Here is a 115,343-nt window from a genome sequence, read left to right as displayed (position 1 = left end):
GGTAGTTATCTATCTGGCCCAGTTTATAATCCCCAACTTGCTCAGCGTAAGTCTGATCGGGGCATTAATATCTGCTTTTGTGGTCGGGCTGATTGATGCAATCGTGCCCACAGTGCTGCGATAAAGATTAAAATGTAAGGTTTGGGTAATAATCTCCCTTTTCCGGGCATATGATAGAACACTTCCCGGTTAAAGGGGGATTTTTTATGCAACCCTCTTATTATTATTCTTATAAGCGGTACAGGCTTCATAAATCGGTCAGGCCCTGGCTGGTTCTGATTGTTTTATTTATTTTTCTAATGATGTTAGTCAGTATGATGGATAATTTCTCTCCCGGACTATTGTCAGTTGAGCAGTGGTGCTTAAATCAATTGATAAACTGGAGTGATCGCGACCCGCGCAGTATTATGCGGGTGGCAGTGCCGGTTATGGCCTGGACGGGGAATGGTGAGGACATTCCCCAGGTGGTATCCCCGGGCTCCCTTGTCGCGCCCCTGGTTAAAACCTTCACCATTGACAGGCACAGTCCCCGGAGTATGCTGGAACTGCAGGTGCCCTTATTGGCCGCGGTAAATATGCAGCAGGAAGAGGCTGTTCCGGTTATTGCACCTGAAGTGGCTGCGGAGCAGGATAATGAACTGGTAAAACCCGTAACCCCGGTTTCCGGGCAAAGTCTGGTGGCGATATACAATACTCATACCGGTGAAACATACGCTCTGACGGACGGGACCGAACGGTTTAATGGGAAAAGGGGCGGTGTGGTTAAAGTAGCCGCAACCCTGGGCAGGGAGCTGGAAGAAAAGTATGGTATCAAAGCTGCAGTGTCAGATACGATCAACGACGCCAATTATAATACCTCTTATGACCGTTCGCAGGAGACGCTGCGCAAATTATTAGAAGAAAACCCGTCGGTTCAGGTGGTTTTAGACATCCATCGGGATGCAGGAAAACCAAGAGAAAACAGTGTGGTAACCGTGGATGGCAGAACTGTTGCACCGATTCTGATTATTGTCGGCTCCGATGCCAGAGCTCCATTTCCAACCTGGCGACAGAATTATGATTTTGCCAGGGAACTGGCGGATGAGATTAACAAGCAACACCCCGGACTATGTTTAGACGTGCGCATTAAGGAAGGTCGCTACAACCAATTCTTGCACCCCCGGGCAATATTGCTGGAAATCGGAAGTGTCAGCAATTCAACCGAAGAGGCGGTGCAAACCGTTAAGCTCCTGGCCGGTCCGCTGGCGGAATTGGTGAAACGCTGTCTTGATAGAGACTGAGTATACGATAAATTTTATCTGGCAAAAATAGAGAAAAAGATGAGTGGTGATTATGCATACCCCCGGAAAAACAATGCTGGCGAGCCTGGGTATTTTTATAGGAATAATTATTTTCGGTGCCCATGTTATTGTGGAAAATTATAACCAGACTGTGGCTCCGGATAAACCACTGGTTTTGATGGACCTGCGGCTTGAACAAGATAATTTGCAGGTTACCCTGCTGGGTGATACACTGGAATTGCCTTTTAAGAGTATCCGGGTCAGGGAAATCTGGCCAACAACCCGGGTTGAAATCGAGCATCTGGTTGATATAATTGAACAAAGATTAAAAATGATGCAGCAGTTGGTTTATGAGATTAAAGGCTGGCCGTAGTATGTTTTGTTTGTACTAATCAGAATCTTTACTGATGGGGCTAAGGGATAAAAAACGCGCGCACAAAAGATTTGTACGCGCGTTTTTATTATCCGCAGCGCTGCATTGTTAATTGTCAATGGTAATTTAGTGTGAAAAAACTTAAGCCCTTACCACCTGGAAGGCGCAAGGGCTTAAATAAAGCTTTACTTTTTTGCAGAATTTATGTATAATGAACTTTATGCTATAGGGGTTAATTTAAATTAAATTACAGTAACAGTATATCACATATTCAATAAAGTGTCAAGGAATCTGGGAGAATTAATTCTCCCCTTAAATTAATGGAACGGGGAATCAGTATGTGTGCTGTCAGATCTCATCTACCTTTTGCATATCAAAGTAAACATGATTTTCCGGTAAAGCTCACCGAATGGATCGGGCAGGTGTTTTATGATGTCCTGCCCGAGCATGGCTATGAAATTCGCGAAGAGCAAATTTACACAGCGTTTAAGCTTGCCGATGCCGCATGCCGGGGAAAAGTGCATTTCGCCGAGGCTGGATTGGGTATTGGTAAAACTTTTGCTTATTTGCTTACCGCGGTTGCTTATGCCCGGCTTAAGGGTAAACCTGTCGTGATTGCCTGCGCCTCCACAGCGCTCCAGGAGCAGTTGGCCGGACCCCGGGGAGACATAGAAAAACTTTCGCGCCTGCTGGATCTGGATATTGATGTCCGCATGGCCAAGGATCCACATCAGTACATTTGCGATATCAAAGTTAACCGGTTTCACAACCTGCTGTTTGAACAGCCAGGCAAGGCGGTTACAAATGTGTTGCACTGGGCGGGAAAGACTGAACGGGGAGAACGCTCTGAGATGCCCGGTGTACCGGACCGGGTTTGGACACAGGTAGCCTGGGATGAAACAATGCCCTGCGAAACTTGCCCGGACCGGGGATTCTGTAAGCTGGTTAAGGCGAGGGAGCATTACCGGTCGGCTCTGGACCTGGTTGTGTGCGACCACGGCACCTTTTTTGATGACCTTTGGACACGGGATGAGCGGGTCGCTGAAGGTAAACTGCCTCTTTTGCCCGATTACTCAGCGGTAATCTTTGACGAAGGCCATAAAATACTGCTTCCGGCGGCACTCAGGGCGGGACGGCAGGTGGTTAAAGAGGATATTGATGATATGCTTACCTCCATTGAACAAATTCAGGGAGCCAGAACGTCTTTAATTTCCATTGCCTTTGCCATGGATAAGGCCACCGCGCGCTTTTTCAAAATCCTTTACCAGGCGGCTGCCGGTGATGAGCAAACGGACCGGCTGACCATACGGATAAATGATGAGCTGCTTGGGGCAGCGGATACCTTACGGCGCGCACTTGGAACATTGCATTTTGAACTGCAAAACGAACAAGATCTGCACCTCCAAACCCTCTCTCATACGCGATTGCAAGCATATGAGGCGGGGGTGGAACGGGCGGCGTTGGCTCTGGACCGGTTTTGCCGGAATAGGGGTAAAGATGTCATTTTCTGGGCCGACCGGCTGGACCAGAGTTTTTGGGTGGTGCCCCGGGACCTCAGCGGTATGTTAAATAAGCATCTATTTGCCAGGAGACTTCCCGTAGTGTTTTCCTCAGCAACCATGAGCACTGGAGGAGATTTTAGTTACTTTGCGCGTGCTTTAGGTTTAAAGGAATTTTCAAGCTCATCTGTGGGCAGTTCCTTTGAGTTTGATAAACAGGTTTTAGTTTATCTGCCTCAACGATTACCCGCCGTTGATCAACAAAGCTGGTTCCCCAGGGCTTTAAGGCGGTTGGTTTCTTTATTGCGGGTTTCCAAAGGGCGGGCACTGGTGCTTACCAATAGGCCGTCCGATGTGCGTAAAATCCGAAAGGGGCTGAAAGAATTCCGGCTGCCCTTTGAATTTCTTTGGGAAGATAGTGCGGAAAGGGGTTATCTGGTCCGAAAATTCCGTGAAGAAATATCGTCGGTGCTCGTTGGTTCCGGGTTTTGGGAGGGAATTGACGTACCAGGTGAAGCATTATCCCTGCTGGTGATCTGGCAGTTGCCCTTTCCGCCTCAGGATCCGCTGATCGAGGCGCGCAGGCGCGAGATGAAGGAACAGGGATTGGATCCGGTTAGCACGGTGGACTATCCTGAAATGGGCTTGAGATTAAAACAAGGATGCGGCAGGCTGATCCGGTCACGGGATGACCGGGGCGCCATCGTCATTTTGGAACCAGTTCCGGGTAGGCCGTGGGAGCAGCATGTGTTGGGGGCTTTCCCGGCAGGTGCAAAAGTTGTCCAAAATTTGAGCGCTCTTTCCACTTTATGGCCCGGTTCTGCGACTGAACCAAAACATCATGCGCGGGCAGCGGCCAATGTATCTACCCGGCTGTAATAAGTACAAGTGCAGGTTGTCCTTTTCAGCCTGACCTGATGGATGCTATAATATACTGATATGAATTGACCTAATTTTTAAGGGAGAGGAACTGGCAGTGCAAAGAAGACAGGAACGAATTAGAAACTTTTGCATCATCGCCCACATAGACCATGGCAAGTCCACTCTTGCCGACAGATTGCTGGAATACACCGGCGCCCTGACCCAGCGGGAGATGTCTGAACAGGTGCTGGACCAGATGGATCTGGAAAGGGAAAGAGGCATAACCATAAAACTGCAGGCCGTCCGCCTTAATTACCGGGCCCGTGACGGGCAGGAATACGTTTTAAACCTGATCGATACTCCGGGGCATGTGGACTTTACTTATGAAGTTTCGCGCAGCCTTGCCTCCTGCGAAGGCGCATTGCTGGTGGTTGACTCGGCGCAGGGTATCGAAGCCCAAACACTGGCCAACGTTTACCTGGCTATAGATCATGACCTGGAAATTATACCGGTAATTAATAAAATTGACCTGCCTGCCGCCGACCCTGAGCGGGTTAGAAGCGAGATTGAAGATGTTATCGGTTTGGACGCCTCCGACGCTATTCCTGCTTCAGCCAAAAACGGCACAGGGGTAGAGGAGATATTGGAAAGAATAGTTACCCGGATACCACCGCCGCAGGGGGATGAGGATGCGCCATTGCAGGCGCTGATTTTTGATTCGCATTACGACTCTTACCGGGGCGTGGTAGCTTATATCCGGGTTGTTCAAGGCCGGATCAGTAAGGGCATGCAGATTAAAATGATGGCTACAGACAAAGAATTTGAAGTTAACGAACTTGGTGTTTTTAAGCCTGCGCCTGTATCAGTCGATGAATTAAGCGCCGGTGAGGTTGGTTACTTTGCCGCCAGTATGAAAAATGTAAAGGATACCAGGGTGGGCGATACTGTTACTGATGCCCGGCGTCCCGCGGCTGAACCACTGCCAGGTTACCGCCAGGTTAAGCCGATGGTTTATTGCGGCCTTTATCCGGTGGAATCCGCCGAGTACGAAGACTTGCGCGATGCCCTGGATAAGCTTAAACTTAATGATGCCTCTCTGGTTTACGAGCCGGAAACATCCGATGCCCTGGGCTTTGGCTATCGCTGTGGCTTTTTGGGTTTGCTGCACATGGAAATTATTCAGGAAAGATTAGAACGGGAATATGGAATTAATTTAATAACTACGGCGCCCAGTGTTGTTTACCGGATAACGACAACTGCCGGCGAGGTGATTGAAATTGATAACCCCAGCAAAATGCCTGATGCCGGTAAAATAACCATGATGGAGGAGCCTTTCGTTTCCGGCACGGTGATGGTGCCCCAGGAATACGTGGGTGCGGTGATGGATCTGTGCCAGGACCGCCGCGGGGTCTATGTTGATATGGTTTATATGAGCCAGAGCAGGGTTATGCTGAAATATGACTTGCCGCTCAGTGAGATTATTTTTGACTTTTTTGATCAATTAAAATCACGTACCAGGGGTTATGCCTCCCTGGATTACGAAGTGGCGGGATACCGGGAATCGAATCTGGTTAAAATGGACATTTTAGTCAATGGGGAACCGCTGGATGCTTTGAGTACAATTGCCCATAAAGATAAAGCTTACGGCCGGGGCAGGGCGCTGGTTGAAAAACTCCGCAGCTTGATCCCCAGGCAGATGTTTGAAATCCCCCTGCAGGCGGCCATTGGAAATAAGATTATAGCCAGGGAAACGATCCGGGCCATGCGCAAAGATGTTTTGGCCAAATGCTACGGCGGGGATATTACGCGTAAGCGTAAACTGTTGGAAAAACAAAAGGAAGGCAAGCGGAGGATGAAACAAGTGGGAAATGTGGAGATTCCCCAGGAAGCTTTTATGGCGGTGCTTAACGTAAAGGATGAATAATTGACATAGGAGTCGGAAGCCAGGAGTCAGGAGTCAGAATAATAGAACCGGGTCAAGGCATTCTGACTTCTGAATACTGAATAGTAACGAATAATTAAAGATCAGGTGATGATTATGAGCTGTTATTTGCGGCACTGTGGAAAAATTATGGAAAAGGCCGGGGTAACCCCGTCAAGTAAAGAAGAACGGCGCAAAGTGGATATGGCCATGCGGGAGATTGTGGGGCTGGCGGAAACCAAGTGCCCGGAAGTTTGGAAAGAAATTAAAAAGGTTTTACAGGAGCCGGACGGTGAGGAACGGCTGGTAACCGGCCTGCGTCATAAACTGCTTGGAAGCTGAACATGGTGAATAATATTAATTACGCTTCAAACTATTGCTTTATAGGTGATAATCCACCCGCGTCATTATATGTGCACGTGCCTTTTTGCGTTCGCAAGTGCGATTACTGCGATTTTATATCTTTTTCCTATAACTCCGGGGACGCCGAAAGGTACGCAGCCGGTCTGAAGCGGGAAATAGAATTAATTGAAATAGAATTAATTAACGTTGGTTATGAAAAAAATTTATCCATGTCGACTGTTTTTATAGGTGGGGGCACCCCCACCTGTTTATCTTTAGAGCTAATATTGGAAATAATAAAGTTAATTAAAAGTAGCTTCTCTTTATCAGATAATACCGAATTCACAGTTGAGGCCAACCCCGGGACAATTGACCGGCAGAAGCTGCAGTCACTGTACCGGGCCGGTGTCAACAGACTTAGTATCGGGGCCCAGGCGTTTGACACTAAGACTCTGAATATTTTGGGACGGATCCATACCGTTGAGCAGACGGTTGATGCGGTTCGGGCAGCCAGGGCGGCAGGTTTCGATAATATAAACCTTGATTTGATTTTTGGGGCTCCGGGGCAGAGTCCCGCTGACTGGCGTCACTGTTTGGAGCAGGCAATTGAATTACAGCCTGAACACATTGCGGCTTATGGCCTGCAAATTGAGGAGGGAACCAGGCTAAAGCGCCGGCTGGAGCGGGGGGAACTGTCGCTTTGCGCGGAGGATGATCAAATACAAATGTATGAGGATACCGCTGCTTTGCTGGAGCAGGCCGGTCTAAAGAAATATGAAATATCCAATTATGCCCGGCCGGGCAGGGAATGCCGGCATAATCTCGTATACTGGCACAACGGGGAGTATATCGGGTTGGGCCCGGCAGCCCATTCCAGGATAAAAAATAAACGTTATGCAAATACCGAACAATTAAACCTGTATCTGTCCCGGCTGGCAGAAGGACTACCGCCGGCAGCCTGGGAGGAGACTGTTACGCCCGAAAATGATGCCTTTGAAACAATTTTCCTTGGCTTGCGGCTTAGCGCCGGCCTTAACCTGGCTTGGTTTAAAGCCAGATTCGGATACTCATTGGATGACCGCTATCCCGGTGTTGCCCGACGGCTGATAGAACAGGGTTTTCTTGAAGAAGCGGAAGGCAGCCTGCGTTTAACCAGCCGGGGGGTAAATGTATCAAATATGGTCATGAGTGAGTTTGTGCCTCCTATAACTTGTCTTCGCACAGCCTGTAAGACCCCGCCCTCTTAGGGTCGGGGATTAACAGGCTGTAAGCTCGAAATAAGTGCGACTAAGGTTCAGATGGGGTCAAAAACCCCACCTGAACCAAGTCTTCTTTATTGACAAAAGAAAATATTGGTGCTATGTTTTTATTAGATGTTAGCACTCAATGCGGGAGAGTGCTAACAAGGAGGTGGTAGGATTGACTCTTGACGCCAGAAAACAAAATGTTTTATTGGCAATCATCCAGGATTATATTGCTACCGCTGAACCCGTGGGTTCCAGGACCATTGCCAGAAAGTACAAGCTGGGAGTCAGTCCGGCTACGATTAGGAATGAAATGGCTGATCTTGAAGAGTTGGGTTACATAGAACAGCCCCATACTTCAGCCGGGCGGATACCTTCCGGCATGGGTTACAGATATTATGTTGACCGCTTGATGAAACGCGGGGAATTAAGCGGCGAAGAGGAAAAACTGGTGCTGAACAGCTACCTGACCAAGGTTCAGGATATTGGTCAGGTTCTCCGCCGGACCGGGCAGTTATTGTCTCAAATCACCAATTATACGGCTGTAGTTTTAACCAATCATTACGGTAAGGGCAAATTCAGGCATATTCAGCTGGTTCATTTAAACCCGACCCAGGCGATGATGATAGTGGTAACCGATGCAGGGGCGGTACATCACCAAATTATTGAAATACCGGAAAGTATCAGGCCTGCTGATTTGGAGACTATCTCATCCGTGCTGAATCAGAAAATGCAAGGTATGTCCCTGGAAAATATACGCCTGACACTGGTAAAAGAAATTTATTTTGAACTGGCTAAACAAAAGCATATTTTAAACATGGCCATGGATTTAATTCAAGAGAGCTTGGCCACCGACGGAGGGGAAAAAATTTACCTGGGTGGCGTATTTAATATCCTTGACCAGCCGGAATTTCACAGTATTGAAAAGGTTAAAACCCTGCTCAGCCTGTTGGAGCAAGAGGCCAAACTGGCTGAAATCATGGTTGGCGTAATTGATACCGGCGGTGTGACGGCAAAAATAGGTGATGAAATAGAAAACGATCAAATGAAGGGCTGCAGTATGGTTATGGCCGGCTATTCCGCCGGAGGGAAAGCGCTGGGCGGTATTGGTTTAATCGGGCCAACCAGGATGGATTACGCTAAAGCTTTTACCGTGGTCGAATACATGACCAGAAATCTTTCCCTGGTTATGGAAAGGTTGCTGCGCGGCCGCGGTAGTTAATTAATAGCAATCATGTTTGAATAAGCTGCCGCCTAATTTCAGGCCGGCAACTGCGGAGGTGAATTTATTTTGCCAAATAGTGAAAAAGATATTATTAATCAGGAAGTGCAAGAAGATTCCTGCCAGGACCAAAATGCTGGTGCTGCTATGGAACAGCAGGAGGAAAATTTATCGGCTGAGGCCGCTGAAGAGCAGCTGGATGTGCAGCAGCTGCGCAGCGAGTTGGCGGAACAAAAAGCAAAAGCTGAGGACTATTTTAACCGACTTGTGCGACTTCAGGCCGATTTTGAGAATTATCGAAAACGCACTCAAAGGGAGAAGGAAGAGTATTTCAAGTATGCCTCGGCTTCGCTATGTGAACAGCTGTTGCCGGTAATTGATAACTTTCATCTGGCATTGGCTGCCAGGGATGAGGACCCATCCAACGTGGTTAAGGGGGTTGAGATGATTTATCGCCAGCTGGAAGAAATACTTCAAAGGGAAGGACTGACCCCCATTGAAACGGTGGGACAGGAATTTGATCCGGCCAAGCACGAGGCGGTAATGCAGGAAGAAACTCAGGAACACCCTGAAAATATGGTAATAGCTGAACTGCGTCGGGGATATTATTTAAAGGACAGACTGCTCCGGCCGGCAATGGTTAAGGTGGCTAAGTCGTGCTGATAACCTTTAGCGTATAAACTGATATTTTATCTGATTTACCATTTGAGGAGGAGAGATACATGGCAAAAGTTCTGGGAATTGACTTGGGAACCACAAACTCTTGTGTGGCTGTAATAGAAGGTGGCGAGGCTGCTGTTATACCTAACGCGGAAGGCGGCCGGACTACCCCGTCAGTTGTCGGTTTTTCCAAAACAGGGGAAAGGCTGGTCGGCCAGGTGGCCAAAAACCAGTTTATCAGCAATCCCGACCGCACTATCGCATCCATTAAAAGACATATGGGTACTGATTTTAAGGTAAATATAGACGGCAAAAACTATTCCCCGCAGGAAATCTCGGCTATGATTTTACAGAAATTAAAGACCGATGCCGAAGCATACCTGGGTGAAAAAATTACTCAGGCTGTGATAACGGTACCGGCTTATTTTACGGATGCCCAGCGGCAGGCAACAAAGGATGCGGGAAAAATTGCCGGGCTCGAGGTGCTGCGGATAATCAACGAGCCGACAGCCGCAGCCCTTGCTTACGGTTTGGATAAAGAAGAAGACCAAACCATCTTGGTATTTGACCTGGGCGGCGGCACCTTTGACGTTTCCATTCTTGACCTGGGAGAAGGCGTGTTTGAGGTTAAAGCCACCAGCGGTAATAACCGCCTGGGTGGAGACGACTTTGACCAAAGGGTTGTTGATTACCTTGCCAGTGAATTTAAAAAGGATTCCGGCATCGACCTCAAGGGTGACCGCATGGCGATGCAGCGTTTGAGAGATGCTGCTGAAAAAGCCAAGGTTGAGCTTAGCGGTGTTATGACCACCAATATCAATCTGCCTTTTATCACAGCTGATGCCAGCGGGCCCAAACACCTGGATATTACGTTAAGCAGGGCCAAGTTTAATGAGCTTACCGCCGACCTGGTGGAAAAAACCATGGGGCCGACCAGGCAGGCCATGGCTGATTCCGGACTGGAGCCCAAGGATATTAACAAAGTGCTGCTGGTGGGCGGGTCAACTCGTATTCCCGCAGTGCAGGAGGCAATTAAGAAGTATCTGCAAAAAGAACCTCATAAAGGAATTAACCCTGATGAATGCGTGGCCATTGGCGCTGCCATTCAGGCAGGCGTTCTGGCAGGCGAAGTAAAGGATGTACTGCTGCTGGACGTTACCCCGCTCTCACTGGGCATTGAAACCCTGGGCGGCGTTTTTACCAAGCTGATTGAGCGGAATACGACTATTCCCACCTCAAAAAGCCAGGTATTTTCTACTGCTGCCGACGGCCAGACCACGGTTGAAATTCATGTGCTGCAGGGTGAGCGCTCCATGGCGTCGGGAAATAAGACTTTGGGCCGGTTCCAGCTGTCAGACATTCCTCCCGCGCCGCGGGGAGTGCCTCAAATTGAGGTTAAATTTGATATCGACCAGAACGGTATTGTTAATGTGTCGGCTAAGGACATGGGTACGGGCAAGAGTCAAAGTATCACCATTACCGGCGGGACAGGGCTCAGTGATGATGATATTGATAAAATGGTCAAGGATGCCGAGCGTAACGCGGAAGAAGATAAACAGCGCAAAGAAAGCGTGGAATTGCGCAACCAGGCGGACAGCATGATCTACCAGGCTGAAAAGACGATTAAGGATTTGGGCGACAAGGCTGATCAGGCCAAGGTTGATGAGGTAAACAAGGCTGCTGAGGAATTGAAGGAAGCATTAAAGGGTGAAGATAACGAGAGAATTAAGAATGCCATGGAAGCACTGACCAAGCCGCTTTACGAACTGTCTGCGGCGCTCTACCAGCAGCAGGCCGAGGCCGATAAGGCGCAAGGTCAGGGTGAAGGTGGCGCTTCAGCGGAGCAGGGTAAGGATGATGTGGTGGATGCTGAGTACGAGGTTGACGAAGATAAGAAAAAATAAAGGATAATGCACCTTTGGGTAGAATATTCGTAGAATATATAGTGTGATTATTTCTTGACCTTGCATCGGGAGGGCAGATTTTTCCATGCCCTCCCGGCGGCTTTAAACATAAAGGTGGTGAGTTCCGTGGCGAAGCGGGATTATTATGAGGTGCTTGGAGTTTCCCGTCAAGCGTCTCAGGAAGAAATTAAAAAAGCTTATCGAAAACTTGCCCGCCAATATCACCCTGATGTTAATAAAGATGATCAAAATGCTGCGGAAAAGTTTAAGGAAGCTTCCGAAGCCTATGACGTTTTAAGCAATGCTGAAAAGCGTGAGAGTTACGATCGCTTCGGTCACGCGGCTACCGATGGTCAGTTTAACGGGTTTGGCGGATTCGGCGGCGCTGATTTTGGCGGCGGCCTGGGAGATATTTTTGACATGTTCTTCGGAGGTTCCGGCCGGGCCAGGCGCGGGCCTGAGCGGGGTGCCGACCTGAGGGCTGATGTTGAGGTTTCTTTTGAAGAAGCTGCATTTGGCCTGGAAAAGGACGTTAAAATTCCCCGGACTGAAGAATGCAGCACCTGCGGCGGCAGCGGAGCTGCGCCCGGAACCTCAAAAAATACCTGCGGTGCCTGTAATGGAACGGGGCAAATCCAATTTGCCCAGAGCACCCCTTTTGGCAGAATTGTACAATCGCGTACTTGTGACCGCTGCAGAGGTACCGGGGTGATTATAGAAAAACCTTGCCCCACCTGCCGGGGGGCCGGGCAAGTCCGCCGCACCAGGACCATTAAGGTTAAAATCCCTCCCGGGGTTGATCACGGTACCAGATTGCGCCTTTCAGGCGAAGGCGAGTCCGGTTTGCGGGGCGGTCCCAGGGGTGACCTGTTTGTATTTATCCATGTCCGGCCGCATGAAATTTTTAGCCGTCAGGGCAACAATGTTATTCTTGAAATGCCGGTTTCCTTCGTTCAGGCTTCCCTGGGCGATGAGGTTTTTGTCCCCACGCTGGATGGCAAAGCCAAGCTCAAAATTCCCGAAGGGACACAATCAGGCACGGTACTGCGGATGAAGGGCAAAGGTATTCCCGATGTGCGCGGCTATGGGCGGGGTGATCAGCACGTCCATATTAATGTAGTTACACCCACCAGGTTAACCGACAGGCAACAAGAATTATTAAAGGAATTTGCCAAGATTGAGGGCCAGAAACCTCGCAGCAATGAAAAGGGATTTTTTGAAAAAGTCCGGGATGCTTTTATGGGGTAACTTAGTGAGGAGTCAGAAGACAGGAGTCAGTAGTCAGGAGCTAGAGAAAGTTTTAATCCGTAATATTTTAGAATTCTGACTCCTGACTCCTGGAAGTACGGAGGGCTGTTAATTGGGTAAATGGTTGGAGGTTGCCGTTGCCTGCACCCGGGAAAATGTGGAGGCAGCGGCAAACGTGATGAACGAAATGGGTTCGGGCGGGGTTGTTATTGACGACCCCGCCTTAATTGTAAACTGCATCAACCAGGGCAGCATTGAAACAGTTGCACCGTCTTTTGGTCAGACGGCCGGGAGCGGGGTTGTGGTAAAGGGTTATTACCCGGCCTGGCCAGGGACGAATAGTCGTTTAGAGCAATTGCTGGCGCGACTTGGTCAGCTTGGAGTAACCTGGAGCACCCGGGAAGTTCATGAAGAAGATTGGGCCACCGCCTGGCGGGAATACTACAAGCCCATTAAAGTAGGCAAGCGTTTTGTAATCAAACCATCCTGGGAGGAATACAACCCCGGTGGGGATGAAATAATAATTGAGCTTGATCCCGGCATGGCTTTCGGTTGTGGTACCCACGAAACAACCTCAATGTGTCTGGCCTTGCTTGAGGATGAGCTGCACGGCGGCGAGCTTGTTTATGACGTCGGCACCGGTTCGGGCATTTTATCCGTGGCGGCGGCGCTGCTGGGTGCAGAAAAGGTCGTGGCTGTTGATATTGACGAAGTAGCTGTTCGCACGGCGGCTGAGAATATCCAGCTTAATAATGTGGTGGATATCGTAACTGTCAGGCAAGGAAACTTGCTTGAAGGGTCGGTGAAGGTCCGGGCAGACATAATTGTAGCCAATATTATTGCCGATGTGATTAAAGCACTCGCTCCCGATGCCTCGGCAGCGCTTAAAACCGGAGGTAACCTGATTGCTTCAGGAATAATCCGTGACCGAGCCGATGAAGTTGCGCTGGCCCTGGAGAATGCTGGTTTGACCTGCGAGCGAAGAATGGAAAAGGGAGAATGGGTGGCGCTGGTTTGCAGAAAGGTGTAAATAAATGCCGAGGTTTTTTATAAAGCCGGAACAAATTCAAAACGATACTATTGTAATAACCGGAACTGAAGCACACCATATAATCAAGGTTCTGCGTCTGGGACCCGGCGCAAAAGTAACATTACTGGATGGCTGCGGCAATCTTTATATCAGCCAAATTGATAAAACAGAAAAAGGCAGTGTCCACTGCCGAGTATTGCAGCGGGAACCGGCCGGGGGAGAGCCACCGGTTCGGGTGGTGCTGGTGCAAGGGATTGCCAAGGGTGAGCGGATGGACTACGTTATTCAAAAAGGCACTGAACTGGGAGCTTCAGAATATATCCCCGTTTATTGCCGCCGCAGCGTGGTGCGCCTGGACGCCAAAAAAGAGGCGGCCCGCAGGGAGCGATGGCAGCGTATCGCCCTGGAGGCTTCAAAGCAATGCGGCCGGGGTATAGTGCCTTCGGTGCACGAGCCGGTGGACTGGCTTGCGGCATTAAACCTTATTCCGTCCGGCGCGCTGGTACTGGTGCCCTGGGAGGAAGAGACGGCCTGTACGTTAAAAGAGGAACTTGAAGCCCGGCCCAGGCCCGGGGAAGTTTATATCTTAATCGGTCCCGAGGGTGGGCTGGAAGAGCGGGAAGTTGATCAAGCGCGTGAGCGCGGCGCCATTCCCGTTACCCTGGGACCGCGCATTCTGCGTACCGAAACCGCCGGCCCGGCAGTTATAACCATGGTTTTATACCAATGGGGCGATCTGGGAGGAGAATAGTAATGACTCAAAAAAAGGTGGCTGTAACTACTTTGGGCTGCAAAGTAAACCAGTATGAATCGGCCGCCCTGGAGGAGCTGTTCAGGAGACGCGGTTATCAAATAGTTGAGTTTGAGCAAATTGCCGATGTTTACGTGATTAATACCTGCACTGTAACCCATCTGGGGGACCGCAAGTCCAGACAGATGATCCGGCGGGCCAACAAAACAAATCCTGATGCCGTGGTGGTAGCCACGGGCTGTTACGCGCAAACGGCGCCGGATGAGGTTCTGGAGGTTGAGGGGGTCGACCTGGTGCTGGGGGCCGGCAACCGGGCCGCAATAGTGGACCTGGTGGAAAGTGCGGTCAAGGGTAACAAGGTAAAAGCCGTCGGCGATATTTTAAAATGCCGTGAGTTTGAGGACTTGCCGGGTGAGGATTGCCAGGGCAGGGTGCGGGCCTACTTGAAAATTCAAGAGGGTTGTGAAAATTTTTGCTCCTATTGCATTGTGCCTTACGCGCGCGGCCCGCTGCGCAGCAGAAAGCCGGAAAGTGTTTTGGCTGCGGCCAACAACCTGGTGCGGCGAGGGTTTCGGGAAATAGTTCTGACAGGAATTCATACCGGAGCTTATGGCCGGGACAAACAGGATAAACACGGCCTGGTGCGATTACTGGAAAAGCTGGCGTCGGTCCCGGGTATCGCCAGGATCAGGCTGAGTTCAATTGAGCCCAACGATATAACCCCGGAGTTGATAGAGCTTGTAGCTGCGGGAACACCTTTTTGCCGGCATTTACATATTCCTTTGCAAAGCGGGGACGATACTGTTCTGGCAAAAATGAGAAGACGCTATAACACTGCTTTTTATAGAAATCTGGTTGAGGAAGCCAGGAACAAGGTTGCCGGGCTTGGTGTTACCACGGACGTCATGGTTGGCTTTCCGGGAGAAACTGAGGAAAATTTCGACAACACGTATTCTTTTATTAAGGAAATGAATTTTTCCGGGCTGCATGTATTTAAATATTCTCCCCGCCGGGGTACGCCTGCAGCGGATTTTCCCGCTCAAGTCAATCCTGCGGACAAAGAAAAGCGCAGCCGGGCCTTGATTACATTGGGTGAGAATCTGGCATGTTCTTTTGCAGCCGGGCACCTGGGTCAAACAGTTGAGGTTTTAGTTGAACAAGCGCTGCCGGAGGAAAGGGAAAACCTGTGGGAAGGGCATACCGACAATTATATTCGCGTGGTTTTCCCGGGTGCAAGGAAGCTCCAGGGGACAATTATCAATGTAAATGCTGAAAAATTAAGTGGCACAAGCATAATGGGCAGAATAATTTTAAAGTAATGCAGGAAATAACAAAAATTTGTTGAAACAATCTATTAGGCCTGCAGGTGCCGTTATTTTTATTTCCGTGGGAGGAGGTGGAAAAGGTGCAGGATTGTATTTTCTGTAAAATAATCAATAAGGAGATACCGGCTGAGATTGTTTATGAGGACGATAATGTGTTGGCCTTTAAAGACATTCAACCGGCGGCTCCCGTCCACCTTCTTTTTATTCCTAAAAAGCACATACCCACGTTCTTTGACCTTGAACCTGAGGACAGCAAGGTTATGGGAGAACTGCAAAGGGCTGCGGCCACAGTGGCGCGGGATATGGGACTATCGGAAAAAGGATTCAGATTTGTCTCAAACTGCATGGAAGATGCCGGCCAGTTAGTGTTCCACATACATTATCATTTTTTGGCCGGAAGGCAGCTGCAATGGCCACCCGGGTAATTGACTACCCGAAGGGGTTATTGTATAATAGCCAAGTATGGTAATTTGCATTGGGGGTTGTTTTTAAGCTTGATTTATCGCAAGGTTTTGCGGTTCAGCGGAGGGGAGGGAAAAATCGGTGGCAGAAGTTAGAGTAGGCAAAAATGAAACTCTGGACAGTGCCCTCCGGCGTTTTAAGCGCACCTGCCAAAAGGCGGGGGTTCTCGCTGAAGCCAGAAAGCACGAACACTATGAAAAGCCCAGCGTAAAAAGGAAAAAGAAATCCGAAGCCGCCCGGAAACGTAAGTCCAGGTTTTCTAGGTCGTTCAATTAATTCAATATCCAAATGCTAACATAAGCAATTTATGCCCGGTATTTATAAGTGCCGGGCATTAAAATTATTGATAGGGGTGGTTGCTTTGTCGCCCGAACTCGTTCCTTGGTTGGCCGCAATGGCGTTTTTGTTGGGATTCCTGGCCCTGGTACTTGAAATATTCATTATACCCGGCTTTGGTGTTGCCGGTGTTATAGGAATTATTTTTCTGGGTTGGGGCATATTGCTATTAAGCGTTGACGTAACTGATACTTTAAAGGCAGTGGTTATTGCCCTGGTGTCAAGTATCATCCTGCTTGCGGCCGGTATTAAATTAATGGCTAAAATTAATGTTTGGCGCCGCCTGACCCTGGGAGACCGGCAGGTTAAAACTTCGGGCTACCAGGCGCCTATGGCCGATCTGCAAGACTATGTCGGCAAGAAAGGATTAGCAATTACCCCGCTGCGCCCGTCCGGTGCTGTTGAAATAGGCGGCAGCCGGGTAGATGTTGTCAGCGAGGGAGGTTACATAGCGGCAGGGGTTAGGGTCCAGGTAATTAAAGTAGAGGATGTTCGCATTATAGTGCGAGCGATAAAAGAATAAAAGGAGGTTATAAAAATAATGGATGCCGGAGCAATTTCAGTTTTAGTTTTATCGGTGCTGATAATTTTGGCAGTAGTTGTTATTTTTAGTTTTATCCCCGTAGGGCTGTGGATTTCAGCTTTGGCCGCGGGAGTACGGGTCGGGATTGTTACGCTAATTGGCATGCGCTTGCGCCGGGTTACGCCTTCGCGCATTGTTAATCCGCTGATTAAAGCTGATAAGGCCGGACTTGATATTTCGGTGAACCAGCTTGAAGCTCATTACCTGGCCGGGGGCAATGTAGACCGGGTGGTTGATGCGCTGATCGCCTCTGAAAGAGCCAACATTAACCTGGCCTTCGAACGGGCTGCGGCCATTGACCTGGCCGGCAGGGATGTGCTGGAAGCCGTACAAATGAGCGTTAACCCCAAGGTTATCCAGACACCATTGGTTTCCGCGGTGGCCAAAGACGGCATTGAGGTGAAAGTTGTGGCCCGGGTAACAGTGCGGGCTAATATTGACAGGCTGGTTGGCGGTGCCGGAGAGGAAACCGTTTTAGCCAGGGTGGGTGAGGGTGTTGTTTCCACAGTGGGTTCAATGGATAATCACAAGGAAGTATTGGAAAACCCAGACTCCATATCCAGGACCGTCCTTGACAAAGGGCTTGACGCGGGAACCGCTTTTGAGATTCTTTCCATTGACATAGCTGATGTTGACATTGGACGTAACATTGGGGCTACGCTGCAGACCGATCAGGCCGAGGCTGATAAAAAGATAGCCCAGGCCAAAGCCGAGGAGCGCAGGGCGATGGCCGTTGCCCGGGAACAAGAAATGAAGGCGGCAGTACAGGAGATGCATGCCAAAGTGGTCGAATCTGAGGCTCAGGTGCCGCTGGCGCTGGCCGAAGCATTTCGCCGGGGTCACCTGGGCGTTATGGATTACTATAATATGCAAAATATAATGGCTGACACCGGTATGCGGCAAAATTTATCCAAAATGGGGTCGGATGAAGAAGCAGACAACCACAAGGGCCCCAAGTGAACTCGTTTAGCTAAAGCTGAACACCGGGACTGAAGTGCAAGAGTAACCCCCACTAATAGAAATGGGGGCCTAAGAGATTAGATAAAAGCCTGGGGGAAATTCTATGAACACATTAATTATTTTGCTCATAATTTTTTATCTGGTTTTTTCTAGATTAGCAAGGACGGCCAATCGTACGCCAATACCCCCCAGACCAAAGGAAACCGATTTCCCGCTTCCTGCTGATACACCGAATTATAGTGAGGAGGACGATGCTCCACTTTCCGGTCCCTGGAACAGAAATGGCGGCGCGGTATCCGGGAGGCGGCAAGAGGAAACCCCGGCAGATGATCCGGTGTTAATGGAGCCTGAACCCCAAAGGACCGGTGATATACGGCACCTGCCGGAGCCGGCGACCCGCAGGCAGCCGGTTGAACAACCGGTGCCGTTAGAGGTTGTTCGACGGCAGCCGGAACCGGGTGAATCGGTTTGCCCGCAGGGTAAATCTTCACCAGGCCAGGGGCAGGAGCACCGCAAAAGAAGGCGTGGAAAAAACCCGCTGGCGGCTGCCCTTAATGGCAAATCCGAACTTGCAGGCAGTATCTTGGTGGGAGAAATAATCGGGACACGTGGCGGTTACAGGGGGAGACGAAAATGAAATTTGCTTACTTTGATTGTTTTTCCGGTATTAGCGGGGATATGATTCTGGGAGCCTTTGTTGATCTGGGCGTTGAATTGGAGCAATTACAGCGTGGTTTGGAACAATTAAGCTTACCCGGATTCCGGCTCGAGGCGGCGGCAGTTAAAAGGTCGGGTTTATCGGGAACCAAGGTGGATGTTATAGTTGACGATGTACCACAGCCCCATAGAAATCTGGTGGATATTGCCGACATCATTGGCCGCAGTGACTTAAAGCAAAGTGTCAAAGATTTAAGTTTAAAAATATTTAATCGTCTGGCTGAGGCGGAAGCTAAAATTCACGGGACGGGTATTAATAATATCCATTTTCATGAAGTCGGGGGTCTCGATTCTATTGCTGACATCGTAGGCGCGTCAATTTGCTTGGATCTTTTAGGCATTGAAGAGGTACATTGTTCTAATTTAAATGTCGGGCAGGGGTTCGTTAAATGCCAGCACGGCCTCTTACCCGTTCCTGCTCCGGCAACCCTTGAGTTATTGCGAGGCGTGCCAATTTATGCCTACGGTCCCGGCAAAGAGCTGCTGACTCCTACGGGTGCCGCTATAATTACCACCATTAGTGGTGGGTTTGGCCCGTTACCGGAGATGATGGTCGAAAAAGTTGGATACGGGGCCGGGTATCACGAATTAGAACTGCCAAACATGCTAAGAATCTTGTTGGGAACTTGTTTGCCTTCAAACGAGGGGGGAAAAATTAAACAGCATGAACATGCAGCACATTGTTGCACTGCTTGAACAATATAAGGCAGGGCAGGCGGGACTGGACGATGTTTTAAAAGAGTTAAAAAAACTGCCTTATGAGGACCTTGACTTTGCTAAAGTTGACCATCACAGAGCACTGCGCAACGGTTTCCCCGAAGTGATTTTTTGTCAGGGGAAAACTGTGGAGCAGGTGGTTAAAATATTTCACAGTCTGGCTGAAAAGAACCGTAACATTTTGGCTACCAGAGCCGGACAGGAGATTTTTGAAGCTGTTCAGGCCCAATATCCGGAAGCAAAATATAATGTACCCGGCCGGGTGGTGAGCCTGACCAGGGAACATTGTAAAAACTCCTCCCGCAGGGTTCTTGTTTTAACTGCCGGAACCGCCGATATTCCCGTGGCGGAAGAGGCTGCGGTATGCTCTGAGGTTATGGGGCACGAGGTGGCGCGAATTTATGATGTGGGTGTGGCAGGGATTCACCGGCTTTTTGCCTACTACGACAAATTTGAAACCGCCGCGGTGCTAATTGTGGTTGCCGGTATGGAAGGCGCGCTGGCCAGCGTGGTGGGCGGCCTGGTGGATGTGCCGGTGGTGGCTGTGCCCACCAGTGTCGGATACGGAGCCAACTTTAACGGGTTATCGGCGCTGCTGAGCATGCTCAACAGTTGCGCCAAGGGAGTCGGTGTCGTTAATATAGACAACGGCTTCGGAGCGGCGGCCCTGGCCGATGTCATCATCCGCAGCGGATTAAAGCATGTATAATGATTGGTTAATGAATAATTAGTAAAGAAAGCCGGTACCCGTTGGTTATGGGAACCGGCTTTCTTTAGCCTATGGCAATAACTTTGCCCGGTCCTATGAGCTGATTGTTGATGTCAAACATATTGGAAATGTTACCTATGGACAACTTATCCTTAAGTTTGTAATAATCCAGGCATGTACCGCAGGATAATACCGCAGTGCCTTCGCCTCGCATCTTTTCAATCTGTTCAAGCACCGGCGACCCTTCGCAGGTTAGGAATACCCCGGTGTTTAAAAACAATAGTGCTGAGGGCAGCGGCTTGGTAGCTACAAGGGTGGTGAACAGACTTTTAATCAAAACCTGGCCCAGGTCCGGCGAGCCCTGCCCCAATGAGTTGGTTGTGATGAAATAAACTGGGCCCACACCAGTGTCGTTTTCGCTTTTTGGTCCAATAATGGTTCCCGGTTCAGAGGAAGGCTTGTCCGATTTGCTGACGGTTAGATGATAAAAACCGTCTTTTTTTTCATTACTTATTACAGTATACCCGGAGTTCTTGGCAAACAGGGTAATATTCTGGCGGGCAACATCATTATCAACGATAGTAGTAACTGAGTTAATGTCTGTTTCTTCCAATGCGTTTTTAGTGTTAATCACCGGTTGAGGGCACGCCAGCCCCCGACAATCCACAATTTTATGCTGCATATTTTTGCTCCCTTCAAATGTTTAAACCACGGTTATCAGCGTACCGGTATAAGGCTGCACTTGGCCGATCACCGCGCAGTCAACGCCTTTTCCCTTCAGTTCATCAACCAGGGCAGCGGCTTTGGCTTCAGGCACAGAAATAAGCAATCCTCCCGAGGTCTGCGGGTCATAAAGCGCCAGCTGCTCTTCAGGTTTCAGATCACCGTCAAATAGTATTTTCCCCTCTAAATACTGTCGGTTATCATAGGCACCGGCAGGAATTAACCCCATGCGCGCCATTTCCATTGCTTCCGGCAACAACGGTACTGATTTACATTTTATGTGTAAACTAACTTCACTTGCTTCAGCCATTTCCGCCGCATGCCCCAAAAGCCCAAACCCTGTAATGTCGGTACAGGCACTGGCACCGTGTTTGAGCATAGCCTCCGAAGCGGCCTTATTCAGTGTAGACATGGCAAGAACCGCTATTTGCATTGCTTCGGGCGAAACCAGACCTGCCTTGATACCGGTGTTGATGATTCCGGTACCCAAGGGCTTTGTTAGCAGCAACAGGTCACCCGCCTGCGCGCCGGCATTGGATATAATTTCGTCGGGGTGAGCCATGCCCGTAACAGCCAGACCGTATTTGGGCTCATCGTCGCGTACCGTATGTCCTCCCGCAATGATACAACCGGCTTCAATTGCTTTGTCAGCGCCGCCCCGCAGCATTTCCTCCAATACGGAAGTAGGTAGGCAATCGGGGAAACAAACTATGTTTAAGGCTAAAAGCGGCTTACCTCCCATGGCGTATACATCACTAAGAGAGTTTGCCGCAGCAATTTGCCCGTAAACGTACGGATCGTCCACCATCGGGGTAAAAAAATCAAGCGTGGAAATCAAGGCCTGATTTTCGTTAATTTTATAAACTGCGGCGTCATCGGAGGTGCCCGGTCCGACCATTAAATTTGGGTTTGGGGTGGTGGTTGGTAAATGTCGCAGCACCTGCGACAGGGTCTGGGGACCCACTTTAGCCGCTCACCCGGAGGTTTTGGCCAGACTTGTCAGCTTAATCTGTTGGTTGAGCATGTAGATTAACCTCCTCTTATTAGCTTCTCACGAATATTCTTTTTTTAGTTAAAGCAATCCTTTATTAATTGAATAAAAAAATTTTATACATATGACATATTGTAAAAGTTTTTCTTATGATATACTGTAATTATTCAGCATCTGCAGCTACTTAGTAGTCAGAATGAGAGAACCGGCCCGGAACAACTGACGGATTCTGACTACTGACTACTGAATTCTGATTGCTTAAATAGTAATGGTATACTTTTTACTAATGGTTATAATAAATAAATACAATATGCACCAGCAATCATAATATGTTAAAATCTGAAAAGGTAAAATTGCTTATATTAATTAAGGGGGGACATTATGCAGCAGTATGAAGTTATTGTTTTTGGCTTAAATGCCCCGGCCCCGAGTTTTGGCTGAGGACCGAAACCCTCCGCAGGTTGCGGGCCGCAAAAGACAATGAAAGATGAAGCCGAAGATTTAAGCACGGCTTTAAAACAAAATTTTGGTAAAGAAGTCAGCGTAAAGTTTGTTGATGTAACTTCGGAAGAGATAAAGGACTATCCCAAGATTGCTTCTATTCTTCCCAGGGTACGTTTACCGTTAACCGTTATTAATGATGAGCCTCGTTTTCACGGGGGGCTTTCAGCAGAAGTCATTACTGACGCGATGCTGGAAATGAAAAAAGCTGAGCAAAGTTAATTTTATTGGTACAATTAACCAACGTTTCCGTTATTTTTCCCCTTCCTGCCGCATAGATTTATAGTGGCAAGGAGGGGATTTTTTATGGCATGGAAGGATATTAAAAACAGGGTTAAAAGGCAATTATCCGATTATCTTGATCTGCCGGGCGATATTGTTTTGGACTTGCCTAAAATTGTTCTTGTGGGCAATCTTCAGGTTTTTATAGAAAATCACCGTGGTATCCAGGAGTACAATCCCCGGTTGGTGCGGGTTGTTGTAAATGATACGGTTATTGAGGTTACCGGTGAGAATCTTTCCCTGCGCAATATTCTGCCTGACGAAATATGTGTTGAGGGCCAAATATCAGCGGTGTCGTTTTTAAGCTAGGGGGTGGCGGAAAATGTTATTGTTTAAAATTTTATCTTATTTAGCCGGTTATGTAACAATAGCTTTGCCGGAAGATTGTCTGGAAAAATTTATTAATATGGCCACCTCCAGAGGAATTTTTTTGTGGGGGATCTCCGGGGTGGGAGCAGACAGAGTAACGTTAAAAGTTCGTTTAAGTGGTGTACAACCCTTGCGTCATGTAGCCAGGATGACCCGGTGCAGGTTCACAATTGTTGAAAAAGCCGGTCTCCCTTTTGCTATTGTAAAATTGCGCAGGCGCAAAACCATGCTTTTGGGCGCTTTGTTTTTTGTTATGGCGTTATATCTGTCTTCATCATTTGTTTGGTTTATTAACGTATCCGGTAATAAAAGCATCAGTGAACAGGAGATTAAAGAAGTTGCCCGCCAGTCCGGTTTATACCCCGGAGCTTTTAAACCCGCAATTGATGGTGAAAAACTTGAAAAAATTATTATTAACAGACTCCCGAATCTTTCCTGGGTTGGTGTTTATTTTGATGGGACAAGGGTTGAGGTTAAAGTTGTGGAAAAAGTGCTGCCTCCCCATAATAACCTGAATGCAAAAATTGATATTGTGGCGGCTAAAGATGGCCTGATTAAACAGATACTGGTTCTGCAGGGGCAGCCGCTGGTTCAGGAGGGCGATACCGTTAAGACAGGGCAGGTACTGATATCTGCTGCTATTCCGCCGCCGCAAGAAGAGGATGAACTGGATAATCCGGAAGAAAGCGACCGGGAACCGCAGGAGGAAGAGCAGACGGTAAAATATGTTCAGGCCAAAGGCATTGTCAAGGCCAGCGTTTGGTACGAAGGTTATACGGAAGTTCCTCTGGTGGAAAAGGGTGAAAACTATACGGGACATGAGATTACCAAACTTTGCATTAAAATCGGAGCAAAGGAAATAATTCTAATGGGACCCAGGGATGTTCCTTATGCTAAATATGACACCCGGGCAGATGGCAAAAAGATCACTGGCTGGAGGAATATTAATATTCCCGTCGAATTTATAAAGGTTAAGTACCTGGAAAAAGTTGATTATACAAAGACTTACAGCAAGGCGGAAGCGTTTCGTATGGCCGGTCAAAGTGCGATTGCTGAAATCGAAAAAGACATCCCGTCCGGGGCTCGGATAACGAACAAGCACTATGAAGAAGTGAAAATTGCGGAAAATGAAAATATGGTAAGAGTAAAGGCGTTAGTAGAAACAATAGAGGAAATAGGAACGGAGAAACCCCACCCGTTGAGCTAAAGGAGGCTAAGCATAATTGGCGGAAAACATAGAAGCACGGGTGCTAATTGATGATGTCGGCATTGCCGCGGAAATTTTCGGCAAACACGATGAAAATTTATTGTTACTGGAAAATTCACTTGGGGTAAAAATGGTTGCGCGCGGCGAGGAATTGCTTATTATCGGGCAGCGTGTCCAGGTGGAAAAGGCAAAAGAGATTGTTGACCAGCTGCAGGAGTACTGCAGGGTAGGCAACCGGTTGACTGCGCACGAGATAAATTATACCATTAAGGCCATTAAAGCCGGTAATTCCGGTGCCCTTGCGGGGCTTGCCAAAGATGTCTTTCTGGTAACCCCCAGAGGCAAAAAAATCAAGCCCAAAACTACGGGGCAGCAGAGATATATTGATGCCCTGCAGAAACATGATATCGTTTTTGCTGTTGGTCCCGCAGGTACGGGAAAAACTTATCTGGCCGTGGTTATGGCTATCAGGTCTTTGCGCAACCGCAGTGTAAACAGGATTGTACTGACCAGGCCGGCTGTGGAGGCCGGGGAAAAGTTGGGTTTTTTGCCTGGTGATTTACAGGAAAAAGTCGACCCTTACTTGCGCCCTCTCTATGACAGCCTGTATGATGTGCTGGGTTTTGAAAGTACGCAGAAATATATTGAGCGCAACGTCATTGAAATTGCCCCTCTCGCTTATATGCGGGGAAGGACGTTGGATGATTCCTTTGTTATTCTTGATGAAGCTCAGAATACTACACCGGAGCAGATGAAAATGTTTCTTACCCGCCTTGGTTTTGGTTCGAGGGCGGTAATTACCGGAGATGTAACCCAGGTTGACCTGCCTCGGGGGCAGCAATCAGGTCTTGTTCATGCGCTGCAGGTGTTGTATGATGTAGAAGGTTTGTCTTTTCATCATTTTTCCGGGGAAGATATTGTCAGACACCCGTTGGTACAGAGGATTGTCAAGGCATATGAGGAAAGAAGCACGACGTCTGGGGATATAGAGGAGTGATTAAATGCTTCCTCTGGCAAAGGTTCGGGCGAAGATAGCGCAAGTATTCTTCAATTTGGCCGGAAGAAGAAAAGTTCGGCGCGGCTTGGCCGCTTTCGTTTTTTTTGTTGCACTGACATTATTAATTTCGGTTGAATTTATGCCCCAAAGAATTAACCTTATGGTTGGCCAGGTTTCACCAACAAATGTATTTGCGCCGCGCAGTGTTACGTATGAGGATAAAAACAAAACCACGGAAGCAAGAAATATTGCCGCGGCTCAGGTTGAAAAACAGTATATTATTGACCCGCAGGTCAGTATTGATGTGCAAAAAAATATTTCCAATCTAATTGCGGACATAGATAAAATACAAACAGACGAAAGCCTGGATGAAGATCAAAAAATCAGTAAATTAAAGGAAACCATACCGTTTAGTATATCAAACAGCACATTAAAAATACTGGCCCGTCCCAACTCTGATATTTTAAGAAAGCTGGAGACCGGTATAACCGGGCTTGTTTCACAAGCTATGGATGAGGGCGTTACCCAGGAGAACACGACAGAAGTTGAGGACAAGCTGGTTGGTCAAATACCCAATTTGCAGCTGGAAACTCCATATAACTCTGTTGGTTCCGATATGATCAAAAACTACCTGCGCCCCAATAAATTTGACGATCCTGATGAGACCAGACGCTTGCAGCAGGCTGCCAGGGAAGCCGTTCCCCCGGTAATGGTTTCCATTAAAGAAGGGGAAAAGATCATCGGGGAAGGTGAAATTGTAACCGAGGAACATATTACCAAACTTGAGGCGTTAGGCCTTTCCCGCCCGGTTCTTCCTGTCTCGTCAATATTGGGTTCGGCCTTGCTGGTGGCGCTTTTAATGGTGGTGGTGCTTTTTTATCTGTACCAACAAAACCGGGAAATATATAAGAGCGCCGGTCATCTCTATCTTTTGGGGTTAATTGTTTTTATCACCCTGGGGGTATCTAAAGCTATAATAGCCATAAATTTAAGCCAGTGGCCCGGTTTTGCCGCCTTATTCGGCTACCTGGCGCCTATTGCCGCCGCGGGAATGCTAATCGCTATTTTGCTTGATTCCCGGTTAGCGGTGCTCGTTGTGGCGGTAATTAGTTTTCTGCTGGCTTTAATGACCGGGGGGCAAATCAGATTTGCTGTAGTAGCCTTGATTGGCGGTATCACCGGTGTGTATGGTGTGAGCAAGCTGAGCCAGCGCAGCGATATGGCCAGAGCGGGTTTTTACACCGGCGCGGCGAATATTTTGGCAATTTTCTCCATGGGGCTGATCAGCGGGACCCCATTGGGATTAACCATATCTTCCAGTTTGATTCTGGGCTCTTTAAACGGTATTCTCTCATCAGTTTTAACCAATGGCGCAGTGCCTTACTTGGAAAGCTCTTTTGGTATAACGTCATCGGTCCGCCTTTTAGAGCTGTCCAATCCTGGGAATCCGCTGCTGCGGCGCCTGCAGATTGAAGCTCCGGGAACCTACCACCACAGTCTCCTGGTGGGTAATCTGGCGGAATCCGCAGCGGATGCCGTGGGAGGGGATTCGCTGCTGGTCAGAGTGGCGGCATATTATCACGATATTGGTAAAATGAAAAGACCTTACTTTTTTATAGAGAATCAAATGGGTGACAACCCGCATGATAAGATAGCACCAACATTAAGTACCCTGATTCTTACATCCCATGTTAAAGACGGCGTGGAACTGGCCCGGGAAAACAAGCTGCCCCAGGGGATAACTGATGTCATCGAGCAGCACCATGGAAATAGTTTATGCAGCTTTTTTTACCACAAGGCTGTGGAGAATAATAAAAATGAAAGTGTTACCGAAGATGAATTCCGGTATGAAGGGCCCAAGCCCCAAACCAAGGAAGCAGCTATTGTAATGTTGGCCGATGCGGTGGAAGCCGCGGTCAGGTCGTTGCAAAACGGAACGCCCGAGCGTATTGAAGGGGTAGTGCGCAAAATTATCAAGGACAAGCTAATGGATGGCCAGCTGGATGAAAGCGACCTGACCCTCAAGGACCTGGACGCAATCGCTGCGACTTTTATTAGAATGCTTTCAGGCATATTCCATAACAGGATAGAATATCCTGATATGACCAAGGAAATGGAAAGGAGAAAGAAAAAGCGTGCCACTGGTCGTTAGTAATTTACAGGAAAAGCTTCCGGTTAATGAGGAGCTGATTGGCTTGCTTACCCGGGTGGTGGAGACAGCTCTGGCTGACCATGTAAAGTATCAGGCTGCTGAGGTTGGCCTTGTTTTTACCGATAACGAATATATAGCAGACCTGAATAAACAATACCGCAATATAGACGGACCAACAGACGTGCTCAGCTTTTCCATGCTGGAGGGTGAGCCGCTGCAGGACGGCAGCGATTCAATTATGCTGGGGGATATTGTGATCTCATTGGAAAGGGCACTCCAGCAGGCTGAAGAATACGGTCACGGGCTAACCAGGGAAATTGCTTATCTTACCGTGCATGGTGTATTGCATCTGCTGGGCTACGACCATGGGACCGATACTGAAAAAAAAGTAATGCGGGAAAAGGAGGAGCAGATACTGAACCGGGTGCTTTTGCTGGAAGGGTGATGTGGCTTGTTGAAATTTGCGCGGGCTGTCGGCTGGGCAGTAGCAGGCGTACGATATGCCGTAAAAACCCAGCGCAATATGAAAATTCACCTTGTGGTGGCGGTATTGGTTGTAGTTATCTGCTTATTTCTTGGCATGCCGCCGGCGGAACTGGCAATAATGTCTTTGACCATTTTCTTGGTTTTAACTGCTGAAATGTTTAATACCGCCATTGAGGCGGTAGTTGACCTTTTTACGTTAAACCGCCATCCCCTGGCCCGCGCGGCCAAGGATGTAGGCGCGGGCGCGGTTTTATTAACGGCCATAAATGCGCTGGTGGTGGCCTACCTGCTAATATGGCCGCGTCTGGCCGGCCTTTTCAGATAATTATCGGGGTGATTTAGTGAATCCGGAAGAGTTGATTAATAAAGCGTTGGAAGCTCGGAAATATGCGTACACACCATATTCACACTTTGCAGTGGGCGCGGCCCTGCTGACCACGGAAGGCGATGTTTACACCGGATGCAACATTGAAAATGCATCCTACGGGCTTACAGTTTGCGCTGAGCGGGTAGCTTTGTTTAAAGCTGTTTCCTGCGGGCAGCGTTCATTTAAAGCGCTGGCTGTAGTTGCCGGCACGGAAGAATACTGCAGTCCGTGTGGCGCCTGCCGCCAGGTGTTGTCCGAATTCGGCGGCGACATGAGGGTTTACCTGGCTAACCGCCGGGGCGAATATCGCGAAATGACCGTAAATGAACTTTTGCCGGGAGCTTTTTCTCTCGTCAAAAGCCAAAATCAGGGGGATACATTGTGAACAAAGTTGGGTTTAAATCTGGTTTTGTTACGATAACCGGCCGTACCAATGTTGGTAAATCCACTTTGCTAAATAGGATGGTAGGCCAAAAAGTGGTTATCATGTCCGATAAGCCGCAAACCACCAGGCATAAAATTCAGTCGGTATTAACCGGTGAGGATTATCAGGTGGTTTTTATTGACACGCCTGGTATTCACAAACCCAAGCATAAGCTGGGGGAACGAATGGTTGAAACCGCATTAAAGACACTGCGGGAAGTTGACATAATCATGCTGCTGGTTGAAGCGGTTATGCCGGGGGCCGGCGATAACTATATCATTACACAGGTGAAACAGGTTGCTCAACCTGTTATTTTGGTGATAAATAAAATTGATCTGGTAAAGCCGGCGGAACTGGCTCCGATTATTGCAGCGTTTAGCAAATTACATGATTTTGCCGAAATAATCCCTGTTTCAGCTTTGACAGGAGAAAACGTCGAAAGGCTGCACCAGGCAATTGTGGACAGACTGCCGGAAGGTCCTCAATACTACCCCGATGATGTGGTGGTCGACAGACCCGAAAGATTTATTATGGCCGAGTTGATCAGGGAAAAGGTGCTGCATTTAACCAGCCAGGAGGTTCCTCACTCTGTTGCCGTAGTAATAGAGGAGGTGGAGCAAAGATCCGAAAATCTTGTGGCGGTCAGTGCTATCATCTATACCGAGCGGGAAAGCCAAAAGGGTATATTAATCGGCAAGGGCGGCAGAATGCTGAAGGAAGTGGGCAAGCTGGCCAGAGAGGAAATAGAAGCGTTGCTGGGCTCAAAAATATTTCTCGAGCTCTGGGTTAAAGTTAAAAAGGATTGGCGCAACCATGATATCCAAATGAAGAACTTCGGTTTTGTTGAAGATTAAAGCAAACATTGATTTGACTTTAAAAAATGCAAGTAATATTATTGTATTTAAGACAACTAAATCTTCGTTAGGTGAGGCTACTGTACAGACACAGGCCGCTGCCCGGAAATGTCGAGAGACAGTAACGGGTTAACAGGTATTGCCGAATTAAGGTTTTACTTAACGTGGCTGAGAAATAATTTCTCTAGCTGTACAGAGCCAAAGCTTGCACGACTGAAGACGTAATAAATTTATGGTCTTCATTTTACATGCAATTGAAGGCCTTTTATATTGTCGGCGAAAGGGGTGACTTACATGGAAGAAATACCAAATCGACGATGCCGGAACATTAACTTAAATTATTTGTTACAAAACTTTCATGGAGGTGACCCGGTTGATCAAAACATATTTTTACAGTGCCACCCAGAGAAAATTATTGCATGATGTGGATTTGTCCCTTAATTTGATTCAACACGAAGATGACTTACTCTGGGTGGATTTATACGACTTTAAGGACGAAAAAGAATTAAGTCACCTGGCCAAGGTATTTGATTTTCATTATCTTGCTGTTGAGGACTGCCTGCAGCACAGCCCGAGGGCCAAAATAGACACCTATGATAAATATTATTTTTTTATGCTGCACGCGCTGCGCTATAAGGAAGACAGCGACGAAGAAATTACGCCTGAGCAGCTCAACGTTTTTCTGAGCTCTAATTATGTGGTCACCGTTCATCGCAGGAACCTGCCCATACTGGGCCGGTTGGCCAGGGAATGCCTGACCAATATCACCAAACACATGGAAAATGGATCAGATATGTTTTTATACCACATATTTGATGGAATTACTGACGAGTATTTTCCAATTCTTGACCGCATCGACCAGCGGGTTGATGAACTGGAAGATCAGCTTTACGAGCAACCCAGTAAAGAAATTACAGAGGAATTCCTGGCGTTGAAAAGAACGCTGCTATCCATGCGGCGGGCCATTCACCCTTTAAAGCGAATGTTCACCAGCATGAACGGGCAATTTATGTTCCAGGTTTCCAAAGAAAGTGAACCGTATTTCCTGGACCTGATAGACCATATTGAACGAATCATCGACACCATTGAAAGCCTCCGGGATTTGCTGGATGGCGCACTGGAAACGTATTATTCAATTATCAGTGCCAGAACCAACGAAACAATTAGGATCCTTACCCTCATATCAACTGTTTTTATGCCGCTGACCTTTATTACCGGCTTCTTTGGTATGAACGTGCCTTTACCGGAGCAGGAGACGGTTTGGGCAACGGTGGCTATTACCGCCGGTTTGCTCGTGATTACCGTATGGATGTTTTTAATCTTTAAAATGAAAAAGTGGATTTAATCCAGTCCCTTCCAACGGGGAGTCAGGTTATGATCTATTCCCAGCAGATCCATCACCCTGCCTACTGTTTGGAGCACCAGATCCGTAATAGTGGAAGGACGATTGTAAAAAGCCGGTACAGGAGGCATGATAACTGCTCCGGCCCGGGCCAGCCTGAGCATGTTGGCCAGGTGGATTTCATGCAGGGGTGTTTCTCTGGGCAGCAGGACTAACCTGCGTTTTTCCTTTAAAGTAACGTCGGCTGCTCTGCTGATCAGATTATCCGTGTAGCCATTGGCTACGGCGGAAAGTGTTTTCATGCTGCAGGGGGCAATAACCATACCCTGGTGTTTAAAGGAACCGCTGGAGATTGCCGCTGCAAGATCATCAATTTGATAAACTGCGGCGGCCAGGGCATTGATATCTTTTAATTTATAGCCTGTTTCAATTTCTATTGTTCGCCGGCCCCAGTTGCTATACACTAAATGGGTTTCCACTCCTGCCCGGGCCAGTTCCCGAACCAGGGTAATACCGTAAACAGCGCCGGTGGCGCCTGTGATTGCTGTAACAATACGCATTGCTTTCCTCCTGTGGGTTTGATAATAAACTGTTTCAACACAGATAAAATAATTCCCCCCCTGTCGGGGATCTTTTTGTTCGGATAACTTTTGGTGCGGGATTACCGCCGGTCTGCCTGGAAAAAAATGCTGGCGCCGCGTTTAGCGGCATGGGTGTCTGTCCGCCGGGAGGAGTATTTATGCAACTGTACAGGGTACAGGCTATTGTTTTAAACTCATACGAAATGCGCGATGCACACCGTGTCCTGACCCTTTATACCCGGGAAAAGGGAAAAGTGAGGGCTGTTGCCCATGGTGTTGCCAAACCCACCAGTAAAAAAAGGGGTGCTGTGCAGCCTTTTTGTCATACTGATTTTTTGCTGCGCCGGGGCAGGGAGCTTGACAGCGTTAGCCAATGTGAGGGGCGCGAAATTTTCCCCGCTCTATGGGCCGACCTGGACCTAATGAGCTATGCCGGGCACGCAACCGGACTGGTTGACCGGCTGACTGCGGACGGTGAGCCCGATCAGCATATATTCAGTTTGCTGCTCGGCATTCTAAGAGTACTTGAAAAGACGAAAAAACCTGAATTGGCGATCAGAAGCTTTGAATTACGGCTGGTTTCATTGCTTGGCTATTTACCCCACCTGGATAGTTGCACGAATTGCGGTGAAACTAATTTAAGCCCGAACAGCTACTTTAGTCCCGGGGCAGGCGGCCTTGTCTGCCGGAATTGCAGGACACCCGGCACAGCGGACTGTTTCTGCGGCGGGGAAGCGGTTTCGGTGCTAAAAGCGCTGCTGAACTGGGAACTGGTTACGGTTGAAAGAATACGTATTACCCGGCAAGCAGGAGCTCAAATTAAACTAATTATGACTGAATATTTAAAATGGCTTACGGAAAGACGTTCCGGCCCATTGGAATTCATGGAAAAAGTCCGGGATTACAAGCCCTGATAAATGTATAAAACAAGTGCAGATAAGGTTAAATTATCTGTAGCTATTCAGTTTAAAGCCGTAGGGTTGGACGGCTCTGTCCGCCCGCCGGACTAAAGGGGGTAATTTCGTGAGCAATGAATTGGAGAACATTGATCTGATAAGGGCTAGAATAGGCGTAACCTACAGAGAGGCCAAAAAGGCGCTGGATGAAGCAGGAGGAGATGTCGTTCAGGCGTTAATGAACCTGGAAGAAAAAGATCAGCAGTTTACCGAAAGAATACAATGCCGTGGACAGGATCTTTTGGAGAATTTGAAGTCCATTCTGCATCGTGGTCAGGAGACCAGAATAAAAGTCAAACAGGGAGACAGGACAGTTTTTGAAGTGCCCGCTTCAGTAGGCGCGGTGGGATTACTGGCTGCTCTGGCTAGCAGTGAATTGGCGGTACTTGGCGCCTTGGGAACTGTTACGGCCATGGCCAAAAAATATACACTTGAGTTTGAGCGTAAAGATAAAGACCCTGAAGTTAAAGTTGATAAAAACGAATCAGGCGCAGAAACTTTTCAATTTGACAAAGACAGCTTGCAATAAGCTTTTTATTTGACTTTACAGATTAAATTTGATAAATTTGTTTTGTCATCTAAATATTTTTAGGCGATGAGGGAAAGAGTACCCGGGAAGAATTTCTGTCAGAGAGCCGGCGGTTGGTGTGAGCCGGTGGATTGCCCCGGTGAAAGGGGTTCCCGAGCTGCAGGAGGAAAACCGTCATATATGCGGTCAGTAAAACCTGCAAAAAAGAGTGGGCTGCCGGACTGGGCAGCCAAACAGGGTGGAACCGCGGGAATATGCCTCCCGTCCCTGGCTGTTGCCGGGGCGGGAGGTTTTGTGTTTTTTTATTATTTTTTAAGGGAGGTTGGTAAATCATGAACTTCCAGGAGCTGATATTAACTCTTAATACCTTCTGGGCCAAACAGAATTGCATCATTCAGCAGCCTTACGATGTTGAAAAAGGCGCCGGGACAATGAATCCAGCCACTTTTTTGCGAGCTTTAGGGCCCGAACCCTGGCGGGTGGCATACGTTGAACCATCGCGCCGGCCCACCGACGGCAGGTACGGAGAAAACCCCAACCGGCTGCAGCATTACTATCAGTTTCAAGTTATTTTAAAGCCATCACCGGATGATGTGCTGGAGGTATATCTGCAAAGTCTGAAAGCCATCGGTATTGACCCGGATAAACATGATATCCGGTTTGTGGAAGATAACTGGGAATCACCAACCCTTGGGGCCTGGGGCCTGGGGTGGGAGGTTTGGCTGGATGGCATGGAAATTACCCAGTTCACTTATTTTCAACAGTGCGGCGGCATTGACTGCCGGCCGGTAAGCGCGGAAATTACCTACGGGCTTGAGCGGCTGGCCATGTACATTCAGGAGAAAGACAGTGTATTTGACATAGAATGGGTTGATGGTGTTACATATGGTGCAGTCCACCATCGCGGGGAAGTTGAATATTCCCATTATAACTTTGAAGCAGCAGATACGGATATGTTATTTCAATTGTTTGATATGTATGAACGGGAAGCTGTCGGAATAGCAGAAAAGGGCCTGGTACTGCCGGCTTATGATTATGTTTTAAAATGCTCCCATGCATTTAATCTTCTGGATGCCCGGGGGGCTATCAGCGTAACTGAACGGACAGGGTTTATCCATCGGGTGCGCAATCTGGCCCGGGCTTGTGCTGTTAAATACGTTGAACAAAGGGAGAATATGGGTTTTCCCCTGCTGAAAAAGGAGGGTGCCTGATATGGCCAGGGATTTTATATTGGAAATTGGCATGGAAGAGCTGCCGGCACGTTTCATTGCCCCGTCTGTGGAGCAAATGCGGCAACTGGCGGGGAAAGCTTTGCGCGACAGCAGAATTGCCTATAAGGAAATAAAAACTTATGGAACACCCAGGAGAATAGCAATATTAATTAGTGACCTCGCAGAGGATCAGGAAGCACTTATCCAGGAAGCCAAAGGGCCGGCGGTAAAGGTGGCTTTTAATGCCGCCGGGGAGCCGACCCGGGCGGCCCAGGGCTTTGCCAAAAGCCAGGGCGTGCAGGTGGAAGACCTGGTGCGCAAGTCGGTAGGTCCGGTAGAATATGTTTTTGCCCTTAAAAAGGAAGAAGGCGGGAAAACTTTTGCCGTTTTGCCGGCCATTGCTCTGGCCCTAATTGAGGGGCTGCATTTTCCCAAGCCCATGCGCTGGGGCGATCTGGAGGTTAGGTTTGCCCGGCCCATACGCTGGCTGCTTTGTCTTTATGGAAAAGATGTGGTCAAATTTGAGTTTGCGGGTTTGCGGTCGGACCGCTACACCATGGGCCACCGCTTTTTAAGTTACGGAAAGGTGGAAATCACTGATGCAGGTTCCTATTGCCGGGTGCTCGAAGAAGCTTTTGTTATGGCTGACATCGACCAACGGAAAAGTAAAATTCGCAGTCAGATTGAGCAAGCTGCGGTCGAAAAGGGCGGCAGACCGGAAACGAACGAGGAACTGCTGGATGAGGTCACCAACCTGGTTGAATATCCTACCGCTCTATGCGGCAGCTTTGACGGGCGTTATCTGGAAATGCCCGAGGAAGTTTTAATTACACCTATGCGGGAGCACCAGCGCTATTTTCCCGTCCGTGGTTCGGATGACCGGCTGCTGCCGCTGTTTGTGGCTGTAAGCAACGGTGGTGCCGGAAATGTAGATATTGTCCGGGCGGGAAATGAAAAAGTGTTAAGGGCGCGGCTGTCGGATGCCGCATTTTTCTGGCAGGAGGATCTCAAAGCACCGCTGGAGGATAAGGTAGACAGATTGAAAAAAGTCATTTTCCAGGAAAGCCTGGGCACAATATATGAAAAGGTGCAGCGCATAACCAACCTGGCGGATTATATTGGAGGCCGGCTTGGAGCGCCTCCTGAAGAACGGTCCAACTTGCTCAGGGCCGCCCGCCTGGCCAAGGCGGATTTGCTGACCAATATGGTTTATGAATTTCCTGAACTGCAGGGAATCATGGGCAGAGAGTATGCGCGTCGCTTCAACGAACCGGAAGGGGTTGCGCTGGCAATCTATGAGCATTATCTGCCCAGATTTGCCGGAGATGACCTGCCTGATACGCTGCCGGGCAAAATTTTAAGTATTGCTGATAAGCTGGATACACTGGTGGGTTGTTTCGGTGTCGGCATTCAGCCTACCGGCTCACAAGACCCGTATGCATTAAGACGACAGGCCTTGGGAATATGTCATATCATTCTTGACGCCGGCCTGACGCTGTCATTAGCTGAGATGATCGAACAGGCTTATAATAACTATGCGGACCGGGTGAAAATGAAACTTGGCGTGGATCAGGTTATCTCAGAACTTGGTGAATTTTTCAAACAGCGGTTGCGGGTTTTGTTCATTGAGCGCGGGCTTTCCTATGATACGGTTGATGCTGTTCTTGCCCCCGGTTACGATGCAGCTTACGATACCTGGCTGCGGGGAAAGGCTTTGGAGCAGTTCCGGTCCGAACCGGCTTTCGAGGCGCTGTTAACTGCTTTTACCCGGGCCTATAATTTAAGCAAAAAGACCGAGAGCGATCAGGTGGCCCCGGCGTTGTTTGAGACAGAAGTTGAAAGAGAGCTTTATGCCGCTTTTCATCAAGTATCAAAAGCAGCCGGAGATAGCTGCCAAGCGCGGGAGTATAACACGGCCTTTTCATTGATTGCGGAACTGCAAAAACCGGTTGATCGATTCTTTGAGGATGTTATGGTAATGGTTGAAGATCCGCGGATCAGGGATAACAGGTTGGCGCTGTTAAAAAATATAGCTGATTTCATTGGTAGGGTAGCAGATTTAAGTAAATTGGTTGTACAAAATAAGTAAAAATAAAGGAGCCAGGAGTCAGAATTCAGGAGTCAGAATGATAAAATCACTTTTTATCGTATAGTAGCATTCTGAATTCTGACTCCTGAATTCTAATTTATTAATTGTGAGTACATAAATAGTAAAAAAATATTTTTCAAGCTTAGAGGAAAATCAATAGTGCGCATATAATATATATTATTTATGGAGGCAAGGTATATTAGTATAGCATATTTGCTCTCCAAGGGGCGATGATATGCAGCTTACAGACAGACAACAAATTATATTAGACATAGTTAAAAGAGAAGGTCCTATTACCGGCGAACAAATTGCAGACCGGCTAAATCTCACCAGGGCAACATTGCGCCCTGATATGGCTATCTTGACCATGTCGGGCATGCTGGAAGCGCGTCCCAGGGTTGGTTATTTTCACAGCGGCAAGAAGCCTGGCCGGGTGCTGGCGGAAAAACTGCACCAGGTTAAAGTTGGTGAAGTCAAATCAGTCCCCGTTGTGGTGCCCGAAAAGTGCACCGTCTATGACGCTGTGGTGACCATGTTTATCGAGGACGTTGGCACACTGTTTGTGGTTCGCGAGGGTGGTTTTTTAGAGGGTATTGTATCACGCAAAGACCTTTTAAAAACAACTTTGGGCGGGCAGGATATTCATAAACTGCCCCTGGGGGTAATAATGACCAGAATGCCCAATATAATCTACGCGGAACCTGACGAATCGGTATGGGAAGCGGCAAGGAAATTAATTAACCACGAAGTAGATGCTCTGCCGGTAGTTAAAGCTAATGCCCAGGAAGATGGCGCAATGGTATTTGAAGTAATTGGAAGGTTTAGTAAAACAAATATAACCCGGCTTTTTGTCGAGCTCGGTGAAGGAGATTATTAAGGAGGGCGGTATCCATTTCCATGGAAACAAGTGATTCCAGGCAATTTATATTTATAATTTCTGATTCCATCGGTGAAACGGCGGAATTGGTGGCCCGGGCCGCGGCCAGCCAATTTAACGGCGAAGAAGTGGAGATCCGCCGGGTTCCTTACGTCAATGATGCATCTGAGATATATGAGATTATTGAGGAGGTAAGACAGCACAACAGCTTAATTGCCTATACCCTGGTTTCGCCTGAACTTAGGGAGGTTATTAATAAAGAGGCGCAAAAATATAACATATTGACGGTTGACATCATGACCCCAATGCTTGACGCCCTTACTACTTTTAAAGGGAAACCACCCAAGCTTGAGCCGGGGTTGGTGCGGAAAATGGACCAGGAGTATTTTCGCAAAGTTGAGGCTATAGAATTCGCTGTTAAATATGACGACGGGAAGGACCCCAGGGGCATTAACCGGGCTGATCTCGTGGTGGTGGGGGTCAGCCGGACATCTAAAACTCCTTTGTGTATGTATCTGGCGCACAAGCGGATCAAAGCAGCCAACGTACCTTTGGTGCCGGAGGTTTCCCCACCTGAGGAAATATTTAACCTGCCCTCGCACAAGTTGATTGGTTTAACCATACGGCCCAGTTTATTAAATGAAATCAGGCGTGAAAGGCTAAAGTCGCTGGGCCTTACATCAAATGCGGATTATGCAAGTATGGAACGTATTTTGCGAGAAATAGAATATGCCGAGGGCATTATGAAAAAGGCGGGTTGCTCCGTTATTGATGTTTCTAATAAGGCAGTCGAAGAGACTGCCAGCAGGGTACTCGAAATATATTACAGGGGTGAGAGATATGGCAGGTAAAAAATGGGTTTATGCATTTGAAGAAGGCCGGGCGGATATGAAGAATCTTCTTGGCGGCAAGGGTGCGAACCTGGCGGAAATGACCTACATAGGTTTACCCGTTCCTCCGGGAGTAATTATCACCACCGAGGCCTGCAACCAGTTTTACCTAGAAAACAGACAGTTTCCACCGGGTATGGAGGAGCAAGTCAGAGAAAAAATAAAAGTGCTTGAAACTAAAACCGGCAAGGCGTTAGGTAATGCGGAGAACCCGCTATTGGTCAGCGTCCGTTCCGGAGCGCCCATATCCATGCCGGGTATGATGGATACTGTTTTAAACCTGGGACTAAATGACCAAACGGTGGAAGGTTTGGCGGCAGCTTCCGGTGACAGAAGATTCGCTTTGGATTGTTACCGGCGTTTTTTAAATATGTTTGGAGATGTAGTGCTTGGTATTGAACATGCAAAGTTCGAAAGGGCGCTGGAAGCCCAGAAAAACTATGCCAATGTTAAGTTTGACAGTCAATTAACTGCTGAAGATTGGCAGGCAGTTGTTGAAGAATATAAAAAAATAATTAACCGTGAAACTGGGAGCCCGTTTACCCAGGATCCCATGGAACAGCTTTTTAAGGCGATTTATGCAGTATTTAATTCCTGGAATACTGACCGGGCCATTGTTTACCGCAAAGTTAACAAAATTCCCGAAGACCTGGGAACAGCAGTAAATATCCAGGCTATGGCTTTTGGCAACCTTGGCAATGACTGCGGCACCGGAGTGGCTTTTACCCGCAACCCCTCCACGGGTGTTAACGAACTGTACGGCGAATACCTGATCAATGCTCAGGGTGAGGATGTAGTGGCCGGGATCAGGACCCCCCAGCCTATTGCCACCCTCAAAGATGAGATGCCGGAGGTTTACAAACAGTTTGTGGAAACCTGCAATCTGCTGGAAAAACATTATCGCAACATGCAGGATATTGAGTTTACCATTGAGCGCGGCAAACTGTTCATTTTACAGACCCGTAACGGGAAACGTACCGCCCAGGCGGCTATTAAAGTTGCTGTCGATATGGTTAACGAAGGACTGATCACCAAAGAAGAGGCTATAACCAGGGTGGAACCGGCTCACCTGGACCACTTGCTGCACAGGCGCATCGACCCCAATGCTGAGCTGAAGATAATTGCCAAGGGACTTCCCGCTTCACCTGGCGCCGCCGGGGGTAAAGTTGTATTTGAAGCGGACGAAGCTGAAAAAATGGGTCAGGAAGGTCAGAAGGTTGTTCTTGTCCGCACGGAAACCACACCCGATGATATTCACGGTATTGTCCAGGCCCAGGGTATTCTTACCTCCAGGGGCGGTATGACCAGTCACGCGGCGGTAGTGGCCCGTGGTATGGGTAAACCTTGTGTTTGCGGCTGCGAGGCAATTCGCATTGATTATGAAAAAGAAGAATTTACCGTTAATAATTTAACTATTAAAAAAGGCGATATTATTTCCATAGACGGTGCCACAGGACAGGTAATTCTTGGTGATGTGCCTATGATCGACCCTGAACTTAGCTCCGAGTTCCAGCATCTTTTGGAGTGGGCTGACGGAATTCGCAAGTTAGGCGTCAGGGCCAACGCAGACAATCCGGTAGACGCGGCCATCGCCAGGGAGTTCGGCGCTGAAGGAATTGGCTTAACCCGTACTGAGCATATGTTTATGGCTCAGGATCGCCTGCCGATAGTTCAGGATATGATTCTTGCCTCCTCGGATGCCGAGCGGGACCAAGCTTTGGCCAAGCTGTTGCCCATGCAGGAAGAGGATTTTTACGGTATCTTAAAAGCAATGGAAAGTTTACCCGTAACCATCAGACTGCTGGATCCGCCGCTGCATGAGTTTCTGCCCAATGCTGAGGAACTGGTGGTTGAGATTACCAGGCTGCGTCTGACCGGCGGTGACAGCAAGGAATTGACTGAGAAAGAGGATTTGCTCAGGAAAGTCAGGGCTTTGTCCGAATTTAACCCCATGCTGGGACACCGGGGCTGCCGTCTTGGTATAACATTCCCCTCGGTATACGCCATGCAGGCCAGGGCCATTTTCCAGGCGGTGGTTCGTCTCATTAAGGAAGGTTACAAGGTAATACCCGAAGTGGAGATTCCACTGGTGATAGATGTTAATGAACTTTCTTTCCTGCGCCGCATGGTTGATCAGGTGGCCGAAGCAGTTATGCAGGAAACCGGAACACAATTTGAATATACCGTGGGGACCATGATTGAAGTGCCAAGGGCTGCGCTTTTGGCGGATGAAATTGCCGGTGTCGCCGACTTCTTTTCTTTCGGCACCAATGACCTGACCCAGACTACCCTGGGCTTTAGCCGGGACGATGCCGAAGGCAAATTCCTCCAGGAATATGTGGGGAAAAAATTGCTGGCGGAAAACCCGTTTGTCGTTTTGGACCGCAAAGGTGTAGGGAAGTTGATGGAAATGACCGTCAAGCTGGGTCGCAGCGTCAAGCCGGAACTGTTAATCGGGATCTGCGGGGAACACGGTGGAGAACCTTCATCGATAGAGTTTTGCCACCTAACCGCTTTAAACTACGTTAGCTGCTCACCGTTCAGAGTCCCTATCGCCCGGTTGGCAGCAGCCCAGGCCAAAGTGAACAACTGATCGCCAGAAACAAGTAACGTGAAAAAATGTTGGATAGTAGAATAAAGAGAGGGTTCGCCCTCTCTTAAATATTTATTAATCTTTATTAAATATTTGTTAAATAAAAGGGAATTGGGAAAAAAATATAGAAATAAAAGAAACCTGCAAAGAGTAAGTATAAGTATCAAACTTATTAAAGAACTACTTGTTAAAGAACTGACAGGCTGGTGGACGGGTGGATCAAAAAAGGCTTTTTTGGGCAATTACTCTGCCTGATAACATCAAAAGAAAAATTTTCGGCCTGCAATCCCGTCTTCGGGAGATTCCTTCAGACGTAAAGTGGGTGGAGCAGCAGAACTTTCATCTTACCCTGAAGTTTCTCGGGGATATACCGGCCGGCCAAACCGGCAGAATCATTCAGGCTGTGGAACGCGAAATTGTTGGAACGGGTGTCTTTTCACTTGAGCTTGCGGGTATGGGATTTTTCCCCGGACCCAGCAGACCAAAGGTCATCTGGATCGGGATCAGGGGTGAGTTGGTTAAGTTCAGACACCTTCACGAAAAGGTGGAGGAAGCTATGGCTGTGCTGGGGTACACAGATCACAACAATCGCTTTTCACCTCACCTTACTCTGGGAAGGTTCAGGTCAGCCGGGGGAAGCATTGAACTGGTAAAACGGGCCAATGCGCTTGCCGGGGAAATTGAAAATATTAATAAGATTACTGTTGATTCGGTAAATCTCATTGAAAGCCACCTTACCCGCAAAGGGCCAATATACACGACGCTGGTGACTCTGCGTTTGTAGCAATTAATAGCGCGTTGGCAGGAAGGAGTATCTTTATGTTTATTGTCGCTATCAACGGCAGTCCTAATCCCACCGGTAATACTGCTTACTTATTGAGAACTGCACTTGACGAAGTTTCCAAAGGTGGCGGCGAGGGGTATTTTCTGCAAGTATCAGACGTAATGTCAAAATTGAAGATACCTTATTGTCTTGCCTGTACTAACCCATGCGAAGGCAAATGCTACCGGGGAACGGAGCTCGAGGAATCTTATAATTTGTTGCGCCGGTGTGATGGATTAATTATAGGAAGCCCGGTATATTTTTGCACTGTTTCAGCGCAGCTTAAATCATTTTGGGATAAATCCAGAGTTTTGCGCAAAGAAAAAGCTCTTATAAATGTAGTCGGAGGTGCCCTTGCCGTGGGTGCGGCCCGCTTTGGCGGCCAGGAGACCACCATTCGGGCCATGCAGGATATAATGTTGTGTCAGGGTATGACTGTAATTGGTGACGGGTATGTTGAAGATGATGCAGGGCACCAGGGTGCCTGCGCGCAACGTCAGGCCAGTGATGACCAGAATGGGATAACGCGGTCGCGGATACTGGCGCGAAGGGTAATGGAAGTGGCTAGGGCCACAATGGAACTTCGTGCTCACCGGACGCAAGGCAAATAAGCATTTGCCTCACACCCCCGCTGGTTCTTAAACTGTCGGGGGTATATTTTTTAAAGGAGTCAGAATTCAGAATTCAGGAGTCAGGAGCAGACGCCCATGCCGCTGACGCGGCGCCATCAGTAAAATGTAAAAAGGCTGGATTTAGGTAGGGGCGGACGACTCTGTCCGCCCGCTATTGGGTCAGATATATCATGTACCTTGATTCCACAAAAGTTTTTTCAGGGCAGGATGATCGAACGGTTATTGTCTATAATTATTCTGACTCCTGACTCCTGACTCCTGAATACTGAATACTTGAAGTGAGGTGCGGCCGGTTGAATATTCGCCAGCACAGTGAAGAAATGGAAGATAAACTGCTTTCCCATCTTGCCGCCCGCAGCAGCTGCACGGCAGGGCGCCGATATCCCGAGGAGCCCTGCAGCGTACGAACTGCTTATCAAAGGGATAGGGACAGAATTATTCATTCCAAGGCGTTTCGCCGGCTAAAACATAAAACCCAGGTGTTTATTATCCCTGAGGGAGATCATTACCGCACCAGGCTTACCCATACTCTGGAAGTATCTCAAATTGCCAGAACTGTTGCCCGGGCGCTGCGATTGAATGAGGATCTTACTGAAGCCATAGCGCTGGGCCATGACCTGGGTCATACCCCATTTGGTCATGCCGGGGAAAGTGCCTTAAATGAGATAATGACAGGCGGCTTCAGGCATAACCGGCAAAGCCTGCGGGTGGTAGAGGAATTGGAAGGAGGCAGGGGGCTGAACTTAACCGGAGAAGTATGCGACGGTATATTAAATCACACGGGCAAGGTCATTCCTTCCACCCTGGAAGGACAAATAGTAAAAATAGCCGATCGCGTTGCCTACATTAATCACGATATAGATGACGCCGTTAGGGGAGGGATTTTAAAGACCAGTGATTTGCCGCAATTTTGCCTTGATGTATTGGGCACTGAACACCGAACCAGAATCAACAATATGGTGGTGGATTTGATTAATAGCAGTTGGGGCAAACCGCAAATTACCATGAGCAGCCAGGTGCAGGAGGCCACTGATAAACTACGGGAATTCCTTTTTGATCATGTTTATGTAGACTCTGAGGCTAAAAGTGAGGAGAGCAAGGCCCGGCATGTGGTCCAGTTTCTATTTGATTATTGGAACAAACACCCTGAAAAGCTTCCCGCCGAATACCATATTAGAGGAGAAACAGTTGGCGTTGAAAGGGCTGTTTGCGATTATATTGCAGGTATGACGGATCGCTATGCCATAGCCCAGTTTAAAGCTCTGTTTATTCCCCGGTCATTTGCCATCCCCGGGGACAGCGGGTGACAAAAAAATGTCGAACACGGAAGGATAATTTATAGTGACAGCGAATAAATGTTAAACGACTGGTATATTTTTTTGAAAAGAAACCAGTTGCTATATATTTTTAGCGGAAGGTGGTATGGTGGGAGGGTATATTCCCGGGGAAATACTGGATAATATTCGGAACCGGGCCGATATCGTAAGAATTATTTCGTCATACGTTACCTTACAAAAAAAAGGTAAGAATTACGTTGCGCCATGCCCATTCCACCATGAAACCGAACCTTCGTTTACGGTTACTCCCGAAAAACAGATTTTCTATTGTTTTGGCTGTAATCTTGGAGGCAATGTTTTTAAGTTTTTAATGCTTCAGCATAACGTTTCTTTTCCCGAAGCGGCCAAAATGCTCGGAGAAATGGTGGGAGTGCCTGTTCCGGAAGGCTTTAGCCCCCAAACCCGGGAACGTCTGCGCCAGGAAGAAAAGGCCTGGAAAATTAATTCTCTGGCCAGCGAATTTTTCCAAAATGTTTTATTGCGGAACCCGGGGGCGGAAGCCGCCAGAGGCTATTTAATAAGCAGAGGCGTTACCATTGACACAATAAAAGATTTTAACCTGGGCTATGCCCTGCCGGAATGGGATGCTTTGATCCGGTTCATGCGAGACAAGGGAATCGGAATCCGTAGCCTGATTGATGTGGGATTGGCGGTAAGTAATAATAATAACAAAACCTATGATCGCTTTAGAGCGCGGCTGATGTTTCCCATTAATGACAGCCGTGGCAGGGTAACCGGATTCGGGGGCAGGGTTTTAGATAAAAGTAATCCCAAGTATTTAAATACTCCGGAAACGGAATATTTTAACAAAAGTAAAATCTTGTACGGGCTGGATAAAGCCAGGCAGCATATTCGCGAAGCGGGTTACGTTATTATAACCGAAGGTTACATGGATGCTATTACCGCGCATCAGTATGGTATTAAAAATGCCGTGGCTTCACTGGGCACCAGTCTCACCAGGGATCACGGCAAGCTGCTGGCCAGCCAGACCAGGGAAGTTATTATCGCCTACGATGCCGATGCAGCAGGGATAGCGGCAGCTGTAAGGGGCCTTGATATATTGCAGGAAGCCGGCTGCAGGGTAAGGGTACTGCACCTTTCGGAGGGCAAGGACCCCGATGAATTTTTACGAGCCAGAGGCTATGAAGAATGGCAGCGCCAGGTGGAAAGGGCAGTTCCGCTGGTAGAATTTAAACTTCAAATGGCACTGGAAAAATATAAGAACGTTTCTTCAAGTAAAGATGCTATCTTAGAAGAGGTTTTGCCCAGTATTGCCGCTATAAGCGCTGAGTTGGAAAAGACAGAAGCAATTCAAATGGTGGCATCAAGATTATACACAAGTTTTCATGCCGTGGCTGAAGAATTGCATAGATTTTACAAAAATAATCCAAAAAAAGGGACAAACCCGGATAAAATTGCTAAAAATAAGCATAATATTATTAGAAAAAATAGGATTAACTTTGGGGACAAGGCAGAATATGAACTTCTTAGAATAATGCTGGAGGATGCCGAAACTATAACAGAGGTTGCCAGTGAACTGAAAGGTAATTTTTTCAAAGATCCGTTTTGTTCTTGTGTTTATGACCAATTGTTGGAGATTTATTTGAGTTCTTCTTATAATCCTTCTGCTTTGTTTGATCGCTTGGAGGAAGAACACCAGCAAAAATTGGGTATGCTGTTAATGGAGCCTATTCCAGGTGAAGATATAAAAGCTTTACTGCCGGGATATATTGCCGCCATCAAAAGAAAACGGTTGCTGCAATACAGGAACGAATTAGTAATGGCGCTGGCCAACGCTGAAAAATCAGGCAATAGTGCAGAAATGGACCGAATCCTGCATGAAATCAGTATAGCCGACAAGCCCTGAAAGGAGGGGAATGCGCAATGAGGGAGGACCCGAGCAAAACAGAGCAGCTTAAAGATGTCAAGGAACTGATCGAAAAGGGCAAAAAGAGGGGAGTCCTGACCTACCACGAGGTAATGGATAGCCTTCAGGGCATAGAACTTACCCCCGAGCAAATGGACGACATATACGAAAAGTTGGCCGCTATGGGCATTGAAGTTGTCCCGGAAACACAGGATATCGAGAACATCAATGATGCATCAATGGAAGAAGACGCCGAAGAAGATGTTGAAGTAGATTTGACTGTCCCCGAGGGCGTTGGCATAGATGACCCGGTCCGCATGTATTTAAAGGAAATCGGTCGTGTGCCCTTGCTTACTCCCGAAGAAGAAGTAAACCTGGCCAAACGTATGGAGCAGGGAGATGAGGAGGCCAAACGCCGCCTGGCCGAAGCCAACTTACGCCTGGTGGTGAGCATCGCCAAACGCTACGTTGGAAGAGGCATGCTTTTTCTTGACTTGATCCAGGAAGGCAATCTTGGCCTGATTAAGGCCGTGGAAAAGTTTGATTACCGTAAAGGCTATAAGTTTAGCACCTATGCAACCTGGTGGATTCGCCAGGCCATTACCAGGGCCATCGCGGACCAGGCCAGGACCATTCGCATACCGGTGCACATGGTGGAAACCATCAATAAACTAATCAGGGTAAGCAGACAGCTGCTGCAGGAACTGGGGAGGGACCCCGCTCCGGAGGAAATTGCCAAGGAAATGGGTATCTCTGAAGACAAAGTCCGGGAAATAATGAAAATAGCCCAGGAACCTGTGTCATTGGAAACACCTATTGGTGAAGAGGAAGATTCACACCTGGGTGATTTTATTGAAGACCATGATGCCAGGGCACCGGCGGAAGAAGCTTCCTTTACCCTGCTCCGCGAGCAGTTGGATGAAGTGCTGGAAACGCTTACAGACAGGGAGCAAAAAGTCCTGCGGTTGCGCTTCGGTCTGGATGACGGCAGGGCGAGAACCCTTGAAGAAGTCGGTCAGAAATTCGGGGTAACCCGGGAGCGAATCCGGCAAATTGAGGCGAAAACATTAAGAAAGCTGCGTCATCCCAGCCGCAGCAAAAAACTCAAGGACTACCTGGACTAGCAAATTTTGATTTCAAATAATCTATTGACCGTGGGGTAGCTTTGTTGTATAATAACTACTGCAGCGTTCCTCGATAGCTCAACGGTAGAGCATCCGGCTGTTAACCGGAGGGTTGCTGGTTCGAATCCAGCTCGGGGAGCCAAATCCCCCGGGCCCATAGCTCAACGGTAGAGCATCCGGCTCATAACCGGCTGGTTCTAGGTTCGAATCCTAGTGGGCCCACCAAAATGCAGTAGTTGATATAAACGGCCCCATGGTCAAGAGGCCTAAGACACCGCCCTTTCACGGCGGTAACCCGGGTTCGAATCCCGGTGGGGTCACCACAAGGGCGATTAGCTCAGCTGGGAGAGCGCCTGCCTTACAAGCAGGATGTCGGCGGTTCGAGCCCGTCATCGCCCACCATGAAGTTAAAGAAGGTCTGGCGAACAGGCCTTCTTATTTCCCCAAAAAAAGTAATCCCGTTAGTTTGCCCGTTGGTATAGCATTTTAAGGGCGATTAGCTCAGCTGGGAGAGCGCCTGCCTTACAAGCAGGATGTCGGCGGTTCAAGCCCGTCATCGCCCACCACCATATGTTAGTAAAGTTAAGCGCCGGAGACAACCTCCGGCGCTATTGCTTTTTTATACCCGTTTAAACTCGCTCTGTGGTAAAATTTATTAAAAATTATGTTTAATAAACTTTTAATTTCCCGGGTTTAGGAAGCGAGGACATATGATTAATATTCCCAACTATCGTATCGTGGAGCAACTTTATAGTAAAAGATCTGTTGTTTGCCGCGCGGTTTCCGATATTGATAACCGGCCGGTTATGCTTAAGCTTTTAAACACCAAACATGCCGCACCTGATGAAATAATGCATTTCAAACAGGAGTATGCAATTATTTATCACCTGCGGTCGAAAGATGTTGTAATAGGGTACGGGTTGGAAGAATATCAAAATTACCTGTTTATGGTCTTGGAAGATACCGGCGGTACATCCTTGGATAAAATTTTGCCTTACGAGATAATTGATTGGCCTGCTTTTATCACCCTCGCTGTTAAAACTACCGGTTTACTTGGTGATATTCACCGGTGCGGTATCGTGCACAAGGATATCAATCCATGCAATATCACATGGAACCGGAAAAACGGCCAGGTTCAAATTATTGATTTTGGCCTTTCCACAATATTAACCCCGGAAAACTCTGTCATAGTCAACCCCCAAAACCCCGAGGGAACGCTGGCCTATATAGCTCCGGAACAGACAGGCAGAATGAACCGGCCTGTGGATTTCAGGGCCGATCTGTATTCGCTGGGCGTAACTTTTTATGAAATGTTAACGGGCAGGCTGCCTTTTGTTACCGGTGATGTGCTGGAACTGGTGCATTCCCATCTGGCCAAAACACCCCTGCCACCACATATGGTAAGTTCCAATATACCTGAAGCAATTTCAAATATAATAATGAAACTATTGGCCAAGAATGTGGAAGATCGATACCAAAGCGCCGTTGGTGTAAAAGAAGATTTTCAAAGGTGTTTCGACCAGCTTCAAACATGCGGCAGAATTGAAGTTTTTGAATTAGGCAGCCAGGATATTTCCAGTAAATTTCAAATTCCATCAAAAATTTACGGTCGTGCCAAAGAAATAAAGACTATCCTGGATGGCTTTGAGCGAGTGGGCCTGGGTGCTGTGGAATTGATCCTGGTCGCCGGGTATACGGGGATAGGCAAGACTTCATTAATAAATGAAATAGTTGAACCGGTACAAAAGCATGGTTTTTTTGTTTCAGGTAAGTTTGATCAATATCAACGCAACATTCCTTACGCTTCTTTAATTCAAGCCATGCAAAAGCTTGTTCGGCAAATCCTGGGTGAAAACGAAGAACAAATTGCCTTATGGAAAGATAAAATTTTACATGCTCTGGGTCCCAACGGGCAGATCATTATCGATTTAATTCCAGAAGTAGAATTGATTACAGGCCGGCAGCCTCTCGTCCCCAAATTACCCCCCCATGAATCGCAAAACCGTTTCCAGCTTGTGTTAAAAGAGTTTTTACAAGTGTTTGCCACAGAGGCTCACCCCCTGGTCATCTTTATTGACGATTTGCAATGGTCCGATACCGCGTCAATGCAGCAAATTAATTACATAATTAATAATAATGAAATAAATTATCTGCTATTAATTATCGCCTACCGGGATAACGAGCTGGCAGATACCCACCCGTTGCTGCCATTGGTCAGAGAAATCAAAAATTCCAGGGTACCTGTTCATGAAATCAGGCTGGAACCGTTAAATCAGAGTTGCATCAGGCAGTTGCTGGGTGAAACCCTTAATTGTACGGAGCAAGCTGCTTACCCCCTGGCAGAGGCATTGTTTCAGAAATCAGCCGGCAACCCCTTTTACGCCAAACAATTGTTGCAAGATATGTTTGAAGATGGCTCTCTGTATTTTAACTGGCAGGAGCGTAGCTGGAAATGGGATATTAGCAGCCTGCAACAGCTCATGGCCCGGGATAACGTAATCGAACTGGTTATAAACAGAATACAAAAACTCCCTGAAAGAACCAGGGAGGTATTAATGTTTGCCGCCTGTGTCGGAAGAGTTTTTGAATTAAAGATTTTATCTATGATTATGAGGCAATCAATTGAGCAATTAACCGGCGATATTTGGCCGGCCGTACACATGGGAGTTATACAACCCGTTGCTGCTGTCCCGAAACACAGTAATACCGGTGGTAAGGAAATGGAGTCTTTTGTCTATACTCCGAAATCCTGTGAATTTTTGCATGACCGTGTGCACCAGGCAGTAAGTTCTCTTTTGCCAGGCCAAAAGAGAAACCGGATCCAGCATAAGATAGGAAGAATAATGCTGCAAGAAACGAAACAGGTTTTACTGGAAAAGAACATTTTCAAAATTGTTGATTACCTTAATGTTGGGCCGGAATTGATTACTGAACAGAAAGAGAGGGTTAAACTCGCTGAATATAATTTAATGGCGGCCAGAAAAGCCAAAATCTCAACCGCATTTGAAGCGGCTCTGCACTATTTGGAGGCGGGTGAAAAATTTTTACCGTCAAACGCCTGGAACGAACAGTACCATCTGACCTTTGAGCTGCACCTGGAACTCTACCAGTGTCTTTACCTGTGCGGAAAAGCGGCTGAGGGGGACCGTTTGTTTGAAACGTTACTGGCCAGGGCCAAATCCAAGACGGACAGGTCCGATGTCATGGCCATGAAAGCGCTAATTTCCGCTAATGCTTTAAAATACGCGGATATATTTAAATTTGGGCTCATGGGTCTGAAGGAACTGGGATTTAAATTACCCCAACACCCCGGCAAATATAGTATTTTAAAAGAAATTCTGTGGCTTAAACTGCGTCTGCCGGTTAAAAAGATTAAAAACTTGCCTGAATTACCCGAAATGAATGAAATTCGTGTCAAAAAAATAATGGATCAGCTAAATAACCTGGTTCCGGCCGCCAGTTTGAGCAACCCCGGATTATTTATACTCATGCTAATGAAAATGGCCGACCTTTCCCTTAAATATGGCAATACTCACCATTCCGCCCTGGCCTACGCCGGGTACGGTATCATTGCCGGCGGGATATTGCAGGACTTTAAGGCTGCGCGGGAACTGCAGCGGGTGTCACTGGAGCTGGCTGACAGGGACAACAATTACCCGGTTAAATGCAGGGTTTATTATACTGTTGCCGCATACCTCAGCCATTGGGGAGAACATTTGCAAAAAAGCCTTGATTACTCCGCCAGGGCCAAGCAATATGCCTTGGATTCCGGTGAATTTTACATGGCCGCAGGTACAATGGGACGAATGGTGCAAAATAAAATTATATTGGGAGAGCAGCTGGCAGGGATTTATAAGGAAAGCGCTTCTTATCTGAAATTTACCGACAGGTTCAAGCTTGAAAATTCGTCAAGGTTTTTTCTCCTGGTGCAAAGGTTTGTAAAGTATCTCAGGGGTGAATCTGCCCAACCTTTTTTTTCTGCTGAGAAAGATGCTTTGATACAAGAAATAATCGAGCAGCGAAATGGTATGGCTATTATGGCTTATTATATCTTTAAAATGCAATCATACTATTTTGAAGGAAAGTATATTAAAGCTTTAGAGGTGCTGCAAGAGATAGATTTAGACATCATCAATTCAATTCGGGGTATGCCCCTGGCCACAGAGTATGTATTTTGGCAGTCACTGATCATAACTGCCTCCTACGGGCAATTAAATAAGCAGCAAAAAAAGCACTATTTAAAAATAGTCAAAAAAAACCGGCGGCAGTTGAAAAAATGGGCCGGTGCCTGCCCGCAGAATTATCTGCACAAATATTACCTGGTGGCGGCTGAAACGGCGCGTATAGGCGGTGAAGAAACTACTGCCCCCATGGAACTCTACGAGCAGTCCATTGCGTCCGCAAGAGAAAACGAATATATACAAAACGAAGCCCTGGGCAATGAACTGGCGGCCAGGTTCTGGCTGGCGGCAGGCAAAGATCACATTGCCGGGCTGTATATGCACAAGGCATGTGCGGGATACCGTGCCTGGGGTGCTAAACGGATAGCGGACAAACTGGAGCAAATGTTCCCTCAATTGTTCTCAGCAACCGCTGGACTAAGCGGAGCAGGGGCAAGTCAACTGGACCTGGCTTCAATAGTAAAGGTATCACAGGTGCTTTCCGGGGAAATTGTTCTGGACCGTCTGCTGCAAAAAATGATGGAAATAATCATGGAAAACGCCGGCGCGCAAAAAGGTTATTTTATCATGGAGAGTGAAGATGGGCTCAGCATAGAAGTATCGGTCTCCGCAAACGGGGAAGACATGACCCGGGACCCGTCTTCAGGCGACGGAGGTATGGGCAAAGGGCCGCCGGTTATCCGCGCCTCCGTTCCTCTCAGGCAATGCGGGTATCTTTCCGAGGCCATCGTATATTACGTGTTCCGGACCAGGGAATTTGTAGTGCTCCATGATGCTGCCCGGGAAGGAATATTCACCCAGGATGAATATATCTGTAAATACTGTCCCAAGTCGGTAATTTGCCTGCCTGTTATTGGCAAGGGAAAGACGTCCGGCATTCTTTACCTGGAAAACAACCTGTCTACGGGCGCATTTACCCCGGACCGTGTGGAAGTGTTGAGGCTGCTGTCTTCCCAGATAGCCATTTCCATTGAAAACGCCCGGTTATACGCCAACCTGGAAAAATCCAGGGATCAGATATCCAGATGGGGTCAGACACTGGAACAAACGGTCACTGAAAGAACAAGCCAGTTGCAGCAGGCGAATCAACAACTAAAACAGGCCAAAGACGAGGCGGATGCGGCAAACCGCGCTAAAAGCGATTTCCTGGCAGTGATGAGCCATGAGATCCGCACCCCCCTGCACGGCGTTATCGGTATGACCGAACTTATGCTGCAAACGCCGCTCAATAAAGAACAGCGGGAATACATAGCTATTGTTAAAGAATCATCCGATTTGCTGATGACGATAATTGATGACATTCTTGACTTTAGAAAGATCGAAGAGGGCAAATTAAAACTGGAAGTGACTGATTTTGATCTTTCAGCCCTTGAAAAAACCATTATTGCTTCTTTAATTCCCAAAGCAAACAGCAAGGGTATTGCCCTCAAATCCCATTTCGCCCCGGAGATCCCCGCATGGTTGCGGGGCGACCCGGGGCGCCTGAGCCAGGTGCTATTAAATTTAGTGGGCAATGCCATTAAATTTACCGATCAAGGAGAAGTGACGCTTCATGCTTTTCTGGAAAAGGAGGAACCGGAGCAGGTAATGCTTCGTTATGAAGTTAGGGATACCGGTATAGGAATACCTGCCGAGGCTAAAAAATACTTGTTCCAGCCTTTTTATCAGGTTGGTCTGACGTTCACCAGAAAACTCGGAGGTACCGGTCTTGGCCTGGCCATCTGCAAGCGATTGGTGGAACTGATGCACGGCAGAATTGGTTTTGAAAGCCTGGAAGGCCGGGGCTCAACCTTTTGGTTTTCAGTTCCCTTGCAACTGGGCCATGCCGCTGTTAAACCGGCTGAAAACAATGCTCCGGTTGGATTGACTGGGGAGCTGATGAAAGGGAAAAATAAATCGGGGACTATTCTGGTGGTGGAGGACAACGCCATCAACCAGAAGTTAATTGTTTCCCAATTAAAAAAGCTTGGTCTAGTTGCTGAAATCGTTAATAACGGCAGGGAGGCGGTGCAAGCTGTTTCCTCCGCTGAATACACCCTGGTATTGATGGATTGCCAGATGCCTGTTATGGACGGCTACGAGACGGCGGGAGCTATCCGACAGCTTGAGGCTGCCGGAGGAAGACGGCGAACTCCCATTATTGCAACGACAGCGGGCGTCATGACGGGAGAGAGGGAAAAATGTTTGAGCGCCGGGATGGATGATTATTTAAGCAAACCGGTCCGGTTGGCGGATTTACAAAAAGTTCTGGCCCGCTGGCTGCCTGATTATGATATCACCCTGGCGCAAGATGAGCCGGTTCCGGATAGGACGGTAAGCAGGGTTGTGGATTCCTACCTGGCAGCGTTTGTTGCCCCGGGCAGGCACCGGGAATTTCTGGATATTATCGGCGGGGATGAGGATTTTCTCGTGGAATTAGTTGAAACATTCTTGCAGGACATGCCTGACAAACTATCCGCGCTCCGGGATGCTTTCCAACATCGGGATGCGGCGACTCTGTGCCTGCAGGCCCACGGCATGAAATCCAGCGGTTACTTGCTGGGCGCCGCCGGATTTGCGGAACTGTGCAAAAAGCTGGAAAGTCTGGCTGCAGCCGGTGAATTAGAGGCAGTAACAGAGCTGATACCAACAGTTGAAGAGGAATATCAACGGCTGGAGAAAGGTCTCAAGGCTTTTCTAGCAAACAATTAAAGTATTTTAACTGGTTGACAAAGGTGCTTTGCGGTTATTCGTAAAGCACCTTTTATGTTACCGGGAAAAATTTAGTTAAGTTTATAAAATGTTAAGTTAAGTTTATTTTCAGTTTAGATGGAGTTTAACAGGTAAATGTATAATTATTTCATTAATCATCTATGATCCTTGAGCAATTGGATAAGGAGACTGCAAACCGGGATGTTTAAGCTTGATATTATATTGATTATTAAGATTTTAATTCCGGGTGACTTTAAAAATAAGGAGGGTGCCATGGAAAACAAAAAGAAATTTATTCTGGTAGGTAATAAGAAGTGGATTTTACCCCTTTTCCTTTTCTTGATAGTTCAAGCCGCCGTTTTCTTCCACCTTTTTGAGCGATCTGAAATGGCCGTCTATGATACCTGGTTTCGTCTCAATGGCGTGCACAACCCCGGGGAAAAGGTAGTAGTGGTAGGCATAGATGAGACCTCTATCAATCGGATTGGGCCCCTTGCCTGGCCTAGGTCGGTGCATGCGAGATTACTGGAAAAACTTAGTGAAGCAAAAGTGATAGGATTTGATATGACTTTTGCCCAACCCAGTGATCCCCAGGAGGATGCCGCTTTTGCAGAGGCGATAACAAAGCATGGTGGAGTTGTGCTGGCCAATGCTTTTAACTTTGAACAGGATCCTAATGGAGAAGTGATTCAGATATGTCAGATGCCCCTGGAGCTTTTGGGGGAGGGTGTAGCGGGCATAGGATTTGTTAACACCCCTACCGACCCGGATCATGTGGTTCGGCGTATATCCATGGTGGATGTGAATACCTTTGATATGCCGATTCCCTGCCTAAGCCTGGCCATGGCTATGGTTGCTGAGGGCGTAAGCTATATGGATATCAAACTAACACCCGGTTTATTAAATGTAGGTGAAAGGAAAATCCCCGTAGATAATCTTAACCGGGCAATGCCCAAGTTTTGGGGGCCACGGGAGACCTTTAAAACAATCAGCTATGCAGATATTCTTGAAGACAAAATTTCCCCCGCCTTCTTTAAGGACAAAATTGTGCTGATCGGGGATACAACTGCCCAGGGCAAGGATGTCTACCCCACACCCTTTACCACAACCAATATGGTTAAGAGTGGTAATCCTCCCACTGCGGGAGTTGAAATTCATGCTGCCGCCATACAGAGTTTTTATGATCAAAGCTGGTATGAGCAAGTTCACCCCTTATTAAATGCTTTTTTCTTATTATTAGCAGGTTTGGTTACTTCCCTGGCCGTAACCGGCAAAGGTCCCTGGCGTGGTTTGTTAAGTACCCTTATCTTAATCATTGTTTTTGTTGGCATAGCCTTTGCCCTTTGGCATTATCGCCAATGGATTGATATTGCAGCACCGGTAACACTAATCTTTCTAACTTATGGAGCCATGACAGCCACTGATTTTGTTCAAGCGGAAATTGGACGACGGCGAACCAGAGCTATGTTTAGCCGCTATGTTTCCCCGGACGTGGTGGATGAGCTAATGCGCGAACCCGGAAGCATCACCCTGGGTGGCCGGAGGCAGGAACTAACCGTAATGTTTTGTGATATCCGTGGTTTTACAGCCTATAGTGAGAATAAAGCACCCGAAGATGTTGTTAACAGGCTAAATGATTATCTTACCGCTGTAACTCATGCCATCTTCAAGTATGGTGGTACCCTGGACAAATATATGGGTGACGGTATAATGGCGATTTTCGGTGCACCGGTATTTTATCCGGACCACATTGAAAGAGCCATTAAGGCAGCGGTAGAAATACAAGTGGTAATTGAGGGTATCAATCAGAAGTGGTCTCAAGAAAACGCGCCTCCTTTGCAAGTGGGGGTAGGTATTAACTCCGGCAGTGTGCTGGTTGGGAATGTGGGAAGCCCGGAAAGAATGGATTACACCGTAATTGGTGAAGATGTAAACTTGGCTTCAAGGGTTGAGGGGCTCACTAAACACTTTGGTACATTAGTCGTTATTAGCGAGCGTTCGGTACAGAAGCTTTCGGCTAGCAGTGAAATTAAAGCATCCTTAGCCTTTTTAGGTCAGGCGGAGGTTAAAGGTTTTAGCGAGGCAGTGGGGTGTTATACGGTAAATTATTAGGAATTTTTATTTTCAAAATGGAAAAGGATGATTTCCAATGAATTTATTTGAATGGTTGCTAATTGGTCATTTAGTGGGGGACTATTTATTTCAAACCCGCTGGATGGCAGAGAATAAAAGTAGTAATTGGCTACCCCTACTGCTACATAGCATGGTTTATACCGGAGTTGTTTTTGTCTGCTCCCTGCCTGCCGGCGGCATAACTATAGTGGGTATTGCTGTCATATTTTTCTCTCACCTAATTTTGGATAAGCGCAACCTGGTTAAGTGGTGGACAACACACATAACGCGTTCCCCGGATGTTTTTTGGTTACAACTAATGGTTGATCAAGTTTTTCATGTGCTGGTGTTGGTACTGGTCCTGGCTATTTAGAATCGAAAGAGGATAATTATAAAAGGTGGGGTTGTTGTGTCTTGTTTTAATATTAATGTTTTTCATAGATATATAACGCCTTTGGTGATAACCATACTATTATTTTCCTTAATACCTGTGGCAATGGCTAAGTCCATAGACAATCAAGTCTTTTCCGATGTACCGGACACCAATGCTAACTCATTGTTTATTAATTACTTAGCCAACAGGGGAATGATTAATGGTTTTACAGACGGAACTTTCAAGCCCAGTTCCGGGCTAACCCGCGCAGAGGCGGTTGCACTGCTTGTCCGTGTTGCTGGGCTAAAACCACAATCTTCAGCAACTTCCTTTATAGATGTTCCCGCCGATCATTGGGCAGCAGGCAGTATCAAGACAGCAGTTTCGTCGGGTTTAGTGCGTGGGTATCCCGACGGGACTTTTCGTCCTAACGAAGTATTAAACAGGGCAGAGGGTATAGCACTGATCCTACGCGTTTCCAAACAGTCAGTTTCCGGCATTGGGCTTCCAGCACTGGAAGATTTAATGCCCGGCCACTGGGCTGCGCAATCGGTTGCCATTGGTCTGGCCTCTGAAATGATAGTCTTGTCTGGTGATAAAAAGCATTTCCTTCCCGATGCACCGTTAACACGTGGAGACATGTCAAGGGCGCTGGCAGTCCTGTTAACCAGGGATGAAATACTGTACAAAACGGAATTACCATGCACCTTAAATGTTACCGGTGGCGAGGTTAGCCTGATTAGAGCATTAAATAATAAACCGGAACAAGTAAAAGAAACGGCATCAATTAATTTTGAGGATAAAATAAACACATCCCAGGGTAGCTCTGCTGAACTTATTTTTCCTGACGGAACCGGCATTCTGATAAAGGAAAATACCGAACTGACCTTAAAGGATGCCAGAGGACGTTCTTATATAGCCGCTGGTGGCAAAGCCGGTACAGCAGTGGATTGGTTGGAAGTATACTTAAAGCAGGGACAAATATTCGGCGCTCTGGCAACACCACAGCAGGCAAGTGCCGGTGCTGATAAGAACAATAACGTTGGTGTAATAAAGCCAACCAGGGTTGCTTCGCTTAATAACAGTACAATATCAGGTTTATTTGCCAATACAAAGCCTGCCCAGGTTGGGCAAAATGCACAGTGGTGGCAAACGGCTCAGAATAAAAAAGTTAAGGTAAAGGTAGACATGCCCTGGGGTGTGGCATCCATCCGGGGAACCTTCTGGGAGAACAATGTGACCAGCAACGGTAGTTCCAGAACAAGCCTGCTAACCGGTGAAGCTGAAGTAACTTCCGGTGGTCGGACAGTTTCATTGTTACAGGGCCAGCAAACATCAACACAGTCATCCCAGGCCCCGCCTGCTCCTCCGACGCCTATGAATAACCAGGCTATGCGGGCATGGGGACAGGTATCAAACTGGGCACAGCAGAGGGCAAAAGATATCGAGTCTAAACAGGAACCGGCACTATCACCTTTGCAGCAACCAGCTAGTGGTCAAATAATGCAATCATTAATTAACCAGGCACTCGGCCAGGTGTCCCAGGGTATACCGCCGCTACCGAAGGAACTTCAAACGGGAACTTCTACTGGTGGCGGAGGTAGCGGAGGTGGTGGAGGCGGCGGTAATACGGGGTCAGTAGTTATAAGCCCTATTACTGATATTAGCCTGAGTGCCGGAGGCAGTCGGATTATCAGCGTAACAAGTACACCGTCTGGTACAACCAAGAGTGCAGCATCCAGCAATGAAAATGTGGCAACTGTAGCTGTAAGTGGGGATAGCTTAACCATTACCGGCCATGAACCTGGAACCACCACTATAACCGTAACCGCCAGCAAGGCTGGATACACTAGCGGCACAAGACAATTTACGGTGACAGTAATACCACTTAATGCTTCAATTGCACCGATATCAGCGAACTTTGACAAGAATGAAGCTTACCAGGCAGATTTAGTAGTAACCATGACCTTAAATGGCAATACTCTGTCTGCTATTAAAAATGGTGTAAACACTTTGGCAGCTGGCACCGACTACACAATAGCCGGGAATATAGTAACTATCAAGAAAGAGTGTTTGGCAGCTCAGAACGTGGGGAACTTAGAACTGACCTTTGACTTCAATGCCGGTGTGGATCCCACAATGACAGTGACTGTGGTTAATACTGCTCCGCAGGGCTTAATCACTTCCGCTAACCTATGGGAATTTAAAAACGATAACGGTGAAGGTGTACCTCTCACTCGCAATAGCACGGGAGGAATATTCGAACTGCATTTCACGTTAGGAACCGACCTCGTCGCCGACGGGGTAGACAGGAATATTACAGTTTCCTTCAGCCATCTGTCATTAGGTAGTTGGGATAACGATCTGTATAGATGGGATGGCAACCAATGTACTTCCATTGATGATGTAGGCTTTAGTAAAACACCCGGCACTGATGATGCAACGAAAGATGCTGTTCTTGTTGTAACCATACCGGCTGGAACTACCCTTATGGCCGGTGATTACGAGCTGGATGTTTCTTTAGATAAAACAGCGGATGTCACCCAGGGGGCCTTTGACATTCAAATTGACGGCGAACCGGCTATTGAGTACCCATTTTATCTGTCTTCTGTGTATTATGGCCGTGTATATACACCTGACGGTGTAGAATCAGCCTTAGCTGGAAATTGCAGCACTCCTCAGGACGGGATTGTCAGTTTCGGATTACTGAACAGTGTGACAGCCTCTGGAGCAGACAAGACAATTACAATTTCTATGTCCTATATTCAATTGGATCCTGATATAAACAAATGGACTTTTGCCGATTCGGATGGAAATATTCCGCAGGGATTAACCATTACCGATATACAAACAGGGGATACAGACGGAGATAGTAATGCTGTTATCACCCTTACTCTATTAGATGGCTATTCCCTGGATACGGGGGTAGAATACATGGTATTTGGGGATAACGTTATAGCAGCAACTGCCGACGTTGAGAGGGGCTCGGTATATGTTCAAGTTGAGGGCGAACCTCTGTATCCGGATAGATTCTTGCTGGAAAGCCGGACCCTACCGGGTAGCCTGACTATCTCACCGAATTCCGGAGCAGCAGGCTCAACAGCCACGATTACTGTAACCTACACTACCGGTGATGCCGTGGATTTCATCTATTTCGACAATCCTAATGAAATAAAGGCCGTCGGCAGTGACAAAATTAGTATAGCAGGGGGGCCTGAAAAGGAAATCCAGAATGAAGAAAGCCAGGCTACTGTAGACGAATACGGTACTGTTGAAATCGAACCAAGCACTCCACTGGGAACCAACGATACCATAGTTATCACTCTGTTGAACAAAACCCTGCCCTCTGTAGGTGATTACGATTTTAATATAGATGCGTACGCAGGTGAAAAAGCTAGTACTTGGGAATCAGTGACATTTTCAGTGTATGGCCCGCCTGAGCCGCCTGAAGAGTTCACCGTAGACCCGCCTACAACAACTGATAATTTTAAAGATGATGGAAAAAACAATGTAACCATTACCTGGACGGATTCAGCCACAAACACAGTGGACCACTATGAAATCGTGGCTAAGGAAGGCAGTGAACCGGCAGAAACAGATGTTGTACCAGGACAAAATAACATTGCGCCTGGAACACAAACAGCAACATTTGAGTGGGCGGCAGGAGCTAACCTATATGTCGCAGTGGTAGCAGTAGACCAAAACGGAATGAAAACATTGTGTAGAGCTTCTCCGTCAAATGTTGAAGTATTGCTTGAAATTGGTTAATTCCAGGTCAGACCGGAACAAAATTCCGGCTGGCCTTTTTATTATGCGATTTATTCGTGAAGTTCCTTATATATCCACAGCATTGGATTGTTTCTCCTCGGCCATAAAAAACCTCTTCTAAAAAAGGATAATAGACCAAATTCCAGTTTGTTCACTGATTATTTAATAAAAAAATTTAGTTTAAGTTTATTCAAATGTTAAGTTAAGTTTATTTTGGTTTATAAAGATTTTATCAAGTACAAGTACAATTATTACATCAATCTCTTATAGCCAAATGCTGGAATAAAGACCCTATTAAAATCAGTTTAAGGAGGAGAAGAATGATTTACCAAAAGAAAGGTCTTAGTATTCTATTGATGGCGTTTTGCATGGCACTTTTCATAGCGTTAATGCCTTTTACAGCCTATCCGGCAACACCCTCGGATACTGATACACATTGGGCTAAAAATGTTATTTCTAAATGGATTGATCAAGGTTTAGCCAGTGGCTATTCGGATGGTACATTCAAGCCGGATGAACCTGTCTCACGGGCGGAATTTATGGCCCTGGTAAACAATGCCTTTGGTTATCAGGCAAGCACAGCTATAAACTACATAGATGTACCCAAAGGCGCTTGGTATGAAGGGGTTGTGGCAAAAGCTAAAGCGGCGGGATACATTGCCGGCTATCCCGATGGAACCATCAAGCCTGATGCGCCTGTAACCCGCCAGGAAGCGGCAGCCATTATTGCTAGAATTAAGATATTAGAGAATAACCCGGCCGGTAGCTCTGTTTTTGCCGATGCAACCGATATCCCCGATTGGTGCAAAGGCTCCATTGGTGCAGTAGCCAAAGCGGCTTATATGAATGGTTATCCTGACGGTTTCTTTAAACCTCAAAATAGTGTAACTCGTGCAGAAGCTATAACAGCATTGGATAAGACTGCTTCAATTACTGATACCTCAGAAACAAAAGACAACCAGCTGATATTTGATAAAGCCGGCACTTATGGACCTGAAAAAACTATAGAAGATGTCAAAACAGATGTAATTATTAAAGCTGACGGGGTAACAGTACAGAACCAAAAAATCCACGGTGATTTAATAATCGCCGAAGAAGTTGGCCAGGGTACGGTTACCTTAAACAATGTAATTGTGGAAGGGAACACCTACGTAAGAGGCGGTGGCCCGGACAGCATTGTAATTAACGGGGGTCAGTACAAAAACATCATCATTCAAAATGTAGATGGAAAAGTACGCGTTGTGGCCAAAGGGGTTAAAGGCCGGGACGGAAAAGCCGTAGATATAGTTGTTGCAGAAGAAGCTGGAGGAAATGAAGTAATACTTAATGGTGAATTTAATAGCGTACTAGTTGAAGCAAACAATATGGTTGTCAGCACCCAGGGCGATACCAGCATTGCTACCTTGACAGTGGCTAAAAATGTTTCCGGCACCAAGTTGAATATAAACCAGGGTACTGACGTTAAAGATTTGATATTGCATTCAAAAGCAGAAGTAAAAGGCGCAGGTAACATCCAAAATAAAACAGAACCTCCCAGTACGCCTTCCGGTGGCGGGGGAGGCGGAGGTGGTTCTTCAAATAAGCCATCCAATAAGGACCCCAAGCAGCCCGAAACACCTGCACCGGCTAACGGAGCGGAAAAAGTAAAATTACTACCGTTCTTAAACTGGTCCTGCAGCGATCCGGACGGGGATGCATTAACCTATGATATTTATTTCGGAACCGACCAAACTCAGGTGGAAAACCTTAACCAGTCAGTTAAAAAGGAAACAGGACATTATAGCACCACCTACCTGCCCGGCCAGCTGGACAGTTTAACCACCTATTACTGGAGGATAGTAGCCAAGGATGAAAAGGGCGGTCAGGCAGTCGGGCCGTTATGGAGATTCACTACCAAGGAACCGGAAGTAATTACAGACTCCCAGGGATATTTTAAGATAGAGAATGAGGATAAGAGCAAATTAATTGAAGGTTATGTTACACATAATCGTGGAGGCGCGGGAATTTCCGGGGCCACTGTAACCTACCCGGCTGATATTTTCCAAACACCGGGTGATATCCTGGTTTCAATTAATGAATTAGCTGCGGCGAGAATTCAGGATGTATACTGGAAGAGCGTCTCAGGTTCCGTTTATGGGGAGGAAAGTGTTTCCAGCCAGGTATATGGCGGTGGCGGCAGCGTTATTGAGTATGTTTATGGATGGAATAACTTGGATTATATTTATGAAGTCCCGGTCAGAGATCTGTTCAACACCTCCTGGGGAGAGACACCTCCAGACATGCAACTGGAAGGAATCAGTCCCGGTGCTACACTCTCGGGAACTGTTGATTTTGATTTGTCCTTCCAATCTGAAACAGGGATCTATGTTTATTACGTCTATCTGGGCGGAGAACAGCGACACCCCAAGGAAGATTATGATTTAGGAGAGTGGGGTGAGAATTCAGTAAAAGTATCAATTGACACAACCACTTATCCAAACGGGCCAACATATTTAAAAATACTGGCCTACGATAACAATGAAAACTCGGTTCTATATGTTCTGCCGGTAACCGTACAAAATGAAGTTAACCCGGAGCAGCAAGGTCCCCCCGGCCAAATTAAGGAGTTAAATTTAACCTGCGAGACCTATGGTAAGAATTGGGGCTTGTATTCCATGCCGGTGGATCAGACTAAAACGATGGACAATGATAGCTGGAATGAGGACGATGTTACCATCATTAATGAATTAAGTTGGGATTCCGCAACGGGTGCTGACGGTTATAAGGTGTACCGTAGTTTTGACGGGGTGAAGTATAAACAAATTGGTACGGTAAAAACGGTAACAGATGATTGGGTTATGAATAAATATGTTGATACCAGTTACGAACTGGCCATCGGAAAGTTAACGTATTATAAAGTTGTGCCCTATAACAGTCGAGGGGATAACAGCGACGATGCCTTAATTCGTTGTGGTGCTCCTTTGCCAGGTTTTAACATAATACTTGACAGTCCCAGGAACGGGGAAACCGGTGTTGAGCTTTCACCAACTTTCTCATGGTATGTTCAAACAATAGGTGGCAGTTTTGAGGATTACCAGTCAAAATACAAGATTGAAGATTCAGATCAATGGTATGAATTTCAGCTATATGATGCAACAGATTACTTAAAATGGAAAGATAGTTTATTTGAAGAAGTATCTGAAGGTAAAAACAAATTGGAATACGAATTGCCATTTGACCTGTACCTGGAACCTGGCGGCATTTATTCGTGGGACATCATTAATGGCGAATATTATGTAGAACATGAAGATACCGATAACGGATATTCAGAATCAGTTTCTTATGCCGGAGATGGATTGACAGGTTCCATAAACGGGGAAAATATGTTTACCACAACCATTGATAATGAAGTAGGGGACAATATATCTCAAACTGATTTGCTGGACTTTGAAAACAGCCGGTTTGCTGACGGGCATATTCTGGTGAAAACCAATAATACGGCGGGCTTGGCAAAAACCCTTGAGCTTTTAGGCAGTGAGTGCCTAAAAGAGTGGGATGAAACCGGGTGGAGTATGGTAAAAGTACCTCGGGGTCAAGACGTTAAAAGCTTTATCCGCCAACTGCTTAAAGACCCGAATGTTGTTATTGCCCAGCCCGACTACCTGCTTGACAGGCCTGAGCCTGTTAAAGCAGATGACAGCCAAAAACTGTTGACCCAGGCTGTATCTGCCTCCGTCAATACTATTGTGGGACCGGAAGTGGCAATGGATAAGTTGTGGGGTTTGAAGAATATTTATGCAGAAGAAGCCTGGCAGAAAAACACCGGGTCGTCAGATGTAATTCTTGCCATTCTTGACACCGGTGTGCAAACAGACCATCCTGAATTTGCTGATAAGTCCTTTGTTAGCCCCTATGACGCCACAGGGGAAGGTACACCAAATATAGATCTCGGTGGCCATGGTACCCACGTGGCAGGTATTGCCGGAGATAACGGCAGGAGCGGGGAAATTGCCGGGGTGGCATGGGATTGTCCCATTATGCCGATAAGAGTACAGGATAGTTATGGAGTAATGTATACTTCTTATTGGATTGAAGCAGTTTCCTATGTAACTAAATATGTAGAAGAAAACCCTGACAAACGTGTGGTAATTAATATGAGTCTCGGTGGCAGAGGCTACGATTTTGCCTCTAAAGACGCCATTGATAAGGCTTTGGAAAAGGGAGTGGTGGTTGTAACTTCTACGGGTAACCACTCTAAGAGGGTGTCCGCTTATCCCGCAGCATATAACGGAGTTATTGCTGTGGCAGCCTCAACACCCAAGAATACGCGGACAGATTTCTCCACCACCGGACCCTGGATTTCTGTGGCGGCGCCGGGGATTAAGATTTACTCAACATACTATAATTACTTCTACGGCTCCGAATACGCTTATAAGTTCAGTGATGGCACTTCCATGGCCTCCCCCTATGTGGCAGGGGCGGCAGCATTGCTGTTATCGGAATACCCTGAACTGACCCCCGCTCAGGTGAAAAATCAGTTGGAAAAAACCGCTCAGGGCAACGGTTTCACAGAAGAACTGGGATATGGTGTCATTGATATGGAGGCTATGCTGAGAGAAATTCAGCCCGTTGATTACGGCTCTTTAAAAGTAACAACGAATATTAAGCAATCAGAGTCAGTTATTGGCGTTGGTTACGGGGTTCTCAGCTTATTAGACAGAGATGAGAATCTGGTGGGCTATGGCACCACAGGGGAAGACGGAGGCCATACCTTCCATTACCTTAAGCCGGGGGAATACAAAGTGGTGCTTTCCTACTATAATAAATATGAGGAAGAGTACCAACAAGAAGTAGTAGAAGATGTAACCATTCTATCCCGTCAGACGGCAGAACTTGAATTCAATTTGGAAGCGCCGTCCCGGATTGAGATGGAAGAAATGTATACAGAGGATATTGTATTAACACCGGATGAACAACCTTATCGTTATGACTTTACGGTAACAGAACAAGATGAAGGTTACTATGAATTTGAAACGTCTTTCTTTGCGGGAGATGAAGATGAGTATGTTGATACGGAACTATATTTGTGGGACGGAGATGGCAACTTAATAGAGTATAACGATAACTATAGCGACGAATATTCCTTTATCGGGACATATCTTTATGCAGGGGATTACACTGTTGAAATTAAAGAATACTTTGAAGACGACTTATACTGTACATTTGAAATTAGAAAGTTTAAAGCATTTTACGAAGATTGATCCGGCAGGAATAATAACTAATTCTGCTCCTCAAAATAACCTGCTGCTATAAAGGTAAATTTGGGGGCGTAAAGTACAAAAAGCAGGGGTTCCCCTGCTTTTTGTATTTAAAAATGAGAGCAAGTTTATCCGGCACACTCTTGAAGCACCCCGTTTAATAATCTAGTTGAATTTTATTCTTATCAAGCACTCTTATCAAGGATCAAAAGGATTCGAATTGCTTTAGCTATAGATAAAGCAAATGCCGCCGGCAACCATGTCCAACTCTTCATCGGTCATTTCTTCCTGTAAGACGGGAAGAACAAGATAGGCCACTCTGGCTGATTCTTCCATCACCTTAACTTCAACCTTTTTCGAGATATGGGCCCCGAACCGGGTAATTGCATTATGTGGATTGGTCAGAAGTTGATTTTTGAAAATTTCATCTTGCCGGGCTTTCTGAATAATTTTTTCTTTGAGGTCCCGCGGGATCGCCGTCATATCTTCCTGGATCACCTTGGCAAACCTCCTTTCAAGAAAATTTATTTATATAAATATTTTAGCAACGGTTTCTAAATTATTTATAAACGCAAAATAAACTTTTGTTAAATATTTAACCGGGCATATAACAATCTGAGTAAATAAGGCGTATACATGCAGGAAAAACGCCCTTTTAGCAGTATTATTAAAAAAAATGAGAAAGAAGGGAAGAATATGGCTGGAGAAAAAATTCTGGTGGTTGACGATGAAGCCGTAGTAAGAAAATTAGCCAGCCATCATTTGGTCAAAAACGGCTTTCAGGTAATCACGGCCGAGGATGGCTATAAGACTTTTGATTTGATCCGGACACATAGGCCCGACCTGATTATACTGGACATACTTATGCCCAACCTGGACGGGATTGAAGTGTGCCGTGAATTACGCAAGGATAGTGACGTTCCAATAATCTTTCTCACTTCAAAAAATGATTCGTCAGATATTGTGCTGGGTCTCGGGGTAGGTGGAGATGACTACATAATCAAACCATTCAACCCAAACGAAATGATTGCACGGGTAAAGGCGAACTTACGCCGCCATCTCATGCAAAACTCAAACTGCAAACTTTCTGAGAAAAGTCAAATGCTTCATTTTCCCGGACTGGATATAGACTTAAACAACCGAACAGTTAAAGTTGACGGCTCCCCGGTTACACTAACCAATAAAGAGTTTGAACTTCTCGTCCTGCTTGCTCAAAACCCCAACCGGATTTTTAAATATGACCATTTGCTGGAGTTGGTGTGGCAGTTTAATGATAATGCTGATAACAGAACGTTGATGGTTCATATTAACAGGCTGCGCAAAAAAATTGAGCAGCACCCCTCCCAACCCCGGTATATCATTACAGTGAGGGGAATAGGTTATAAGTTACATAACAGTAAAGAAAAGTAGAAACTCTTGCTTTTAGGGCTTCTCTACAAATATTAACATTACCATAGTTCACGCTTAAATTCAGTTGTTCAAAAAGCTTTCACCAATTAACGGTGAAGGCTTTTAATTTTAAGTCCATATTCATGGTGGTTGATGTAGATGTTTTTCCAACGTTTGATATTAAAGTTAAATAAAATTTATCAAAATTTAAGTTGCGTTTAGAACGCGTTTATCAAAACTTTATAAACAAATGCTAAAATTTTTTTGGATTGTCACGACGGTTAATAAGGTGATGGGGTTGTTGACAAAGCTTATACCGGCAATCCCATCCCCTGTACAACCAAAAGGAGGGTCTTAATGACGTACTGGTGCAAGTCCGACGGGGACGTGGCAACATGGGCTGCGGTTCTGGACCATCTGGCCCGGGAACTGCCCCGCCGGCACGTCAACTTTTATTTCCAGAGAAGCCGCGATGACATGGAGAAGGAGCTTCTGGAACTGCGCCGGGCCCTCCCAGGGATGCAAGAAAACGAGATCAAGGCGGCCATTGCCCGGTGGGTGGCCTCGGCGGGAGATGCCCACACCCAGTTATGGTGGCGGCCGGAAAAAGTATATCCCCTGACCCTGTACTCGTTTAAGGAAGGAATTTACGTCACCCATGCCGCTCCCGGTTACAGCCATCTTCTTAATAGCCGGCTGATGGGCATTAACGGCAAAGGCATTGAGGAAATAGAAAAGGCCATCACCGGGGTTATAGCCCATGAGAACCCGTGGTGGCTGAAAAGAAACATTCCCTGGTGTCTGATGCACCCGGAAGTTCTGTATGGGCTTGGCATCGCGCCTGATCCGGACCGGGTTTTAATGACCTTCCGGGATACCGGGAAACAGCCCGTCACCGAACTGGTCCAGGCACTCCCGGTGGGCGAAAACTCCGTCTGGCCAGACAGAACGGGACTGTGGCCCCAGCACCCGCCAGCCCCTGTTCCAGAACCCCTATACCTGAAAAACCGGGGCATGCCGTACTGGTTTGAGCATCTTCCGGATACCGGCACCGTATATTTCCAATACAATGTCTGTTTGAATGACCCCGGCACCCCCCTGGACAGCTTTATCCGGGAACAGCTTGCCTTCCTGCGGGACAGCGATGTGGGGAAACTGATTATTGACTTACGCCACAATAATGGCGGTAATTCCAGGCTGCTGCAACCTTTCATCCAGGAAGTGCGCAGCATGGAACACATCAACCGGCCGGGAGGGCTGTACGTCATTGTAGGACGGGAAACATTTTCTGCGGGAATGTTCAATGCCCTGCAGTTTAGGGAAACTACCATGGCTATTTTTGTAGGGGAGCCGACGGGTGGAAAACCGAACGGCTACGGCGAAGTGATGTTTTTTCAACTGGCCGGCACAAACCTTTATGTCAGCTATTCCACCAGATATTTCCGGTGCAGCCGGGAGGACAGCCCCTCTTTTGTTCCCGACCGGGTTGTGGAACTGACCTTTACCGACTATATGGAAAAGAAAGACCCCGTGCTGGAACATATTTTTCATGAAAAAAGCCCATATCTTTGGCGGTTTATGTTATAAGCCCGACCTGCAAATGTTATATAAAATTTAGCAAAATTTAAATTAAGTTTAGGCCGTGTTTAACAAAAATTTATGAACGATTGCTACAATTTTTATAGCATTATATAAGGAGTATAGATTATGTTTACTATTCAACCGCTTGTGCCGGCAATGATACCTCAATATGAAGTATTCAGCGACACACAGATGCGCGAGATTCTACGCCGGGATTGTTTAAATGAGAGAACTGTGATTGGAGCCGCTTCACATTTTTTAGGGCCGGCCGGTCTTGTCCTGGCCCGGATATACGATAACGGACAAGGTGGTTTAATGGGGGACGTGAAAAGTTTATTTGTTGGCGGCAGCTATAGAAATAACGGTCTTGGTACTGAATTGCTTTTATATGTGGAAAGGAAGCTTAAGGAAAAAGGCTGCTCAAATATTTTTCTTCGTTTCCCCGCCGGTAAAAAATATACACCTGCAGTAGAAAAGATCCTGCAAAAGTGCGGCTGGAGTGAACCGGTAAAGCGGAGGGTGTATAGCAAATATAATATTTTCGACTTTAAGAACGGGTGGATAGATCGTGTTTCCCTGGGTGACTGCTGTACCGTAATCCCCTGGCTGGAGCTTTCCGGGGAGAAACTGGAAGAAGTAAAAAATGGCCTTAACAAATGGTATCCGGATTGGGCATCTCCTTTTCAGTCACATCTTAAAAATCCCCACCCGGCCACAAGCCTGTGGTTGTCCCGCCGGGGAGAGATAGTCGGTTTTGTGATTACAAATCGTATTGCAGAAGATACCTTATTTTACGAAAGGCTCTATGTACGGGAAGACATGCAAAAAACCGGCCTTGGTGTCCGGCTGCTGGCAGAAGCAATAAAAAATCAGATCAAGGAAGATATACCATACGCTGAAATGGACCTGGCCTACTACCCCGAATTTATAACCAACCAGCACTTAATCAGATTTTTTGAAAAACATTGCAGTCCGGGCAGACCGGCCGCCATAGATTCCGTAGTTTTTATGCAATCCATAAAGGAAATTTAATTATATAATCATCCAATCCAATTTAAGGAGGCAAAAGATGAAACCTTCCAGGTACAACTTTATCTGGCCTGCCGAACACTCTGAAAACATGATCATTTATAACAGCATGACCGGCGGGCTGGTGGAAACTGAAAAGACCTGCATCGATTTGTTGAGTGCCGCCCGGATTGACTATAACTCGCTCTCACCCCAAGGGAAACAGTTTATTGACCGTATGAAACAAGGGGGTTTTGTGATTGATGATGTTGTTGACGAGCTGTTAATCTTAAAAAAAATGTATTACAGCAGCAAATACAACCGCAGCAAGTTACCCATAACCATTGTTCCGACCATGCGGTGCAATTTCGATTGCATCTACTGTTTCCAGCATCCCGGCGAGGGAGAAGAACCCCAGTACGATAAGGGGATGTCTGAAACTGTGCAGCAGGCTTTGCTTGAGTTTATAACCGATAGAGCAAATAAATTAGACTCTTTACATATTTTTTGGTATGGTGGCGAGCCACTGCTGGAAAAAGATTTAATCTTTACATTATCAAATAAAATGATTGATATCGCCGCTCAAAATAAAATAGCCTACTTTGCAAAGATGGTTACCAACGGCTACTTGATTGCCCATGATCCAAAAATAATACAAAAGCTGAAAGACAGCAAAATCACTTCCCTGCAAATTACCCTGGACGGCCCACCGGAGCTACATAACCGGCGCAGAAGGCTCAAGGGAAGTCATAAACCTACCTTCGACCGCATCCTGCAGGGTATAAAACTACTGGCGGAAGAAGGATTTGATGTGACACTCAGGATTAATACAGATAAATCAAATATGCATGATACTGAAAAGCTACTGGATATTCTTTATAACAACAATCTTAAAAGTGTCCATATCTATCAGGGCTTTGTTTATGCGGATACACCCGGGTGCCATAATTATGAATGCAATACTTTGACCTTGGAACAGGCGAGAGACCTGAAAATAGAATTTCATAAATCTTTACTGCAAAAACAGTTTAATATAGATAAAAAGCGTTATTATCCCTCACTAACTTTTGCCTGTGGGGCCTGCAGCCCGGATGCATATATCATTTCCCCGGATGGAGATCTGTATAAGTGCTGGAAAGAAACCGGCCGAAAGGAAGCCAGTGTAGGCAATATCACTAATTTTAAAGCCCGCAGCAACAGCCAGCGGATGCACGAAATTCGCTGGCTGTTATGGGAACCCTTTACTAATGACCACTGCCCGGAATGCAAAAGGCTGCCCATTTGCATGGGAGGCTGCGGCTACCCGGAAATAGTCAACGGTCAACCAAAAAAATGCAATCCTTTAGATGATCATATTGAACAATATATAAAAACACTATATTTTCATGAAAAGAGCCAGTTGTAATGTAAAAGAAAGGAGGTGATGAGGCTATGGAAACAAACAGCAATAATTTGACACGGAGGGAAATTGAAGAACAAATCATTAATAAAGCCGGAGCAGACGAAGAGTTTAAAAAGGAATTAATGTCTGATCCCCACAAGGCCATCGCTCAATTCGGGGTTGAAATCCCAAAAGAAATTGATATTAAAGTAGTTGAAGAAACACCAAAACTGGCCTACCTTGTATTGCCGATGAACCAGGAAGTATTAGCAGACGGAGCACTGGATATGGTTGCAGGTGGGTGCAGTTGTACCATGGGCCAAATTGCTATTGAGCCGCCCTTACGGTGATAAGTATTATTCCCCGGAAGTTTTCTTCCGGGGTGTTTTCTGCACCTGACAGCGCATTTTTTTGGTCAGACCGCAAAATTGTCAATGCAATATCTACTCGGACTCCAAATCGAGCGCATGGGCGAGTACTTATCCCTATTGCTCATGTATGAAAAATGTTAAAATATTGATTATTTAACAATTAACACCAATAGACTCCGGGAGAGAAAACACTATGCAGGTAACCAATATCGGGCTGGATAAATTAAATTTGCTGGATATTCCGTTGTTTTCGGGCCTCGACCGGATGCACCTGACCAAACTTGTACCCGCCCTGGAAGAGATTAATTATACAGATGGACAAGTTATCTTTCAACAGGGGGAGTTTGGCGACTCCCTGTACATCGTTGTCCGCGGGACCGCCGTAGTGTTTATCAATGAAGGGGATAAGATAAGAGAGCTTGCCCGGCTTGGTGAGAGAGAATGTTTCGGCGAAATGTCGCTGCTGACCGGCGATCCCCGGTCGGCCGGGGTGCGGGCAGCCGGCGATTTAACTGTTTTAAAGCTATCCAAAGAACGTTTTGATGAATTACTCCTGGAACACAATTCCCTGGCCGTTCAGTTTGCCGGTATCCTGGCCAGACGGCTGGCTATAGTACAGAGCAAGCCGTCTGGCGGCAAGGAGCCGGCGGACAAGCCGTCAGAAGAAATTGCTGCCGCGCCGGGCGCCGGAATAGCCGCAGGTCCCCAGGCCAAGGAAAAACCCCCACTTCCCGTTCCCTCCAAAGTTATCGTGATCAGCAAAAAATTACGGTTGTCTTTTTTAGGCGCCCTGGCTTTGGTGCTGCTATTGATTTACCTGAGGACCACCGGTTTGTACGCCCAACACGGCCAGGGCGACATTGTCATCGGGGTGGCCGGATCTTTTACCGGCCATGACGGGTCTGCGTTCAAAAACGCCGTCGAAATGGCTGTGGATGAGATTAATGCCGGCGGCGGAATCCTGGGCGCCAATGTGCTGGCTGTCTTTGAAGATGATCAGGCAAATATTACCAGGGGGATGGCTGTTGCCCAATCCTTTGTGGAATTTGGGAACGTGGTGGCGGTAATTGGACACCAGCAGCCTTACATATCGGCGCCGGCATCTGTAGTTTATGAAAGAGCGGGGATTATCATGCTGGCCCCCACCGGCTTTGTTCCGCCGGCTGTCCGGCAAGGATACAAATATGTTTTCCGGAACATGCCCGGCGGGGAAGAATTCGGCGGACTGGCGGCGAAATACATGGCCCGGCAGGGTTTAAAGCGTTCGGTGATTTATTATGGCGACAACGAGTACGGGCGTGCTTTGGCCAATGCCTTTGAAAACCGTGTTGGTGAGCAGGGGGTTGATATAGTTGACCGGCTGTCCGACTGCTTCGGCCCGGAACAAACCGACAGCGCACTGGCCCGGTGGAAAATCATGGGTATTGATTCCATATTCCTGGCGGAACCACTGCCGGAAGGAGCGGAATTCATCGCGCAACTTCGCAGGGCGGGGATTGCCGCCCCTGTTTTTGCCTGCAGTTTTTTGGATTCGACCGACCTTATTAAAATAGGGGGACGGGCGGTGGAAGGAACCACTGTCTTTTCAGTATTCAATCCTCTTGGCCGGCGCCCGGAGGTGAGAAAGTTTGTGGAGAGCTATAAAAAAAGGTTTGGCGTTGATCCCGACCTGCTTGCCGCCCAGGGTTACGATTCGGTAAAATTGCTGGCCGATGCCATCCGAATGGCCGGATCCACCGATGCCGACAAGGTTGCCGGCAAACTGCGGGAATTGAAAAAGTGGCCCGGAGCGACCGGTTGCCTCAGCTTTGCGCCAAATGGTGATGTTTTGGGCAAGGATATTGTGATCAAGCAGGTAAAAGACGGAAATTTTACCTGCCTGCAGCATTGACTTTTAGTTTTAGGGGCTGAATTAAATGATACCCAAGTTATTTCGCCAAGCAGCACTGGAAAGATTATCCTCTCCTGAACAATTGGATTTGTTTACCACATTTGTTACGCCCAGGGGCTGGATTGCTTTGCTGGGACTGGGATTTTTAATTACGACAGCTTTGTTCTGGGGGGTATTCGGCAGTATACCCATTAAAGTCCAGGGGCAGGGCATTCTGGTCGGCCAGGGCGGGGTTGCCGACATCGCCTGCGGTGTCGAGGGGCAGGTCACCGACATCAAGGTGTCCGCCGGCGACATGATCGGTAAAGGAGAGGTAGTGGCCAGGATGTTCAACCCGGAATGGATGAAAAATGCCGGCGCGGCAATGTCTGAAGATAATACGGACCGGCTGCGGGAAGAAATTGAGTCTAATTCCAGGGTGGTCAGCCCCTATGCGGGCCGTGTGCTGGAAGTTAAAACGCAAAAAGGGGAGTGGGTCCAATCCGGCGCCCCGTTAATGAGCGTTGAGATAAAGGGTCGGGATGTGAAAGAACTGGAGGCAGTCCTTTATATTCCCCTGGAAGAAGGAAAAAGATTATTCCCCGGCATGGATGTACAGGTTTCCCCCTCCGTGGCCAGAAGGGAAGAGTACGGCTATATGCTGGGCAGGGTGACATCGGTTTCGGAATTTCCGGTTGCTGCTGAAGGAATGGTAAAATTGCTGGGCAGCAGGGAACTGGCGGAAAAGTTTTCAGGCCGGGGAACACCGGTGGAGGTGCGTGTGGATTTGATCCCCGACACCGGCACGGTCAGTGGGTATAAGTGGTCTTCCCGGGGAGGCCCGTCGGTAAAGATTGACAGCGGCACCCTTTGCCAGGGGGAGATTATCTTAAAAAAGGTCAGACCGGTTGAATTGGTCATTCCCATAGGTGCGGCAAATTAACCTGACCGGTGACAGGCATATTCAGGGAGTGAATTGAGCATATGTTTAATTTGCCGGGCAACTGGATACAAAAAAACGGCCAAATACAAAAAATTAAACGGGTCAAGGTGCCCACGGTTTTGCAGATGGAGGCGGTGGAATGCGGCGCCGCTTCCCTGGCCATGGTTCTGGGGTATTACGGCAGGTTTGTTCCTCTAGAAGAATTGCGGCTGGAATGCGGGGTTTCCAGAGATGGCAGCAAGGCCAGCAATCTGTTAAAAGCAGCCCGCAGGTACGGGCTGAGCGCCGTAGGATATCGATTGGAGCCGGAAAGAGTAAAAAAGTTTCAGGGACCAATGATTATTTTCTGGAATTTTAATCACTTTTTGGTTCTGGAAGGTTTTAAAAAAGGATTTGTTTACTTAAATGATCCGGCTTCCGGGCCGCGAAGAGTGACCGGGGAGGAGTTTGACCAGTCTTTTACCGGTGTTGTGCTGACCTTTGAGCCCGGACCCGATTTCCAAAAGGGTGGGGAAAAAAGCAATATCATCCCGGCCCTGAAAAGCCGGCTCAGGGGTTTTCAGCTTTACTTGATTTACCTCGTGCTGGCCGGGTTCTTGATGGTGCTGCCCGGCCTGGTTATCCCGGTTTTTACCCGGATTTTCGTGGACAATATCCTGCTGCAGAACATGAAAAGCTGGGTGCCGCCCCTATTAATCGGGATGGGGCTGACAGCCGTACTGCGGCTCGGTCTGACCTGGCTGCAAAACTATTACCTGCTGCAAATGGAAACCAAACTGGCTTTAAGCACATCCGGCCAATTTTTCTGGCATGTGCTCCGCCTGCCCGTGCAGTTTTTCGCCCAGCGTTACAGTGGCGAAATTGGCGCCCGTGTGCAGATAAACGACCAGGTGGCGCAGTTTTTAGCGGGCAGGCTGGCCCCAACGGTGCTGGATTGTATGGTGATCATCTTTTATTTTGCATTAATGCTGCGTTATGATGTACTGCTGGCGCTGGTTGGTTTGTTTATAGCTTCTTTAAACATTTTCTATCTACAGTTTGTGGCCCGTAAAAGAAACGACCAGAATCAAAAGCTGCTGCAAGACCGCGGCAAGCTGTACGGAACCTCAATGGCCGGGCTGCAGATGATTGAAACGTTAAAAGCCGGCGGCAATGAGTCGGATTTTTTTGCCAAGTGGGCGGGTTACAAGGCCAAACTGGTAAACAGCGAACAGGAAATGGGGGTTTCCAACGGGTATCTGGCGGTGGTCCCCTTTTTTTTGGATAACCTGAATCTAATGGTTATACTTTCCATCGGCGGGCTCCACGTGATCAACGGCCAGCTTACCATCGGCATGCTGGTGGCCTTTCAAAGCCTGATGAGCAGTTTTCTGGAACCTGTACGCAGCCTGGTAAACATGGGGAGCACCCTGCAGGAAATGAAAGGAAATATTAACAGGGTGGAAGATGTGCTTCGTTATCCGGTGGATAGCCGTCTGGCCGACCTGGATTCGCCGGGAGGTTTGCCTGCCGGGCCCGTGAAGTTGAACGGTTACGTGGAGTTGAAAAATGTTACATTTGGGTATAGCCGGCTGGAGCCCCCGCTAATTGAGAATTTTAACCTTAAGATGAAGCCGGGTTCAAGGGTTGCCCTGGTGGGCGGGTCGGGCAGCGGCAAGTCGACCATAGCCAAACTGGTAGCGGGGTTGTACCGGCCCTGGTCGGGGGAAATCATTTTTGACGGTAAATCCCGCAGTGCTATTCCCAGGCTGTTGATCACCAATTCCCTGTCCGTGGTGGATCAGGATATTATACTCTTTGAAGGAACGGTGCGTGACAACCTCACCCTCTGGGACTCCACCATTGCCGAGGCCGATGTTATCCAGGCGGCCAGGGATGCCTGCATCCACCAGGATATCGCGGCCAGAGACGGCGGTTACGACCACTTGGTGGAAGAAGGCGGCCGCAATTTCAGCGGAGGACAGCAGCAGCGGATGGAGATAGCCCGTGCCCTGGCGGGCAAACCCTCCATACTGATTTTGGACGAAGCCACCAGCGCCCTGGACCCGGTAACTGAAAAAATAATCAACGACAATATACGGCGCCGGGGAGGCACATTGATGATTGTGGCCCACCGCCTGAGCACCATCCGGGATTGCGACGAGATTATCGTACTGGAAAAGGGCAAGGTAGTGCAGCGGGGAACGCATGAGCAGCTGAAGAACGTTAAAGGCCCCTATGCCGATTTAATCGGGTAAATAAGGAAAGGGGACACACCGATGTCAGTAATCAAAGAATTATTCATGCGTGAGGGGACAGTGTTGAATTTTGAAAACGCCCCTTCTTTCTTGCTGGACAATCCGGAGCATATCTGGCTGGTCTGTAAGGGCAGGGTGAATATCTTCTCTGTTCCGGTGGCTGGCGGCGAAGCAGCCGGCCAAAGATTGCACCTGTTTGATATTGAAGCCGGGCAGGCTTTGTTTGGTGCCAAGCCGGGTAACGGCCCGGAACTTGGGCTGCTGGCCGCGTGCAATCCGGATACTATTGTCATGAGAATGGAAAAGTCGCGGTTCCAGGAGATTGCGGAAAGCTGCGGGGAGCTGGTGGGCGCTTTGCTGGAAAGCTGGGTTGCCGGTTTTTCCGCAGGAATATGCAGGGAAATACCGCCGAAGAAGTACGAGATACTGCGGGCGGGCCAGACGGTTACGGTTTGGGAAGATTGCTTGCTCAAGCCGGAAGAAAAGGTGCTCTGGATCAAGTCCCGGGCCGGTGTTTTGCATTTCCTGGCCAACCCTGATTTGCCGGCGCTGGAAGGAGAAGTGTTTTTTCCGGTTGCGGCCAATGTCTGGGTTTCGGCGCAGGCGAACAGCAAGCTGTACGTGGCGGATACCGCCGGCTTTTTGAAAGAGGATGCCCAGTGGGCAGCATTGCGTCATTTTCATCGCCTGGCCCTGGAACTGATCCGCTGGCGGCGCGACAGGACCGAGGCCGAAGAGCGCCGGCGGCTGGTCAATAAAGAAACAAAAGACCGGGAATTTGTGCAAAAAGCCATGCATCAACTGACTTCAGTGGTGCAAACCGGGCGGGAAGAATTACCGGACGATGCCGGCGAAGCCCCTTTGCTTTGGGCTTGCCGGCGGGTGGGTGAAAGTATGGGCATTGCTGTTGCCGCACCCCCTCGCCGGGACGGCAGATCAGGAGATCCCCTGGAGGATATCGCCAGGGCGTCGCACATGCGTGTCCGCCGGGTGATCCTAAAAGGTGACTGGTGGCGACATGACAACGGCCCTTTTCTGGCCTACATGGAGGAAGACGGGCGACCGGTGGCCGTGATTCCTGTCCGGGAATGCTCCTATGAGGTTTATGATCCTTTGCATCAAACAAAATTGTCCCTGACCGATGCGCTGATCAGGTCCCTGAAGCCTTTTGCCTACGTTTTTTACCGGCCTCTCCCGGATCGTACTGTTTCGGTAAAAGATTTGCTGTCCCTGGGGCTGTCAGGCCGGTCTAAAAAAGATATAGCCATGATCATGCTCCTGGGGGTGGCCGGTGGGATATTGGGAATGCTGATCCCTGTAACTACGGGGATTTTGTTCGATAGCGTCATTCCGTCGGCGGATAGGGGCCAGCTCCTGCAAATATCAGCCTTTCTGCTGGCCGGAGCCGTAGCGGGCGCCGGCTTCCAGGCATCTCAATCCATCGCCATGCTGCGGCTGGCAGGTAAATTGGACGCCGGTCTGCAGAGCGCTATCTGGGACCGCCTGTTGAATATGCCGGTGCCTTTTTTCCAACGTTATTCGGCCGGTGACCTGGCTTCCAGGGCCAACAGCATCAGCGCTATCATTCTTACCCTTTCCGGCTCAAGTTTGGTGATAATTTTTTCCGGCTTTTTTTCATTTTTTAACCTGGGTTTATTGTTCTTCTATAATGCCGGGCTGGCCGGGGTAGCCGCGGGACTGGTGATTCTGTATCTGGCTCTTTTTCTGGCCGTGGGCTATTGGGGGGTCCGTTATGCCCGGAAACAGCTTGAGCTTGAAGGGAAAATATCCGGGTTGATATTGCAGGTACTGGGCGGCATCGCCAAGTTCCGGATCGCCGGAGCTGAAAACCGGGCCTTTTACCTGTGGTCCAAATCTTTCAGCGAACAGAGAAAGTTTTCCTATCAAGCCAGTACAACAGCCAATTATTTTGAGGTATTTAACGCGACTTACCCGCTTATGGCTTCAATCGTTATTTTCTCCATCATGGGGCTGGCCAGCGAAAGCATGATGTCGACCGGCCGGTTTTTGGCCTTCATTACGGCGTTTTCCGGATTTTTAGGCGCCATGGCAGGTGTAACTTCGACAATTATCTCATCTTTAAAGATTATTCCTCTTTACGAAAGGATTAAGCCGATTCTCGAGACTCCTCCGGAGGTGAATGAAGTCAGGGCGGACCCCGGCAGCCTTACGGGAGAGATCGAGATCAGCCGGCTCTTTTTCCGCTACCATGCCGGCGGCCCGGTGATTTTGCAGGATGTTTCAATGCATATTCGCCCCGGGGAATTTGTGGCCGTGGTCGGCTCTTCGGGAAGCGGCAAGTCTACCCTTTTACGATTGCTGCTGGGCTTTGAAACCTCGGAATCAGGCGCCGTATATTATAACGGGGAGGATTTGGCCGTTTTGGACGTGCAGTCTGTCCGCCGCCAGCTGGGCGTTGTGCTGCAAAACAGCCGGCTGCTGCCCGGGAGTATTTTCAGCAATATCGTCGGGTCTCTGCCCCTGACCATGGATGACGCCTGGGAGGCCGCAGCCATGGCCGGCCTGGCTGAGGATATCCAGCAGATGCCCATGGGCATGCACACGGTAATAGCAGAGGGAGCTTCCACCCTCTCGGGGGGGCAGCGGCAGAGACTTTTAATTGCCCGGGCCATTGTCAATCGTCCGCGCATTATCTTTTTTGACGAGGCTACCAGCGCCTTGGACAACCGGACCCAGGCCGTGGTCAGCCGGAGCCTGGAGGGTCTGAATGCAACGCGTGTTGTTATCGCCCACCGGCTCAGCACCATCATTAACGCAGACCGCATCTATGTTATGGACCAGGGAAGAATCGTACAGAGCGGTACTTATACTGAACTGATTAATCAAGAAGGTGTTTTTGCCGGGTTGGCAAAGCGGCAGCTGCTTTAGTAGAATGACCCACACCGGAGGCCGGATACAAGCAACGAGAGAATTTCTCTGGGTATGATCGATAAAAAAAGGGTTATTTTTTATTTGTTGCGAAATATAAAGAAGGAGCATAAATTATTATAATTTTAATCCTCCACATTTCACCAAGGAACTTGGGTTAACCCTTGGTGGGAAATTGTAACCCTTAATTACGGAGGCGAAATATAATGCCACATAAAATCTTGGCGGTAGATGATGACCCCAAGGTGCTAAAGATATTAAATCATACCTTAACCCGGGAAGGATTTCTTGTATCCTGTGCCTCAAACGGCTTCGAAGCTCTGGAGACAGCCAGGGAAAACAAGCCGGATCTGGTTTTATTAGATGTAATGATGCCGGGCATGGATGGTTTTGAAACACTGCGCAAGCTTAAAGAATTTTTGGATGTACCGGTAATAATACTGTCCGCCCGTGGCGACGAAATTGACAGGGTGGTTGGTTTTCGCATGGGGGTTGATGATTACCAGGTCAAACCTTTTAGTCCAATGGAACTGTCATTACGCGTAAAAGCTGTGTTAAGAAGAAGCGCTGTGTCTGATGTAAAAGATAAAAAAGTTTTGCAATACAGTCAAATAGTTATTGATTACAATAAGCGGATTGTGCAAAACGGGGAAAGAACGATAACCCTTACGCCCAAAGAATTTGAATTATTATGGTTGATGGCTTCCCATCCGAATCAGGTATTTACTAAAGCTCACTTGCTGGAGGTAATTTGGGAAAGTACATACGAAGGAGACGAAAATACGGTAAATGTTCATATTCGCAGGCTGCGGGAAAAAATAGAAGATATACCATCAAAACCAGTTTACATTAAAACGGTGTGGGGTACCGGTTATAAATTTGAACACCAGTAACATTATTTAATCATATAAAAGGGACAGGCTGTTGGTTAAAGCCTGTCCCTTCAAGCGCTATTAGTTGTTTTTCAGTTTTTTTATCGCCGCAACCATGTTCCGTCCTAACTGGCGTGCTGCCAAAACAGCGGCCTCATCTTCCATTGCGCTTTTGCGCCAGATTATTTTCCCGTCTTTGATATCGGCCAGTAAAGATCCGGCCACTCCGGAGGTCATAATCGGGTCTTCCTGGTTGCGGGAATCAACCAAATAAAGTCCCTGTGCGGTCAAGAAAAATTCCATAATGCGCAAAGTCGCTTCCTGACCGCCATTGCGCAGCCCGGCGTTGGTAACCGCACCGCCGACCTTCCCGGCCAGCAGGTTTTGAACCATGTGCAAGTAACGGGAACGGTCCATAAGATTCTTCATTAGCGTGCTGACATTGGACCAGTATACCGGGGAACCTAAAACGATACCGTCTGCTTCCAACAGCTTCTCACCTATACTGCCCATATCATCATCGGTGATTGAACACTGGGGTCTGCCCAGACATTTGTTACAGGAACGGCATAATTTAATATTATAATCAGATAATTCCAGCAACTCAGTAGAAGCGCCAAGCGCTGCCGCTTCTTCCAGCACCAGGTTAAGCAGATCCGCTGTATTTTTCCCTTTACGATGGCTTCCGTTGATCGCGAGTATTTTCATTTTTTGTACCTCCTTTAATTGACTGATAGTCTATATAACATAATATCACAATATTTAGTGGATATTTAAAAAAAATAGTCATCAAAAAATAACTGCATTATCAGGCAGATTGCCGCCTATTGCTTCATCCACTCAGCAAAAGGTTTAAAAATAGCTGCAACCAAATCGTTAGGGCTTGGTACATGCATACCGAGCGCTTGAGGTATGCTGAGCATCATGCCAATTAGAATCAAAATAGAGAAAACGATGAGTTCCCGCCACATTTTTTTATGCACCAGGGCAGGAACTTCTATCCAGATAATGATTGAAAATACAAATAAGATACCTAAAATAACCATGGCTACTCACTCCGGCAGCTACTGTTTTTAGTGTGCTTTTCTAATGAGCTTGTTGGTGTTGAGACCTGTACGTCTTATGGTGGCTTTGGCTTGAATATTAACTTCGGCTGTGGCAAAGATCTCATTCCACTGGCTTTTTATGACTGCCCAGTCTTTTTTATATTTTCTGTGAAAGGCTTGTCCGAAGGAAAAGATATCAACGCCATACACGTGCTGGGCCTTATCCAACGTTTCTCTGGCCCTTAAGTCTATTTGGTCGGCTACTTCTTTTTCAATAGCCTGGTAGTATTTGGCATCGGTTAGTTTTTCATTGGATTGCTGCTCCAGTAATTCTCCTTCCATGGTGAATTTGACATCGAACCAAACATTTTTCCCATCATAAAATGGCTCAACTTCAGTTTTGCCTTGATTAATGCGTACAGAAATATGCTTATGGGGCTCAGTTATAGAATTAACCGTTATTTCACCCTGTTTTATTTCATTTCTCAGCCACAGGAGGCCCCTGGTTTCCATCAAGTCAAGCCATCCTACCAGCTTATCGTTTTTAAACACACCTGTTCCGATGACGGTGACTTCCGCGTGGACTTTGGTGACTTTCGGGTTTTCCCCATCGGCTCCCGGGATATTTTCCAGCATGCCCGACCCCTGTGGATTTCCGGAAGGAGTCAGCTCTAGCCGGGGAATGACCGGGTTAGTGCCGTAACTGGCCAGTGCCATAGTTAAATCTTTTATCATTATTGGAATTCCAATACCTGCCCGGGCCATATCCCCTGCGCTTTGGGCAGAGGTGTTTTCCAACTGCGAGTGACTATTGATAATGTCCGACGCCTTCCCTGCGGTAATAAAAACCCAGGTGGTCTCCCTGACCGCCGGAGAACGGTTGAAAAAGTCTATAGCCTGACTCAAACCTTCCCTGGCCAGTTGTTCCCCCAAAATCAGGATTACGTCGTGGCCCCAGTAAAGCCTGCGGGAAACCTTTGTTTCCAGGTTTCTCTGGGCATCCATAACTGTCTCACCGGAACGTGAAACGATCCAGGTGTTATTGCTTGGACCGCCGGATGAATTCTGCGATCCGCTGCTGAAAGCCTTGGGTCTGGCAATTTGTAGGGTTAGCAGGATGCTGCCGTTGGGTGCGCGGTCAATGCCGGCCGCCAGTACTATGGCCAGCTGACCAAGCTCTTTGCGGCTCCAGCATCCCCCCAGGGGTAAGGCCAGGCATATAGCCAAGCAAAGGCTAATTATTTTTTTGATCACCGGATGATCCCTCTTTACTTCGGATAAGTGCTATGAAAAACAAAGTGAGCATTAATCCCAATTCGAAAATTAAGCCATAAAAGGGCCAGTAATAAGCGATATAATCAAACGCCATAATTGTGTTGGGAGCAAAATTTATTGACAGCGCCAATAGAATTAACCCTACCGGCAGCACCAACGGGCGGTAATCTTTGAGCTTAAATAGCTGAGCTGTGCCTAAAACTATAATATAGTAAAAGCAAGCTATTTTAATTACGCCTCCGCTTACCCAGATCGCCATTAAGACGGGTTCCGGCCGGTCTATAACTGTATCGATCTTAATCACCCTGGCTACATTTAAAACAGGGTATAGCATTGAAGATACGGTGGAGCCGAAGACAGCCAAGCTGGTAGCAATTAGCAGTAAAAAAATTACGCCGATCAGTGCTAGTGAGATATAAGCGATTTTAGCTGCTTCTTTTGGTTTAGACAGGTAAGGGATAATCATAGCGAAGGCTATGATTTCTCCATGCCAGGTAAGCGGTGCTAAAGTTCCTTTAAATATCTGCAGCGGACTTGAATCAAAAACCGGTAGAAATCTTTCTATTTTCATCTCCGGTATTACAAATACAAGGATCAGGGGCAGCGATAAAACCAGCCAGGGGAAAAATATCTGGTTGGTTCTGGCCAGTACCTCCAAACCAAATTTGATAATATAAGCAGCAATAATTAATGGCACTATAAAAAAAACAACCGTTGGTGTTTCAGGCATAAACACGTCGGCAATAAACCCTCCGTATTCCGTGATTATTCCGGAACAAATATGGAAGAAGTAAAATAAATACAAAAAACCTAACATTTTTCCCGGCCATATCCCGATTATTTTTTCAATGTATTCAATTAAAGTTAGGCCGGGAAATAAAGAACCAAGCTTAACTGTCAGCCAGGCTGTTGGGTAGCTTAATAACGTTGCAATTAGTGACGACAACCACGCATCTTTTCCCGCCTGGCCTGCGACCAGGGCGGGAAAACCTAGAAACGTGGTAGCTATAATAAAGGTCGTTATTAAATAAAATGCCTGCTTGCTGCTGATTTTACCTTGCTCCAACTTACATTACTCACCGCTTCATTAGTTTTTGGTCCTGGGAGGTTTCGGCTCCATTCCTGCCGCCTCTCGCACAGTATCGTTTTGGGCAATAAGATGAGGTCGTTTATGCATTGCCCACCAGGGTGCCCGCACCAGCGAATCCTTCAGGTCTTCCGTAACTATTGGGGCAATAGGGTCAAGGTACGGTACCCCGAAAGAGCGTATGCTTGCCATGTGTATCACAATTAAAATGACCCCGGATATTAACCCAAACAAGCCAAGGGTTGCAGCAAGAAACATCAGGGGAAACCTCAGGAGGCGCAAGGTTATGCTGCCGCTGTAATAGGTTGTAAATGAAGCCATGGCGGTAAGGGCAACCACGATGATGGTCGCCCCGGCCACCAGTCCCGCCTCGACCGCGGCCTGACCGATAATTAATGCGGCCACGATGCTTACCGCCTGGCCCACGGGCCTCGGCAGCCTAATACCTGACTCCCGGATGATTTCAAAAGCGATTTCCATGAATAGCGCTTCTACAAAAACGGGAAACGGTACAGCTTCGCGCTGGGCTGCAATGCTGAGCAGCAGCGGGGTGGGTAGCATCTCCTGGTGAAAGGAAACTATTGCCACATAAAATGAAGGTAAGGTTAAAGCGATCACCAGGCTGGCCAGGCGCAAAAACCTGACCGCGGATGCAAAAAAGTAATTTTCGTAATAATCGTCCGGTGTCTGAATGGATTCAATAAAATAAAAAGGCATCGTTAGTACCACCGGAGTGCCGTCCACAATTATAGCCACGCGACCTTCCAGTAAGCTGGCAGCTACCCGGTCAGGCCGGTCGGTATGGGCAATGGTGGGAAAAATGGAAAATGGTTCATCGCGGATTAGCTCCTCAATATAGCCCGATTCCAAAATCCCGTCAATTTTAATTCGGGATAATCTTTTTTTAACTTCTTGAACCAGTTTTTCGTTAACAATGCCCTTAATATAAAGCACAGCTATATGTGTTTTAGTTACTTTTCCCAATAAGATAGATTCAATCTTTAGATCAGGAGATACTATTTTGCGCCTGATCATCGAGGTATTGATCCGGAGCGTTTCCACAAACGATTCCCGGGGACCTCTGACCACCATTTCAGTTTTGGAGTCTTCAATGGCGCGAGTATGCCAGCCTTTGCTGCTGTTGATCAGTGCGGCGGCGTGGCTATCCACCAACAAAACGGTGTCACCGTAAAGCACAGCGTTTAAAATTTCGTCTAGATCGCTGCTTTCTTTAACTTGCTGGGTACAAAGCCCTTTCATTTTAATAAAATGTAAAGCATTTGCTTTGGTTATATCGCTGCTGCCCGATGTCATGGGCACTTCCAGGGCCAGGGCCTTCATTATCTGCTCACCCACCTGGTTTTTATCGACCATGCCTTCAGTATAAATCAGGGCCAACTTGATTTCTTCCTTCTGGGCAAAGATGAATTCCCTGATTACCACATCGCTGCAATCTTTAAATATATTTCTAAAAATCTCCAGGTTAATTTCTATACTGCTGCTTAGCAACCGGTTATTGGAACTGGTTTGTGCTGGAGCTTTTTGTTGTGCCGTGGAGTTTTGTTCTTTTGGATTTTTAGTTCTTGTGCGCGCAGGACGTCTTGTTCTCTTAAAGAAAGCCATTCGTTATGCCCCCGGAATTAAGTATTCAGGAGTCAGGAGTCAGAATTCAGAATATATCACCATGCTGTTAACGCAGCATCAGAAGAGGATGAAAAAGGTTGTAGGGGCGGACGACCCTGTCCGCCCGTTATCAATAATCTGCTAACCCTCTTACAAAATGTATTATCGGTTTACTTATTCTGACTACTGACTCCTGACTTCTGACTCCTGCTAAGTTTATTGTGTGCAGATGGTGGTCATTTATGTAATATTTTCATGCGCTGTATTTAAGTTTGGCAGCTGTTAAAGTGTACATATTTATTGCGCCCGGGGGAAAGATGTTTTTGGGTGTTTATAATGCGTAATTTAAAACAGTTTCGATGCTTTAGAGCGGGCGGGGGCTTATTGGAAAAGGATGCTGCCAAAAAGAAAAAACGTCTCCCCCTAATCTGGTTGGGCACAAATACCTGTGACGGGGACAGCATTTCTTTTCTCAATTCTCTGGACCCCAACTTTATGGAGATTATAACCGAATTGTTTGATTTCCGTTATATGCATTTTGTTATGGCTGCCCAGGGGGACATGTCCACCAGGGTACTGGATAATACACTGGCCAATGACATGGGGAATTTTATCCTGGTTGTTGAAGGCACAGTTCCAACCAGAAACAATGGCTTATATTGCGTAATTGGAGCCCGTGGCGGAAAGCCTCTGACAGCTTTGCAAGCGGTTCAGGAGTTGGGTGCGGCCGCACGTTACGTAGTGGCGGCAGGCACCTGCGCTGCTTTTGGCGGACCGTATGCAGCCTATCCCAACCCCTCCGAAAGCAAATCTGTTCCAAAAGTGCTGGACCGGCCGGTTATCAATGTGCCGGGGTGTCCGGTTCACCCCGCCTGGATTGCCGGCACTCTAGTACACTTAGCCTGGTATGGTGAGCCTGAGCTTGATGATTTTCGCCGCCCCCTGATCTTTTTCGGTGAAACCATCCATAACATGTGCCAGAGGAGACATTATTTTGACAGCGGCATCTTCGCGTCCCGGCCGGGAGAACCCTGGTGTACCTACATGATAGGCTGCAAAGGGCCTGTAACCTTTGCCGACTGCCCCAACCGGCAGTGGAACAGTGATCATGTCAGCTGGCCTGTTAAAGCTGGAACGCCTTGTATTGGCTGTGTTAACCCGGGGTTTCCTGATCAAGATATGCCGTTTTTCAAGCATTTGCCGGATGTTTATTTGCCCGGGATAAACGTTAACGCCAACCGTATCGGTGCAATTGCCGCAGCTGTAACTACTTTGGGAATAGGCGGGCATTTTACGGCCGGGGTGTTAAAGGGGAGAATGGCAAAAAAAATCAAGAAAGCGCTGTATCCATCAGGAACCGGGCTTATGTTTTTAGAAACCACCCCTGCCGCGGAATTATTCTCCCGGCTGAGAAAAACCTTTGCACAGAAAATTAAGGAATGAATGTGATGAAAAAGATAGTCATTAATCCTGTTACCAGAGCCAACAGCCCCTTTGTGGTTGAAGCTACAGTTGCTAATGGCCGGGTGGTGGAGGCCAGGTGCAAATGTGAAACCTTTCGTGGTTTCGAGATGATTTTGCAGGGCAGGGATCCCAGGGATGCCAGCTATTTGACCGAACGGGTCTGCGGCATTTGCTCCGCCGCCCACGGTACTGCTGCTGCCTTTGCCCTGGAAGATGCTGCCGGCATCAGGCCGCCCCATAACGGTAATGTACTGCGCAATCTGATATTGGGTGCCGATTTGCTGCAAAACCATATCAGGCATTTCTACCTGCTTGGTTTGCCTGATTTTGTACGGGGACCTGATCTACCGCCTTTTGTTCCCTGCTATCAGCGGGACATGCGGCTCTCAGACAGGGTTAATCAAGAAATGCTGAACAATTATTATGAGGCTTTTGACATAGCCAGGCTGGCCCATGAGCTGGAGGCATTACTGGGAGCCAAGGCACCGTTTCCCCATAGTATTTTGGCCGGGGGGAGCACGGTTGCGCCATCGGCCGATGTGGTTATGGAATTTAAATATAAGCTGCAAAAAATCAATAATTTTATTAATAACAATATGGTTATGGACGCTGAAAGATTGGCGGAAGCCTATGCCGATTATTACGAAATCGGCCGGCGCAAAGCTGATCTGCTGGTTTTTGGCATGTTTCCCAAAGATGAGCAGGATCTGGAAAGGTATTTCCCCTTTGGCTATGTCCAGGATGGCCTGATTCGAAACGTTAAAATTGAGGCGATTAAGGAAGACATTAGTAATTCCTGGTACATCGGAAAGAAAAGACTGCAAGACCCGGCCGTAGACTGCGCGGAGCCCGACCGGGATAAAGATGGTGCTTATTCCTGGGTCAAAGCGCCCCGTTATAACGGCAGGGCGGTTGAGGGAGGGCCTTTGGCCAGGCTCTGGGTTTCCGGTGACTACCGCAGGGGTATTTCTGCAATGGACCGGATAATGGCCAGGGTTAGGGAAACTTGTATAGTCGGCAGTTTAATGGATAGCTGGCTGGAAGAGCTGCGCCCCGGCGAACCGGTTTATAATTCATTTCAGATACCTGAAAAAGCTGTGGGAGTGGGCCTTACGGGAGCCTTTCGGGGTCCGCTGGGGCACTGGCTGAGAATTGAAAAAGGCAGGATTGCCCATTACCAAATCATTACTCCCACTGCCTGGAATATGTCACCGCGGGATGCCCAGGGCCAACCTGGCCCCATGGAAGAGGCACTGCTTGACACGCCCGTGGCGGATGAGAGCGAGCCTATTGAAATAAACAGGGTTATTCGCTCCTTTGACCCCTGTGCCTCTTGTTCCACCCATGTGATAGTTCCGGGCCGGCCAATGAAAGAGTTTATTGTATCTGCATAACATATGCAAAACCCCCCTGGTACAATTTACAACACTAAAATCAGCGCTGGTCAGCAATAATATTAAAACCGGGGGGTGACTGATGAAAAAAAGCGACCTTGTAATTTATGTTGTAACGGCACTATTGCTGGCCAATCTGGGCTGGGGATGCGCTGTAAGTGAAAAGAGGCCGCAGCCCTATAAAAAAAGATCATCTACAACAAAGCCTGTATATGAGGACGCCGGAGTGCAGGTTTACCGGCAGGAAAACGGTACAGTTGTTTTTAACAGGAACACCGGGGTTAAAAAAACATTTCAAAACTGCAACTCAGTACGGAGGATCGTAGATAAACCGGTAGGAACTGCGCCTCTTGCAGGGATAGCCATCCAGGAAGGCATCCGGCTTGAAAATGATAAAACTATTCTAATTATCGAACTGAATCCTGAATTTAAAATTTTATCGGTTTATCCGCACCCACATAGTAATAAAGATAAAATATTTATCAATAAAGACACAAATACACTTTATTTATATAAGAACGGAGATCTTTTTAAAACTTACCCTGTTGCAACAGGTAAAGTTTCGAATTATACCCCTGAAGGTGATTTTAAAATTGCCAATAAAATTACGGACAATGAAGATGTTTTAAAGCCTCAGCTTGGTCGGCGCTGGATGGGTCTTTGTGTTCCCATGGAAAAAGATAACCGGTTGCGATCGGAGCAGGATCTGCGAGCGCCGGAAGGCAGCAAATACGGGATTCATGGCACGGATGAGGCGGAATCCATTGGTAAATACGCTTCAGGAGGGTGTATTAGAGTTGGTGAAACCGACATTTTAGAGCTTTTTGATCTGGTTGAGGTGGGTACCCCTGTGGAAATAAGATCAAGCGTCGGTACGGAAGGTAGAAAAACCCGGGGGGATGATAAATGAAGTTTGGAAATAACTTACTGGGTATTAGAATAAAAGGGGTCAAATCATTCAGGCACGCCTGGCAATTAAGAATGATGCACTGGGTTTTAGCACCTGCGGCGCTTGCACTGATGGCCAGCGGGCTATATATCAATAAACCCTATCGAAATATGTTTTTTAATAACATGAATAATGCCCGCAAAACACATTTTACAGCCCAATATTTTTTTGGCTTATATTACCTTGCCAGGGGCTATTATGCTATAAAAACACGAGGTTATCGTAAACTGTTTCCCAATGCCAGGGATGTTGCCAGCCTGCCTAAATTCTCGTTATATGAATTATATCTGCGTAAAAAAGAACCCCAATATCCCAAATATAATCCGGCACAAAAACTGTTGTTTACTTTTTTTGCCTTATTATTTCCATTACAAATTCTTACCGGTTCGGCGCTATATTCAACGGGGAGGCTGCAAAGCCTGAGCCGCCTCTTCGGGGGGCTGGGCAATACCAGGAAGGTTCATTACCTTAGTGCTGTGACGTTAATGAGTTTGGTGGCGGGACATATGTATTTCGCACTAACAGAAAGCTTTAGTAAATTAAAATCAATTTTTACCGGTTATTTCACGCCCAAATAATTTGGAACGTAAATAATGGAGATGCTATGTTAAAAGTTTTAATCTTAGGACTGGGCAATCCGTTGCTTAAAGATGACGGTATTGGTCCACGGGTAATCAGGGCTATAAAAGCAGAAAAGCTGCCGGCAGGTGTTTGTGCCATGGAGGCAGGTGGTTCCTGCTTTGTTTATTGGGACTTGTTGCTTCAATGTCAGCATGTCATTGCCATTGACAGTTTGCTGGGGGACGGACCTCCCGGCAGTGTTTATGTAGTAAAGCCGGAATACTTACAAATTAAAAAACACAATCAAATGCGGCATGAACAGCATTTTCTCGATGTTTTGGAAATGGCGTCTTGGTATGGGGCCAGGCCTAAAACAATTATCATCGGGGTCGAGCCGGAAGAAATAACTTTTTCGCTTGAGCTCTCGCAGACAGTCCAAGGTAAAATGCCACATATTTTATCTATAATAAATAAAAAAATGAAAGCCTTATTGCCGGCAAGTAGTTTTTAAAGCGAGATGTCGATAATGAATCAAAAGGAATTAATCGCCAGGCTTAACTGGTTTTACAGCTTGGAAATAAGTCAGGTGGATCTTTACACGGCGCAGGCTAATGCCGTCGAAAACGACATTTATCTGGCCAAAACCCTGTCCAGAGTTGCCGCTATTGAGCAGCAGCATGTGGATAATATGGCGAAGGCGATAAAAATACTGGGGGCGGAGCCGACTAAGCTGGGTGATGTTATATCCCCGCTGGTTGGCAATACAGCAGGGATGATGACGGGGCTAGTTGGTCCCAAATTAATGCTTAAAACCGATATCACCCTGGAAGAAAAAGCTATGCAGGATTATAAGAATCTGATTATTCAGATCGGAGATAACGAGCATTTATTTAACGTGCTTTGGGACAACTTAATTGACGAAGATCTGCATACGGCCTGGTTTGCCAACAAACTAAAGGAACTGGAGTCGCTAAGCTGACTATTACAATCAGGGGACATACCTCCGACCTAAAGCCTTGACCCCATAGAGGAGGTGTGTCCCCTTTCCTTAATACGCCGGCTTGATGCCTGTTATTTTAGCCGTGGCCTCGTCCAGCGCAAAAATATCATTTCTGTCAACTTGGCTTAGCGAAGTTTTGCCCAGCGCCATAGTTACCATCTGCATTTCAGCCACAGAGGATAGTAAATAACTTGCCAGGTTGCGGGCGCCTTTGTTTACATCCAACTTGGCACGGTCTTTGCCATTCGCATATACAATCTGGACCGGCGGCTCATAAGGAAGGGATTTAAAAACCTGGGTATGAGCCATTGCCCACACGGCAATTGTGCCTATGGCGACAGCGTCTGCACCCAAAGCCATTGCTTTAAGATAATCCCCCGGAGTTTTTAACCCGCCACTGATGATTAAGCTGATTTTGTCCCTAACCCGGCGCTGCTCCAGGTAACGTGCAGCCCGGCAAACTGCGAAAAGTGTTGGCAGGCCGCAATCGTCCTCCAGCGTTGGAGCCGCCCCTGAGGTTCCCCCCTGGGCGCCGTCTACTGTAATAAAATCAGCACCTGCTTCAATGATGTACGCCAGATCTTTCTCCAAATCATTACCCGCAGCTATTTTAACCCCAATGGGTACTCCTTTTGTGGTCTTTCTTAACATACTTACTAAATTGCCAAGTTCACCGGGGGAGTTGATTTCAGGCATTCTGCTGTGAACTACGGCATTTTCGCCAGGTGCCAGCCCCATCAGCCTGATTAATTTTTTATCCATGTTTTTGGGGTAAAATGTTTCACCTGCGCCTGCCGTGGCGCCCTGCCCCAACTGAATCTCAATCAGGTCGGCTTTTCTTAATATTTCCGGCTCCTTGGACCAATTACCGCGATTAAATTGTAAAATCAGATGTTTGGCGGCAGCTCTTTCCTTGGGCAGAAACGGACCGTAGCCTGTATTGGTTGCAGTTCCGGCCATGGAGGCGCCTTTGGCCAGGGCAACCTTGGTTTTTTCACTTAACGCCAAACCATAGGCCATTCCGGCTATCAGTATGGGAATATCCAATTTAACCGGACGTATAGCGCGCTTGCCCAGGACCAATGAGCTGTCGATTTTTTTTTCTAAAACAGTGGGAAAAGTGTTAAGCTGGGCAACATTAAACATGATACTGCTGAAATCAGGGAATTTTTTTGGTCCGCCAAAAGGGCGGCTAATTGTTCTGCCCAGTTCCGCCCTGAGGTTGGTTTCCACAATTACCTGGGGATTTATCCTTGCCCCTGCCGAAAAAGCTTCCCAAAGGTTTTCCTTATAGGGTTCGGTCATAAAGCGGGTAGTAATGAACTTGGTTGCTTGTCCGGCCAAAGACCTGCCCAGCAGGACTGCGCCGGCAGTCCCCAGCCCTGCACCGAGTATCATGGCAGTTAGATTTTTATTTTTTTTGCTGCGCGACATTGCCATCTCCATGAAATTGTTTAGTTCAATTAACAGTATTGTCCCCCAAAACGATAATATACGCATTGTCGCATGTGCCGAACATAAATGTGTGCTATAATCTGTTATAATAATAAAAAAGCAAATAAAAAACCCCTTCTACAATATGAAGGGGTTTTTTAAATTAGGCAAACAGTCCCGCTGGGTACGGTTTCAGGCTTATTCTTAAACCACAGCCAGCCTTTTTCTGCATGATGGCAATATTTTGAGGGGCTGGCGATGAAAATTTTGTCGTAGTGGTTTTCTTCGCTCATTTCTTTAATTTTTTCATCCTGGTCGCGGCTGGATATAATAATTCTAGGTTCCAGTTCTGATTCTTCAAAGATGGGTACGATTTTTTCATCCAGCACTTTGCTTCTCAGCCTGTCGGCAACCATTTTATATTCCCAATCGGGCATCCAGAAACAAAGTCCGGGTACATCGGGGTACATTTGGTTGCAAGGAGGATTAACATATAGAACATCAAGTTGACAATCTTCGCACTTTGAGAGCCATACAGCTTTTTTAATAGCTGGCAGTGAATACTCGGCCCCGTTTACTACCAATAACATCCTTTTCATTCAAATCGCCTCCGGGTATATTTGGTTGTTGGTTGTTGTTGATATCATGTTATACCCGAAGTTTCTAATATTCAATTAAACTTTGCTGTTTTAACTTTTTTAAACTGTTTCCGGTTTATTGGGCATGTCGAAATTTTCACTTACAATATGAAGCTGCAAAATGTAATTAAAGGATGGAAAATGACCGTTGAATTGCTATGTACTTAGTGAAACTAGTACATAGAGCAGGTTTAACAGCAATTCAATATTTAAAAGCAGTGGGGGAAAGGTGAATTATCAATGGTTGAACTATCCAAACGCCTTGCCGCGGTGGTCAGGCATATTCCCAGGGATTCAGTGGTTGCGGATATCGGAACAGATCATGCTTATTTGCCGGTATATCTAATTCAGACAGGTAGAGCAAAAAAGGTTTTGGCTGGTGAAGTTACCGCCGGGCCCTACCGGGCGGCGCAGGAAACCGTTCGCTCCTGCCAGCTTGAACAGCAAATTGATGTGCGTATGGGCAACGGGTTGGGGGTATTACAGCCGGGTGAAGCAGATGTTGCTGTTTTGGCGGGGATGGGCGGCAAGTCGATCATCAGCATATTAGAGGCCGGCAGTGTGGTGCTTAAATCTATCAGGCGTCTAATTATCCAGCCAATGCGGGACGTTCCCGCGGTTCGTCGCTGGCTGATCCGGAATAACTGGTGCTTGGTTGATGAAGATATGGTTGATGAAGACGGGCATTACTATGTGATTATTGTTGCTGAAAAGGGAAATGAAAAGATTGATGATGAATTTATATTGGAGGTCGGACCCCGCCTGCTGGAAAAACAAGATGACATCCTGGTAGAATACTTAAAGAAACGTTCTGCCAACATTGGTTCGGTTCTGCAAAAACTTAAAGATGCCAAAAGTGATGAAGCCCGGTTACGTGCCGGCTTGTTAATAAAAGAGAAAGATAGAATACGGGAGGTGTTGAAATTATGTCAATAACAGCCGGGTATATTGCCCGGATAATGGAACAAATTGCTCCCCCACACTTGGCGGAGGAATGGGACAATTGCGGGTGGCAGATTGGAGATCCCGGAGCTGCTGTGAATAAGATCATGCTGGCACTGGACGTTACTCAAACGGTCATTAACGAGGCTGAAGACGCCGGAGTACAAATGATTATAAGCCACCATCCAATGTTTCTGAAAGGCGTTAAGTCCATCAGGCGCGACAGTCAGGCGGGGGGATTGGTCTACAGATTGATTAATGCCGGAATTGGCGTTTACTCTGCGCATACCAGTCTGGATAGTGCGCAGGGCGGTGTAAATGATATATTGGCCCGGGCATTGGAATTAAGGTCAATTGAGGTGTTGCATCCGGTAGAGCTCGACCGGTTGTTAAAGCTGGTTGTTTTTGTGCCTGTTGAATATGCGGACAAGGTGCGCGAAGTCCTGGGCGGGGCTGGTGCAGGCTGGCTGGGCCAATACAGCCATTGCACCTTCAACACGATAGGAACGGGTACATTTCTACCACGGGAAGGAGCTAAGCCGTTTATCGGGACGGAAGGCCGGTTGGAACAGGTTGAGGAGATTCGTATCGAGACGGTAATAAAAAAAGCTGACCTGGGGCAAGTGCTTAAAGCTATGTTTGAGGTCCATCCTTACGAGGAAGTTGCCTATGACCTGTATCCTTTGGAAAACACAGTTAATTCACAGGGTTTGGGCCGTATTGGCCTGCTGCCTGAGGTGCTGCCCTTAACAGTTTTAGCCCGGAAGGTGAAAAGTATTTTGGGTGTTGGAACCGTTAGAATGGGTGGCAGCGGAAACGAGCCAATCCAAAAAGTTGCTGTATGTGGCGGCTCGGGTGGTGATCTGTGGCCGCTGGCCCGGCAAAAAGGCGCCGGAGTGCTGGTAACAGGTGATGTGCGCTACCATGCGGCAAGAGATATGCAGGAGGCGGGTATGAATTTCATCGATGCCGGACACTTTGCTACGGAAAGACCGGTGCTGCCTGGATTGAAGGAAAGACTGGAACTGGCGCTGCAAAAAGCCGGTTTAAATGTTGATATAGTTGTTGCCACGTCCGAAGCAGAGCCCTGGGAGCACGTATAAATGATCAAAATAAAAGGAATATAAACAATGCCCATTTATGATTTAAACAAACTGGCTGCTTCTTTCGACCGGATTGCACCGTATTTTGATGTTATCAGGCCAATATTTATCACTTCCTACCGGAAGGCTGTAAAAATTACCCTTGGAGAGTTTGCCGCCGCCGGTGCTGCTCCCAGAGTGCTTGATATCGGTACAGGTACCGGCACACTGGCCGGAGCGTTTGCCGAAAGGGGAGCGGTGGTTACGGGGGTGGATATTTCTTCCGGTATGTTAAACCGGGCCAGGAAGCGATATGGCTCTAAAATTACTTATCTTCAGGGCAGTGCCCTGGCGCTGGCCGGGTTCGGTGATGACAGTTTTGATATAGCTGCGGCCGGTTTCGTGCTGCATGAAATGCCCCCGGATTACCGGGTAAAAGTACTGCTGGAAATGAAAAGACTCGCCAACCGGTTTGTGGCTGTAGTGGATTATGTCCCCAACTGGAACCCGGTTGTAACAGCAGTTGAAAAAATTGAGGGAAGCTATTATCAGCAGTTTTTAAATGAAATTAACGGCCAGCTGCGGGACATTTTTACAAGTTATCATGAGGTTAAACTCAATCATTTTATGGGGCTATATTTGTGCCGGATATAAACATCTTGTGTCGATAACGCGTAACCGGCAGCTCTTACCGCCGGGTCTGACTGGCATCCGCCCGGTGCTGACATTAGCCAACTCCATAACATATAATATTTTATGTGTCAAAACCGTATATTGTGGATAAAGCCCCATTTGCTCCATTAATTTATTTTATTTTTTAGCAGCAGGTTTGGGGTAAACAGTTAAAGAATATGTATAACTGGTGATATATTTTATGAGAGAGCTCATTGATAAGCTTAATTCACGCAAACCCGATTTAATGGGCAGAGAAAATTATTTTTTATCTGCTGTTCTTATCCCGCTGGTTAAGAGGAAGGGAAATTTTGAGATACTGTTTGAGGTGCGGTCCAGGGACCTGGCCAGACAGCCGGGTGAAATATGTTTCCCGGGTGGCAGGGTAGAAAACAACGAAAAAAAACGACCGGAACTTGCCGCTGTGAGGGAGGCCGCAGAAGAGCTGGGTCTACCTAAAAAAGATATCAAAGTGCTAACACCGCTGGATTTTTTAGTAACCCCCATGGGACCGGTTGTTTACCCTTTCGTAGGCGAGATACTTGCGCCGGATAGTATAGTTCCCAACCGGGAAGAAGTGGAAAGGGTTTTTACGGTACCGGTGTCATTTTTTCTTAATTATCCGCCCCAAGTCAGCAAAACTTACGTGGCTACCCGATACAGTGAAGATTTTCCACTAGACCGTGTGCCTGAAGTATACAGAGGGGGATGGAAGCAAAGGTGGTCTTTCCCGACGTATATTTATGAATACCAAGAGTTTTTTATTTGGGGGATGACGGCAACTATTCTCCATAATTTTATTAGCATGATAAAAGATTAACCCCTGCGTTATACAGGGGTTAATCTAGCTTATTCAACCCAACCTGTGGCAGGCTGCCAAGTGATTGTCATGGATTTCTTTAAACGCCGGCGTTTCCTGATGGCATTCTTTCGTCGCTTGCGGGCAGCGGGTAACAAAGGCACAGCCGGGCGGAGGGTTAACCGGGCTTGGTACATCACCTGCCAGGATAATGCGCTTACGCTTGGCCTCGATATCCGGATCGGCTACCGGTATTGAGGAAAGCAGCGCCCGGGTGTAGGGGTGCAGAGGATTGTCATAAAGCTCGTCGCTGCCGGCTAGTTCCACCACCCTGCCCAGATACATCACCGCCACCCGGCTGCTGATATGCCTGACCATGGACAGATCGTGGGCAATGAACATATAGGTCAGTCCCAGTCTTTCCTGCAGTTCCTCCAATAAGTTGACCACCTGGGCCTGGATGGAAACATCCAGCGCGGAAATTGGTTCGTCGCAGACGATAAACTCCGGATCAACAGCCAGAGCCCGGGCTATGCCGATCCGCTGCCGCTGACCTCCGCTGAATTCATGGGGGAAGCGGTTGGTATGGTCGGCGTTGAGTCCCACCAACTTTAAAAGTTCCATAATTCTGTCCCGGCGTTGGGAGCCCCGGGCAATTTTATGAATGTCCAGCGCCTCACCTATTATTTCGCCCACAGTCATGCGGGGGTTCAACGAAGCGTAAGGATCCTGAAAGATCATCTGTATCCGTCTAAACAGGCCTTTTTTCTCCTGCCCGGCGGCTTTATGGATATCCAGCCCGTTAAACAGCACTTTCCCCGCCGTGGGCTGGTACAGTCGAACCACCGTCCTGCCCAGGGTGGTCTTGCCGCAGCCGCTTTCCCCCACCACACCGAGGGTTTCCCCCTGGTAAATGTGGATAGATACATCATTTACCGCTTTTAAGATTTGGTTTTTGCCCACCCGGAAATGTTTTTTTAAGTTAACAACTTCGACCAGCTTTTTCATGACCGGATAGTCGCCCCCTTTGACGCATACTCGTGGGTAAGCCAGCAGCTCACCAGGTGGGTGTCGGATAACCGCACCAGATCCGGTTGAACTTCCCGGCAAACCAGCATGGCCCGTTCACAGCGCGGCCAGAAGGCGCAGCCCTGGGGCGGGGCGATCAAGTCAGGCGGCCGCCCGGCGATAGGGCTTAATTTTTTCCTTATCTCTTGACCCGGCCGGGGCACGGAGGCCAGCAGTCCCCGGGTATACGGATGCCGCTGTTGATAAAATATCTCGCTGGTGGTACCGCTTTCCACCACTTTGCCCGCATACATTACGATAACCCTGGAGGCGAATCCGGCCACCACGCCCAGGTCGTGGGTAATGAGAATGATGGACGTGCCCAGTTTGTCTTTCAGCTCCTGCATCAGCTCCAGTATCTGCGCCTGAATAGTAACGTCCAGGGCGGTGGTAGGCTCGTCCGCGATAAGCAGCCGGGGATTGCAGGCCAGGGCCATGGCTATCATCGCCCTCTGGCGCATGCCGCCGCTGAACTGGTGGGGATACTGGCCATACCTTTTTTCAGGGTTGGGCAGGCCCACCAGCGCCAGCATTTCCACGGCTCTTTGTTTGCCGGCCTCGCCGGCGAGATCAGTATGTTTATTTAACGTTTCCACAATCTGGTGGCCCACCTTCATGGTGGGGTTAAGCGAAGTCATGGGGTCCTGGAAGATCATACCTATGTCCTTGCCTCGAATGATTTCCATTTCCTTTTCGGTTTTAGGCAGCAAATTTTCACCGTCAAAAAAAATTTCCCCGGCTACATAACGGCCCGGCGGAGAAGGGATCAATCTCATGATGGACTGGGCGGTAACGCTCTTGCCACAGCCCGACTCACCCACGATGGCTATGGCCTCCCCGGCCGTCAGATCAAAACTGACGCCCCGGACCGCCTGCACTTCGCCGGCAAAGGTCTTAAAATGCACCTGCAAATTGTTGACTGACAGTAAATGTTTCATTACCGGCTCCCCCCTTAGCGGCGCAGACGGGGATCCAGCGCGTCGCGCAGGCCGTCTCCGACAAAGTTGAAAGCCAGCATGGTAATACTGATAAAAAGAGCCGGGAAAAACAGCTGCCAGGGATAATTGCGCAAACCCTCAATGCCGTCACTGGCCAGCACGCCCCAACTGGCCATGGGCGCGGACACCCCGAGTCCCAGGAAGCTTAAGAAAGCCTCGGTGAAAATAGCTTGGGGAACCAACAGGGTCATGCTGACGATAATAGGGCCCATGGTATTGGGGATCAGGTGGCGCAACAGAATCCGCCAGGTGCCCGCGCCCAGCAGGCGGGCGGCATAAATGTACTCCTGCTCTTTCAGGGCCAGCACCTGACCCCGGACAACCCTGGCCATATTTTGCCAGTAAACCATGCCCAGGGCGATGAAGATGGACTTGAGTCCTGGCCCCAGCAGCACCATGAGCAAAATAACGTAAAGTAAAAATGGTATGCTGTAAAGCACTTCCACAATACGCATCATTATCTCGTCCACCCGGCCGCCCAGATAACCGGAAATACCCCCGTACAGCACCCCGATGACCATGCAGATGACACTGGTCAGCACCCCGATGGCCAGAGATATCCGGGCGCCGTAGCACACCCTGGTAAACAGGTCCCGGCCCAGGGAATCGGTGCCAAACCAGTAGTCGCCGCCGGGAGGTTGGTTCACTAGCAGCAAATCCTGTTCCTCATAGGTATGGGCGGACAGGTGCGGCCCCAGCAGAGCTATCAGCGCCAGCAGTCCGATAATAATAATTCCGGTGACAGCCAATTTATTTTGTTTTAAACGCAGCCAGACATCCTGCCAGTAGCCCACCGACGGACAGGCTATTTCCTCTGCCGCCTGGTGGTCTCTTTCGATAGGCTGAAATGTTTGCGGAGTAATTTCCATCTTTTAGGTTACACATCCTTACGGTCAACTAATTTTATACGCGGGTCGATGGCCACATAGGCCAGGTCCACTAAAAAGTTCATCAGCATCAAGAAGGCGCTGAAGAAAATGGTGACCCCCAGTATTACCGTGTAATCTCTGTTTAGAACGCTGGTTACAAACCAACTGCCCAGCCCGGGAATGGCAAAAATCGATTCCACCACGAAACTGCCTAAAAGCACCTCGGTTACCAGGAACCCGAGATAGGTTACCACCGGCAGTATGGCATTGCGAACACCATGCCGCAGCACGATGACTCTTTCGGACAAGCCTTTGGCCCTGGCGGTTTTCATGTAATCCTGCTGCAGCACTTCCAGCATGTTGGAACGCATCAGCCTTGCTATAAATGCGGTGGGCAGGGCGGCCAGAGCCAGGGTGGGGAGAACGGCCTGCTGCCAGGTCCCCCACATGGCCGGCGGTAACAGCTTAAGTTTATAGGCAAATAAATACATCAGCAGCCCTGACAGGATGAAACTGGGAACGGAAAAACTCAGGGTGGCCAGCACCATGGCCAGATAATCCTGCCAGCGATTCTGGCGCAGGGCGGAGATGATGCCGGCCAGCAGACCCACAATAAGCGAGAAGGCAATGGCCAGTGAGCCCAGGGTGGCCGATATGGGAAAGCTTTCTCTGATGATGTCGTTTACGGTTCTGTATTCGTATTTAAAGGAGGGACCCAGATCCAGATGAACCAGATGGTTTAAATAATCAATATATTGTTTTCCCAGCGGATCATTGAGATGATAACGTTCTTCCATATTATGCTTGATAGCGGCCGGCACTTTTTTCACGGAGGCAAAGGGACCGCCGGGAATAGAGTGCATAATGATAAAAGTTACCGTAACAATTAACCACATGGCCAGTATCATGGTAGTTACCCTTCTTAGCAGGTACTGTGCCAACTACAACACCCCATTATTTACCATAAATATATGCTGACTAAATGAGGTATATGGGCTATAAGCCCATATACCTCATGAAGATTTTACTCCACATAAGCCCACTTGAAATCCGCATAAGTGGCAAAGGGAGGAACAATTACGTTTTTCAGGTTTTCCTTGATCATAATCGGGTGGGTATAGAAGAATAACGGCGCAATAGGCATCTCGTCCAAGAGAATCTTTTCCGCCTGGTGCATGGACTCCATCCTGACGTTGTTGTCGCCGGTGGATTTGGCCCGGTTCACCAATTGATCGTATTCCTGGTTGCTCCAGCCGGTCTGGTTGTTCCCGCCGTCGGTGACAAACATGTCAATAAAGGACATGGGATCAAGGTAGTCCGGGCTCCAGCCCGCCCGTGAGATGTCATAATCCAGATTGCTTTGTCTGTCCAGATAAACCTGCCATTCAACATTTTGGATGGTCACGTCGATGCCCAGGTTCTTCTTCCACATCTGCTGAATGGCTTCAGCAACCTTCTGGTGGTTTTCGTGGGTATTAAACATTATGGCAGCCTTGGGGAAGCCATTGCCGTCCGGGTAGCCGGCCTCGGCCAGCAGTTTTTTGGCCTCGGTCAGGTCTTCCTGGAAATAATCGCCGCCGTTTTCACGGTAATCTTTGTCGTCGTTATCTTTGAAACCGAAGGGTACGAAGGCGTAAGCCGGCTTTTGGCCTCCTTTCATCACGCTTTCCACCAGGGCCTGGCGGTCGATGGCCAGGGCCAGGGCCTTTCTGACTCTGACGTCGTCAAAGGGTTTGTGGGTAACGTTAAAACGGTAGAAGTATACCGAAGCGTCAGGCATTATTTTCAGTTCATTGTTGCCCTGCAAAGAGGGTAGTTCCTGGGCGTTGATCTCATTCATCATATCGAGTTGGCCGTTGTTGTACATGTTGAAGGAAGTATCAAGGTTTTCAATAAGATATATTTCCAGTTTTTCCAGCTTTACATTCTCGGCATCCCAGTAGTCCGGGTTCTTTTCCATCACGATTTTCTGGTTGTGCTCCCAACTCACCATCTTAAAGGGCCCGTTGCAGACATATGTCTTGGGGTCGGCGAACCAGTTGGGGTTGCCCTCGGTCACCTTCTGGTTGACCGGGAAATAGGTCTGGAAGGCGGTTAAGCCCAGGAACTGTGGTGCCGGTGCGTTCAATACCACCTGCAGGGTCTTGTCGTCCAGGGCTTTAAGTGCTACGTCTTCTTTCTTGCCCTCGCCGCTGTTGTAATCCTCGGCTCCTTTAATATAGAAGAACTGGTAGGCGTATTCCGAGGCGGTTTCCGGAGCCAGAGCCCTCAGCCAGCTGTATACGAAATCCTGGGCCGTGACGGGATCACCGTTGCTCCACTTGGCGTCCCGCAATTTAAAGGTATATGTAAGGCCGTCCTCTGAAATGTCCCAGTCTTCAGCTGCAGCGGGTTGAATTTCCTGGTTGGCATCGTAACGGGTCAGGCCGTCCAGCATCTGCAATTCTATGGTTCCATCAGGCAATCCGGTGGATTTGGCCGGATCCAGAGTTTTCGGTTCCGCATCAACGTTGTAGCGAATCAACTGGGTAATACTTGAGTTGTCTGCCGTGTTATTGGCGTTATTGCCACCACAACCGGTCAGGACAAAAGCCATTAGTATCATTAAAGCCAATAGAATTTTTTTCATAAACACCAACCTCCTTGTTTATCTCTATAATAAGTTTAAAAAGCAGTTAGTCTCTACCCTCCTTCTGGCATGATTAATAAAATCTTTCATGGGATTACAGACAAAAAACGAATGATTTAAAAACTGAAACCGGAATTATCCTCCTGGGTGCAGTATTTATAAATAGAAAATTTTTAAAAAAATTCAACATAAAAATTCAACATTAATAATCTTTTATCCTATGAAATTGTTAAAATAAAAAAGAGAAAAAATAAGGGGCAAAACAGATAGACTGGTGAACAAAACGAGGAAAAGAGGTAAGTTGTGTGGAATTGATCAATATAAAAACGCCGATTAGTAAAAAATGGTTTGCTTGATTGTTTTAGGGGTGGTATAATTACCCAAATTTGTATTATTTCAAATTTTAGGGTTCTTGTACAGTAATTTTTTTAAAAATTCGCCACCCAGTAATGATATGTTTTTTTGACAGAATAATGTTGTTGCAATTAAAATTTATTGGCTAAGTCATACTGGGAGGCAATGCACCTTGAACAAACAAAAATGCTTGTTTAACCTCTACTTTTCTTTAGTGTCTTTAATCGGCGGGTTAATATTTATATATGCTTTGTTTAAATTTAATTCTAATTTGTTATATCTATACCCATTATGGATTTTATTATTTGTAGCTTTGGAAATGCGTCCTCTTTCATTGGATGGTAAGAGCCTAGTCACCCTTGGTATCGTGTTTAGTCTGGCCATATTAATGATTTACGGCACCTGGAGCAGTATTATTGCTACAGGTATAGGAAGCGCGGTGGCCGATATTATCGGAAAGCGTGGCTGGCAAAAAGTCATTTTCAACAGTTCCCAGTATTCAATTAGTCTGTTGGCTGCAGGTACAATTTATGCAAAGCTTAGTCCCGTAACCGATGAGGTCTTTTCCATCAGTCATCATATCATACCATTTGTTTTTACAGCTACGGCATTTGTTGTTGTTAATATCCTCCTAGTTGCTGTTATTGTTTCCCTGTCTTTAAAAATAGCTCTATTAGACGTTATAAAAATGGACGAGGGAATGGTGACGTTATTTCTAATTTCGTTAGCCCCATTAAGCTTGTTGCTGGTAGTTTTATATACCAGTGAGCCTTATAGCGTGATACTTATCCTGCCGCCTTTGGCTTTAGCCTATGTAGGGTTTGAGAATTACCTGAAACTAAGCAGGCAAACCCGTATAACTTTTGAGCATCTTGCTGGTATTGTGGACAGGCGTGATAATTATACATCCATGCATTCTGCCAGGGTTGCTGCTTACGCAGAGCAAATTGCTTACGCAATGGGCCTGTCTTATGGGCAAGTTGAAAACTTATCAATGGCGGGAAGGGTTCACGACCTGGGAAAGATTGGGGTTAGGGATAGTGTTTTGTTAAAACCCGGAGCGTTAACAGATTCTGAATTTGAAGAAATGAAAAAACATACGGAAATTGGTTATTATATACTGCAGCCGCTGGAAATGTATAAAGAGGTTCTGGCGAATGTATTGTATCACCACGAAAGAGTTGACGGGAAAGGTTATCCCTGCGGTTTAAAATATGATGCCATACCGCTGGGGGCTCGCATTCTGGCCGTGGCCGATAGTTTTGACGCTATGACCAGCGACAGGTTATACAGAAAGGCAATGAGTGAAGAACAGGCCGTTCAGGAATTAATAGATAATCAAGGTACTCAATTTGATCCGCAGGTAGTGGAAGCTTTTATCAAGGCTTGGAAGAAGGAAAAGAATACTGGGAGAGATAATTAGTGTTTTTCCTTATAGTTATTGTTCTGGTTGCTTTGATAGTATTATTGGGGGGAGGTAAATTAAAAAACTTAACTTACATTAAGTTTAAATTCCCCTGGTTGGCATTATCGGCTGTAATGCTAAAGATTATAAGCATTGCCGGTTTCCTGGATAATTATGAATTATCTTACCTGATACCTATTCTGCGCACCACTTCTATGCTGCTAATACTTGCTTTTATTGGCTTGAATATTAAATTGTACGGCATGCCTTTCGTTCTAACGGGGTTATTGGCAAATGCGCTGGTAATTTGGGTTAACGGAGGTAAAATGCCAATTAGTCAGAATTACGCCGGATTAACTTTTTCAGCTAAGGAATTGGCGGAATTGGCAGCGGGAAATCATGTTGCTGGTTTTGTATTAGTCTCATCTGATACCAAGCTTAGTTTTTTAGGTGATGTTTTACCGATGCCTCAATGGGTACCATTAACGAAATTATTTAGCATTGGCGATATTGTGGTTACAATTGGCGCTGTTATCTTTATTGTTTATTATTTAAGGTTTAACTATAAAACCTATTCATATAATAAAAAGTGGTGAAAGGAGGAAAAAATATGCGTCGCTGGTATCCCGTACTGGTAATAATGGCTTTCATTTTGAGCAGCATAGCGGGTCATAAATGGTAAAAACATTGTACAACAAGGTAAGTCCAAATGCAAAACAACCCTGAAGAATTTATCTCAGGGTTGTTTTGCATTTTACAGCCAGGATTTTAACTTATATTTATCCAATATGGTAACACGGCCTTTTTTAACCTCGATGGCTTTCTGCCGTTTAAAATCGTTGATTATTCTATTGGCGGTTTCCCTGGATGTGCCTATAAGATTAGCCAGATCCTGATTGGTGAGAGAAATGTCAATTTCAATACCTTTATTGGTAGGGATTCCTTGTTCCCCGGCTAAAAACAGCAGCATGCTGGCTGCACGGCGGGTTGTGTCCAGTAGGGCCAGTTCTATTAATTGCTGCTGCGATACCCTGAGGCGACGGGCCATAATTTTTAAAAGACCCAGGGCAATACCTGAATTTTCGCTAATTATCCTATCCATATCCACGTTTCTAATCATACCTACGGTGGAGTCTTCTACAACCTCGGCGGTGGCGGGATATGTTCCTCCTTCAAACATCACGACTTCGGCAAAAACTTCTCCGGGGTTAATAAAATGCAAAATGTGTTCGCGCCCGTCCTCTGTTTGTTTGGTAACTTTAATTCGGCCGGTCTTGACAAAAAACACAGCCTCACCGGGCTCGTTTTCCATAAATAGAATACGGCCTTTCTGATAGGATCGCTCAATAATGACTTTTTCCACTTCGGATAGTTGATTATCATCAAGGAAAGCGAACAACGGTATTTTTTTTAAATATTGTAGATTTCCCGCCATTTGATAATTTCCGTTCCCCCATAATTTGTATGCTGATTACCAAAGTATATCATATGTTGGTGGTTTGAAAAAGACATTTGGTTGTATAAAAATTAAGGCCGGATTAACCGGCCTTGACCAGGTCGTAAAATTCGTCGCCCAACCTGGTTGCGCTGCATATTTTGCTTTTGCCCTCGGTGGATATTTCCACCAACCCCAGTGCGTAGAGCTGCATGATGATATGATCAAGAACAGCTCTTTTTACCCTGGCGGATAGTGATAGGTCTTCTTTGTTCATGCTGCCGTTTTCCAGAAGCGTTTTTAGAACCCTTTCCGCCTCGTTAGGCAGTCTTTCACCGGCCTTGCGCAAGTAATCAGCCAGGCTGATTGTTGATACCATATAATTCACCCCTCCTATTTAATCAATCTTATAATCTTATTAGATAGTATGTACAATTTTTGCTTGATTAATAAGTAAAATAGCCCGGTCATTTTGACCGGGCTATAAAAATTTATATTATTTTGATCAAAAGTGGTATTAATCAATGCTTTCGCTGAATAATTCACTGATGTCTTTTACAGCCATTGTTTCATCTTTATCAATATTTTTAAGGCTGTCCTCCAGCATTACCACACAATACGGGCAAGCGGTTACAACCAGATTGGCTTCCTTGGCCATTGCTTCTTTTGCTTTTACATCCGAGAAACGCATTCCGGCTTCTGTTTCCATCCAGATGCGGGCCCCGCCGCCGCTGCAGCACATGCTGTCATCTTTGCTCTTATCAAATTCCATCGTTTGCAGTGAAGGAATAGCGTTCAGCAGATTCCTGGGAGCTTCAAAAACCTTGCTGTGCCGGCCCAGATAACAGGGCTCATGATATATAACCTTTTGATTAATTTCTTTGGACGGCTTAATTTTTCCTTCGCTAATCAGCTGGGCAAACAACTCGGTGTAGTGAATAACCTCAAATTCCCCACCGAATTCCGGGTATTCATTTTTAAAGGTATAAAAGCAGTGAGGTGATGTGGTGATAATCTTTTTAACACCTTTATTGTTAAATAGCTCTATATTAGATTCGGCAAGGCTGCTGAATTCTTCTTCCGCGCCGATTTTGCGTACAGCTTCGCCGCAGCACTTCTCTTCGTTGCCAATAATACCGAAGCTAACACCGGCTTTTTGTAGGGTAGTGGCTATGGCACGGGCAATCTTTTGGCTGCGCCCGTCAAATGCTGATGTACAGCAAACAAATAGCAGGTATTCCTGGTCCGTATAAGTTGGAATGTCGAGTCCGGCTGTCCAGGAAGTTCTTTTTTCAGCATCCTGGGACCACGGGTTGCCGTTGCTGTTAATGCTCCCTAACACCGCTTTTAAATTTTTGGGAATGCCGCCGGTTTCACAAACAACAGCGCGCATAGCGCGTACGATATCAATGATTTTAACTTCCCTGGGGCAGCGAACTACACATTGGCCGCAGGTTGTACAGGCGTAAAGCACGTCATCGCTTTCAAATCCTTCGAGACCGAGCCGGCCCATATAAATCATTTGACGAATACTAAAAGGGCTTTCTTTTTCCATTCTCCCCCAGGGACAAGAACCGCTGCAAAGTCCGCACTGCATACAAGTGGTGATATCCTGGCCACCCATTTCCTGGACAATTTCTCTAACTTCATCGAAATAATTAATGACTTCTGACATGATAATCCTCCTCTTTCCTTGCCAAACTATATGCAAAAGCCGTATGTGTTTATTTTTACATTCGTCAATTTTGGAATAAAATCCTGCTTCCAAAAATAAAAAATTGCATAATTGGCGGTAGTATTGTTGTTTAAGGAAAGGGGGAAACACCTGCTGAAGACCGGGGTATTCTATTGGGGACCGGCATATCCCCAATGAATGAATGTCCCAATGGATACAGATAGTGTGATAAAATACATATAAACTGGAAAGGAAAATTAAGCCTATGCGAACTGCAGTATTGCTATATCGCCTGTTTGATGTTGCAGATGAAATAAATCTAGAATTAGTTGAAAGAATACTTTCAATGGAAAAAGTTACATCCAGGCTAAAACTATCCCGTGTGCCGCCAAAATCAATACATATTGAAAACCCACCGGTGGGTGTGGAATTGGGAAATGACAGAATTGCCTTCGGAGGATCGGACTATGAGGTGTCATTCTATGCCCGGATTTATGATCTGGGTGTTATTAGTATCATTATGCATATATTCCTCCCGTCTGCTTTCGGTTACGAGGATTTTAAACAATTTGCCGTTATCCTGGAACAGCAAATTGAGTATGAGCAATATTTCATGGCGCAATTAAATAAACTTAAAAAGACTTTGCTGCCGGCGCTGATGGGCAGCAGTATCGGAGATTACGTAGAGGATTTTACCGTGTTCTTTTTTACTGACTGGCAAGCGCAATGGGATCCTTTGCCGCTGTTGCTGGGGGAGGAAGGACCTTTCAGCGATTGGGTCAGGAAAGATACGCTGCAGCATTCCTATTCTTATACTCCGGAGGATTTAATTATCATTACCTGGGATTCGGCGCTGGTTTATGACGCATCGGGCAGCACCGAGCTTCCTGAGCTATTGGAATTTGCCAATTCACAACTTCTGGAATTGCGTTATTACGACGGGCTTCTTTCCGGCGAAATGGAAAAAATGTATAGTGACCTGCAGAGTATTGAGCAGGTTGGCAGTTTTGCCCGTCTAAGGCATTACCGCCGTATAATGGGCAGGTTGATGCAGGTGGTTACCGAGGTAACCGATATCACAGAGCGAATTCAAAATTCGGTAAAGGTAACGGAAGATATTTATTACGCCAGGATTTACTCGGCGGCGCTGATTATATTCAGAACCAAGGCCTGGATGGACAGTGTCCAGCGAAAAATGGCACTTATTCAGCAGAATTATTCCATGCTAAGCGATGAAATTGTAACAGCCCGTTCAACCTGGCTTGAAGTAGCCATAGTACTCTTGATCACCTTTGAAATCATTCTTGGCTTATTCAGTGCATTTCATTAAATTAGTTTTGCGGTTGGGGCAAATGTGCTTTTTAAAATAGGAATTATTTCTTTGAGGTCGGGGACAGTTATCAGGTTTGGTATTGCGTTTAATAATATTTCCAGATCCTTTTCCCTTGGGTTAACTGCAATGGACAGGCCGGCCTTGGCCAGCATTTCCAAGTCTCCGGCACTGTCACCGACGGCTGCGGTTTCTTGTTGAGCAGCTCCAAACTGGTGCATTAGTTTTTCAAGGTAGGCCCCTTTGGTTTTACCGGGAGCGTCAGTTGAAACATGCACCTCGCATTCGCCGGTTAGGATGCCATTGTGGTAAACCAACTCGTTGGCCTGGTAAAACCAAAAATTAAAAATCGGTGCGATCATATCCGCCAGTATTTTGAGTCCTGTTGACAGTAAAACTGTTTTACCGTCTAATGATTCAGCCGTGTGAACCAAATCCGGCGCCGTAGGATGAATCTTGATTTCGTTTAGTATCGACTTAACACAATCGAGGGGCATGTTTCTCCACATGGTGGCATCAAGCCTGCAAAACTCTTCATAACTAATTTCCCCGCGCAAAAACTGATCCTGGTATTTATCTGCTTGTTTTTCCCAGATGCCAAGCCGGCGGTGCAGGTATTCCCAGGAACTGCGTTCTTCGGTAATGGTGCCATCCATATCAAAAGCAATTATTTTTAACGCAGGTTTAACCATAAGTGCCTCCCTTTAGATTTATTAATCAATAATTATAACATAGTCCCGGTTTTAGGTATTGAAAGGAATTTTATCAAAATTCGTAGAATCAAAATCAATCAGCATTAAAACAGTGGGCAAAGCTTAATCATAATCTTGTCAGCCAGAATAAGGAGGTTTTTTAAAATGAAACTTTTATCACCGGTTAGAATCGGCCAAATGGAATTGAAAAACCGCGTGGTTATGCCGGCAATGCACTTGGGTTATTGCAAGGATGGTTTTGTAACCAATAAACTGATTGAATTTTACCGGGCCAGGGCAAGGGGAGGAGTAGGCCTTATCATTGTTGGCGGCTGTACCATTGACGATCAGGGGTATGGCAACATGATTAAAATAGACGATGATAAATACATACCCGGTCTTGCGGAATTGGTTAATGCTGTGCATGAAGAAGGTGGTAAAATAGCTGCCCAGCTTTTCCAGCCCGGTAGGTATTCATATTCATTTTTAATGGGAATTCAACCGGTTGCACCGTCACCAATTCCTTCTAAACTAACCAGGCAGATGCCAAGGGAACTCACTACGGACGAGGTTAAAGATATTGTAAACAGCTTTGGCCGGTCGGCTGTTAGAGCAAAAAAGGCCGGGTTTGATACTGTTGAGGTTATTGGTAGCGCCGGGTATCTCGTCTCGCAATTCCTTTCTCCGGTTACAAACCGGCGGCAGGATGAATATGGCGGCCATTTTGAAAACAGAATGCGTTTCGGTCTGGAAGTGGCTCAAAATATCAGAGAAGCGGTTGGCCCGGACTACCCGGTTATGTTTCGGGTGGGGGGGAATGATTTTATGCCCGGCGGGAACACAAATCGTGAGATTGCTGTTTTCTGCAAGCGGCTTGAAGAGGCAGGGGTTGACGCTTTTAATGTAACAGGCGGCTGGCATGAGACGGCAGTGCCGCAAATTACAATGGCCGCACCAAGGGGCGCGTTTGCTTATCTGGCAAGGGGTGTCAAGGAGGCTGTAAATGTGCCGGTTATTGCCTGCAACAGGATTAACGACCCCATTCTAGCGGAAGAAATACTGGCTAACGATATGGCAGATTTAGTTGGCATGGCCAGGGCGATGATAGCTGATCAGGATCTGGTTAACAAAGCAGCGGAAGGACGGTTTGCCGAAATAAGAAAATGTATCGGGTGCAACCAGGGCTGCCTGGATGCCGTATTTACCATGAAGCCGGTGGGATGTCTGGTTAACGCCGGGGCAGGGAGGGAACTGGAAGATGTTTTCCGCCCGGCCGCCCAGATTAAAAAAGTTTTGGTGGTAGGCGGTGGGCCCGGCGGTATGGAAGCTGCGCGGGTGGCTGCCGAACGTGGCCATAGCGTTACTTTGTGGGAGAAAGGGAACCGGCTTGGCGGTCAGCTTAATATTGCGGCTGAGCCACCCGGCCGGTCTGAATTCGCTACGTTTGTTGAATATCTTAGCAGCGAACTGTACCGGCTGGGAGTTGCAGTTGAACTGGGTAAAGAAGCTAATGAGAACAATATTAAAGCGTTTGGTCCTGATGCGGTGGTAATGGCCACCGGTGCAGCACCCGTTACTCCTCCTATTGATGGTGTGGGCAGTCCCAATGTTTGTCAGGCGTGGGATGTGCTGGGCGGTAAATCGGCTACGGGCAGACGAGTGGTAATTATCGGGGGTGGAGCGGTTGGCTGCGAGGCGGCTCTGATGCTTGCGGGCAAAGGTGTTATAAATGCGGAGACTTTTCATTTCCTGGCGTTAAATAATGCGGAAAGCTGGGAAACGCTTAAGGAACTGGCTACCAGAGGAATTAAGGATATAACCGTTATTGAGATGCAAAAAACAGTTGGGGCTGATATAGGTGTTTCCTCGCGCTGGGTTATCCTGCAGGAAATGCAGCGTTTTGGCGTTAAGATGTTAACCGGAGCCAAGGCTAAGAAAATTAACGATAAAGGTGTCATACTTGATGTGGCTGGAAAAGAAGAAATTATTGAAGCTGACACCATTTTGCTCGCAGTAGGATCACAGTCTGTCAGTGAGCTTTCAGAAAGAATTAAGGAGTCATTCCCCGAGGTATATATGGTGGGAGATGCAGTTGCGCCACGCAAGGCGTTGGATGCGGTGCACCAGGGTTACCTTGCGGGTAAGGTTCTATGAAGCGGTTAGGATAATAAAACGAACACCCCCAATCGGGGGTGTTTTTGCTGTTCTCAAATTAAAAAATTATTGACTGCTGATAAGTTAGGTTGTCAAACATCTTGGTATGGTTTGGGCTAACGTTATTGCCAACCCTTACCATGAGCATATTAGCTTGATGCTCAAGAATTTCAGGGTCATCTGTGCGGCGGCGTTTAAATCCAACCGAACCGAAAACATTTTTAAGCATCCGCTGGTATCCCCAAACATCAAGACCGCTATTTCTTATATCCCAATGCCAGTAGAATTCTGTTGTAATAATAATATAATCTTCAAGGACGGGGTTTTTAAAGGCTTCTGCCAGAATAGCCTTGGCCAGTCCCCTTCTTTGCCACTCCCTGCTTATTTCAATGGCTCCCAATTCCAGAATGCGGGGATGCTTAACCCACCTGCTGTACTGGTTTGGGTAATGAAATAATACGTAGCCGATTATTTCATTATCGTGCCGCGCAATATAAACCATACCGTCAGGGAGACCGGCAATATGGCCCAAAGCTTCCTTCTGCCGTTTGGCGTTTCTAAAATTGTTCAAAGATTTTATTATTCCCAATGATTCCACATAGTCTGTGGAAACCGGTCCTTCAATCACTACTGGCCCTTTGCTGGTTGTTAACTGCGTAGTCATAGCCACCACCAATTAATCTGTTTTTTTATCTTAAATTACTGATATTAAATATACTGAGTAGAAATATTCTGAATTAAAATTATTAAATCCTGCTTTTAAAACAATTTATTATTAAAATATATTATGTTTTTGTGATCTGTAAAGTAAAGCTGATCTGGTAATTCCCAGTAATTGTGCTGCTTTTGTCTGATTTCCTCCGCTTTTTTCCAATGCTTTTAAAATTAACTCCTTTTCCAGTTCTTCCAAAGACAGCCCTTGTTCCGGGAATTCCACTATTATATCACTGGTTGATTTAGGTGCGGTGTATATATCCCTTGGCAAGTGTTCGGGCCGAATTTCATTATCCCGGCAAATGATGGTAGAACGTTCAATTACGTTCTGCAGTTCCCTGATGTTGCCGGGCCAGTGATATTTACACAATAAATCCATGGCCTCCGGGGATATTTTGTTTACTTGATAAGTATGGCCGAATTTTTGCAAAAAATGGCCGGCCAGTAAAGGAATATCTTCTTTTCGTTCCCTTAAGGGGGGGAGGTGAATGTGAATAACATTAAGCCTGTAAAATAGGTCTTCCCGGAATTGCCCTTTTTTTATTGCCTCGTCCATTTGACGGTTGGTGGCCGCAATCACTCTGACATCCACCGATAATGTTTCAGTTCCGCCTACCCGCTCAAAGGTTTTTTCCTGAAGCACTCTTAATAATTTAGCCTGCATGTTCATGGACATTTCAGCTATTTCGTCAAGAAAAATTGTTCCTTTATCTGCCAGTTCAAAACGGCCCAGTTTGCGGGATGTTGCGCCGGTAAACGCACCGCGCTCATGACCAAAAAGTTCACTTTCCAGCAATTGCTCGGGAAGTGCCGCGCAATTTACAGGAATAAAGGGCTCGTGGCTGCGCGGGCTATTTTGATGAAGCGCCACTGCAGCGACTTCTTTGCCGGTACCGCTTTCGCCTGTGATTAAAACGCTGGCGTTGCTGCCGGCCACTCGTTCGATAAGGGAAATGATATCCTTGATTACTTTACTCTGTCCTACCATATTATCATATTTACTTGTCAATTCGGAACGTAAAAAGGTAACTTCAGTTTCCAATTGGCTTAAAAGAAGATTTTGTTTAATTACCAGCTTTAATTCGTCCAGGTCAAAAGGTTTGGTAATGTAATCCGTTGCTCCAATTTTCATTGCTTCTATGGCCGTTTCAATGGTGCCATGGGCGGTGAGCATGATAACCGGAAGCTTGGGGTTTATTTTTTTGGCCCTTTTTAATACCTCCATTCCATCAAGTTCGGGCATGCGTAAATCCAGGATAACCAGGGATGGCTGCTCATCTCTGATTAAGTCCAATCCCATTAAGCCGCGAGTCGCGACCAGGGTTTGATAACCCTCTTGACGCATGGCCCGTTCAAGCGCCCAACACATATGTTCTTCGTCATCAACAATCAATATTTTGGGTGTCATCCGCTTCGTCCCCCATTTCGCCGTCAAGATGCAATTTAACGGTAAAAATTGTTCCTATGCCTTCTGTGCTTTCTACATTAATTACACCGCCGTGCGCTTTGATAATTTGGTGACTTATAGATAAACCCAACCCGGTGCCATATTCCTTCGTGGTGAAAAACGGGTCGAAAATACTGCCTATCTCGGTTGGCGAGATACCTTTTCCCGTATCAATAAAATCTATACACACCCAATCGTCGACGCCATAGGTTCTAATAGTCAAGGTGCCGTTTTCCGGCATTGCCTGAATACCGTTAAGCAGCAGGTTGACAAAGACTTGTTTGATGCGTTCAGCATCCACCATGACAGGCGGTATTTCCTGATCAAAATTGGTAACCAGTTTGATGTTGTGCTCTCTCAGCATAGGACTGGTAAATGTTAAAATCTTTTCCAAAAGGGAATTGATCGATGCGCGTTGTATCGCGTGTTTGCTTGGTCGTCCGAAATCCAGCAGCTCCTGGATGACTCTGTTTTGGCGATTAATCTGCTCGTAAATTATCTTTGTGGGTTCGTTTAAAAATATTTCAGTCCCCGGAACTGTTTTTAAATCATTCTCCATTATCTGCATAGTTGTTTTAATTACTCCAATGGGATTGCGCAGTTCATGGGCAACTCCGGTGACCAGACGTCCAAGCGCCGCCAGGCGCTCTGAGCGTCTCAATTCCTCCTCCAGCTTTTCTTTTTCCGCCAGTGAGGAGGCCATCTTGTTTATCGCTCTGGCAATTTGCCCTTCTTCCCCGGACAATTCTGGTATATGGTAATGAATGTCTTCTTCCATTTTGCTCAGCCCGTCTTTTATCCTGCTAACCAGGCTTGAAAGATTGTGAATGATTAAAATGGCGCCGGTTCCTCCGAAGAATAAAATTAATAGCGTAAAGTATCTGGTTATCATGCGGAAAAACCTGCTTTGGGCATAAATAGGGTGTAATCTCTCGTCTGCCCAGGCAACGGCAACAAGTTTACTATTAATAAAAACAGGGTAAAGGTATTCAAAAGTCTCGTCATTTAAACTGCTGGTAAGCCTGGCCAGCGGTTTGCCGCTGGCGGCAACGGCTATCAGGCCGCTATTGGCTTCCTTTAAAACCCTGCGCTCCCGGGCTAATTGCTGGTCAGGGCTTAATTCTCTGTATTGATGTAAAAAACCATTAACAAAAATCTGTCCGGTTTCCGGTATAAACAGGCCAAAACGAACCCCGGGGTTGCTGGGAACCAGATTGCTGGTTGAGTTGTCAAATGCCTGCTTTAAATAAACTGTCCGTTCTTTAATACTAAGTGAATTGATATCTCTGCTGCCAAGTTCCCGGGTAAATTGTTGTTCAATGTTAGGCATAACGACAGTTTCAATAACGGAGCCAAGCTTTTCTTCGCGGTCTTTGATCATCATTTCATCACTGCGTGACGCAAAAAAAAGGTCATACATCATTACCAGTACGGGGATTATTAGTAAGCCTGTGATTACTATCAAAAATTGCGACCGTAAGGTGCTATCCTTAAAATTAAATTTTTTCAATTAAAATCACCCTAACTGGTTTTATTATACCATTAGTTGTTTAAAATCAAACAGATAGCTGTCTGTTTTTAAACATGATTTGCGAGGTATAGTAATACAGTTCACAAGCGAATTGGCTGGTTAAGCATTTTAGATTGTTTGATATTGAACAATCTAATTATGGTGATTAATTTTTTAAACTGTATGTGCCGTATTTTTAAGCTGGTATGGAAATTGCGTAGTACAGTAACAAGCAAAAAGATTTTTTTCACATGCAAATTCATTATATCACAAGTAAACAATGAAATCGAGGAGGGATGCATGGAGCTTGAAAAAGATGTTATTGAACAATTAGTGAAAGATTTACTTAAAGCTTTTAATGGTGGATTTGGAAAAGATATTAGAGATTTAAATTTAATTAAGCGGGGGAATAGAAATGATGGAAGGAATAATGGCCAAAGCGAGCATGTTGTTAGAGCTGGCCAACAACTCCCAGGTGGCCCACGCGGTAACACAGGCGTCGGGAACGCCGGGGATGCCCTGGTGGGCGTGGCCACTAATACTATTTGTAACCACCTTTGCCATGGGCATAGTGGCCGTAATGGCGGGAGTGGGCGGCGGAGTGCTGTTCGTCCCGATAGTGGGCAGCTTCTTCCCGTTTAACCTGGACTTTGTGCGTGGCGCCGGCCTGATTGTGGCACTGGCGGGCGCGCTGGCAGCCGGTCCCGGTCTTTTAAAAGCCAACCTGGCCAACCTGCGGCTGGCGCTGCCGGTGGCGCTGATAGCCTCAATATTTAGTATCGTAGGTGCATTTTTAGGATTGGCACTGCCGGACAACATACTGCAAATCTGCCTTGGCATCACCATCACCTTAATTGCGGTATTATTTATTTTTTCAAAAAACAGCGAGTTTCCAAAAGTGGGCCAGCCGGACGGAGTCAGCCGGGCGCTGAAAATTAACGGCTCATATTATGAGCCTACCGCCGGTCGTCCTGTAGACTGGACAATTTGGCGCACACCGCAAGGGTTCCTGCTGTTCATATTTATCGGCACAGTGGCCGGCATGTTCGGCCTGGGCGCGGGCTGGGCCAACGTACCGGTTCTGAACCTGCTCATGGGCGCGCCGCTAAAGATTGCCGTGGGATCAAGCAAATTTCTTCTGTCCATAACCGACACCTCGGCAGCCTGGATATACCTTAACCAGGGTGCGGTACTGCCGATCATTGCAGTGCCCTCAGTGCTGGGAATCATGCTGGGCTCACTGGTGGGCGTGAGGCTTTTAGCCGGCGCCAAACCTAAAATAGTGCGCAACATGGTGATTATAATGCTGCTCTTTGCCGGAATCAGGTCCTTAATTAAAGGACTGGGATGGGGGTAGAAACATGAGTCAAGTGAGAGTTGAAAAACAAACAGCTGCCGTACAACAACAGGCAGCACCTTCAAAACAGAAAAAAGCGGCGGCTAAAGTAGAGGTGGCGCCGGAGCAGATCAAATACGCCAACCTGCTGCTCTACTGTTCCTGGGCGGGGATTGCCATCCTGGCGATTACATTTGCTCTTTACCTTAGCGGTATCGCAGGATCATTTATTCCGCCCTCCCAAATGCCGCAGTACTGGGGCATGAGTGCCCACGAACTGCTGGAAACCACCGGGGCGCCTTCCGGTTGGGGCTGGCTGACGCTGATTAATCACGGCGACTTTATGAATCTGATAGGAATTGCTTTCCTGGCCCTGCTTACCATCGTTGGTTACCTGACACTACTGCTGCCGGCCTATATTAAGAAGAAAGATATTCCTTATACTGCTATTGTTGTTGCTGAAATACTGGTATTATCCCTGGCTGCCTC

The 115,343-nt window shown here is 47.2% G+C and carries 97 protein-coding genes, 5 tRNA genes, 1 riboswitch and 1 other annotated feature (1 of these 104 running past the window's edge); of the genes, 79 read left to right on the top strand and 23 right to left on the bottom strand.

The annotated features are described in order from the left end of the window. The 21 genes from BM056_RS19685 to larB form a co-directional block, all read left to right on the top strand. Nucleotides 1–124 carry the final stretch of a phage holin family protein gene (locus tag BM056_RS19685; protein WP_092473650.1) on the top strand. It extends 215 nt beyond the left edge of the window, so 124 of the gene's 339 nt are visible here — the last part of the coding sequence; its start codon lies off the left edge, out of view; the stop codon is at nucleotides 122–124. A gap of 82 nt (nucleotides 125–206) precedes the next feature. Then, nucleotides 207–1,280 (top strand): stage II sporulation protein P, encoded by a 1,074-nt coding sequence (spoIIP, locus tag BM056_RS19680; RefSeq protein WP_165613619.1) that lies wholly within the window; start codon nucleotides 207–209, stop codon nucleotides 1,278–1,280. 52 nt (nucleotides 1,281–1,332) lie between these two features. Next, a complete protein-coding gene (locus BM056_RS19675) occupies nucleotides 1,333–1,653 on the top strand; it encodes a hypothetical protein (protein ID WP_092473646.1) in 321 nt (106 codons plus the stop codon). 338 nt (nucleotides 1,654–1,991) lie between these two features. Beyond that, nucleotides 1,992–4,031: an ATP-dependent DNA helicase gene (locus BM056_RS19670; RefSeq protein ID WP_092473644.1), complete on the top strand. Its 2,040-nt coding sequence runs from the start codon at nucleotides 1,992–1,994 to the stop codon at nucleotides 4,029–4,031. A 97-nt stretch (nucleotides 4,032–4,128) separates the two neighbouring features. Next, on the top strand, nucleotides 4,129–5,937 hold the full coding sequence (gene lepA, locus BM056_RS19665; protein ID WP_092473642.1) for a translation elongation factor 4: 1,809 nt from the start codon (nucleotides 4,129–4,131) through the stop codon (nucleotides 5,935–5,937). Nucleotides 5,938–6,051: 114 nt separating this feature from the next. After that, a complete protein-coding gene (locus BM056_RS19660) occupies nucleotides 6,052–6,276 on the top strand; it encodes a hypothetical protein (protein ID WP_092473640.1) in 225 nt (74 codons plus the stop codon). Between the two features lie 2 nt (nucleotides 6,277–6,278). After that, nucleotides 6,279–7,523, top strand: coding sequence for a radical SAM family heme chaperone HemW (hemW, locus tag BM056_RS19655; protein WP_092473638.1), 1,245 nt, complete (start codon nucleotides 6,279–6,281; stop codon nucleotides 7,521–7,523). Between the two features lie 172 nt (nucleotides 7,524–7,695). Continuing rightward, on the top strand, nucleotides 7,696–8,742 hold the full coding sequence (gene hrcA / locus BM056_RS19650) for a heat-inducible transcriptional repressor HrcA (protein ID WP_092473636.1): 1,047 nt from the start codon (nucleotides 7,696–7,698) through the stop codon (nucleotides 8,740–8,742). Between the two features lie 69 nt (nucleotides 8,743–8,811). Continuing rightward, complete coding sequence (gene grpE / locus BM056_RS19645; RefSeq protein WP_238456563.1) at nucleotides 8,812–9,405, top strand: nucleotide exchange factor GrpE; 594 nt, start codon at nucleotides 8,812–8,814, stop codon at nucleotides 9,403–9,405. A gap of 59 nt (nucleotides 9,406–9,464) precedes the next feature. Then, nucleotides 9,465–11,306 carry a molecular chaperone DnaK gene (dnaK, locus tag BM056_RS19640; protein WP_092473633.1) on the top strand — a complete coding sequence of 614 codons (1,842 nt, stop codon included), beginning with the start codon at nucleotides 9,465–9,467 and terminating at the stop codon, nucleotides 11,304–11,306. A gap of 126 nt (nucleotides 11,307–11,432) precedes the next feature. Then, nucleotides 11,433–12,554, top strand: a complete 1,122-nt coding sequence (gene dnaJ / locus BM056_RS19635; RefSeq protein WP_092473631.1) for a molecular chaperone DnaJ — start codon at nucleotides 11,433–11,435, stop codon at nucleotides 12,552–12,554. Between the two features lie 112 nt (nucleotides 12,555–12,666). Then, nucleotides 12,667–13,584, top strand: coding sequence for a 50S ribosomal protein L11 methyltransferase (gene prmA, locus BM056_RS19630; RefSeq protein ID WP_092473625.1), 918 nt, complete (start codon nucleotides 12,667–12,669; stop codon nucleotides 13,582–13,584). A 4-nt stretch (nucleotides 13,585–13,588) separates the two neighbouring features. Next, nucleotides 13,589–14,335, top strand: a complete 747-nt coding sequence (locus BM056_RS19625) for a 16S rRNA (uracil(1498)-N(3))-methyltransferase (RefSeq protein WP_092473622.1) — start codon at nucleotides 13,589–13,591, stop codon at nucleotides 14,333–14,335. Nucleotides 14,336–14,337: 2 nt separating this feature from the next. After that, nucleotides 14,338–15,654 carry a tRNA (N(6)-L-threonylcarbamoyladenosine(37)-C(2))-methylthiotransferase MtaB gene (gene mtaB / locus BM056_RS19620; protein WP_092473621.1) on the top strand — a complete coding sequence of 439 codons (1,317 nt, stop codon included), beginning with the start codon at nucleotides 14,338–14,340 and terminating at the stop codon, nucleotides 15,652–15,654. Nucleotides 15,655–15,740: 86 nt separating this feature from the next. Then, a complete protein-coding gene (locus tag BM056_RS19615; RefSeq protein ID WP_092473619.1) occupies nucleotides 15,741–16,085 on the top strand; it encodes a histidine triad nucleotide-binding protein in 345 nt (114 codons plus the stop codon). Between the two features lie 118 nt (nucleotides 16,086–16,203). Beyond that, a complete protein-coding gene (rpsU, locus tag BM056_RS19610) occupies nucleotides 16,204–16,398 on the top strand; it encodes a 30S ribosomal protein S21 (protein ID WP_092473617.1) in 195 nt (64 codons plus the stop codon). A gap of 85 nt (nucleotides 16,399–16,483) precedes the next feature. Further along, the gene (locus tag BM056_RS19605; RefSeq protein ID WP_092473615.1) at nucleotides 16,484–16,981 is read left to right on the top strand and encodes an NfeD family protein; all 498 of its coding nucleotides are present in this window, start codon (nucleotides 16,484–16,486) and stop codon (nucleotides 16,979–16,981) included. An 18-nt stretch (nucleotides 16,982–16,999) separates the two neighbouring features. Continuing rightward, nucleotides 17,000–18,001, top strand: a complete 1,002-nt coding sequence (floA, locus tag BM056_RS19600; protein ID WP_092473613.1) for a flotillin-like protein FloA — start codon at nucleotides 17,000–17,002, stop codon at nucleotides 17,999–18,001. 103 nt (nucleotides 18,002–18,104) lie between these two features. Then, nucleotides 18,105–18,638: a hypothetical protein gene (locus BM056_RS19595; protein WP_092473610.1), complete on the top strand. Its 534-nt coding sequence runs from the start codon at nucleotides 18,105–18,107 to the stop codon at nucleotides 18,636–18,638. Then, nucleotides 18,635–19,414 (top strand): nickel pincer cofactor biosynthesis protein LarC, encoded by a 780-nt coding sequence (gene larC, locus BM056_RS19590; RefSeq protein ID WP_092473609.1) that lies wholly within the window; start codon nucleotides 18,635–18,637, stop codon nucleotides 19,412–19,414. The genes BM056_RS19595 and larC overlap by 4 nt, the downstream gene beginning before the upstream one ends. Continuing rightward, on the top strand, nucleotides 19,383–20,144 hold the full coding sequence (larB, locus tag BM056_RS19585) for a nickel pincer cofactor biosynthesis protein LarB (protein WP_092473607.1): 762 nt from the start codon (nucleotides 19,383–19,385) through the stop codon (nucleotides 20,142–20,144). The genes larC and larB overlap by 32 nt, the downstream gene beginning before the upstream one ends. Nucleotides 20,145–20,208: 64 nt before the next feature. Here larB and yedF read toward each other — a convergent pair whose 3' ends face one another. Then, complete coding sequence (gene yedF, locus BM056_RS19580; RefSeq protein WP_092473605.1) at nucleotides 20,209–20,826, bottom strand: sulfurtransferase-like selenium metabolism protein YedF; 618 nt, start codon at nucleotides 20,824–20,826, stop codon at nucleotides 20,209–20,211. A 21-nt stretch (nucleotides 20,827–20,847) separates the two neighbouring features. Then, the gene (gene selD / locus BM056_RS19575) at nucleotides 20,848–21,891 is read right to left on the bottom strand and encodes a selenide, water dikinase SelD (protein ID WP_092473603.1); all 1,044 of its coding nucleotides are present in this window, start codon (nucleotides 21,889–21,891) and stop codon (nucleotides 20,848–20,850) included. 447 nt (nucleotides 21,892–22,338) lie between these two features. Between selD and BM056_RS19570 the strand changes: the two genes are divergently transcribed. From BM056_RS19570 to corA, 10 genes are all read left to right on the top strand, one after another. Continuing rightward, the gene (locus BM056_RS19570) at nucleotides 22,339–22,581 is read left to right on the top strand and encodes a hypothetical protein (protein WP_092473601.1); all 243 of its coding nucleotides are present in this window, start codon (nucleotides 22,339–22,341) and stop codon (nucleotides 22,579–22,581) included. Nucleotides 22,582–22,665: 84 nt separating this feature from the next. Then, nucleotides 22,666–22,950 carry a sporulation protein YqfC gene (gene yqfC, locus BM056_RS19565; RefSeq protein WP_092473599.1) on the top strand — a complete coding sequence of 95 codons (285 nt, stop codon included), beginning with the start codon at nucleotides 22,666–22,668 and terminating at the stop codon, nucleotides 22,948–22,950. A 13-nt stretch (nucleotides 22,951–22,963) separates the two neighbouring features. Beyond that, nucleotides 22,964–24,217: a sporulation protein YqfD gene (yqfD, locus tag BM056_RS19560; RefSeq protein WP_092473597.1), complete on the top strand. Its 1,254-nt coding sequence runs from the start codon at nucleotides 22,964–22,966 to the stop codon at nucleotides 24,215–24,217. A 16-nt stretch (nucleotides 24,218–24,233) separates the two neighbouring features. Further along, nucleotides 24,234–25,214 carry a PhoH family protein gene (locus BM056_RS19555; protein ID WP_092473595.1) on the top strand — a complete coding sequence of 327 codons (981 nt, stop codon included), beginning with the start codon at nucleotides 24,234–24,236 and terminating at the stop codon, nucleotides 25,212–25,214. Nucleotides 25,215–25,218: 4 nt separating this feature from the next. Further along, nucleotides 25,219–27,366 (top strand): HD family phosphohydrolase, encoded by a 2,148-nt coding sequence (locus tag BM056_RS19550; protein WP_092473593.1) that lies wholly within the window; start codon nucleotides 25,219–25,221, stop codon nucleotides 27,364–27,366. Beyond that, complete coding sequence (gene ybeY / locus BM056_RS19545) at nucleotides 27,350–27,811, top strand: rRNA maturation RNase YbeY (protein ID WP_092473592.1); 462 nt, start codon at nucleotides 27,350–27,352, stop codon at nucleotides 27,809–27,811. The genes BM056_RS19550 and ybeY overlap by 17 nt, the downstream gene beginning before the upstream one ends. A gap of 6 nt (nucleotides 27,812–27,817) precedes the next feature. Continuing rightward, complete coding sequence (locus BM056_RS19540) at nucleotides 27,818–28,177, top strand: diacylglycerol kinase (protein ID WP_092473590.1); 360 nt, start codon at nucleotides 27,818–27,820, stop codon at nucleotides 28,175–28,177. 31 nt (nucleotides 28,178–28,208) lie between these two features. Then, nucleotides 28,209–28,604 carry a cytidine deaminase gene (locus tag BM056_RS19535; protein WP_238456562.1) on the top strand — a complete coding sequence of 132 codons (396 nt, stop codon included), beginning with the start codon at nucleotides 28,209–28,211 and terminating at the stop codon, nucleotides 28,602–28,604. Next, nucleotides 28,601–29,497, top strand: a complete 897-nt coding sequence (gene era, locus BM056_RS19530; RefSeq protein WP_092473587.1) for a GTPase Era — start codon at nucleotides 28,601–28,603, stop codon at nucleotides 29,495–29,497. The genes BM056_RS19535 and era overlap by 4 nt, the downstream gene beginning before the upstream one ends. A gap of 56 nt (nucleotides 29,498–29,553) precedes the next feature. After that, a riboswitch (M-box (ykoK) riboswitch) is annotated at nucleotides 29,554–29,722 on the top strand. Between the two features lie 148 nt (nucleotides 29,723–29,870). Then, nucleotides 29,871–30,842 (top strand): magnesium/cobalt transporter CorA, encoded by a 972-nt coding sequence (gene corA / locus BM056_RS19525; protein WP_092473585.1) that lies wholly within the window; start codon nucleotides 29,871–29,873, stop codon nucleotides 30,840–30,842. Here the strand turns inward: corA and BM056_RS19520 are convergent. After that, a complete protein-coding gene (locus BM056_RS19520) occupies nucleotides 30,839–31,444 on the bottom strand; it encodes a UbiX family flavin prenyltransferase (RefSeq protein ID WP_492207423.1) in 606 nt (201 codons plus the stop codon). The two genes, corA and BM056_RS19520, sit on opposite strands and share 4 nt — an antisense overlap. A 134-nt stretch (nucleotides 31,445–31,578) precedes the next feature. Here BM056_RS19520 and recO point away from each other — a divergent pair, with 134 nt between their 5' ends. The 22 genes from recO to BM056_RS19410 all read left to right on the top strand — a co-directional run bounded on the left by recO (nucleotide 31,579) and on the right by BM056_RS19410 (nucleotide 64,713). Beyond that, nucleotides 31,579–32,334 carry a DNA repair protein RecO gene (recO, locus tag BM056_RS19515; RefSeq protein ID WP_165613618.1) on the top strand — a complete coding sequence of 252 codons (756 nt, stop codon included), beginning with the start codon at nucleotides 31,579–31,581 and terminating at the stop codon, nucleotides 32,332–32,334. Nucleotides 32,335–32,443: 109 nt separating this feature from the next. Beyond that, a complete protein-coding gene (locus BM056_RS19510) occupies nucleotides 32,444–32,905 on the top strand; it encodes a DUF4342 domain-containing protein (RefSeq protein ID WP_092473580.1) in 462 nt (153 codons plus the stop codon). Between the two features lie 57 nt (nucleotides 32,906–32,962). Then, nucleotides 32,963–33,177 (top strand) — a binding site (T-box leader). A 60-nt stretch (nucleotides 33,178–33,237) separates the two neighbouring features. Continuing rightward, on the top strand, nucleotides 33,238–34,116 hold the full coding sequence (gene glyQ / locus BM056_RS19505) for a glycine--tRNA ligase subunit alpha (protein ID WP_092473578.1): 879 nt from the start codon (nucleotides 33,238–33,240) through the stop codon (nucleotides 34,114–34,116). Between the two features lies 1 nt (nucleotide 34,117). Then, the gene (glyS, locus tag BM056_RS19500) at nucleotides 34,118–36,205 is read left to right on the top strand and encodes a glycine--tRNA ligase subunit beta (protein ID WP_092473576.1); all 2,088 of its coding nucleotides are present in this window, start codon (nucleotides 34,118–34,120) and stop codon (nucleotides 36,203–36,205) included. 235 nt (nucleotides 36,206–36,440) lie between these two features. Further along, entirely contained in the window at nucleotides 36,441–37,082 is a 642-nt protein-coding gene (gene ccpN / locus BM056_RS19495; RefSeq protein WP_092473574.1) for a transcriptional regulator CcpN, read from the top strand. 20 nt (nucleotides 37,083–37,102) lie between these two features. Then, a complete protein-coding gene (locus tag BM056_RS19490; protein WP_092473572.1) occupies nucleotides 37,103–37,933 on the top strand; it encodes a pyruvate, water dikinase regulatory protein in 831 nt (276 codons plus the stop codon). Beyond that, nucleotides 37,923–40,565 carry a pyruvate, phosphate dikinase gene (gene ppdK, locus BM056_RS19485; RefSeq protein ID WP_092473570.1) on the top strand — a complete coding sequence of 881 codons (2,643 nt, stop codon included), beginning with the start codon at nucleotides 37,923–37,925 and terminating at the stop codon, nucleotides 40,563–40,565. The genes BM056_RS19490 and ppdK overlap by 11 nt, the downstream gene beginning before the upstream one ends. A gap of 214 nt (nucleotides 40,566–40,779) precedes the next feature. After that, on the top strand, nucleotides 40,780–41,349 hold the full coding sequence (thpR, locus tag BM056_RS19480; RefSeq protein ID WP_092473568.1) for an RNA 2',3'-cyclic phosphodiesterase: 570 nt from the start codon (nucleotides 40,780–40,782) through the stop codon (nucleotides 41,347–41,349). 35 nt (nucleotides 41,350–41,384) lie between these two features. After that, the gene (locus tag BM056_RS19475; protein ID WP_092473566.1) at nucleotides 41,385–41,999 is read left to right on the top strand and encodes a flavodoxin family protein; all 615 of its coding nucleotides are present in this window, start codon (nucleotides 41,385–41,387) and stop codon (nucleotides 41,997–41,999) included. 314 nt (nucleotides 42,000–42,313) lie between these two features. Then, a complete protein-coding gene (locus BM056_RS19470) occupies nucleotides 42,314–43,327 on the top strand; it encodes a deoxyguanosinetriphosphate triphosphohydrolase (protein ID WP_092473564.1) in 1,014 nt (337 codons plus the stop codon). 118 nt (nucleotides 43,328–43,445) lie between these two features. Further along, nucleotides 43,446–45,224, top strand: a complete 1,779-nt coding sequence (gene dnaG / locus BM056_RS19465; RefSeq protein ID WP_165613617.1) for a DNA primase — start codon at nucleotides 43,446–43,448, stop codon at nucleotides 45,222–45,224. 17 nt (nucleotides 45,225–45,241) lie between these two features. Further along, a complete protein-coding gene (rpoD, locus tag BM056_RS19460) occupies nucleotides 45,242–46,348 on the top strand; it encodes an RNA polymerase sigma factor RpoD (protein WP_092473560.1) in 1,107 nt (368 codons plus the stop codon). 67 nt (nucleotides 46,349–46,415) lie between these two features. Continuing rightward, nucleotides 46,416–46,490: transfer RNA gene (locus BM056_RS19455), tRNA-Asn, on the top strand. A gap of 8 nt (nucleotides 46,491–46,498) precedes the next feature. Next, nucleotides 46,499–46,573, top strand: a tRNA-Ile gene (locus tag BM056_RS19450). 22 nt (nucleotides 46,574–46,595) lie between these two features. Next, nucleotides 46,596–46,671: transfer RNA gene (locus BM056_RS19445), tRNA-Glu, on the top strand. Between the two features lie 3 nt (nucleotides 46,672–46,674). Continuing rightward, a tRNA-Val gene (locus BM056_RS19440) sits at nucleotides 46,675–46,750 on the top strand. An 88-nt stretch (nucleotides 46,751–46,838) separates the two neighbouring features. After that, a tRNA-Val gene (locus tag BM056_RS19435) sits at nucleotides 46,839–46,914 on the top strand. A gap of 144 nt (nucleotides 46,915–47,058) precedes the next feature. Next, nucleotides 47,059–53,220 (top strand): hybrid sensor histidine kinase/response regulator, encoded by a 6,162-nt coding sequence (locus BM056_RS19430; RefSeq protein WP_092473558.1) that lies wholly within the window; start codon nucleotides 47,059–47,061, stop codon nucleotides 53,218–53,220. Nucleotides 53,221–53,493: 273 nt separating this feature from the next. Beyond that, nucleotides 53,494–55,332 carry a CHASE2 domain-containing protein gene (locus BM056_RS19425; protein ID WP_092473680.1) on the top strand — a complete coding sequence of 613 codons (1,839 nt, stop codon included), beginning with the start codon at nucleotides 53,494–53,496 and terminating at the stop codon, nucleotides 55,330–55,332. 37 nt (nucleotides 55,333–55,369) lie between these two features. Then, complete coding sequence (locus tag BM056_RS19420; RefSeq protein ID WP_092473556.1) at nucleotides 55,370–55,705, top strand: DUF3307 domain-containing protein; 336 nt, start codon at nucleotides 55,370–55,372, stop codon at nucleotides 55,703–55,705. A 123-nt stretch (nucleotides 55,706–55,828) separates the two neighbouring features. After that, on the top strand, nucleotides 55,829–59,473 hold the full coding sequence (locus BM056_RS19415) for a X2-like carbohydrate binding domain-containing protein (protein WP_131820797.1): 3,645 nt from the start codon (nucleotides 55,829–55,831) through the stop codon (nucleotides 59,471–59,473). Nucleotides 59,474–59,793: 320 nt separating this feature from the next. Then, the gene (locus BM056_RS19410; protein WP_092473552.1) at nucleotides 59,794–64,713 is read left to right on the top strand and encodes a S8 family serine peptidase; all 4,920 of its coding nucleotides are present in this window, start codon (nucleotides 59,794–59,796) and stop codon (nucleotides 64,711–64,713) included. A gap of 222 nt (nucleotides 64,714–64,935) precedes the next feature. On the opposite strand, the gene BM056_RS19405 is transcribed toward BM056_RS19410, so the two are convergent. After that, nucleotides 64,936–65,208, bottom strand: coding sequence for an NHLP leader peptide family RiPP precursor (locus tag BM056_RS19405; RefSeq protein WP_092473550.1), 273 nt, complete (start codon nucleotides 65,206–65,208; stop codon nucleotides 64,936–64,938). Between the two features lie 198 nt (nucleotides 65,209–65,406). Here BM056_RS19405 and BM056_RS19400 point away from each other — a divergent pair, with 198 nt between their 5' ends. The 10 genes from BM056_RS19400 (at nucleotide 65,407) to BM056_RS19355 (ending at nucleotide 79,293) form a co-directional block, all read left to right on the top strand. Further along, entirely contained in the window at nucleotides 65,407–66,120 is a 714-nt protein-coding gene (locus BM056_RS19400) for a response regulator (RefSeq protein ID WP_092473678.1), read from the top strand. A gap of 336 nt (nucleotides 66,121–66,456) precedes the next feature. Continuing rightward, complete coding sequence (locus BM056_RS19395; RefSeq protein WP_092473548.1) at nucleotides 66,457–67,686, top strand: S41 family peptidase; 1,230 nt, start codon at nucleotides 66,457–66,459, stop codon at nucleotides 67,684–67,686. Nucleotides 67,687–67,806: 120 nt separating this feature from the next. Continuing rightward, nucleotides 67,807–68,712, top strand: coding sequence for a GNAT family N-acetyltransferase (locus BM056_RS19390; RefSeq protein WP_092473546.1), 906 nt, complete (start codon nucleotides 67,807–67,809; stop codon nucleotides 68,710–68,712). A 37-nt stretch (nucleotides 68,713–68,749) separates the two neighbouring features. Further along, nucleotides 68,750–70,093: a radical SAM/SPASM domain-containing protein gene (locus BM056_RS19385; RefSeq protein WP_092473544.1), complete on the top strand. Its 1,344-nt coding sequence runs from the start codon at nucleotides 68,750–68,752 to the stop codon at nucleotides 70,091–70,093. A 26-nt stretch (nucleotides 70,094–70,119) separates the two neighbouring features. Next, on the top strand, nucleotides 70,120–70,419 hold the full coding sequence (locus tag BM056_RS19380) for an NHLP leader peptide family RiPP precursor (protein ID WP_092473542.1): 300 nt from the start codon (nucleotides 70,120–70,122) through the stop codon (nucleotides 70,417–70,419). Nucleotides 70,420–70,633: 214 nt separating this feature from the next. Further along, nucleotides 70,634–72,331, top strand: coding sequence for an ABC transporter substrate-binding protein (locus BM056_RS19375; RefSeq protein WP_092473540.1), 1,698 nt, complete (start codon nucleotides 70,634–70,636; stop codon nucleotides 72,329–72,331). Nucleotides 72,332–72,356: 25 nt separating this feature from the next. Next, nucleotides 72,357–73,253, top strand: a complete 897-nt coding sequence (locus BM056_RS19370; protein WP_092473538.1) for an NHLP bacteriocin system secretion protein — start codon at nucleotides 72,357–72,359, stop codon at nucleotides 73,251–73,253. Nucleotides 73,254–73,294: 41 nt separating this feature from the next. Further along, nucleotides 73,295–75,490 (top strand): NHLP family bacteriocin export ABC transporter peptidase/permease/ATPase subunit, encoded by a 2,196-nt coding sequence (locus BM056_RS19365; RefSeq protein WP_174549983.1) that lies wholly within the window; start codon nucleotides 73,295–73,297, stop codon nucleotides 75,488–75,490. Nucleotides 75,491–75,511: 21 nt separating this feature from the next. Continuing rightward, nucleotides 75,512–78,400, top strand: a complete 2,889-nt coding sequence (locus tag BM056_RS19360) for an NHLP bacteriocin export ABC transporter permease/ATPase subunit (protein WP_092473536.1) — start codon at nucleotides 75,512–75,514, stop codon at nucleotides 78,398–78,400. 206 nt (nucleotides 78,401–78,606) lie between these two features. Beyond that, complete coding sequence (locus tag BM056_RS19355; RefSeq protein ID WP_092473534.1) at nucleotides 78,607–79,293, top strand: response regulator transcription factor; 687 nt, start codon at nucleotides 78,607–78,609, stop codon at nucleotides 79,291–79,293. Nucleotides 79,294–79,353: 60 nt separating this feature from the next. On the opposite strand, the gene BM056_RS19350 is transcribed toward BM056_RS19355, so the two are convergent. The 5 genes from BM056_RS19350 to BM056_RS19330 form a co-directional block, all read right to left on the bottom strand. Beyond that, nucleotides 79,354–79,980, bottom strand: a complete 627-nt coding sequence (locus BM056_RS19350) for a flavodoxin family protein (protein WP_092473532.1) — start codon at nucleotides 79,978–79,980, stop codon at nucleotides 79,354–79,356. Nucleotides 79,981–80,096: 116 nt separating this feature from the next. Further along, entirely contained in the window at nucleotides 80,097–80,318 is a 222-nt protein-coding gene (locus tag BM056_RS19345) for a hypothetical protein (RefSeq protein ID WP_092473530.1), read from the bottom strand. A 27-nt stretch (nucleotides 80,319–80,345) separates the two neighbouring features. Next, nucleotides 80,346–81,572, bottom strand: a complete 1,227-nt coding sequence (locus BM056_RS19340; RefSeq protein WP_092473527.1) for a Ger(x)C family spore germination protein — start codon at nucleotides 81,570–81,572, stop codon at nucleotides 80,346–80,348. Then, entirely contained in the window at nucleotides 81,553–82,659 is a 1,107-nt protein-coding gene (locus BM056_RS19335) for a GerAB/ArcD/ProY family transporter (protein ID WP_092473526.1), read from the bottom strand. Before BM056_RS19335 ends, BM056_RS19340 begins: the two co-directional genes overlap by 20 nt. Before the next feature lie 21 nt (nucleotides 82,660–82,680). After that, nucleotides 82,681–84,303, bottom strand: a complete 1,623-nt coding sequence (locus tag BM056_RS19330; RefSeq protein ID WP_092473525.1) for a spore germination protein — start codon at nucleotides 84,301–84,303, stop codon at nucleotides 82,681–82,683. A gap of 336 nt (nucleotides 84,304–84,639) precedes the next feature. On the opposite strand from BM056_RS19330, the gene BM056_RS19325 reads away from it, so the two are divergent. The 6 genes from BM056_RS19325 to BM056_RS19300 all read left to right on the top strand — a co-directional run bounded on the left by BM056_RS19325 (nucleotide 84,640) and on the right by BM056_RS19300 (nucleotide 89,650). Continuing rightward, a complete protein-coding gene (locus BM056_RS19325; protein ID WP_092473674.1) occupies nucleotides 84,640–85,746 on the top strand; it encodes a hydrogenase small subunit in 1,107 nt (368 codons plus the stop codon). Beyond that, the gene (locus BM056_RS19320) at nucleotides 85,743–87,161 is read left to right on the top strand and encodes a nickel-dependent hydrogenase large subunit (RefSeq protein ID WP_337833531.1); all 1,419 of its coding nucleotides are present in this window, start codon (nucleotides 85,743–85,745) and stop codon (nucleotides 87,159–87,161) included. The genes BM056_RS19325 and BM056_RS19320 overlap by 4 nt, the downstream gene beginning before the upstream one ends. 82 nt (nucleotides 87,162–87,243) lie before the next feature. Beyond that, nucleotides 87,244–88,071: a L,D-transpeptidase gene (locus BM056_RS19315; RefSeq protein ID WP_092473521.1), complete on the top strand. Its 828-nt coding sequence runs from the start codon at nucleotides 87,244–87,246 to the stop codon at nucleotides 88,069–88,071. Then, nucleotides 88,068–88,688, top strand: a complete 621-nt coding sequence (locus BM056_RS19310; RefSeq protein WP_092473518.1) for a cytochrome b/b6 domain-containing protein — start codon at nucleotides 88,068–88,070, stop codon at nucleotides 88,686–88,688. The genes BM056_RS19315 and BM056_RS19310 overlap by 4 nt, the downstream gene beginning before the upstream one ends. A gap of 26 nt (nucleotides 88,689–88,714) precedes the next feature. Continuing rightward, complete coding sequence (locus tag BM056_RS19305; RefSeq protein WP_092473516.1) at nucleotides 88,715–89,182, top strand: hydrogenase maturation protease; 468 nt, start codon at nucleotides 88,715–88,717, stop codon at nucleotides 89,180–89,182. A gap of 15 nt (nucleotides 89,183–89,197) precedes the next feature. After that, nucleotides 89,198–89,650: a demethoxyubiquinone hydroxylase family protein gene (locus BM056_RS19300; protein ID WP_092473514.1), complete on the top strand. Its 453-nt coding sequence runs from the start codon at nucleotides 89,198–89,200 to the stop codon at nucleotides 89,648–89,650. 69 nt (nucleotides 89,651–89,719) lie between these two features. Here BM056_RS19300 and BM056_RS19295 read toward each other — a convergent pair whose 3' ends face one another. Both BM056_RS19295 and BM056_RS19290 read right to left on the bottom strand, forming a co-directional pair. Then, on the bottom strand, nucleotides 89,720–91,171 hold the full coding sequence (locus BM056_RS19295) for an FMN-binding glutamate synthase family protein (protein WP_207648225.1): 1,452 nt from the start codon (nucleotides 91,169–91,171) through the stop codon (nucleotides 89,720–89,722). Between the two features lie 92 nt (nucleotides 91,172–91,263). After that, nucleotides 91,264–91,704 carry a universal stress protein gene (locus tag BM056_RS19290; protein WP_092473512.1) on the bottom strand — a complete coding sequence of 147 codons (441 nt, stop codon included), beginning with the start codon at nucleotides 91,702–91,704 and terminating at the stop codon, nucleotides 91,264–91,266. 279 nt (nucleotides 91,705–91,983) lie between these two features. Here BM056_RS19290 and BM056_RS19285 point away from each other — a divergent pair, with 279 nt between their 5' ends. From BM056_RS19285 to BM056_RS19270, 4 genes are all read left to right on the top strand, one after another. Beyond that, the gene (locus BM056_RS19285; protein WP_092473510.1) at nucleotides 91,984–92,679 is read left to right on the top strand and encodes a tRNA (adenine(22)-N(1))-methyltransferase; all 696 of its coding nucleotides are present in this window, start codon (nucleotides 91,984–91,986) and stop codon (nucleotides 92,677–92,679) included. Continuing rightward, complete coding sequence (locus BM056_RS19280; protein ID WP_092473508.1) at nucleotides 92,670–93,788, top strand: Nif3-like dinuclear metal center hexameric protein; 1,119 nt, start codon at nucleotides 92,670–92,672, stop codon at nucleotides 93,786–93,788. Before BM056_RS19285 ends, BM056_RS19280 begins: the two co-directional genes overlap by 10 nt. A 27-nt stretch (nucleotides 93,789–93,815) precedes the next feature. Continuing rightward, nucleotides 93,816–94,421 carry a class I SAM-dependent methyltransferase gene (locus tag BM056_RS19275; RefSeq protein ID WP_092473506.1) on the top strand — a complete coding sequence of 202 codons (606 nt, stop codon included), beginning with the start codon at nucleotides 93,816–93,818 and terminating at the stop codon, nucleotides 94,419–94,421. Between the two features lie 220 nt (nucleotides 94,422–94,641). Beyond that, the gene (locus BM056_RS19270; RefSeq protein ID WP_092473504.1) at nucleotides 94,642–95,259 is read left to right on the top strand and encodes an NUDIX hydrolase; all 618 of its coding nucleotides are present in this window, start codon (nucleotides 94,642–94,644) and stop codon (nucleotides 95,257–95,259) included. A 33-nt stretch (nucleotides 95,260–95,292) separates the two neighbouring features. Here BM056_RS19270 and BM056_RS19265 read toward each other — a convergent pair whose 3' ends face one another. The 5 genes from BM056_RS19265 to BM056_RS19245 all read right to left on the bottom strand — a co-directional run bounded on the left by BM056_RS19265 (nucleotide 95,293) and on the right by BM056_RS19245 (nucleotide 100,802). Beyond that, on the bottom strand, nucleotides 95,293–96,246 hold the full coding sequence (locus tag BM056_RS19265; protein WP_092473502.1) for an ABC transporter ATP-binding protein: 954 nt from the start codon (nucleotides 96,244–96,246) through the stop codon (nucleotides 95,293–95,295). Continuing rightward, nucleotides 96,243–97,244, bottom strand: a complete 1,002-nt coding sequence (locus tag BM056_RS19260; RefSeq protein ID WP_092473500.1) for an ABC transporter ATP-binding protein — start codon at nucleotides 97,242–97,244, stop codon at nucleotides 96,243–96,245. The genes BM056_RS19265 and BM056_RS19260 overlap by 4 nt, the downstream gene beginning before the upstream one ends. 14 nt (nucleotides 97,245–97,258) lie before the next feature. Further along, entirely contained in the window at nucleotides 97,259–98,173 is a 915-nt protein-coding gene (locus BM056_RS19255; protein ID WP_092473498.1) for an ABC transporter permease, read from the bottom strand. Between the two features lie 8 nt (nucleotides 98,174–98,181). Beyond that, a complete protein-coding gene (locus tag BM056_RS19250) occupies nucleotides 98,182–99,114 on the bottom strand; it encodes an ABC transporter permease (protein ID WP_092473496.1) in 933 nt (310 codons plus the stop codon). Nucleotides 99,115–99,197: 83 nt separating this feature from the next. After that, complete coding sequence (locus BM056_RS19245; protein WP_238456561.1) at nucleotides 99,198–100,802, bottom strand: peptide ABC transporter substrate-binding protein; 1,605 nt, start codon at nucleotides 100,800–100,802, stop codon at nucleotides 99,198–99,200. Nucleotides 100,803–101,475: 673 nt separating this feature from the next. Here BM056_RS19245 and BM056_RS19240 point away from each other — a divergent pair. Together BM056_RS19240 and BM056_RS19235 are read left to right on the top strand one after the other, a co-directional pair. After that, nucleotides 101,476–102,579 (top strand): HD-GYP domain-containing protein, encoded by a 1,104-nt coding sequence (locus tag BM056_RS19240; protein ID WP_238456564.1) that lies wholly within the window; start codon nucleotides 101,476–101,478, stop codon nucleotides 102,577–102,579. Next, the gene (locus BM056_RS19235) at nucleotides 102,579–103,157 is read left to right on the top strand and encodes a DUF5317 domain-containing protein (protein WP_092473490.1); all 579 of its coding nucleotides are present in this window, start codon (nucleotides 102,579–102,581) and stop codon (nucleotides 103,155–103,157) included. The genes BM056_RS19240 and BM056_RS19235 overlap by 1 nt, the downstream gene beginning before the upstream one ends. Before the next feature lie 158 nt (nucleotides 103,158–103,315). Here BM056_RS19235 and BM056_RS19230 read toward each other — a convergent pair whose 3' ends face one another. The 3 genes from BM056_RS19230 to BM056_RS19220 all read right to left on the bottom strand — a co-directional run bounded on the left by BM056_RS19230 (nucleotide 103,316) and on the right by BM056_RS19220 (nucleotide 105,671). Further along, a complete protein-coding gene (locus BM056_RS19230) occupies nucleotides 103,316–103,996 on the bottom strand; it encodes a Crp/Fnr family transcriptional regulator (RefSeq protein ID WP_092473488.1) in 681 nt (226 codons plus the stop codon). Nucleotides 103,997–104,099: 103 nt separating this feature from the next. Next, nucleotides 104,100–104,375: a transcriptional regulator gene (locus BM056_RS19225; protein WP_092473486.1), complete on the bottom strand. Its 276-nt coding sequence runs from the start codon at nucleotides 104,373–104,375 to the stop codon at nucleotides 104,100–104,102. Between the two features lie 138 nt (nucleotides 104,376–104,513). Next, the gene (locus BM056_RS19220) at nucleotides 104,514–105,671 is read right to left on the bottom strand and encodes a (Fe-S)-binding protein (RefSeq protein ID WP_092473484.1); all 1,158 of its coding nucleotides are present in this window, start codon (nucleotides 105,669–105,671) and stop codon (nucleotides 104,514–104,516) included. A gap of 265 nt (nucleotides 105,672–105,936) precedes the next feature. Between BM056_RS19220 and BM056_RS19215 the strand changes: the two genes are divergently transcribed. Continuing rightward, nucleotides 105,937–107,001 carry a hypothetical protein gene (locus tag BM056_RS19215; protein WP_092473482.1) on the top strand — a complete coding sequence of 355 codons (1,065 nt, stop codon included), beginning with the start codon at nucleotides 105,937–105,939 and terminating at the stop codon, nucleotides 106,999–107,001. Here BM056_RS19215 and BM056_RS19210 read toward each other — a convergent pair. Then, nucleotides 106,998–107,693 (bottom strand): HAD family hydrolase, encoded by a 696-nt coding sequence (locus BM056_RS19210; RefSeq protein ID WP_092473480.1) that lies wholly within the window; start codon nucleotides 107,691–107,693, stop codon nucleotides 106,998–107,000. The two genes, BM056_RS19215 and BM056_RS19210, sit on opposite strands and share 4 nt — an antisense overlap. Before the next feature lie 165 nt (nucleotides 107,694–107,858). Here BM056_RS19210 and BM056_RS19205 point away from each other — a divergent pair, with 165 nt between their 5' ends. Continuing rightward, the gene (locus tag BM056_RS19205) at nucleotides 107,859–109,847 is read left to right on the top strand and encodes an oxidoreductase (protein ID WP_092473478.1); all 1,989 of its coding nucleotides are present in this window, start codon (nucleotides 107,859–107,861) and stop codon (nucleotides 109,845–109,847) included. A 58-nt stretch (nucleotides 109,848–109,905) separates the two neighbouring features. Here BM056_RS19205 and BM056_RS19200 read toward each other — a convergent pair whose 3' ends face one another. From BM056_RS19200 to BM056_RS19190, 3 genes are all read right to left on the bottom strand, one after another. Continuing rightward, nucleotides 109,906–110,511 (bottom strand): GNAT family N-acetyltransferase, encoded by a 606-nt coding sequence (locus BM056_RS19200; RefSeq protein WP_092473476.1) that lies wholly within the window; start codon nucleotides 110,509–110,511, stop codon nucleotides 109,906–109,908. A gap of 111 nt (nucleotides 110,512–110,622) precedes the next feature. Further along, nucleotides 110,623–111,969 carry a sigma-54-dependent transcriptional regulator gene (locus BM056_RS19195; protein ID WP_092473474.1) on the bottom strand — a complete coding sequence of 449 codons (1,347 nt, stop codon included), beginning with the start codon at nucleotides 111,967–111,969 and terminating at the stop codon, nucleotides 110,623–110,625. Continuing rightward, nucleotides 111,944–113,518, bottom strand: a complete 1,575-nt coding sequence (locus BM056_RS19190) for an ATP-binding protein (protein WP_238456560.1) — start codon at nucleotides 113,516–113,518, stop codon at nucleotides 111,944–111,946. Before BM056_RS19190 ends, BM056_RS19195 begins: the two co-directional genes overlap by 26 nt. Nucleotides 113,519–113,933: 415 nt before the next feature. Between BM056_RS19190 and BM056_RS19185 the strand changes: the two genes are divergently transcribed. After that, entirely contained in the window at nucleotides 113,934–114,875 is a 942-nt protein-coding gene (locus BM056_RS19185) for a sulfite exporter TauE/SafE family protein (protein WP_092473472.1), read from the top strand. A 4-nt stretch (nucleotides 114,876–114,879) separates the two neighbouring features. After that, nucleotides 114,880–115,343, top strand: a 464-nt coding sequence (locus tag BM056_RS19180) for a DUF1634 domain-containing protein (protein WP_092473470.1), incomplete at its 3' end; no start/stop codon positions are given.

Source organism: Desulfotruncus arcticus DSM 17038 (assembly GCF_900113335.1).
Classification (GTDB): domain Bacteria; phylum Bacillota; class Desulfotomaculia; order Desulfotomaculales; family Desulfallaceae; genus Desulfotruncus; species Desulfotruncus arcticus.
The sequence above is the reverse complement of the archived record's forward strand: the minus strand, read 5'-3'. Positions and strand labels throughout refer to the sequence as shown.

What these genes read in the sequence shown, in the direction of transcription:
- BM056_RS19220 (WP_092473484.1), bottom strand. Translation starts at nt 105,671, where the DNA reads ATGTCAGAAGTCATTAATTATTTCGATGAAGTTAGAGAAATTGTCCAG.
- BM056_RS19300 (WP_092473514.1), top strand. Translation starts at nt 89,198, where the DNA reads ATGAATCAAAAGGAATTAATCGCCAGGCTTAACTGGTTTTACAGCTTG.
- BM056_RS19210 (WP_092473480.1), bottom strand. Translation starts at nt 107,693, where the DNA reads ATGGTTAAACCTGCGTTAAAAATAATTGCTTTTGATATGGATGGCACC.
- BM056_RS19285 (WP_092473510.1), top strand. Translation starts at nt 91,984, where the DNA reads ATGGTTGAACTATCCAAACGCCTTGCCGCGGTGGTCAGGCATATTCCC.
- BM056_RS19430 (WP_092473558.1), top strand. Translation starts at nt 47,059, where the DNA reads ATGATTAATATTCCCAACTATCGTATCGTGGAGCAACTTTATAGTAAA.
- BM056_RS19355 (WP_092473534.1), top strand. Translation starts at nt 78,607, where the DNA reads ATGCCACATAAAATCTTGGCGGTAGATGATGACCCCAAGGTGCTAAAG.
- BM056_RS19330 (WP_092473525.1), bottom strand. Translation starts at nt 84,303, where the DNA reads ATGGCTTTCTTTAAGAGAACAAGACGTCCTGCGCGCACAAGAACTAAA.
- BM056_RS19410 (WP_092473552.1), top strand. Translation starts at nt 59,794, where the DNA reads ATGATTTACCAAAAGAAAGGTCTTAGTATTCTATTGATGGCGTTTTGC.
- recO (WP_165613618.1), top strand. Translation starts at nt 31,579, where the DNA reads ATGCAACTGTACAGGGTACAGGCTATTGTTTTAAACTCATACGAAATG.
- spoIIP (WP_165613619.1), top strand. Translation starts at nt 207, where the DNA reads ATGCAACCCTCTTATTATTATTCTTATAAGCGGTACAGGCTTCATAAA.
- hemW (WP_092473638.1), top strand. Translation starts at nt 6,279, where the DNA reads ATGGTGAATAATATTAATTACGCTTCAAACTATTGCTTTATAGGTGAT.
- BM056_RS19320 (WP_337833531.1), top strand. Translation starts at nt 85,743, where the DNA reads ATGAATGTGATGAAAAAGATAGTCATTAATCCTGTTACCAGAGCCAAC.
- ppdK (WP_092473570.1), top strand. Translation starts at nt 37,923, where the DNA reads ATGGCAGGTAAAAAATGGGTTTATGCATTTGAAGAAGGCCGGGCGGAT.
- BM056_RS19385 (WP_092473544.1), top strand. Translation starts at nt 68,750, where the DNA reads ATGAAACCTTCCAGGTACAACTTTATCTGGCCTGCCGAACACTCTGAA.
- BM056_RS19265 (WP_092473502.1), bottom strand. Translation starts at nt 96,246, where the DNA reads ATGAAAAAGCTGGTCGAAGTTGTTAACTTAAAAAAACATTTCCGGGTG.
- dnaK (WP_092473633.1), top strand. Translation starts at nt 9,465, where the DNA reads ATGGCAAAAGTTCTGGGAATTGACTTGGGAACCACAAACTCTTGTGTG.
- BM056_RS19325 (WP_092473674.1), top strand. Translation starts at nt 84,640, where the DNA reads ATGCGTAATTTAAAACAGTTTCGATGCTTTAGAGCGGGCGGGGGCTTA.
- larC (WP_092473609.1), top strand. Translation starts at nt 18,635, where the DNA reads ATGAAATTTGCTTACTTTGATTGTTTTTCCGGTATTAGCGGGGATATG.
- BM056_RS19400 (WP_092473678.1), top strand. Translation starts at nt 65,407, where the DNA reads ATGGCTGGAGAAAAAATTCTGGTGGTTGACGATGAAGCCGTAGTAAGA.
- BM056_RS19670 (WP_092473644.1), top strand. Translation starts at nt 1,992, where the DNA reads ATGTGTGCTGTCAGATCTCATCTACCTTTTGCATATCAAAGTAAACAT.
- BM056_RS19290 (WP_092473512.1), bottom strand. Translation starts at nt 91,704, where the DNA reads ATGAAAAGGATGTTATTGGTAGTAAACGGGGCCGAGTATTCACTGCCA.
- BM056_RS19475 (WP_092473566.1), top strand. Translation starts at nt 41,385, where the DNA reads ATGTTTATTGTCGCTATCAACGGCAGTCCTAATCCCACCGGTAATACT.
- BM056_RS19255 (WP_092473498.1), bottom strand. Translation starts at nt 98,173, where the DNA reads ATGGAAATTACTCCGCAAACATTTCAGCCTATCGAAAGAGACCACCAG.
- BM056_RS19195 (WP_092473474.1), bottom strand. Translation starts at nt 111,969, where the DNA reads ATGACACCCAAAATATTGATTGTTGATGACGAAGAACATATGTGTTGG.
- BM056_RS19345 (WP_092473530.1), bottom strand. Translation starts at nt 80,318, where the DNA reads ATGGTTATTTTAGGTATCTTATTTGTATTTTCAATCATTATCTGGATA.
- BM056_RS19225 (WP_092473486.1), bottom strand. Translation starts at nt 104,375, where the DNA reads ATGGTATCAACAATCAGCCTGGCTGATTACTTGCGCAAGGCCGGTGAA.
- BM056_RS19245 (WP_238456561.1), bottom strand. Translation starts at nt 100,802, where the DNA reads ATGAAAAAAATTCTATTGGCTTTAATGATACTAATGGCTTTTGTCCTG.
- BM056_RS19200 (WP_092473476.1), bottom strand. Translation starts at nt 110,511, where the DNA reads ATGACTACGCAGTTAACAACCAGCAAAGGGCCAGTAGTGATTGAAGGA.
- BM056_RS19260 (WP_092473500.1), bottom strand. Translation starts at nt 97,244, where the DNA reads ATGAAACATTTACTGTCAGTCAACAATTTGCAGGTGCATTTTAAGACC.
- BM056_RS19360 (WP_092473536.1), top strand. Translation starts at nt 75,512, where the DNA reads ATGTCAGTAATCAAAGAATTATTCATGCGTGAGGGGACAGTGTTGAAT.
- BM056_RS19490 (WP_092473572.1), top strand. Translation starts at nt 37,103, where the DNA reads ATGGAAACAAGTGATTCCAGGCAATTTATATTTATAATTTCTGATTCC.
- BM056_RS19240 (WP_238456564.1), top strand. Translation starts at nt 101,476, where the DNA reads ATGCGTCCTCTTTCATTGGATGGTAAGAGCCTAGTCACCCTTGGTATC.
- BM056_RS19570 (WP_092473601.1), top strand. Translation starts at nt 22,339, where the DNA reads ATGAAAGATGAAGCCGAAGATTTAAGCACGGCTTTAAAACAAAATTTT.
- BM056_RS19550 (WP_092473593.1), top strand. Translation starts at nt 25,219, where the DNA reads ATGCTTCCTCTGGCAAAGGTTCGGGCGAAGATAGCGCAAGTATTCTTC.
- yqfC (WP_092473599.1), top strand. Translation starts at nt 22,666, where the DNA reads ATGGCATGGAAGGATATTAAAAACAGGGTTAAAAGGCAATTATCCGAT.
- BM056_RS19270 (WP_092473504.1), top strand. Translation starts at nt 94,642, where the DNA reads ATGAGAGAGCTCATTGATAAGCTTAATTCACGCAAACCCGATTTAATG.
- BM056_RS19675 (WP_092473646.1), top strand. Translation starts at nt 1,333, where the DNA reads ATGCATACCCCCGGAAAAACAATGCTGGCGAGCCTGGGTATTTTTATA.
- BM056_RS19365 (WP_174549983.1), top strand. Translation starts at nt 73,295, where the DNA reads ATGTTTAATTTGCCGGGCAACTGGATACAAAAAAACGGCCAAATACAA.
- BM056_RS19230 (WP_092473488.1), bottom strand. Translation starts at nt 103,996, where the DNA reads ATGGCGGGAAATCTACAATATTTAAAAAAAATACCGTTGTTCGCTTTC.
- BM056_RS19660 (WP_092473640.1), top strand. Translation starts at nt 6,052, where the DNA reads ATGAGCTGTTATTTGCGGCACTGTGGAAAAATTATGGAAAAGGCCGGG.
- BM056_RS19625 (WP_092473622.1), top strand. Translation starts at nt 13,589, where the DNA reads ATGCCGAGGTTTTTTATAAAGCCGGAACAAATTCAAAACGATACTATT.
- BM056_RS19425 (WP_092473680.1), top strand. Translation starts at nt 53,494, where the DNA reads ATGGAAAACAAAAAGAAATTTATTCTGGTAGGTAATAAGAAGTGGATT.
- BM056_RS19215 (WP_092473482.1), top strand. Translation starts at nt 105,937, where the DNA reads ATGCGAACTGCAGTATTGCTATATCGCCTGTTTGATGTTGCAGATGAA.
- BM056_RS19415 (WP_131820797.1), top strand. Translation starts at nt 55,829, where the DNA reads ATGGCTAAGTCCATAGACAATCAAGTCTTTTCCGATGTACCGGACACC.
- BM056_RS19595 (WP_092473610.1), top strand. Translation starts at nt 18,105, where the DNA reads ATGAACACATTAATTATTTTGCTCATAATTTTTTATCTGGTTTTTTCT.
- glyS (WP_092473576.1), top strand. Translation starts at nt 34,118, where the DNA reads ATGGCCAGGGATTTTATATTGGAAATTGGCATGGAAGAGCTGCCGGCA.
- mtaB (WP_092473621.1), top strand. Translation starts at nt 14,338, where the DNA reads ATGACTCAAAAAAAGGTGGCTGTAACTACTTTGGGCTGCAAAGTAAAC.
- floA (WP_092473613.1), top strand. Translation starts at nt 17,000, where the DNA reads ATGGATGCCGGAGCAATTTCAGTTTTAGTTTTATCGGTGCTGATAATT.
- BM056_RS19280 (WP_092473508.1), top strand. Translation starts at nt 92,670, where the DNA reads ATGTCAATAACAGCCGGGTATATTGCCCGGATAATGGAACAAATTGCT.
- BM056_RS19205 (WP_092473478.1), top strand. Translation starts at nt 107,859, where the DNA reads ATGAAACTTTTATCACCGGTTAGAATCGGCCAAATGGAATTGAAAAAC.
- ccpN (WP_092473574.1), top strand. Translation starts at nt 36,441, where the DNA reads ATGCAGCTTACAGACAGACAACAAATTATATTAGACATAGTTAAAAGA.
- yedF (WP_092473605.1), bottom strand. Translation starts at nt 20,826, where the DNA reads ATGCAGCATAAAATTGTGGATTGTCGGGGGCTGGCGTGCCCTCAACCG.
- BM056_RS19390 (WP_092473546.1), top strand. Translation starts at nt 67,807, where the DNA reads ATGTTTACTATTCAACCGCTTGTGCCGGCAATGATACCTCAATATGAA.
- BM056_RS19185 (WP_092473472.1), top strand. Translation starts at nt 113,934, where the DNA reads ATGATGGAAGGAATAATGGCCAAAGCGAGCATGTTGTTAGAGCTGGCC.
- BM056_RS19310 (WP_092473518.1), top strand. Translation starts at nt 88,068, where the DNA reads ATGAAGTTTGGAAATAACTTACTGGGTATTAGAATAAAAGGGGTCAAA.
- BM056_RS19295 (WP_207648225.1), bottom strand. Translation starts at nt 91,171, where the DNA reads ATGCGTATATTATCGTTTTGGGGGACAATACTGTTAATTGAACTAAAC.
- glyQ (WP_092473578.1), top strand. Translation starts at nt 33,238, where the DNA reads ATGAACTTCCAGGAGCTGATATTAACTCTTAATACCTTCTGGGCCAAA.
- BM056_RS19275 (WP_092473506.1), top strand. Translation starts at nt 93,816, where the DNA reads ATGCCCATTTATGATTTAAACAAACTGGCTGCTTCTTTCGACCGGATT.
- yqfD (WP_092473597.1), top strand. Translation starts at nt 22,964, where the DNA reads ATGTTATTGTTTAAAATTTTATCTTATTTAGCCGGTTATGTAACAATA.
- larB (WP_092473607.1), top strand. Translation starts at nt 19,383, where the DNA reads ATGAACATGCAGCACATTGTTGCACTGCTTGAACAATATAAGGCAGGG.
- BM056_RS19420 (WP_092473556.1), top strand. Translation starts at nt 55,370, where the DNA reads ATGAATTTATTTGAATGGTTGCTAATTGGTCATTTAGTGGGGGACTAT.
- BM056_RS19315 (WP_092473521.1), top strand. Translation starts at nt 87,244, where the DNA reads ATGAAAAAAAGCGACCTTGTAATTTATGTTGTAACGGCACTATTGCTG.
- BM056_RS19375 (WP_092473540.1), top strand. Translation starts at nt 70,634, where the DNA reads ATGCAGGTAACCAATATCGGGCTGGATAAATTAAATTTGCTGGATATT.
- BM056_RS19380 (WP_092473542.1), top strand. Translation starts at nt 70,120, where the DNA reads ATGGAAACAAACAGCAATAATTTGACACGGAGGGAAATTGAAGAACAA.
- rpoD (WP_092473560.1), top strand. Translation starts at nt 45,242, where the DNA reads ATGAGGGAGGACCCGAGCAAAACAGAGCAGCTTAAAGATGTCAAGGAA.
- BM056_RS19350 (WP_092473532.1), bottom strand. Translation starts at nt 79,980, where the DNA reads ATGAAAATACTCGCGATCAACGGAAGCCATCGTAAAGGGAAAAATACA.
- BM056_RS19305 (WP_092473516.1), top strand. Translation starts at nt 88,715, where the DNA reads ATGTTAAAAGTTTTAATCTTAGGACTGGGCAATCCGTTGCTTAAAGAT.
- BM056_RS19395 (WP_092473548.1), top strand. Translation starts at nt 66,457, where the DNA reads ATGACGTACTGGTGCAAGTCCGACGGGGACGTGGCAACATGGGCTGCG.
- BM056_RS19370 (WP_092473538.1), top strand. Translation starts at nt 72,357, where the DNA reads ATGATACCCAAGTTATTTCGCCAAGCAGCACTGGAAAGATTATCCTCT.